The sequence below is a fragment of the Ruegeria sp. PrR005 genome, assembly GCF_010500245.1.
Lineage (GTDB): Bacteria > Pseudomonadota > Alphaproteobacteria > Rhodobacterales > Rhodobacteraceae > Ruegeria_B > Ruegeria_B marisflavi.
In genome coordinates, this window is the sequence record NZ_JAAGOX010000056.1 from 1 (window position 1) to 110,973 (window position 110,973).

A 110,973-nucleotide genomic window follows, 5' to 3' on the forward strand; every position below is an offset into this window, starting at 1 on the left:
GCGGCCGTTGCTCCGCAGGAGCACTGAGTGCCCACACCGTTGATCTAAGGAGAGGCCGCCCCAAAAAGGGCGGCCTTCTTCATTTCCACTCCCACCACAGCCCGAAATCCTTCACCAATAACCGCGTCTATTGACAAAACTTCCCAAGCCTCCGAGCAAAGCATCCGGAAAGCCCGCCTGATGCAAAAAGATGGGCCTTTTCAGCAAAACAGCGTCTCGCTAATCTGACGCCAGCTCGCGTCAGTTGCGCAGGGGGTTGGCTCATTCATCGCGTTGGTTTCCTGTTCCTGCTGACCGTTCTACCGGGCTTGCCACAGGCAAAGCCGCTGATCACGAATTCGCAGGCAACCTATGCCTCGATCTGCGTCGAAAACGACGAACCGGCCGAGCGGCTCATCCAGATTTGCGAACAGGCCCTTCAGTCTTCTGGCGCCTCTCGTGGCCAGGTTCTCAAGATGATGGGCACTCTTGCCTGGGCGCATTACGATCTGGATCACATGGAACCGGCCCGCAAGATCTTTGACCGGATGCTTGCCCTCGACCCTCATCATCAGGATGCGCTATATGGGCGGGGCACCCTGGCCTTTGTGGCCAACGACTACGACGCTTCTATCGACTATCACGAACAGGCGCTGGCACAGGGGCCAACCGGCCACATCCTGTCCGGATTAGCGGCATCCAGGTACCGAGCTGACCGGATCGATCTCGACGAGTTTCTCCGGCAGATGGAGATCGCTCTCGCGCTTTCACCCAACTACCGCTGGGCGCTGCGGGAAACAGCCTGGACTCTGGAGGCCAATGACGAACAGGACCGCGCCCGAGACTATTTCGAACGCGCGCTGGCCGTGGCGAACGACGACACCAATGCGCTTTATGGTATGGCAACGGTCCTGCGGAACACGGGCGAAGCAGAACGGGCCCTTATCTATAGCAACAAGGCGCTGGCGGCCGCGCCGCAAGACTATGATGTCCGGTCGCTGCGCGCGCTGATCTTACGCGAGTTGAAGCGGCCAAAACAGTCGCTCAAGGATGCCGAATACCTGATCGACCAGGACCCCGACCGCGGGGCCGGGTTCGTGCGCAAGGCACAGGCCCTGAACGCGCTTGGGCAGCGCCAAACCGGGATCGATACTCTGCGTGGCCACGTCACTCGCCATCCCCAGGACGGTTTCGCAACATACTGGCTGGCTTGGTATCTGTTCGTAGAAGGGGAATACGACGAGGCGCGGTTGCGAATGAACGCCGCCTCGGTACTCGACAGTGCCGATGAATCGGACTTCAGATTGCTCACCCGGATCGAACTGGCCTTGGGAAACGTTGCTAACGCGCGCCGGGCGGTGGACAGGGCGCTGGCGCTGGATGCCACGTCGGAATGGGTGATCTACCGCAATGCCCTGGTTCTTATCGCCGAAGGCCGGTTCGAAGAGGCGGAGGCCGAATTCGACCGCGCTGTATCATCGGGTCTACCTATCGACGAGCTATCTGATTTTTTAAAAGCGCTGGTAGCGCAGTCCAGATTCATGCAGGCCATTCAGGTGCGGGTCCGCTACTCGGACCTGCACGCGGCGCAGGACGCGGAAGGCGGCTAACCGCGCTCAACCCCGGATCGCCCAACCAGGCGCCGTCCCCGAAGTCTTTCGGCGAAAACCTCACGCCGCAACAAGACTGCGAGTAAGTTGACCTATGGTAACCCAGATCACAGACCTCCGCTGTGTGCCGCGTAAATATGGGATAGTCAGGATTCAATCGGAGTGAGTCGAATGCCGCTTCTCAACAAAACCCAACCCGCCACGATCTTTCAGGCCATCTGCCGGTCAATCGCCCTCTGCGCCATGATGCAGCGCCGTGTGAACAGGCTGCACTGAGCCACAACAACCGACAGGCGCCACCGGCGCTGTGATACACGGATAAGCCTGCACCGTGCTTTGGCTCAGGCGGGAGGCGACCAGGGGGTCCGGCCGACCATGCGATCCGCTTCCGCGGTGATCTCGTTCATATGATCTTCCAGGCTCTGGCGCAGGGCCTCGATCTCTTCCTCCGACGCCTTGCGTGGCACCGGGTCGGTCCACTCGCGGCACAGGAACACGCCGTCGTTGCGCCAGGGACGTGGCAGCAGCAACCGGTCCCAGCTGCCCAGCTCGCGCCCATGCCGGACGGAATAGGTGATCCCGAAAACCCGTTTGCCCGAGGTGCGGGCCCAGATCAGCGGCACCGTCGAAGACACCCGCTCGGGCCCGCGCGGCCCGTCCGCCGCGATGCCGATCGAGATTCCCTGCTTCATCAGCCCCAGTACCTCGCGCGACAGCGCCACATGGCGCTTGTGGCTTGACATCGCGATGGTGTCCATGCCGAAGAGTTTCTGCACCCGGCCAACCATGCTGCCCGCCCGCGCTGCCGAGGTGATCGAGCAGATCCGACCCTTGTCCAGCGGGAAGAAATAAGGCGACTGCGCCAGCCGCTGGTGCCAGAGCACCACAATTACCGGTTCGCCCGCCGCCGCCAGCTGGTCGAGCTCGCCATAGCCGATCCGCTGCCAGCGGGTGTTACGATGCACCATCCGGATGTAAGACGCAATGCGCCGCGCGGCCCAGTTCAGCACGGCTTCGCTATCGGCGATCTTCTTGCGCAGGCTCATCTTGCCCCCTTGGTTCCCGGTGCCGACCGTCATACCGGACCAAACGCCCGGTGCAACGGCTTTGTCCCCGTCTTTTTCCCCGAAGCCCGTGAAAAAGGGTCTTGAGTCCGTCGCACGCCTGACATATCTCCGTCGCCACGATAGGGGTATAGCTCAGCTGGTAGAGCGACGGTCTCCAAAACCGTAGGTCGCGGGTTCGAACCCTGCTGCCCCTGCCAAAATCTTCCAACAGTCGAAATCCTGCCGGCGCATTTTGCGCGATCATTCGCTGTATGGCCGTGTGGCGCGGGCGCGGTGGGTTTGAAACCCACCCTACGCGTACGGTGAATTGACCATTTTGTACGCGGCCCAGGGGGCGGATTGACCGTTTTGTACAAGACCGTCACATGCCCTGTTGACCACCTGTTAACCGTGTCGCGATAGAGTCTGGTCATGGCGTGTTACATCAGACCCCGGATGCCCGGCGCCACGGTCTTCTTCACGGTGGCGCTTGCCAAGAGCGGTGGCTCCCTGCTTGTGAACCGGGTTGACGTCCTGCGCGAGGCGGTGCGTCAGACACAGCGCGCGCGGCCGTTTGTCATCGACGCCTGGGTGGTTCTGCCGGATCACCTGCATGCAGTCTGGACCTTGCCGGATGGGGATGCCGATTTCTCTACCCGGTGGGGCGCGATCAAGGCGCGATTTTCCAGGGGAGTGGGGTCGACAGGCGGAAGTATGGTGGGTTTGAAACCCACCCTACAGGGGGCGGGTAGGGTGGGTTTCAAACCCACCGACGTGGCAGAGATGAGACGCGCCCGCAGTGCAAGCAAAGTAGCAAAGGCGGACGCCGGGATATGGCAACGCCGGTTCTGGGAGCATCACATTCGGGACACCGCCGATTACGAGGCGCATATGCGATATTGCTGGCTCAATCCGGTGAAACACGGGTTGGCGGAACGGCCGGTTGACTGGCCGTACTCGTCGATCCACCGAGACATTCGGAAAGGGCGGATCGAGGCGGATTGGTCGGGTCCCATACCCGAGGGACGATTTGGAGAAAATGCGTAGGGTGGGTTGCAAACCCACCCTACGTTTATCCGCCCAGCGTGGTGCAGATGGGAGTGGTGGGCAAGATTGCCCACCCTACGCAGTCTTGCGAAATGTGACGGCCGTAGCCGCCCGATCAATCGTGTCGTGATTTACCTCACGAACTTCTTGTGCTTCAACCGTTTGGGCTCCAGCGCGTCCGGTCCCAGGCGGCGCTTCTTGTCCTCTTCGTAATCCTCGAAGTTGCCTTCGAACCATTCCACATGGGCGTCGCCTTCAAACGCCAGGATATGGGTGCAGATGCGGTCGAGGAAGAAGCGGTCGTGCGAGATAACCACGGCGCAGCCGGCGAAATCGACCAGCGCGTCTTCGAGCGCGCGCAGGGTTTCGACGTCGAGGTCGTTGGTCGGTTCGTCGAGCAGGAGGACGTTGCCCCCCTCTTTCAAGAGCCGCGCCATGTGGACGCGGTTGCGCTCCCCGCCCGAGAGCAGCGAGACCTTTTTCTGCTGGTCGCCGCCCTTGAAGTTGAAGGACGAGCAATAGGCGCGGCTGTTGACCTGGGCATCGCCCAGCTGGATCAGCTCGGCACCGCCGGTGATCGCCTCCCACACGGTATCGTTGTCCTTGAGGTCGTCGCGCGACTGGTCGACATAGGAGAGCTTGACCGTATCGCCGATCTCGATACTGCCGGCGTCGGGTTTCTCCTGCCCGGTGATCATCTTGAACAGCGTCGATTTACCGGCGCCGTTGGGGCCGATGACGCCGACAATGCCGCCGGGGGGCAGGGAGAAGTCGAGCCCCTCGATCAACTGCTTGTCGCCCATGTGTTTCGAAAGGCCGTTGACCTCGATCACCTTGGAGCCCAGGCGCGGGCCGTTGGGGATGACGATCTGGGCGCGGCCGACCTTTTCCCGCTCGGACTGGCTGGCCATCTCGTTATAGGCCTGGATCCGGGCCTTGGATTTGGCCTGGCGCGCCTTTTGCCCTTGCCGCATCCATTCCAGTTCGCGTTCCAGCGTCTTTTGCTTGGCCTTGTCCTCGCGCGCTTCCTGCTCCAGGCGCTTGGCCTTCTGCTCCAGCCACGAGGAATAGTTGCCCTCGTAGGGGATGCCGCGGCCGCGGTCGAGTTCCAGGATCCAGCCGGTGATGCTGTCCAGGAAATAGCGGTCGTGGGTGACGATCAGGATGGTGCCCTTGTAGTCGATCAGGTGCTGTTGCAACCAGGCGATGGTTTCGGCGTCGAGGTGGTTGGTCGGTTCGTCGAGCAGCAGCATGTCGGGCGCTTCGAGCAGGAGCTTGCAGAGCGCGACGCGGCGTTTTTCGCCGCCTGAAAGATTGGCGATATCGGCGTCGTCGGGGGGGCAGCGCAGCGCCTCCATCGAGACGTCGATCTGGCTGTCGAGATCCCAGAGGTTCTCGGCGTCGATCTGGTCTTGCAACTGGGCCATCTCGTCGGCGGTCTCGTCCGAGTAGTTCATCGCCAGCTCGTTGTAGCGGTCGAGGATGTCCTTCTTGGCCTTGACCCCCAGCATGACGTTCTCGCGCACGGTCAGGGTCTGGTCGAGCTGCGGCTCCTGCGGCAGATAGCCGACCTTGGCGCCTTCGGCGGCCCAGGCTTCGCCGGTGAAATCCTTGTCGAGGCCGGCCATGATCTTCATCAGGGTGGACTTACCGGCGCCGTTGACGCCGACCACGCCGATCTTGACCCCCGGCAGGAAGTTCAGGTGGATGTTCTCGAAGCATTTCTTGCCACCGGGGTAGGTCTTGGAGACACCCTGCATGTGGTAGACATATTGATAGGCGGCCATGTCGTGTCCTCTGGGTCGGGGAAAGTCGGGTTGGCCGGTGTGATAGCGAATGGCGGGGACGGGGGCAATGCGCCACGCGGCGTGGCGCAAACGCAATTGTGATTTGGAGTTCCGCGCTGGTGATCCCTTATCGGTGGTCGAAAGGAGACCGAGCCCGTGCCCCACGCAATAAGGCCTGACCGGCGGCTGTTCGCCCTCTCGGTTCTCTCCTGCCTTGTTGCGGGGGCCTGCGGAACCCGGCCTGACCGTCTGGCGCGGGTGCCCAATATCTATGCCGAGGGGCGCAATTACCAGGCGGGGCAGGTGACTGAGTACTATCAAACCGTTACCCCCGAAATCCTTTATGCGACCAATCGCAGCCAGGACCTGAAGGAGGACGGGCAGGTGGAGTACCTGTCGGACCGTTCCGATAGCCTGGCCTTTGGCCGGGCCACGGTATCCTTTGACGGAGTGACGAGCTGGCCGAAACTGGTGGAGTTGACCAAGGCCGGGCCGGGGCGGCGGCCGCCTCGGCTGAGCTTGGCGGGGTTTCGCGACGAGATCCGGTTCGCCCGCTCGCCCTTGCCCGCAGAGCGGAGAGAGGGGCGGGTAGTGACCGAGGCGCGGGCGCAGCGCGACTATGACGCCTATGCCGCGCGGTTCCGCGAGATGATGGGCGCGCAGGTGCGGCGTAGTGGCACTGGTGCGGTGCTGATCTATGTGCATGGGTTTGCCAACGATTTCCCCGAGGCGCTGACGACCTTGGCCAATGTCTGGCATTATGCCGGGCGCCGGTCGATCCCGATGGCGTTTTCCTGGCCTGCGGGCAATCCTGGCCTGCTGAAGTACTTCCGTGACAGCGAGTCGGGCGATTTCTCGGTTTATCATTTCAAGGAGGTGCTGGATCTGCTGGCCTCGGTCCCCGAGGTGGAGCAAATCGACATCGTCGCCCACTCGCGGGGCACGGATGTGGCGACCTCGGCCCTGCGCGAACTGGTGATCCGCGAGCGGGCGCGAGGCAATCAGCCGAAGCTGACGATGAAGACGGGCACGCTGATTCTGGCGGCGCCGGATCTGGACGTGGGCACGGTGCGGCAGCGGCTGATATCCGAACGGTTTTCCGAGGCGTTCGAGCAGGTGAGTGTGTATATCAACCCCAGGGATCAGGCGCTGGCCTATTCGTCGTTCCTGACGCAGGAGGCGCGGTTCGGGCGGCTTGACGCCACCGATTTCGCACCGGGCGAGCTGGCGTCGCTGCGCAAGGTGGGGTTGGTGCATTTCATCCGGGTCGAGGGCGCGGGTGGATTGGGGCATTCGTATTTCCGGGACAATCCGGGGGTGATGTCGGATATGGCGCTGACCCTCAGAACGCGGGCCTTTCCGGGCGGGACCTTGCGGCCGCTGACGCTGGATCACGAGAATATCTGGACCCTGCATTCCGATTATCCGTTGGACCGGCTGCCGGATCTGGAGCTGCACGAGTTGGCGGGAGAGCGCTGATGGCGGATCTGAAATCCTTGATAGCGGGCTGGGCGCAGCCGGGGCGGGTGGCGTGGATCGGGCTGCGACCTGAACGCCGAGCGGCACTGGTGGCGGTCGAAAAGGCGCAGGTCGAGGCCGGCGGTCTGGCGGGGGATCACGGGCGGCCCGGCAAGCGGGCGGTGACGCTGGTGCAGGGCGAGCATCTGGGTGCCATCGGATCATATCTTGGGCGTGAAGCGGTCTCGCCGTTCGATTTGCGGCGCAATATCGTGGTCGAGGGGATCAACCTGGCGGCGCTCAAGGATCGGCCTTTGCGGCTGGGCGGGGCGGTGTTGCGGCTGACGGTGGTCTGCGCGCCCTGTTCCCGGATGGAGGAGACATTTGGTCCCGGCGGCTATTCGGCGGTGCGCGGGCATGGCGGCTGGTGCGCCGAGGTGCTGGAGCCGGGCCTGATCAGGCTGGGCGATGCGGTGCGGCCTGCCGATTGACAAGGCGGGGCGCAAGCGCCAAGCAAGGCCTTCATGAGACAGGGGTTTCCATATGCGCGGCCCGGCCAGGTGATCGGGCTGTTCGGAGGGTCGTTTGATCCGCCGCATGCGGGTCATGTGCATGTGACACGCGAGGCGCTGAAGATGTTCGGGCTGGACCGGGTCTGGTGGCTGGTGACGCCCGGCAACCCGCTGAAGGCGCGGGGACCCGCGCCGCTGGCGCGGCGCATGGAGGCGGCGCGGGCGGTGATGCGGCATCCGCGGGTCGATGTCACCGATATCGAGACGCATCTGGGTACGCGGGCCACGGCGGACACGATCGCGGCGCTACGGCGGCTCTATCCCCGGGTGCGGTTCGTCTGGTTGATGGGGGCCGACAACCTGGCGCAGTTGCACCGCTGGCAGGATTGGCGGCAGATCATGGAGACGGTGCCGGTGGGTGTGGTGGCCCGGCCGGGGGATCGGATTTCGGCCCGGATGTCACCGGCGGCACGGGCCTATGCGCCTTATCGCCTCGACGGAGAGGCGCGGCATCTGCTGGGCCGGTCGCAGGCGCCCGCCTGGTGTTTCGTCAATGTGCCGATGGTCGATGTCAGCTCGACCCGGATCCGGGCTGCGGGGGGCTGGTCAGCGGCGCAGGAGCGCCGAGACCAGACCGGCGCCCAGCACCAGTGACAGGCCCGCCCAGGTCCAGAGATCGGGCAGGTCGCCGAACACCGCCCAGCCAAGACCGGCGGCGGCGATAAGCTGGAAATAGACCAGTGGGGCCAGCCGGGTTGCGGGCGCGCGGGCATAGGCCACCAGCAACAGCAGGTTGCCCAGCATCGAGCCCATGGCGCTGGCCAGGGTCAGCCCGGCGGTCTGCATGTCAAGCGCGGGCAGGTTGGCGATACCGAAGGGTGTCAGCACCAGACCGGCGATGGCCAGTTGGGTAAAGCTGAGCGCCAATGGTGTGCCCAGGTGGCTGAGCCAGCGCGAGGCGGTCAGGAAGGCACCGTAGAAACAGCCCGCAAGCAGCGCCAGCAGCAGGCCGGGCGAGCCGCCAAGCCCGGGACGGACCACCAGCAGCACGCCCAGGAACCCCACCAGCATCAGGGCCGAGCGGGTCCATGTCACCGGTTCGCGCAGCCAGAGCGCGGATAGCGCATAGCTGAGGATCGGGCCGACGAAGAAGGCGGCAAAGACATTGGCGAGCGGTTCTGTCTTGAGCGCCGATTGGATCGAGAGGATGCCGCCTGCCAGCAACAGCGCGCGCAGCCAGACGCGCCAGTCCCGCAGCAGCGCAAGCGCCGGGGCGCGGACGAAGGGGAGGATCACGAGAAGCCCCAACGCAAAGCGGGACCAGGCGACAAAGACGGGCGAGACCCCGTGTTGACCGGTCAGGATCTTGCCCGCCATGTCCCCGGCGGGAATCAGCGACATGGCAAGGAACATGATCAGAATGGCGCGGCCCATGTTTGCCCGGTAACATGCCGGAAACCGGACGAAAAGCCCGCAAAGGATCACTTGTGCGTCTGTCTGCGCTGCGCTTTTATGGGCGTATGGTTGATCGTGTTTCCAGACGTGTATTCCTGGCCGGACTCGGCGCGGCGCTGAGCCCGGTTGCCGGGCTTGCGGCGCCGCCCGCCACCTCGCTGCGCCCGCCCTTGCGCCCGTTCGACGCCAGTGGCGTGACCCGGCCCGAAGCGGTTCTGGCGCGGGCAGGGCTGTCGGGCCGTGTCGGCTTTGCCGTGGTCAATGCCCAGACCGGCGAAGAGTTGGAGGCGGTCGAGGGCGCGACCGGACTGCCGCCCGCGAGCGTGGCCAAGGCGCTGACCGCGCTTTACGCGCTGGAGGCGCTGGGGCCGTCGCACCGGTTCCGCACGCGAGTGCTGGCGGATGGTTCGGTGGAAAACGGGGTGCTGAAGGGAGACCTGATTCTGGCAGGCGGCGGGGATCCGGTTCTGGATACCGATGCGCTGGCCAGCCTGGCGCGGGCGATGAAGGCCACGGGTCTGCGCGAGGTGCGCGGCGGATTCAAGGTGTATGACGGGGCATTGCCCGAGGTGTTCAGCATCGACCCCGAGCAACCCGATCATGTGGGATACAGCCCGGCGGTGTCCGGCATCGCGCTGAATTTCAACCGGGTGCATTTCGAGTGGAAGCGGGCGGGCAAGGGCTGGTCCGTCGCGATGGATGCGCGCAGCGACAAGATCAGGCCGGCGGTGGCGATGGCCGAGATGAAGGTCGTGAACCGGGCGCTGCCGATCTATACCTACGAGCAGCATCAGCGCATCGACGCTTGGACGGTTGCAAGCAAGGCGCTGGGCCAGGATGGCTCGCGCTGGTTGCCGGTGCGCAAGCCCGCGCTTTATGCCGGGGATGTGTTCCAGACGCTGGCGCGGTCGAACGGCGTGGTTCTGGGCAAGGTCGAGGTGATCCGCAGCCTGCCTGCCAGCGCGCGGATGCTGGCGCATCACGATAGCGAGCCGCTGAGCGAGATCCTGCGCGACATGCTCAAGTTCTCGACCAACCTGACCGCCGAGATGGTCGGGCTGGCGGCGACGATCGCGCGCGGCGGGCAGCCGCGCACGCTGAAAGAGTCGGGGCAGGCGATGAGTGCCTGGGCCGCCGAGCGCTATGGCATGGCGGGCACCAGCCTGGTGGACCATTCAGGGTTGGGCGAGGCGTCGCGCATGACGCCGCGCGGCCTGGCGGCGGCGCTGGTGCAGGCGGGCAAGGCGGGGACGCTGCCGGGGCTGCTCAAGGATATCCCGATGCGCGATGCCAAGGGGCGGGTGATCCGGGATCATCCGATCCGGGTGGTCGCCAAGACCGGCACGCTGAACTTCGTCTCTGGGCTGGGCGGGTTCATGACGGCGGCGGATGGCACTGTGCTGGCCTTTGCCATTTTCAGCGCCGATTTCGACCGGCGCGCGCGCATTCGCCCCGAGGACCGCGAACGCCCCGAGGGCGCGCGCGGCTGGAATGTGCGGTCAAAGAAGCTGCAGCAGGAACTGATCGAGCGCTGGGGCGCGATCTACGGCAGCTGAGGCGCGGGTCAGACCACGTGGCGCGCGCGCGCGCCACGCTCGATCGCGGCGGCGTGCAGGCGGTCGATGTTCAACTCGTAGCGGATCTCTTCGAGCAGGCGCAGCTCGGTTTCGGCCAGTTGCCCGTCGGCGGCGGCCACGTCGCAGGCCAGCGCATAGGCGGTTTCGAACAGCCGCTCGGGCAGGTTGTCGCGGATCAGGCCGAAGAGCGCATCAAGCCCGTCCTCCTGTTCGAAGAGGTCAAAGACCACCTGGCTGACCTGTTTCATCCGGTCGATATCGTATTCGGCAAAGACGGGCAGCATGTTTACGGCCGACTGGATCTTGACCAGTTCAGCGGTGCGGATGTTCTCGTCCGAGGCGGAGACGGCCATCATGATCGCGACAAGGCAATCCTGGGGCGTCATCGGATGGGGAAGTTGGTCGCTCATGGTGGGGTCCTGCCTGCGTATGTGCTGCGGTGCAGGATAGGGGGCGCGCGCCTTGGGTTCAACCGTTAGCGCGCGGCCCGGTTTGCGGCAATCAGGCGCTGGCGGAAAAGCGGTATTCGATGCTTTCAAACCCGGCGGAGGCAAAGCCATAGGCGAAGCGCAGGCCCTCGGGGCCGGCGACGGTGCCATGTTCGGCATCACCGGGGATGTAGAGCGCGATGCCGGGCGCGATGTGATGCGGAACGCCGTCAATGGTGACGGTGCCCGAGCCCTGGACGCCCAGATAGAATTCCGCAGGGGTATGGCGGTGCGGCAGCAGGCGGTCGCCGGGGCCGAACTCGGCCAGGCCCAGCACCAGATCGCGGGGCGCCTCGGGGGTGCCGTTGATCAGCGTGCGCCAGCGTACCTCGCCATAGGTCGGGTCGGTGCCGCCGGAGAGCGGCACATGGGCGGCGTCGACCGCCAGCGGGGCATGCGGCAGGTTGCTGGCCTGATGCAGCGGCGTTGCGGTGCCGATTTCGGCGGCGAAGCTGTCGAGAAGGTCGGTCATGGCGGGCTCCTTGTTGTTGGGGCAGCAATACAGCCGCTTGCCGGGCGCGGGCAATCGCGTAAAGATGCGCATGATTATACGCTGAGGTTATGATAGATGGAGCGGCTTCCAGGCTTTTCCGGGCTGACGGCATTCTATGCGGCGGCACGCCATGGTACACTGACGGCGGCGGCGGCCGAGTTGAACGTGTCGCAGCCCGCGGTGTCGCGACGGATCGCGGCGCTGGAGGCGGATCTGGGCTGTGCCCTGTTCGACCGCAGTCACAAACCGGTGAGAATGACGCAGCATGGCAAGGACTTGCTGCGGGCCTTGCGCGGCGGGTTCGGGCAGATCGAAACCGCTGTGGCGCAAATCCGGCAGGCGGCACGGGGCAAGGTGGTGACGATTACCGCACCCTCTGGGCTGGTGGCGTTCTGGCTGATCCCCCGGCTGGGAGAGCTGGAAGACACCTTTGCCGAGGTGACGATACGCATCATAAGTCAGGAGTATGGTGAGCCGCAGCGCCCCGGCGATATCTCGATCCGGTTCGGGCTGGCGGAGGACGCAGGAGAGGTGCGGCTGCTGGGCGATGGCGTGTTCCCGGCGGCAAGCCCGCTGTATCTGGATCGGCGGGGGATGAGCGGCGATGCCTATGATTTTGCCCGCATGACCCTGTTGACGATGGAGGCGGCGCGCAGCCAGTGGCACGACTGGCCGAGCTGGTTCCGCTCGGTCGGGGCAGAGATGCCGGCGGGGGCGCGGGTGCTGGATTTCAACTCTTACGCGATGCTGGTCAATGCGGCGCTCGCCGGGCAGGGGGTGTGCCTGTGCTGGGACGGGGTGCTGAACAGTTTTCTGGACACCGGTGCGCTGGTCCGGCTGGAGGGGCCAGAGGCGGTGTCGGCCCGCGGCTATTTCATGGCGGCGCGCGACGGGCTGGCGGCGGACCCGCAGGTTCGGGGAATCCTGGACTGGATCGCCGAAAATGCCCGGAAATAGGGCAGAAAAGGCACCGGTTTATTGACTCATGCTGCACTGGCACAATAGGACAGCCGGACAGGGCGCATGGGGCGCCCGGATACCCCCCGATGGAGACCGACATGTCCAACTCGCGTGAACTCGCCCTTGCGTCCAAGGCCTGGCCTTTCGAAGAAGCGCGGCGGGTGCTCAAACGCTATGAGAAGGCGCCGCCGGAGAAGGGGTATGTTCTGTTCGAGACCGGCTATGGTCCCTCGGGCCTGCCGCATATCGGGACATTCGGCGAGGTGGCGCGTACCACAATGATCCGTCGTGCGTTCCATGAGATCAGCGATATTCCGACCCGGCTGATCTGTTTCTCGGACGATCTGGACGGCATGCGCAAGGTGCCGGGCAACGTGCCCAACCAGGAAATGCTGCGCGAGCATCTGCAAAAGCCGCTGACCTCGGTGCCCGATCCGTTTGGCACCCATGAAAGCTTTGGCCATCATAACAATGCGATGCTGCGGCGGTTCCTGGATACATTCGGGTTCGAGTACGAGTTCTATTCGGCGACCGAGTTCTACAAGTCGGGCCAGTTCGACGAGATCCTGCTGCGCGCCGCCGAACGCTATGACGACATCATGAAGATCATGCTGAAGTCGCTGCGCGAGGAACGGCAGCAGACCTATTCGATTTTCCTGCCGATCCACCCCGAGACGGGGCGGGTTCTGTACGTGCCGATGAAAGAGGTGAACGCCAAGGACGGCACCATCACCTTTGACGACGAGGACGGGCGCGAATGGACGCTGCCGGTGACGGGCGGCAACGTGAAGCTGCAATGGAAGCCCGATTTCGGCGCGCGCTGGGCGGCGCTGGGCGTCGATTTCGAGATGTACGGCAAGGATCACTCGACCAATACGCCGATCTATGACGGGATCTGCCGGGTGCTGGGCGTGCCCGCGCCCGAGCATTTCACCTATGAGCTGTTTCTGGACGAGAACGGGCAGAAGATTTCCAAGTCGAGCGGCAACGGGGTGAGCATCGACGAATGGCTGACCTATGCCAGCTCGGAAAGCCTTGCCTATTTCATGTACCAGAAGCCGAAGACCGCCAAGCGGATGTATTTCGACGTGATCCCCAAGGCGGTGGACGAGTATCACCAGCAATTGCGGGCCTATCCGACCCAGGATCTGGCGGCGCAGCTGAACAACCCGGTCTGGCATATCCATGGTGGCGATGTGCCTGCCTCGACCCTGATCGTGCCGTTCGGGATGCTGCTGAACCTGGCCAGCGTGTCGGGGGCCGAGGACAAGGAGGCGCTGTGGGGCTTTATCCGCCGTTACGCGCCCGAGGCCAGCGCCGAGAGCCATCCCGATCTGGACCAGGCGGCCGGGTTCGCGGTGCGCTACTTCAACGATTTCGTCAAGCCGACGCGGGTTTACCGGGCGCCGACAGAGGTCGAGCGCGAGGCGTTGGTGGAGTTGCGGGCGCAACTGGCCGCCTATGACGGACCGGTTGAGGACGAGGCGCTGCAATCCATCGTCTATGCGGTGGGCCGCGACCGGTTCGACCCGCTGCGCGCCTGGTTTGGGGCGCTTTACGAGGTGCTGCTGGGCGCGTCGCAGGGCCCGCGTTTTGGCGGGTTCATCGCGCTTTACGGCATCCCCGAGACCATCGCTCTGATCGACAAGGCGCTGGCGGGCGAGCTCGTCTGAGGCGGTTTGCAATGAACAGGGCGGCGCCCGCTGGCGGGCGCCGTTTTCTGTGTTAGGCTCCGCAGCATCACAGACGCGGAGGACAGCATGCCAATGTCGGACGAAGACAAATTCGAAGGCCGCGTGCACGGCGATCAGCAAGAGCCCGAACAGCGCGACAGCTTGTGGTGGCGGTTGCTGCACATGATCCTGATCGCGATCATGATCAACCTGGCGCAGACCATTCTGGCGGTAGTCACGGTGGTGCAGTTCATCATCATGGCGGTGAGCAAGGGCCAGCCGAATGCACGGCTTGCCGATTTCGGCACCGACCTGGGCATCTGGATCGCCAAGGCGGCGCGGTTCCAGACCGCGGCCAGCGAGGTCAAACCCTGGCCCTGGACCGATCTGGACTGATCCGGACGGCGCCGCGACGCGTAGTACTGGGCAGCGAACCGGGAGAGACGCCATGCGCCAATTGCTGTTCATGCTGACCTTGTGGGCCGGGCTGGCTGGCCCCGCCGCGGCCCAGAGCGACGAGATCGAGACCGTCATCGGCAGCCAGATCGAGGCCTTTCTGGCGGATGATTTCGTGACTGCCTTCAGCTTTGCCAGCCCGACGATCCGCGACATCTTTCGCACGCCCGAGAATTTCGGGGCGATGGTGCGGGGTGGCTATCCGATGGTGTGGCGGCCCTCCGATGTGACCTTTCTGGAGCTGCACGAGGAAGACGGCGCGCTGTGGCAGACGGTGCGGATCACCGATGCGGATGGTGCGGTGCATTACCTGGATTACCAGATGATCCAGCTGGAAAGCGGCTGGAAGATCAACGCGGTGCAGGTGTTGAAGGCGCCGGGCCTGTCGGCCTGAGGCAACACCACCGTCACGGTGCCCTGAGCGCCGGTTAATCCCTTTCCTTTAGCGATATGGCGCGTTCGGGGGCGACCCGGACCCGTCACATGCATGCGCCAGGGCAGGTGGTCTGCGGCGCGATTGGGAAAGGGATTTGGATGAACAAGGCAATCACCGAGGGCATCAACTTTATGCCGCCCGCCTTCCAGCTGGGGCTGGATGTCTGGTCGAGCGGCGACGGCACACCGGGATCGGATACCTATGACGGCGCGCCCAATGCCGCATTCGTGCCAGCGGACGCGGATTTCGGCGGCTGTCTGGAGCTGCAAAAGACCAGTTCGGTACAAAAGCTGCGTTATATGGGGCAGACGCCGTTGCAGCCGGGCTGCTACTTGCAGGTCAAGGTGCGCGTCAAGGCGATCAGCGGCAACCTGCCCAGTGTGCGGGTGGCGGGCTGGGCCGGTGGCGCGGGGGGCGCCCATGTGACGGGGGTGACCGAGCTTGCCCCTGCGGTGACGCTGACCACCTATGGTCAGGTGGTCGAGGTGACCGGCATCGTCGGCTCGGGCAATCGCGGCGGCGTCGACATGCCCTGGGGGCGGACGGCGATCTACGGTCATTTCGGGATCAACCTGGAAGGGCCGAGCGGCGGCATCGTGCGGATCGACGATATCGAGATCACCGATGTCACCGGCGTGTTCCTGCGCGACATGCTGACCCTTGTGGATGTGCGCGACTATGGCGCGGTGGGCGACGGGGTGACCGACGATGCGGCCGCGTTTGAAGCGGCAGACGCGGCGGCGGCCGGGCGGCGGGTGTTCGTGCCCGAGGGCAGCTATTTCCTGGGCGAGACGGTCAACATCCAGTCCGAGATCGAGTTCGAGGGCACGGTGTCGATGCCGGTCGACAAGATGCTGATCCTGACCAAGAACTACAACCTGCCGGCCTATATCACCGCGTTTGGCAACGAGGAGACCGCCTTTCGCAAGGCGTTCCAGGCGCTGTTGAACGGGGTCGATCACGAGTCGCTGGACCTGGGTGGGCGCAAGGTGACGATCACAGCGCCGATCGACATGCAGGCGGCGGTGCCGAACCGAAACAGCTATTCCACGCGGCGGGTGATCCGCAACGGGCAGTTGGAGGCAGTGGGCGGACCGGCCTGGGACACCCAGACCTATACCTCGCTGGCGACCTATAATCCGGCGAACCAGCGCACGCTGACCAATGTTGCCAATGTCGCCAACATTCCGGTTGGCGCACGGGTCACCGGGGCCGGGGTGGGGCGCGAGATCTACGTGCGCTCAAAGAATGTGGGTGCCGGGGAGATCACGCTGAACGCCGGGCTCTACGATGCGGCGGGCACGCAGGTCTTCACCTTTCACGACTACAAATACATGTTGGATTTCAGCGGCTTCAGCTCTCTGTCGAAGTTCAACATGCAGAACATCGAATTCCAGTGCAACAACACCTGTAGCGGCATCAAGCTGGCCCCGGCGGGCGCGACATTTGCGCTGTTCGACTGTTTCATCAGCCGGCCCAAGGATCGCGGCATCACCTCGATTGGCGGCGGCTGCCAGGGGATGTTGATCGACGGGTGCCAGTTCCTGTCCTCGGAAGAGGGGGCGAATGTCGCGGATCGAACCTCGATCGCGTTCAACGTCAATGCCAACGACGTCAAGCTGCGCCACAACCGCGCGACGAATTTCCTGCACTTCGGCGTCATGGCCGGGCAGAACCACATGATCCTGGGCAATCACTTCTTCCAGGGGGATGCTGTGCCGAACGGGCCGCGCACGGCGGGGATCGTCATCATCGGCACCTATTCCAGCTGCACCTTCGCCGAGAACTATGTCGACAATTGCAGCTTTGAATGGACCAACGAACAGGATGCCAATCCCGATTTCAGCGGCGGGTTCTCGTTCAGTTCGATGAGCATCACCGACAATATCTTTTTGTCGGGAGAGGTGGCGCCCTGGTTCAGTTATGTGGTGATCAAGCCGCATGGTGTGGGCCATTTCATCAACGGCATGACGGTGACCGGCAACAAGTTCCGCTCAATCAACGGCTATATCGACCGGGCTGACCGGGTCGATACCAGTTTCTCGGGGCTGAATTACGACCGGACCAAGAACCTGATCTTCGAGGGCAACATGTATCACGGGGTGAGCGTTCAGTCGGAAAACCCGTTGCGGCTGGAGTATCAGCAGGCAACCGCGTCCGATAACTGGCTGATCGACACCGAGGGCAAGCTGCCCTTTGGCGCCGAAAGCCGGGGTATTCAGGCGGTGGTTGCGCAGGGGGCGCTGACCGATTCCGGCGGTGCGGTGCGGTACCTTGCGCCCTATGCACAGGCGCAGCAGGGGGCGGGGCAGAACATGATCCGGCTGCGCTGGAGCGAGCCGGTCAAGGGCACGGTCATCGCCACGGTCCGCGCCGACAAGTAAGCGCGGGGTGCGTGCCGGGGCTGCGTGCAGGCGCAGCCCCCATTGCCCCGTCGGGGGGTCAGAAACTGCGCCAGAAGCCGAGTTTCAGCCCGATGGTGCCGGGCAGGTCCGATTTCCGTTCCAGCCCGACCACCCAGGTGCCGCCCTTGCCCGCGTCGATCAGCAGCGCGGGCGTGAGGGTCCAGAAAACCGGCAGGCCGGAGACATAGGCGGTTTCCAGTTGCAGCATCGGGTCGATGCGGCGCGGTGTGGCAAGGCCCGCGGTGAAATCGAGCTTGAAAATCTCTGTCGCGGTGCCAAATCGGCGTTCCCACCCGGCGTCGGCGGCGAACCAGCCGTGCCCCCAGCGGGAATCGAGACCCTTGCCATAAGACAGGGTGAGTTTTGTCATCGGGCTCCACGCGCCCAGCCAGTGATGGCCGCCCACGCCAGCCTCGACAGCAAAGCGCCCGCGCTGACCCAGGTCGGCCAGCGGATAGCGCAGGAACAGCAAGGCGTGACCGGCCAGGCCCGGCTGTTCATTCACGTCGAAACCCAGCGTCCAGCGATCGGTCACGCCCCATTCGCCATAGGCGGTGGTCTTGTAATCCACGAAGCCGTTGAACCGGTAGAGTGTGGCGGTGGCCGAGGTGAACCCTGTGCCGCGCTCGCGCAGCCACGCGCCCGCCGCGGCCTGACCGGCCACGACGAGGCAGATCCATAAGGCAAGCAGCACCCGTCCCATCGCGTCCCTCTGGCCTCAGCCTTGCCGCGATTGGTTAACGAAGCGTTAGGATGGGCTATCGGGCCGCCATGCCGCAGGAGAATGGGGCGAATCGCCGTTGTGCTCTGCGGTTGGACCTCTATGCTGCAATGCGGCATGATGGAGGGCCCCCATGGGACAGGTGATCACGGTCGCGCAACAGAAGGGCGGGTCGGGCAAGACCACGCTGGCGGTCAATCTGGCCGTTGCCTTTGCCCGTGCGGGCAAACGGGTTGCGCTGATGGATACCGACCCGCAGGGGTCGGCCGGGCGCTGGTTCATGGCGCGGCTCGAGGCGGGCGGCGAGCCGGGGCTGGAGTTTTCTACCGCCTCGGCCTGGGGCGTGAGTTACGAGGTGCGCAAACTGGCCAAGGAGCATGACATCGTCATCATCGACACCCCGCCCAAGGCTGACAGCGATCTGCGCCCTGCGCTGCGCGAGGCCGATCTGGTGCTGATCCCGGTGGCGACCTCGCATCTGGACCTGTGGGCGGTGGAAATGGTGCTGTACCTGGCCGAGCGCGAGGAAAAGCCCGCGCTGATGGTGATGACCCGCAACCGCCCCGGAACCCGGCTGGCACAGGATGTGGCGGCCAAGGCCGGTGAGATGAAGGCGGAACTGGCGCAGGCGGTGATGGCGAACCGCGTGGTCTATGCCGAGACATTGGGGCAGGGGCGCGCGGCGCTGGAGGCGCCCAAGGGCCCGGCCCATGCCGAAGTGACTGGATTGATGCAGGAAATAGAGCGCGCGCTGGAAAAGCTGTGATAGGCTGAAAGGGCAGGAGAAGGAGACCCCCATGCCCAAGATCGTCAAGGCCGCCCCGGTGCAAACCGTGATCACCACATTCGAGATGACGCCGGGCACCTGTCAGGATCTGCTCGAGGCGCTGACCGATGCCTATGCCGAGTTCATCTCGAAACAACCCGGATTCATCGCCGCCGGCCTGCATGTGAACGACGCCCAGACCCGCATCGCCAATTACTCGCAATGGCGGCGGCGCGAGGATTTCCTGGCCATGCTGCGCACCCCCGAAATGCGAGAGAGAAACCGCAAGCTGAACGAGATGTGCAAAAGCTTTGAGCCGGTGATGTACGAGGTGGCCGAGACCTTTGACGCCAGTTGAAACCGCTGAAAAAGGCTGATCTGGATCAAGGCACGGGCGCGGGCGGCACGGCATTCTGCGCCTATCCCTAACGGAGGCGCGAACCATGTATCACAATATCCTCATCCCCATTTCGTTCGATTCCGAGCGCGACGTCTCGGGCCCGCTGAAGCTGGCCAGACTGCTGGCCACGCCCGAGGCGCGGATCACGCTGTTGCATGTGGTCGAGCATATTCCGGCCTATGCGATCTCGTATATGCCGCCCGACTATCTGGCCGAGGCGCGCAAGGCGCTGAAAGGCGAGCTGGACAAGATGGCCGCCGGTCTACCCAATGCCACCGGTGTGCTGATCGAGGGGCATTCGGGCCGCTCGATCCTGGACTGGGCCGAGACCAACAAGCCCGACCTGATCATCATCTCCTCGCACCGGCCGGGGATGCAGGATCTGCTCTTGGGCTCCACTGCTGCAAAGGTTGTCCGTCATGCGCAATGCGCGGTGCATGTGGTGCGCTAAGTTCACCCCAGGTCACCGTTGATATTGCCTCAAGCGACTGAATAAGCGATACGATCAACCTATGGTCGTATCGTTCTTGATTCTGTTGCTGTCGCTTGCCCTGTTCACCTGGTCCGTTCTGAGCATCGGTCCGATTCTCTCTCCTGCCCTGTTGCTGGCCGCTGCGGGCTTTGTGGCCAGCCTGCTGCTGCTGATCCGCGCCCGGACGCGGCCCCCCTCGCAATGGATCGTCGTCGATGGGTCCAATGTGATGTTCTGGCGCGATGACACGCCCCGGCTGGAGACTGTCCGGCACTGCATAGAGGCGCTGGTTCTGCATGGCTGGACCCCGGTTCTGTGGTTCGACGCCAATGTCGGTTACGAGGTCGGGTCGCACTACATGGGTCCGCGCGACCTGTCGCGGGCGCTGCGCTACCCTTCGGCCTGTATCAAGGTTGCCCCCAAGGGCAGGCCGGCCGATCCGTTGCTGCTGGCGCAGGCCGAGAAACTGGGCGCGCGCATCGTCACCAATGACCGCTACCGCGACTGGGCCGAGACCTATCCCCAGGTGCGAGACCCCGATCTGTTCCTGCGTGGCAGCGCCTCGTTCGCCGGTGTCGTGCTGCGGGTCGAGGACGAGCATCCGCGCCGCCGCGCCTGACGCGATCTGCCGCTATGGCGACAGCTCCTCGCCGGTCAGCCGTACCGCCTTGCCGAAACCGGCATTCAGCAGGCCATCGCTGATGGCAAAGCGGACAAATCGGAAATCGCCGAAATCGGCATAAAGCCCCGCCTTGGGCCGCTGCTCCAGATAGCGGGCGCGCAGGCTGTCATGTCCGGGCGTGCCGCGCGCGATCACCTGCGCGATGCAGTGCAGGGTCAGGCGCGGATGAGTCAGCGGGTCGCCTTTGGTGCCCGGCTCCCCGATCAGCAGGGCGCAGGCGGGGGTCGCCTCCAAAGCGGCGCTATGGGCGGCAAGAGCCGAGATCAGCGAGACGGGCATGCCTTGCGCATCGGTGGCCAGCGCGATGCGGCTGACCGAGGGGCTCTGGCCACCCGGTTGCAGCACCGCCAACGCGGCGTGCCGCGCGGTATCGATCAGGGCGCGGGCCTGGGCGCGGGTTTCGGCATTGGCGGGCAGGTAGGGGTCGGTCATCATGGGCTCTGACGCAGATAGGCAAAGCGATAGGCCAGCGCCACACCGCCCGCCCCGCCCAGGATATTGCCCAGCGTGACCCAGAGCAGGTTCGCCAGCGCCGCGCTTAGCGTCACCTCAGCCCCGGCCAATATCCCCTGCGGGATCAGGTACATATTGGCCACCGAGTGTTCCAGCCCCAGCAGGACGAACCCCGAGATCGGCCAGAGGATGGCCAGGATCTTGCCCGCCGCCGTGCGCGCGGCAAAGGTCAGCCAGACCGCGAGGCAGACCAGCGCATTGCACAGCATCCCGCGCATGAAGGCCGCGCCGGGATCCAGCGCCGCCTTGCCGCGCGCGATGGCCTGCGCGGTGTCGCCCATCGGCCCGTCCAACAGGCCCGTCAGGCCAAAAGCCAGCGCCAGCCCCACGGACCCCACCAGATTGCCCAGATAGACCAGGCCCCAATTGCGCAACAGCGCGGACAGAGTGATCCGCCGGTCCACCGCCGCCATCACCATCAGCGCGTTGCCGGTAAACAGCTCGGCGCCGCCAACGATGACCAGGATCAGCCCCAGCGAGAACACTACCCCGCCCAGAAACCGCGCCGGACCAAAGCCCGCATCCGCGCCGGTCATCACCATCGTATAGGCCGCGCCGCCAAAGCCGATGAAGACCCCCGCAAGCACCGCAAGCGTCAGGGTCTGGCCGGTGCTGAGCCCGGCCTTGGCCACGCCTGCGGTTTCCACCAGGCGGGCGATTTCGGCGGGTTTATAGGCGTCGAGCCCGGTGGGGTTGGTTTCGCTCATATCCGCAACCTAGCCATGGTCGCGCCGTCTGTACATTGATGCCGATCAAAGGGCGGCTCAGTCCGCACCCACGGTCAGCGTCACCCGGTCACCGGCAAACCAGGTGCGGCCGTATTCCACCGGCCGGCCTTCGGGGTCCACGTTCACGCCGGTCGTATGGAGCAGCGGCGCCCCCTCGTTCAGCCGCAGGTGCAGAGCCTGTGTGGCTGTGGCGGGGCGCGCTGTCAGTCGGGTCCAGACCCGGGTAAAATCGGCAACCCCCATCCGTTGCAGGGCGGCGGTGACGGATCGGGTTTCGGTCAGCGCCTCGGGCAGGCCCGGAAAACGGTCGGCGGGAAACACGCTCTGGAACACGGCGATGGGCTGACCGTCGGCCAACGACAGCCCGTCATAGACATGCACGCGCGCGCCTGCGGGCAGGCGCAACGCCTCGGCCTCGGTCGCGTCTGCGGCGCGGGTCAGCAAGGTCAGGATGCGTTTGCCCGGAATGCGGCCCCCGGCGGCGATGTTCTTGTGAAACCGCACCCGCTTGCCGATGGCGTAATCGGTGGGCCGGGCGGTGACAAAGACGCCCGCGCCGCGCCGCGCGTGCACCAGCCCCTGATCGGCCAGATCCGCCAGCGCCCGGCGCACCGTGTGCCGGTTGACCCCATGGGTCGCGGCCAGCTGCGCCTCGGTCGGCAGTTGGTCGCCCGCGCCATAGCGGCCCTCGGCGATGTCTTCGGTCAGGCTCAACGCGATGGTCTTCCAGACGGGGCTGCGGCTCATGTCATCAAAACTTCATCGTTGGGTGGATTGCGGGATGGGGGGCAACCCGCTAATATTTGTCTAGTTGTATAGTGAATGTAGACAACCGGGCCAAGAGGCTTTTATGGCAGATCAAGAGAAAGAGACGGCGGCGCGGCAGGGCTGGATGGGCCTCTTGGCCCGCGCGCCCGAGGCGGCGCTGATGGCGCTGTGGGACCGGGTCGAAGCGCGCCCCGCCTATGACTGGCTGCGCGCGCCCGAGACCGGTGGCGTGATGGTGCGGGGCCGCGCCGGTGGCACCGGCGCCCCTTTCAACCTGGGCGAGATGACCGTGACGCGCTGCGCCCTCGCATTGGCGGATGGCACGGTGGGTCATGCCTATGTGCAGGGCCGTTCGCGGGCCAAGGCCGAGGCGGCGGCGCTGATCGACGCCTTGATGCAGACCGAGGCCGCCGAACGTATCCGCGCCCTGGTGCTGGCCCCATTGGCCGCCCAGATGGCCGAGCGCGCCGAAACCCGCGCGGCCCGGGCCGCCGCCACCAAGGTCGAGTTCTTCACGCTGGTCAGGGGAGAGGATTGATGGACGGATCGAACCTTTATGCCGGTGGCTTTCGCGACGCGCCTGTCGATGCGGCGCATGCCTTTCGCGCGGCGATGACCGCCATGGCGCGACCGGGCGATATCCGCAGGATCGCAGGCGCCGCGCCACCCGCGCCTTTGTCTGTAGCGGCAGGTACGCTGTTGCTGACGCTCTGCGACCCGGAAACGCGGGTGCATCTGGGTGGGGCGGCGGATAATGACGCGGTGCGCCAATGGCTGAGCTTTCACACCGGCGCGCCGCTCTGCGACGCCGGTGAGGCCGATTTCGCGCTGGGTAGCTGGGCCGACCTGATGCCGCTGTCGCGCTACCGGATCGGCACGCCGGAATATCCCGACCGTTCTGCGACTTTGATCGTTGAATGCGAAACACTGGAGAACGTGGGCGCGGAGCTGAGCGGTCCGGGTATCCGCGACACGGCCCGCCTGTCGCTGCCGGACGCGGGCGCGTTGCAGGGCAACGCGATGCTTTACCCGCTGGGCTGCGATTTTTTCTTCACCTGTGGCGACCGGGTTGCGGCCCTGCCCCGCAGCACCACCATCCGTGCGGAGGGCTAGGCCATGTATGTTGCCGTCAAAGGGGGCGAGCGCGCCATCGAGAACGCCCATGCCTGGCTGGCCGAAGAACGGCGGGGCGATACGTCGGTCGCTGAACTCTCCCTCTCCCAGATCCGCGAACAATTGAGCCTGGCGGTCAACCGGGTGATGGCCGAGGGCTCGCTCTATGACCCCGACCTGGCCGCGCTGGCGATCAAGCAGGCGCGCGGCGACCTGATCGAGGCGATCTTTCTGATCCGCGCCTATCGCACCACCCTGCCGCGCTTTGGCGCAAGCCGCGCGGTCGATACCGGCGCGATGGCCTGCGATCGGCGCATCTCGGCGACGTTCAAGGACGCGCCGGGCGGGCAGGTTCTGGGGCCGACCTTCGACTACACCCATCGCCTGTTGGATTTCAAACTGGCCGCAGAGGGCGCGGTGCCGCCCGCACCAAGCGCGCCGCCGCGTCGCGAGCCAACGCCGCATATCACCGAGTTCCTGGGGCAAGAGGGGCTGATCCAGTCCGAACCCGAAAGCGAGGTCGCGCCGCGCGACCTGACCCGCGAACCGCTGGAATTTCCCGCCGACCGCGCCCTGCGCCTGCAATCGCTGGCGCGCGGGGATGAGGGGTTTGTGCTGGGCATGGCCTATTCCACCCAGCGCGGATACGCGCGCAACCACGCCTTTGTCGGCGAGCTGCGCATCGGGCGGGTCACGGTCGAGATGGAGATCCCCGAACTGGGCTTTGCCATCGAGATCGGCGAGGTCGAGCTGACCGAATGCGAGACGGTCAACCAGTTCAAGGGCTCCAAGATCGAACCGCCGCAATTCACCCGAGGTTATGGGCTGGTGTTCGGTCAATCCGAGCGCAAGGCAATCTCCATGGCGCTGGTCGACCGCGCCCTGCGCTGGCAGGAGCTGGGCGAGGACAATCTGGGCGCCCCGGCGCAGGACGAGGAATTTGTGCTCAGCCATTGCGACAATATCCAGGCCACCGGGTTTCTGGAGCATATCAAGTTGCCCCATTACGTCGATTTCCAGTCGGAACTGGAACTGGTGCGCAAACTGCGCCGCGAGGCGGAAGAGCGCATCGCACATCGGGAGGCGGCGGAATGATCTCAATCGCCTCCACCGTCTCCGCCGCCAAAGGAATCGCCGCCGAAATCGGACGAATGCCAATCTCCGCCCGGGGCGTCGGGATGGGTATGCGAGCGGTGTTCGCGGCCGTCAGACCCGGTCCAGATCCAAACGCCGCTGTCGTCTTGGCGAAGGGTGTCGCGCCGCCGTCTCCTCCGCGCCACATCTATCCAGCAGATCAGAATCGTAACAAGCAGCAATATCGCTGTGAAAACCATGTCCTCCAATGCGTCTCCTTTCAGAAGGCGGGTTCCTGAATGTCCGACTATAACTTCGCCTATCTCGACGAACAGACCAAGCGGATGATCCGCCGCGCCATCCTCAAGGGGCTGGCGGTACCGGGATATCAGGTGCCCTTTGCCAGCCGTGAGATGCCAATGCCCTATGGGTGGGGCACCGGGGGCGTGCAGGTCTCGGCCGCGACGCTGACTCCCGAGGACCGGTTGAAGGTCATAGACCAGGGCGCCGACGACACCACCAACGCGGTGTCGATCCGCAAGTTCTTTGAACGCACGGCCGGGGTGGCCACGACCGAGATGACGCAGGATGCAACGGTGATCCAGACCCGCCACCGTATCCCCGAGGCGGAGCTGACCGAGGATCAGATCCTGGTCTATCAGGTGCCGATCCCCGAACCGCTGCGGTTTCTGGAGCCGCGCGAGACCGAGACGCGCAAGATGCACAGCCTTCAGGAGTACGGGCTGATGCATGTGAAGCTTTACGAAGACATCAGCCAGCACGGCGCGATCTCGACCGCCTATGCCTATCCGGTGCGGGTGGCGGAGCGTTATGTGATGGACCCAAGCCCGATCCCGAAATTCGACAACCCCAAGATGGAGATGGCGGCGATCCAGCTCTTTGGCGCAGGGCGCGAACAGCGCATCTATGCGGTACCGCCCTATACCCGCGTCGTCAGCCTCGATTTCGAGGATTACCCGTTCGAGGCCACGAAGGCCGATCACGCCTGCGACCTCTGCGGCGCCGAAGACAGCTATCTGGACGAGGTGATCATGGACGATGCGGGGACGCGGATGTTTGTCTGTTCCGACACCGATTACTGCCGGTCGCGCCGCGAGGCTGCGGCATGAGCGCATCGGTCGGAACGGGGGAAAAAATTTCCACGAAATTTTTTGGACAGGATTTTTTCAAAATCCTGGGCGCGGGAGGTGAGCGATGAGCCCTTTGTTGCGGGTCGCAGGGATCGAAAAGCGCTATGGCGCGCGGATCGGTTGCACCGATGTGAGCTTCGATCTCTATCCCGGCGAGGTGATGGGGATCGTGGGCGAAAGCGGCTCGGGCAAGTCGACGCTGCTCAACTGTCTGGCCGGGCATCTGGCGCCCGATGCGGGGCAGGTGATTTTTGACACCCGCCATATGGGACCGGTGGATACGGTCACCATGTCGGAACCCGAGCGGCGGATGCTGTCTCGCACCGACTGGGCCTTTGTCCACCAGCATGCCCGCGACGGGCTGCGCATGTCGGTGTCTGCGGGCGGCAATATCGGCGAGCGGCTGATGGCGGTGGGCGACCGGCATTATGGCCGCATCCGAGCGGCGGCGCTCGACTGGCTGGACCGCGTCGAGATCGACGGCGCCCGGATCGACGACCGGCCTTCGGCCTTTTCCGGCGGCATGCAGCAACGCTTGCAGATTGCGCGCAATCTGGTGACCGGGCCGCGGCTGGTGTTCATGGACGAGCCCACGGGGGGGCTGGATGTGAGTGTGCAGGCGCGTCTTCTCGACCTTTTGCGCGGGCTGGTGCGGCGGATGGGGCTGAGCGCCATCATCGTCACCCATGACCTGGCGGTGGTGCGGTTGTTGGCCGACCGGTTGATGGTGATGAAGGATGGGCGTGTGGTCGAGAGCGGGCTCACCGATCAGGTGCTGGACGATCCGCAGCATGGCTATACCCAATTGCTGGTGTCGAGTGTGTTGCAGGTCTGAGGGGGCGCTGCCCCCGCGCCTTTGGCGCTCCCCCGGAGTATTTGGGGCGAAATGAAAGGGATTTGGGATGATCGACATCCGTGACGTGAGCAAGAGTTTCACCCTGCACAATCAGGGCGGCGCGGTGATCCGGGTGATGGAAGGCGCTTCGCTGTATGTGGCGCCCGGCGAATGTGTGGCGCTGACCGGTGCGTCAGGGGCGGGTAAGTCCACCCTGATGCGGGTGATCTATGGCAATTACCTGGCGGCCTCGGGCTCTGTCCTCGTGGGCGGGCTGGACGTGGTCCGGGCCGAGCCGCGCGAGATCCTGCGATTGAGGCGCGAAGTGCTGGGCTATGTCAGCCAGTTCCTGCGGGTAGTGCCACGTGTGCCGACCGTCGAGGTGGTGGCCGAACCGCTTTTGGCGCTGGGCGTGGACCCCGAGGCGGCGCGGGCGCGGGCCGAGGTGCTGCTCAGGCGGCTCAACATTCCCGAGCGGCTCTGGTCGCTGAGCCCCACCACCTTTTCCGGGGGCGAGCAGCAGCGGGTGAACATCGCGCGCGGCTTTGCCCATGCCTATCCGGCGATGTTGCTGGACGAGCCGACCGCAAGCCTCGACGCCGAGAACCGCGCCGTGGTGCTGGACCTGATCGCAGAGGCCAAGGCGCGCGGCGCGGCCATCGTCGGCATCTTTCACGATGTCGAAGCGCGGATGCGGGTCTGCGACCGGGTGGTCGATGTCTCGGGCTTTACGCCTGGGGCTGCGGCATGAGGCGGGTTCCGGTGATCGCGGTGGTGGGGCCTTCGGGCGTGGGCAAGGACAGCGTCATGGCCGCACTTGCCGCGCGTGACCCGGGGTTGCGCCTGATCCGCCGGGTGATCACCCGGTCGGAAGAGGCAGGTGGCGAGCCGTTCACCGGCGTCTCGCAACAAACCTTCGACGCGATGCGCGCGGTGGGCGGTTTTGCCTTGAGCTGGCAGGCGCATGGGCTGAGCTATGGCATTCCGATGCCCTCGGACGCGGAACGTGCAGGGGCGCGGGCGTTGCTGGTCAACTTGTCGCGCGGCGTACTCTTACGCGCGCAGGAGGTGTTTCGCCCCTTTACAGTGCTGTCCCTGACAGCGCGGCCCGAGGTGCTGGCAGCGCGGCTGGCCGCGCGCGGGCGCGAGGATGCGGCAGGTCAGGCGCAACGGCTGGGGCGCGCCGACATGGCCCTGCCCGAGGGGCTGCGCCGGGTGATCACGATCGACAATTCAGGCCCGCTCGACCGCACGGTCGAGGCGGTTCTGGCCCATCTTCAGCGGGAAAGCGCGTAGCGATGGATCAGGTGAAACCGGCCATCTGCGGCCTCGCCCACCAGGGCCAGATCACCCAGGGTGAACGGCACCGGCAGCAAGGGCCCGAGGCGGTCCTGCAACAGGGCCTGCGCCCGCGCCAGCAAGTCATCGTCCAGCCGTCCGGTCAGGGTGATGTGAAAACGGAACTGGTCGAGCACATAGGGATAGCCCCAGTGGGTCAGATGCGCGTCCTGCGCCGGGGTGAGCCGGGCGGCGCGGCGGCGCGCCAGCTCCTGCGGCGTAGCGGGGGCGCGAAACGGGTCCAACTCGGTGACGCAGGCCGCCGCCAGCGCGTTCAGCTCGGTCAGGTCCCCCACCGGGCGCAGGGCGAGGAACCGGCCCAGCCGGGCGATCTCCAGCTCCTCCAGCGTCACCGCCGGGCGGCGGGCGGCCAGCTCTGCGCAGGCCCGGTGCAGCGCGTCGATATCCTGCCCCCCGGTCAGGCGAAACGGCGGTTTCATCGTGGCATGCAGCCCGTATTTGCGCGGCGTTGCGGTCAGTGCGGCCACATCCAGTCCGGTGCCTTCTGGATGCGCCACCTCCTGCCCGGTCTCGACATCCCAGCCCAGCCAGGCGGCGCCGAACCCTGTCCAGGCCGCGGACGCGGGCGGCAGGAAATAGATCGCGTATCGCAGGAATGTCACATTGGCCTCCTATGTCGTGGCCTTCACCCATGCTCCAACCAGATGAAGTTCAGATGACAGATGAAATGATCCTTGCCAATGCCACGCTGGTTCTGCCCGGCGAAACCGTGACCGGCAGCCTGCGGGTGGTGGATGGAACCATCGCCGAGATCGCCCAGAGCGCGCGCGTGCCCGCCGGTGCCGTCGATTGCGGCGGTGATATGCTGGCGCCAGGGCTGGTGGAGCTGCATACCGACAATCTTGAACGCCATATCCAGCCGCGTCCCAAGGTTGACTGGCCGCATGCCGCCGCCATCCTGGCCCATGACGCGGAACTGGCCAGTACCGGCATCACCACGGTGTTCGATGCGATGCGGGTGGGATCGATCCCCTCGGGCGCGGGGCGCTACCTGAGATACGCCCGCAGCCTGTCGCGCGAGCTGTGGCAGTTGCGCGAGGCGGAGGCGCTGAAGATCAGCCATTTCCTGCATCTGCGGGCCGAGGTCTGTTCGGAAACCCTGGTCGAGGAGCTGGACGAGTTCACACCCGAGGACCGGGTCGGTCTGGTCTCGCTGATGGATCACACGCCGGGCCAGCGGCAGTTCCGCGACATGGCCAAGCTTGAAACCTATATGAAGGGCAGGAATGCGATGGATGACGATACGTTCCTGCAACATATCAGCCATCTCAGGATGCTGCGCGAGCGTAATGGCGACCGGCACGAGGCCGAGACGGTCAAGGCCGCGGCGCGGCTGGGGTCGGTGCTGGCCAGCCACGACGACACGACGCCCGAACAGGTGGCGCTGTCGGCGGGCCACGGTATCCGCCTGGCCGAGTTTCCCACCACGATCGAGGCGGCCGAGGCCTGCCATGCCCATGGCATCAAGGTGATCATGGGGGCGCCGAACCTGATCCGGGGCGGGTCACATTCCGGCAATGTGGCGGCACAGGATCTGGCCGAACGCGGCCTGCTCGACATCCTCAGCTCGGATTACGTGCCTTCGGCGCTGCTCTTTTCGGCGGTGCGGCTGGGCGAGTTGTGGGGCGATCTGGCCCGGGGACTGGCCACGGTGACACGGACACCTGCCCACGCGGTGGGGCTGCACGACCGGGGCGAGATCGCGCCGGGGCTGCGGGCCGACCTGATCCAGTTCCGGATGCGCGAAGGGGTGCCGGCTCTGCAATCGGTCTGGTCGCGCGGCCAGCGGGTCGCCTAAGCGTTCCGGGCAAAGCGAGCCGCGCCAACCGGTCAGGGCCGGACGAATTTCGCGGCGCCCGGCTGCTGGCGGGGTGGCGCGTCGCTTGTCGGGGTCATGGCCGCCAGTGCAGGCGGGGCATCGCAGGCGATGCCATCCAGATCGGTATCGTTGCGGGCATGATAGCCCGGCCCGCCAACCTGAGACGGCGCAAGGCCGACGGAATGCGCCACCTCGCACCCGGCCAGCGCGGCCAGATGCCGCAGCGCAAGCTCGGGCTCATAGGGGCTGGTGCGGATGAAAACCCCCAGCGCGGTGGTCGCGGTCAGCACCGGGATCGAGGCCAGAAGCATCACGATCCGCAGTGGCGACAGTGCCCGCGCCCGGGTCCGTTCGGCGCGTTTCTGACGGCGCGACGGGGCAGGCTGGCCGGTCTGGGCCAACTCGGGATAGAGCGCTTGGCGGATGGCTTGCAATTCGGACATGGCCCAAGGGTGACGCTTGAATGTGGCGGCGTGATGGCAAACATTTGGATGGGTCCCGGGTGTCTTCTAGTACATTGAAAAACAAAAGTTTAATTATTTTTTGACGGCACTTGCGCGCGACCGGAACCTCCCCATTTACCATTCGGTTTCAACCCATGCTCAAAGGAGCACCCCAATGCGCGGCTTTTTCCTTGCTGCAACCCTGCTCGTCGCGACTCCGGTCCTTGCTGACGAGGTCACCGGCACCATTCTGGCCTATGATCGCGTGGACGGTCTGATCGTTCTCGACGACAAGACCGTCTGGTCGCTGGAATTCGTGGCCGAGGTGCCCGAGGGGCTCGTTTCGGGTGACGAGGTACATATCGTCTATGAAACCGCCGGCGAGGACGGGATCACCAAGATCTCGGCGATCCATCGCAAGTAGCCAATGCACCCCGGCATGCCTCGGACCTGACGGGGCATGCCGCATGGATACATGTTCGTCCCGTCGCCCTTGCATTGGCGCGGGGGCCTGTGAGTTTTCTGAAACTGTTGGCTTTGCGCGGGGCACAGCGGTAACCTGAGGCCAGGACAACAGGCTGCCCGGACCGTTTTGGCCGCTGCCTTGGGTGGACAATCGACATGAAGGCAGCCACCGAAGTAACCGAGAGCCTCGCGCGTTTTCCGCGCGCCACGTTGATGTCGGGCGCAACCCCGGTCGAACGGCTCGACCGTTTGTCCAACCTGCTGGACATCGACCTCTGGATGAAGCGCGACGATCTGACCGGGCTGAGCTTCGGGGGCAACAAGACCCGACAACTGGAATTCTACTTTGGCGACGCGCTGGCCCGGGGGGCTGACACGGTTCTGATCACGGGCGCGGTACAGTCGAATTTCGTGCGCGCCGCGGCGGCCGCGGCGGCGCGGCTCGGGATGCGGGCAATCCTGCAACTGGAAGAGCGCGTGCCCGGCATGGGCGATCTCTACCACAGCTCCGGCAACGTGCTGCTGGCCCGGATCCTTGGCGCCGAACATATCCGCTTTCCGGTGGGCGAAGACGAGAGCGGCGCCGATGCCGCCCTGCACCGGCGGGCCGAGGCGCTGCGGGCCGAAGGGCGCAAACCCTATGTCATCCATCTTGGTTCCGATCATTCGCCGCTGGGCGCGCTGGGCTATGTCGCCGGGGGCGCCGAGCTGCTCGGGCAGATGGATGATTTCGACGCCGCGGTGGTGCCCTCGGGCAGCGGCTCCACCCATGCCGGGTTCCTCACCGGCCTGCGCCTTGCCGGGCACGCGGCGCCGGTCTACGGCATCTGTGTGCGCCGCGACGCCGACCAGCAACACCGGCGTATCGAGACCGTGCTGACCCGGCTTTCCGGTCTCGTGGAGTTCGACCCGGCGCGTGTGCTGGGCGGGATCAGCCTGTGGGATGGCGCGCTTGCGCCGGGCTATGGTCTGGTCGGAGAGACCACGCAAGAGGCGCTGACCCTGATGGCGCGGACCGAAGGCGTGTTCCTCGACCCGGTCTATACCGCCAAGACCTTTGCCGGGCTGCTCGGCCTGCTGCGTCAGGGCATCATCGGCAAAGGTCAAAAGGTCGTGCTGCTGCACACCGGCGGCCAGGCGGCGCTTTTCGCCTATCAGGAAGAGCTGGATGCCTTGCTGGATCGCTGAGCACGCACGGCGGACAAGGATGATGGCGATCCCACGAGGACTCGAACCCCGAACCTGCTGATTAGAAGTCAGCTGCTCTATCCAGTTGAGCTATGGGACCGCTGGCGCCTGTTATGCCACGCGCGGGGCGGGGGTCAAGCGGCGGTGCGCAGGTCCAGGTGCATGAATGTGGACCAGGGGTCTTCGGCATAGTCGTCGAACGGGCCGCATTCGACGAAGCCGTAGCGCTCATAAAGGGTGCGCGCAGGCCGGAAATCCTCGGTCGAGCCTGTTTCCAGATAGACCCCCCGGGCGCCCTGCGCGCGGGCATGGTCCAGCAGAAACTCCAGCATGGCGCGGCCCGCGCCGGTGCCGCGCGCCTCGGCCACCGTATGCATCGACTTCAGCTCCATCGCGCCGTCCGGCAGGGTTCTGAGCGCACCCATGCCCACCGGCACGCCGCCGTCGCGGATCAGGAAGAACGCCACATCCGGCGTGTCCAGCCCGCCGCCGTCCAGCACGTGACAGCTCTCCTCGGGCGATTGCGCGGCCATCAGCGCCACGTGGCGCGCGATCAGCGCCGCCGCCTCGGGACGGGCCGGGCTGGTCCGTTCGATCAGGAACTCCGGCAAGATGGCCTCAATGGGTCCAGGGGCCGCGCCGGTCGGTGGCGAAATTCTCGCCATAGCCGCGCGCGCGCAGGTTGGGCTTGCGCTTGTGCGGTTCGGTGACCACGGCGTCAATCCCGTGCGACTTGGCATAATCCAGCGCCGCTTCCTTGCTGTCGAACCGCAGCCGGACCTGGGTCTGGGTGTCATCGGACGAGGTCCAGCCCATCAGCGGATCGACCTCGCGCGCCGAGCCTTGGGCGTATTCCAGAACCCATTGGCGGGTCTTGGCCATGCCCGAGGTCATGGCATTCCGGGCGGGCTGGTAGATCCGTGCGCGCATCGCTGTCTCCGTCGTGTTCGGCTGGTCTCTATATGCGCGGATCGGCGCGAACGGGCAAGACCGTTTTCCGCGACCGGTCGTCGCCCGGGCAAAGATCGCAGGCGGATCGGGCGACAGCCCGCTGGACCGGAGGGGTGAACTGCCCTACCAATCAAATATGGACAACGAACAGATATCGCGGCGCCTCTCAGCCATACTTGCCGCCGATATCGTGGGATATTCGCGGCTGATGGCCGAGGACGAATCCGGAACGCTCGGCGCGCTGAACCGGCACCGGAGCGAGGTGTTCGATCCTTGCGTGTCCCGCAACAGCGGCCGCATCGTCAAACTGATGGGCGACGGTGCCTTGGTCGAGTTCCTGAGCGTGTTCGACGCGGTGCAATGCGCCAGGGAGATACAGGAAACCATGGCCCGGCTGGACGATCCCGCCGGCATCGTTCTCAGGATCGGCGTCAACCTCGGCGACGTCATCCTTCAGGATGACGACATCTTTGGCGATGGCGTGAACGTTGCCAGCCGGTTGGAGCAGTTGGCCCGTCCGGGCGGCATGTGCGTCTCTTTCGTGGTACAGGAAAGCCTGGGCGACCGCCTGGGGATCACCTTTCAGGATGGCGGGCAGGTGTCGGTCAAGAACATCGACCGCGCCCTGCGGGTGTTCCATTGGCATCCGCAGGATGCATCGGCGCCACCCGGAACCGCACCGGGGCCTGCCGCGGCAAGATCGCGGGAACCCGGCTATGCCATCGCCGTTCTGCCGCTGGACAACATGTCGGGCGATCCCGAGCAGGAGTATTTCTCGGACGGGATCAGCGAGGATATCATCACCGACCTGTCCAAGGTGTCGGGCCTGACCGTGATCGCCCGCAACTCCAGCTTTGCCTACAAGGGCAAGTCCATCGACCTGCGCATCGTCGGGCGCGAGCTGGGTGTCACCCATGTTCTCGAAGGCAGCGTCCGGCGCGCGGGCCAGCGCGTGCGCATCACCGCCCAGCTGATCGACGCCGCCAACGGCAGCCATGTCTGGGCGGACCGCTACGACCGGGACCTGACCGACATTTTCGCGGTGCAGGACGAGGTGACGTTGGAAATCGTCAAGGCGCTCAAGGTCTCGCTGTCGTCTCGCGAACGGGCGAATATCGCCGATGTCGGCACCTCGAACATCGACGCACACGAAGACTACATGCGCATGCGCGGCTTCCTGTTCTTCCCCGGCATGAATGCCGAGGGCTGGCGCAAGGCTGTCGCTTATGGCGAGCGCGCCATCGCCCGCGACCCCGGCTATGCCGACGCTTATGGCATGCTGGCCCTCATGCACCTGCTGGACTTCCACAATCGCTGGTCCGGCGCGCCCTCGGAAGAGGCGATGCAAAAGGCGGATACCCTGGTCCGGCGCAGCCTGGAGCTTGGCCCCGACAATATCTGGTCCAACAACGCCTATGCCGCCATTGCCCGCTGGCAGGGCAAGCTGGACGAAGCCTTGCAGGCGCTCGACACCGCGATGGCCACAAGCGCGGATTACGCGTTGGGCTGGTTCACTCGGGGCGAGATCGAGATTGCCCAGGGCAAGCTGGACGATGCGATCGAACACCTGGAACGCGCGATCCGGCTGGATCCGTCGTTCCGGCATCAGTTCATGCAATTCCTTGCCATGGCCCACTTCCTCAAGGGCAGTTTCGAGACCGCGGCGCTGTTTCTGAGAGAGCGGGTCTTTCTGGTCAAGGATACCGATATCGGCCGCGCCTGGCTGGCCTCGGCGCTGGGGCATCTGGGCGAGGGGGCCGAGGCCCGCCGCATCTGGCAGGAGATGCTGGAGATCAACCCGACATTCGACATCCGGACCCGGCTGGCCCGGCTGACCCTGACCGATCCCGCACACGAGCAGTTGGTCTTGCAGGGTCTCGAAAAGGCGGGCCTTTCGATCACCGTCTAGGCTCCGACCCGCCGCCGCCCAGACCAACCACAAAAAAAGCCCCCGCATGCGGGGGCTTTCGGAATAGTCGCCAAGAACCGGCGGCGCGCCGTGGCGCGCCCGCACGGTGCCTGCGCTGGCTTATGCCAGTTGCAGGTTGGTCGCGCTCTCGCGGCCATCACGGCCCGATTCCAGATCGAAGGTCACTTTCTGACCGTCATCCAGCGAACGGATACCTGCGCGCTCCAGCGCGGTGATGTGGACGAAAACGTCCTTGCTGCCGCCATCGGGCGCGATAAAGCCGAAGCCTTTGGTGGTGTTGAACCATTTCACGGTGCCAGTAGCCATCGTGAGATCTCCTGTGTGTGTCGTTGTCCGCAGCATGCGACAACCCGGCCAGTCAGTTCGAAATCGAGGGACTGTGGCCGAAGAGGAGAACAGTATGTCGAGATAGAAAGCAGTAGCCCAATGGACATGGGCCTTTGCGGCCCGTAAATCAAGGAAAATCGCCGGAAACCCAAAATATTACTTGGGAATTTGCCGAGATCCCGCGGTTTCGCCCTATTGGCAGCGTTCCTGGATCAGGTTTCGATCCCGTCCAGTTGGCCCTGTGGGCTACGGACCGCGCTCGCCAGCGCCTCGGCCAGATGTTGGTGTGACGCCGGCAGAACCGGGCAGCGCGAACAGATATTGGGCTGGGGCGCAAGGCTCGCCGCCCGCTGCAACGCGTCCCTGGCTGCGTCCTCTTCGCCCGCGGCCCGCAGCGCTTGGCCGCGCAAGACATGCATCGCCCGGTCCTTGGGCCGGGTGTCGGCCGCCAGTCGCGCGTCTTCTGCGGCCAGATCGTAGCGTCCGCCACAGTAATAGGCTGCCGCCCGCAGAAAGCGCCGATAGGGAATCATCGGGTTGTGAACCTGCCGTTGCAACAACAGTCCGTACTTTTCCGCGGCCTTGTCGAAATCGCCTTCGACCATCAGGATATGCGCCTCCAGCTCGTGGTTCTCGGAATAGGCCGGGTTCAGGTCGCGACTGCGATGCAGATCGGCCCGGGCGCCTGCCACATCGGACAGGCAATTGATCCGATAGAGACCCCGGGTCCAGAATACATAGTCGCTCCCCGGGTTCTGTTCGATCGCGGTATCAAGGTCGTCGGCCAGCTGCGCCAGCAGATCCGGGGGCAAGCCCCTGTAGCGCGCGGCATGCGTCATGATCTCGGCCTCGGCGCGCATCGCCAGGGACACGCCGTCGCGCGGGTTCATCCGGATCGCGCGTTTCATCAGCCGCAGACCGTCGATCCAGTCCTCGTAGGTTAGCCGGTAATAGGCATTGGCCGCCCGCGCCCTCAGTTCCGAGACGCTCAGCTCCTCTTCCGGGATATGGGCCAGGCGGTCACCGTCAAAAGCGTTGGTCTGGATGCGCAGATCGGCCTCGGCGCGTTCCAGCACCACGTCGCAGAAATCGAAAATGTCCACCGTTTCGCGGTCATAGCTTTCGGACCAGACCGGCCGGCCTTCGGAACGCAGGACCAGTGACAGGCTCAGCCGCCCGCGCCCGCCCGCGACGCGCAGCCTGCTGCGCAGGTCATAGGTGGCGTTCTCGACAGGCCGGTTCGCGGCGTCCAGCACGACGATACCCTGCCGCCGGGACAGGCGGATCACCAGCTGATCGTGCAGGTCGCCCGCCAGTGCTGCGGTTTCGGCATCCAGCGGGGCGTATTCGATGGCGGCGACCGCGATGGATGTGACCTCGTCCGGAACGGCCTTGCGCTTGTGCTTTGGGCGCCACTGATACAGCCGCACCGGCTGGGCGATGTTCTTCAGCCGGAACATCCCCGCATCCCTGAGTTCCCCCGCCAGAGGACCGGACAATTGTCGGAACAGGTCCTCCGACACCATCAATCCGCCGGGGGGTGCCTCTGCCTCGATCCGCTGCGCGATGTTAAGCCCCGACCCATAGAAATCCTCGCCGTCCGACACGATCTCGCCGATATGCGCGCCGATACGCAGCTTCAGCTCGGTTTCGGTCTGAAGCTTCGCCTGAAGGCTCATGGCACAATCCACGCAGGCCGATACGCTGGTAAAGGAAATGATCCAGCCATCGCCAAGGCGTTTCAGAACGCGGCCCGCATGAGCGCCGACCGCAGGTTCCAGCATTTCCAACCGCAGGCTGCGAACCGCGTCGATGGTCTGGTCCTGGTCTGCTTCCATCATCGCGGAGTAGCCGACAATGTCGGCAAACATCAGGACGGCAAGCTGGCTGTGCATCGGCGCTCCCTGTTGTGTGGTTCAAGTCTATGGGATCGTGGCCTTCTGTAAAGCTTTCCCGTCCATGGACCGCGCCAGCTCGCCCAGATGCGAAGATCGTGCCCGCAGGAACGCCAGCAGCCGCGCCGGATAGCCCTCGGGCGGGGCGTCCCGGACCGAGGGGCGCGCCGCCACCGCCGCGCGCCACCGCGCCATGCCGGTGTCATCGGGCATCAGGCCAAACGCGCCCACCGTCTCGAACGTGTCGAGATAGCGGAACACAGTGCCCCAGACACCGTCGATCATGTGAAAGACCGACCCGGCGAAGAACGGGCCTTGCACCTCGGGCGCGACCCGCGCCAGCCGGTCGCGCAGGGCCTGCCTGCGCGCCTCGAAGCTCGCCGTATCGGGGGCGTTATAGAACCCCGCGATCTCGGCCAGCGTGGCCGAGGCATATTCGATCCATGCCCGGTGCCGCGCCTTTTCCAGCGGGTCGTCGGGATGCAGCGAACCGGGGGTGATCTCGTCCAGGTATTCGGCGATCACCTGGCTTTCGAACAGCACCTTGCCGCCGGTCTCCAGCACCGGCACCCGGCCCAGCGGCGACAGGGCGCGGAACCAGTCGGGCTTGTCCGACAGGTCGATATAGCTGCGTTTATGGGCAATGTCCTTTTCGCTCAGCACGATCACCGCGCGCTGCACATAGGGGCACAGGTGATGACTGATCAGATGCAGGTCGGTCATGGGATTCTCATGTGGATGCAGTTGCATGTACATGATCTGGATATTCCTGCTTGAAAGTCAATGCACCTGCATTTAATTTCTTCTCATGACACGGACCACCCCCGATCCCTTTGCCGTCTGGCTGCCGCTCGCCCGTGCGCACAAGGCCATTCTGACCCATGTCGAGGCGGCGCTGAAATCGGCGGGCCTGCCGGGGCTCGACCGTTACGACATCCTGTGGGAGCTGGAACAGGCCGGGCCCGATGGCCTGCGCCCCTTCGAGTTGCAGGGCCGACTGCTGCTGCCGCAATACGGCGTGTCGCGGCTGGTCGACCGGCTGGCCCGCGCCGGGCACCTGACCCGCAGCGCCTGCGACGGGGACGGGCGCGGGCAGGTTCTGGTGCTGACGCCCGAGGGGGCAGAGGTGCGCGCCGCAATGTGGGCGGTCTATTCCGCCGCCATGCAACAGGCCATCGGCGATCACCTCGCCAAGGGCGAGGCGCGGCGGCTGGCCGAACTGCTGGGCAAGCTCATCCGCGACGACGATACCGTCACCCCGCGCCAAGACACTGGACAGCCAGGCCAATCCGCGCCCTAATCCGAATTGGCGCAAGGGGGCGCCGAACCGGGGACCCGCCAGCATGGCAAGACAGATCGCGGCCATACTCTCGCTTGACGTGGTGGGCTTCACCGCCCGCATGGCATCGAATCCGGACACCACAATGGCCGAGCTGAACCAGATCTTCGAGCAGGTCATTCGCCCCTGCGTGAAGATCGGCAACGGCCGCATCTTCAAGCTGATGGGCGATGGCGCGCTGGTGCGCTTCGGCACCGCGACCGAGGCGATTGCCACCGCCCACGCGATCCAGAAAGGGATGCTGGGCAAGCCGGTGCAACTGCGCGCCGGGGTGCATGTGGGCGACGTCACCATCAATGGCGAGGATGTGTTCGGCGACGCGGTCAACATCGCCGCGCGGCTTCAGGCCGCCGCCCCGCCCGGTGGCTGCCTCATCAGCCGCGTGACCCGACAGATCGCGGGCGGCACCGTCGGCATTCCCCTGAAATCCGAAGGCACGATGACCCTGAAAGGGCTCTCTGCCCCGCTCGAGGTCCTCTCGCTCGACCTGTCGGGCGCGGATGACCAAGCTGAACGCGCCCGACAGTCGGCGCGGCAGGTGATCCGCTTTGCCACCTCGCAGGACGGCACCCGCATCGCCTGGACCGAAACCGGCAAGGGCCGGACAGTGGTCAAGGCGCCCAACTGGGTCCAGCATCTGGAATACGACTGGACGCAGAACCCGATGAACGGCTGGCTGCCGCATCTCAGTCACCACTATCGGCTGATCCGCTGCGACGGGCGCAACAACGGCCTGTCCGACAGGGGGGTCGCCGATGTCTCGCCCGACCGGTTCGTCGATGACCTCGCGGCACTGTTCGACGCGGCGGGGGTCGCGCGGGCGCCTGTCTTTGGCCTGTCCTTCGGCGCCGCGGTCGCCGCCGCCTATGCCGCGCTGTATCCCGACCGGGTCTCGGGCCTGATCCTGATGAGCGGTTTCGTGCAGGGGCCGGGCAAACGCAACCGGCCGCAGGATCTGGCATTGGGGCAGGCGATGAGAGAGCTTGTGCGTGACAATTGGGACGATGGCTATCCCTCGGGCCGGCACCTCTTTGCCCAGGCGTTCTTTCCCGAATCCAGCCCACAGGATCAGGACAGCTATGCCCAGTTCATCAAGATGGCGATGACCCATCAGGATTACCTGCGCATCGGCGAATGCGTCGACGTGGTGGATATCGAGCCGCTGCTGCCCGCCATCCGCTGCCCGGCACTGGTGCTGCATTCCGACCGCGAGCGGATGCACTTCAAGGATCAGGGTCAGCGTCTGGCCGCCGGTATCCGAAACGCGCGTTTTGTCAGCCTCGACACCGCCAACAACACCATGCCCGATTACGACCCCGAATGGCCCAAGGCGCTGCGCGAGATCGAGGATTTTCTCTCCACCATTCCCGACGATCAGGGCACTGGCTGACACCGGAACCGCCAAAGGCACGTGGTGTCATTCCGGGTCAGTCGCCGCCCGATCCGGATCGCCCAGCCGGGCCAGCCGCCATTGCCCTGGCACACCTTTCAAATCCCGGATCCCGATGTCGTCAAAGGCCAACCTGGAACCGGCCATCAGATCGCACATTGTGGAAGAGATCAGCGTCTCTCCGGCCCCGGCCGCCTCCATGATCCGGGCGGCAATCACAACGCCCAGCCCGGTCACATCCGCTTGGCCATGCCGCAGACACTCGCCGGTATGCGCGCCCGCGCGCAGCGTCAGGCCGAGCCGCGCGGCCTCGGCGTGCATGTCCCGGGCGCAGGCGATCGCCCGGCTGGGTCCGGCAAAGGTGGCCATGAAACCGTCTCCGGTGGATTTGACCAGGTGCCCGGCATGATGCCGAACCGCGAGGGCCGCTGCGGCGTCATGCGCCGCCAGCTTGTCGCGCCAGGCGGCATCCCCCAGCCGCGCCGCGATTTCGGTGGACCCCACGATATCGCTCATCAGCACGCTCAGCAAAACGCGATCCTCGCCCCCGGTGCGTTCGTCGTCGATGAAATCGCGGATCCAGCCCAGGCATTCATCCTGGTCTCCTGCCCAGATCGCATGGTCCGCGCCGCCGATCTCGATCAGGCGGCTGTCGGGGATATGCTCGGCCAGATATCGCGTCTGCTCGGCCGGTGTCGTTCGGTCGCCCGGCCTGCGAAAGATCAGCGCGGGGCAGGCGATCGAAGGCAGCACGGCGCGCACGTCCAGCTCGTACCAGATCTTGGCATAGGCGGCGGCCGACGAGGGGCTGGCCGCATGGATCAGCATTCGCGCGTACCATTCCTCCTCCTCCGGAATGCCCGCCAGGCTCGGCGCCTGTTCGCCCAGATGGTCCGGCTTGCCCCAGTTCTCGACAAGATGCGTGGCAAAGGCTTCGAATTCGGCCCGGCGCATTCCCGTCGGCCAGTCGGGTTTCCAGGCATTGCAGGGCCTGCAATCCAGCAGGATGATCGAACGCACCCGTTCCGGATAGCAGGCGGCGAACATTGCCGTCACATGGCCGCCTTCGGAATGCCCAAGGATCGTGGCCCGCTGCGACCCTGCCGCATCCATCACCGCGCGGATATCCTCGGCGCGCTCTTCCAGCGTCGGCGCTCCGGTTTCGCGATCCGACAGCCCGGTGCCCCGCTTGTCGAACAGGATCAGGCGCGAAAAGGAAGCGAGCGTTTCCAGTAACCGGCGATAGGCGGAATGTTCCCAGATGATATCGATGTTGTGCAGCCAGCCGCTGGCATAGACCAGATCGACCGGACCCTCGCCAACCACCTGATAGGCCAGCCAGACATCGCCTGCCTTGGTAAATCGCGTCTTTGGCCGCTGCATGTGCGCCTCTTCCCTTTTTGCATGGCGGGACCGTAAGCGTGAAACAACTGTCGCATGGAACAGTGCACCGGCTCAAGGTGGCAGGCAGCGGCGCCTGATGCCAGTTTCCGACATCAGCCGGTCGTGCCCTCTTGAACCGGAACAAAAACAGACCAAGATCGGGGGCGAAAGGAATCCCCCCGATGCCCTATGCCCATTCCGACAAGTCCGAGGCGCTGATGCATGCCCCCGCGCCCGAGGTAAAGGCGCGCCCCAAGCTCGAAGGCGGCCGCCGCTTTGTCATGCAGACCGAGTTCCAGCCGGCCGGCGACCAGCCCACCGCCATCGCGGAACTCTCGCAGGGCGTCAACGAGGGCGAGCGCAACCAGGTCCTCTTGGGCGCCACCGGTACGGGCAAGACCTTCACCATGGCCAAGGTGATCGAGGAGACCCAGCGCCCCGCCATCATCCTTGCCCCCAACAAGACGCTGGCGGCGCAATTATACGGCGAATTCAAGGGCTTCTTCCCCGATAACGCGGTCGAATACTTCGTCAGCTATTACGACTATTACCAGCCCGAGGCCTATGTGGCGCGCTCGGACACCTACATAGAAAAGGAATCCCAGATCAACGAGCAGATCGACCGCATGCGCCACTCGGCCACGCGCGCTCTGCTCGAACGCGACGATGTGATAATCGTCGCCTCGGTCTCCTGCATCTACGGTATCGGCTCGGTCGAGACCTATGGCGCCATGACCCAGGACCTCAAGGTCGGCGGCAATTACGACCAGCGCCACATCATCGCCGATCTGGTGAGCCAGCAATACCGCCGCAACGATCAGGCGTTCCAGCGCGGCAGCTTCCGGGTGCGCGGCGACAGTCTGGAGATCTGGCCCGCCCACCTCGAAGACCGCGCCTGGAAACTCTCCTTCTTCGGCGAGGAGCTGGAGGCGATCACCGAGTTCGACCCCCTCACTGGCCAGAAAACCGACACGTTCGACCAGATCCGCGTCTACGCCAACTCGCACTACGTCACGCCGAAACCGACGATGCAGCAGGCCATCATCGGCATCAAGAAAGAGCTGCGCCAGCGGCTCGACCAGCTGGTGGGCGAGGGCAAGCTGCTGGAGGCGCAACGCCTCGAACAGCGCACCAATTTCGATCTGGAAATGCTCGAGGCGACCGGCGTCTGCAACGGGATCGAGAACTATTCCCGCTATCTGACAGGGCGCGTTCCGGGTGAACCGCCGCCGACACTGTTCGAATTCATCCCCGACCATGCCATCGTCTTTGCCGACGAATCCCATGTCTCGGTGCCGCAGATCGGCGGCATGTACCGGGGCGACTATCGGCGCAAGTTCACGCTGGCCGAACACGGCTTCCGCCTGCCCAGCTGCATGGACAACCGACCGCTGAAGTTCGAGGAATGGGATGCCATGCGCCCGCAATCGGTCTTTGTCTCGGCCACGCCCGCGTCCTGGGAGATGGAGCAATCCGGCGGCGTCTTTACCGAACAGGTGATCCGCCCCACCGGCCTACTCGACCCGCAGGTCGAAATCCGCCCCGTCAGCATGCAGGTCGACGACCTGCTGGACGAGGTGCGCAAGGTCGCCGGCATGGGCTATCGCACCCTGGTCACCACACTGACCAAACGTATGGCCGAGGACCTGACCGAATACCTGCACGAACAGGGCATCCGCGTCCGCTACATGCATTCCGACATCGACACGATCGAACGGATCGAGATCCTGCGCGACCTGCGCCTGGGCGCCTTTGATGTGCTGGTGGGCATCAACCTGCTGCGCGAGGGGCTGGATATCCCCGAATGCGGCCTCGTCGCCATTCTGGACGCGGACAAGGAGGGGTTCCTGCGCTCGGAAACCTCGCTGATCCAGACCATCGGCCGCGCCGCCCGCAACGCTGATGGCCGCGTCATCATGTATGCCGACCGCATCACCGGCAGCATGGAACGCGCGCTGGCCGAAACCGACCGCCGCCGCGCCAAGCAGATCGCCTATAATCAGGAACACGGGATCACCCCCGCCACGGTGAAAAAGAATGTCGAGGACGTGCTGGCCGGGCTCTACAAGGGCGACACCGACATGTCCCGCGTGACGGCGAAGATCGACAAGCCGCTGCATGGCGGCAACCTGGAGGCCGTGCTGGACGGGTTGCGCGCCGACATGCGCAAGGCCGCCGAGAATCTGGAATTCGAAGAGGCCGCGCGGTTGCGCGACGAGATCAAGCGTCTGGAAGCGGTGGACCTCGCCATCGCCGACGACCCCATGGCCCGGCAATGGGCGGTCGAGAAAGCCTCGGAAGAGGCGGTCCGGCCCAAGGGACGGAGTACGGCGGGCAGGCCGGGCCAGCGGGGCGGGAATGTGAAGAGGCGGGGGAGGTAGTAATATTTGCGTCTGAACGCTGCTCTTCGTGCACCCTACGCCGTTGGGCTACTTCCCTCTATCGCGCGTAGTCGGTTTACCTGAGCCTGTATTCTGGCTTGAGTTGCTTCCTTGGTTTTTGCCGCCACTATAGGTAGATTTAGGGGAAGATGAACTCCGCTTCCCCCCACCACTCGACGATACACTCGGTTTACCTGATGATGGTTTTTTTGACATTCTCTACCCTCTAGACCAAGTTTAACAGCCAAGCTGGAATTTGCGCGCACCCTAGGACTATCGAGCGCCAAAGACAGACACGTGCTTCTGTAATAACTTCTTCGTTTTGATCAAAGTAGTTATCGCAGTCTCTCGCTAACTGCGCTTTAGTCTCCTCAATCGAATACATTCCGGTTTCGCGTCGAAGTATCCAATGCGGTACTAGTTCAAAGTGACATGTTTTCTGAGATAGGCCGACCATAGCAGCGTAGTACAATGACATTGTGAAGGTCAGGAGGACCAGCCAGAATTCCAAGTTTATCGACAAAAACGAGAAATTTTCTCTCCCTACAATGTCGTCTGTCTCGACAATACTTGCAAACATAGTAGCGATCAAACTGGTCATCGTTGCCGCCATGCCCGCTTGATTGCGAGCGTTTCTTAAGTCTTCCTTTTGTGAACGTAGCTGCGCGTATGCAACGTCGAATGCGAGCTGTTTGTGAGACATCTTGTCGATTCACTCATCAGAAAACATTTTTCAGCTTTTGCATGAAAATCAAGTTATCGCAAGCAAGCCCGCGTAGGGTGGGCAGTCCTGCCCACCATCCACCTTCGAATGTTGACTCCACCCGCTGCACGGGTGGGCAAACTGCCCACCCTACGGCGCCGATCAACCATCGCGCCGGTGGGCAAACTGCCCACCCTACGGTGCCACTCAACCACCGCATCGGTGGGCAAACTGCCCACCCTACGTTACTCGCCGAACCTACCTTCGGTCGGGGGACCAACCCATTGCGCATCGACCCGGCCCAACCGGATGTCGCGATGGATCGTTGAAAACGGCCAATCCACCGCCCGCTCCGCAAGGCCGTGTTTGACCGGATTGCCCCAGCAATATTCCACATGGCGCCGGAAATCGTCCTCGTCGCGGATCACGTGCTCCCAGAACCGTCTCTGCCAGATGCCGCATTCCCGTTTTGCGCGCTTGCTGACGGACAGGTTTGTAGGGTGGGCAGTTCTGCCCACCGCCCGCGAGAACCGGTGCTTGATCTTGCGCCAGCGTTCCGAAAACGCGCTGTCGCCCGGCGGCAGGGTCCAGACCGCGTGCAAGTGGTCGGGCAGCACGACGAAGGCTTCGCAGACAATTGGCGCCTCGCGGATTGTCAGAGCATAGGCATGGCGCAGGTCGTCGATCCGCTCGGTCAAGAGTGTGGACGACCGGTCGGCCAGCGCGAGGGTAAAGAAGTAACTGGCTCCGGCGACCCGGGCGCGGCGGTAACTCGGCATGGAGTCAGGATCGGGGAAACCGGTTAACCAGAGGTTGACGCGAACAGGCGGTGGGCAGGACTGCCCACCCTACGCGGGGTCTCGACGGTGTACAAAACGGTCAATTGCCCCTCTGGACCCTGTACAAAACGGTCAATTCGCTAGCGGAATCGCGGTCCGTGCGCCCAGATGGTCAGCGAATGGCGCTCGCCCTTTGTCACCGGCGTCACCCGGTGCAGCAGGTAGCTGGGGAACAGCGTGGCGCTGCCCCGCGCGGTGGCTGCGGTGACGACATTGGCCGAGGGCATCACCTCCAGCCGACCGCCCTCGTAAGCCTCCGGGTCCGAGAGTTGCACCACCATCGTCAGCTTGCGACGGGCCGCAACCGGGCCATCTCCGATATCGGCGTGCCAGGTAAAATGCCCTTGTTTTTCAGCGGTATAGCGGGCGACCTGGGGGCTTTCGGCGAACTCGGTCAGGGCGAAATCATAGGCGTCGCGATTGGCCCGGCGGACCAGATCGATGATCCGGTCCATCACCCAGCCGGTGCCCTCGACCTCGTCCAGCCAGACCAGTTCGGCTCGCCGCAGGTTGTGGTCGGTCGCCTGCCGCACCAGCCCGGCCTCCTGTGCCTCGGTCGTGCTGGCGACAACCAGGATCGCGTCACATTCCGCAGGGCTGAACGCCTCGGAAATCGTATGTATATCAAGCATTTATGTTTTTCGCCCGGAAGTTGCCCCCACCCATAGCACCGACGCGGTGGAGGGGCTGCGCCATGCGCGACGCCGAGGTCGTTTCCAGCCCGCAACACCACCTTGGCAGATCCAGGACAGGCGCGTAACCTGATTTGCATGCAAAAGGCCGTTTACGCCCTGTCCCTGGCTTATGTCTTTCTGTTCGGATGGGCCTGGTATGACACCTCCACCGCATCGATGGACGCGGCCGGCCGGGGCATGGCGCTGGGGTTTCTGACGGTCGGGATTGGCGCAACCGCGATTCTGATAATCCCCGCCCTGATCCTGGCCCTCTCGGGACGCGCCTTGAAATGGGCGCTTGGCCTCGCGCTTGCTCCGGCTGTGTTGCTTTTTCTGGTTGCCACCGCCGGCATCCTCTGACGCGAGACGGTTTTCGTTTTCAGCCGACGGGGCCAGTTTTTCGCTAGATCCTGCCTGATCCCGGCATAATGTCTTTCATATTTCAAAAAAGTGAAAGAAAAAGAAAGCAATGCGAGTGACATGCCGGGATTAGTCTGTATAAGCTCGGATCGACAAGGAGACCCGGTATGGATGCGGAAAGTCGGCAGGACCAAATTCTCAACCAGTTGCGCGCCAGGGCGCGGCTCAGTGTCGAGGAACTGACGGCGCATTTTGGCGTCAGCAGCCAGACCATCCGCGCCGATCTGCGCGAGTTGCATGGCCGCGGTCTGCTCAAGCGAACCCATGGCGGGGCGGTGCATGTCGACACCGCCTCGAGCCGCGAATACGGCGCGCGCCGCATGCTGAACCACCGGCAGAAAGAGGCGATGGGCGAACTGGCCGCCTCGCTGATCCCGGACGAAAGCTCGGTCACGCTGAATATCGGAACATCGACCGAACAGGTTGCCAAGGCGCTGTCCGGGCATAACGGGCTTATGGTATTGTCGAACAATATCAACATCATAAATGCGCTGATCGGAACGCGGTCAAAAGAACTGGTGCTGGTTGGCGGCGCGGTGCGGCAGAGCGACGGCGCCATCGTGGGCGAGGACGCGGTCGAGTTCATCTCGCGCTACAAGGTCGATTTTGCCGTCATCGGCGCCTCGGCCATGGATGCCGATGGGGCGATCCTCGATTTCGATGCGCGCGAGGTTTCGGTCGCCCGCGCGATCCTGCGCAATGCGCGCACCCGGATCCTGGTCTGCGACGGCTCCAAGTTCGACATCACAGCGCCGATCCGGATCTGCGATGTGGCCGAGCTGGACTATGTGGTGACGGACCGGCCTCCGCCGGAACAGTTCGTCGCGCGGGCGCGTCAGGGGCAGACCGAAATTCTTGTCGCGGAACAATCGGATGGCTGAGGTTCAGGGCAAAATCTACGACCTCTTCGTAATCGGCGGCGGCATCAACGGTTGCGGCATCGCGCGCGATGCGGCGGGGCGCGGCCTGGCGGTCGGACTGGCCGAGATGAACGATCTGGCCTCGGCTACCTCTTCGGCCTCGACCAAGCTGTTCCATGGCGGGCTGCGGTATCTGGAGTATTTCGAGTTCCGCCTGGTGCGCGAGGCGCTGATCGAGCGCGAGGTGCTGCTGCGCGCGATGCCGCATATCAGCTGGCCGATGCGTTTTGTCCTGCCTTATCATCGTGATATGCGGTTCGAGAATGACACGCCCACCTCGCGCCTGTTGTCCGCGATCATGCCCTGGATGAAGGGTCGGCGGCCCGCCTGGCTGATCCGTTTGGGACTGTTCATGTACGACCATCTGGGCGGGCGGCGGATCCTGCCGGGGACACGCACGCTGGACCTGTCCAGCGACCCGGCGGGCGCGGCGTTGCAGGACCGGTTCGAGAAGGCTTATGAATACTCGGATTGCTGGATTCAGGATGCGCGCCTTGTGGTCCTGAACGCCCGCGACGCCGAGGCGCGCGGCGCCCGGATCATGACCCGAACCCGGGTGGTGTCGGCTGAACGCGCCAGCGATCACTGGACCGTCAGGCTGGAGGATCGGGTCAGCGGCGACACATTCCAGGTCAAGGCGCGGATGCTGGTCAACGCGGGCGGTCCATGGGTGGGCGACCTGATTCACGGCGCGCTGCGGCTGAATTCCTCTGAAAAGGTCAGGCTGGTGCGCGGCAGTCATATCGTGACCAAGCGGCTGTTCGACCACGACAAATGCTATTTCTTCCAGGGCACCGACGGGCGGATCATCTTCGCCATTCCCTACGAAGAGGATTTCACCCTGATCGGGACCACCGACCAGGAGCACACCGACGCCGACGCGCCGCCGGTCTGCACCGAGGGTGAGCGGGATTACCTGCTGCGCTTCGCTTCGCTGTATTTCAAGCGGCAACTGAGCGCCGAGGATGTCGTCTGGACCTATTCCGGCGTTCGTCCTCTTTATGACGACGGGGCCACCTCGGCCACGGCGGCAACGCGGGACTATGTGCTGAAGGTGGATCGCTCGGGCGGCGCGCCTGTGCTCAACGTCTTTGGCGGCAAGATCACGACATACCGGCGGCTGGCGGAATCGGCGATGGAGAAGATCGCGCCGTTCTTTCCGGGCCTGTCCGGGGACTGGACGGCGGGCAAACCCCTGCCGGGCGGCGATTTTCCGGTCGATGGCGTGGTCGCTTTGCGCGATCGGTTGCGGCAGCAATACCCGTTTCTGACCGAGGTCTGGGCGATGCGCCTGATACGGACCTATGGCACCGAGGCGGCGGCCCTGCTGGGCGACGCGGCCACCGCCAACGATCTGGGCGAAGCATTCGGCGCCACCATCACGGCGTGCGAGCTTGACTGGGCAATGGATCACGAATGGGTGCGTGGGGCCGAGGATTTCCTGTGGCGGCGCACCAAGCTGGGCCTGCGGCTGGAGCCTGGGCAGGTTGCGCGCATCGACGCCTATATCACCGGCCGGCTCGGCCTAGCCGCGTAGTGTCGCGGGCACGCGGGTCGAGATCGAGACACCGCGAATGAATTCCTCGCATTCATCGGGCGCGGTGATCGGCAGCATATGGCCGCGTCCCGGCAGCACCTCGCACCGCAGGCCAAATTTCTTCATCGGCACCCCGTGCTGGGTTGGCAGCAGGATCGGGTCTTCGGCGCCGAACAGGATCGCGCCGGGCACATCCAGCTTGGCATAGCGTTTGGCTTGGGCCACGATTGCTGCGTCTGCGGCGACCACATCCTCGGACGCGGTGATGAAGGCCTGCGGTTTCAGACCCAGCGCGCCCCCGGCTCGGTCCAGGAAATCCTCGGGACAGGCTTCTGGGGCAAACACCTGTTCCAGCGTCTTGTCAGCGGTCCATTTGGCCATCGGCACTGCAATGGTATGGCCGATCAGGCGGCGCAGCCATTCGGTGCGCAGCTCCAGCGGCCGGAATACCGGCGGAGTCGACCCCATGTGATGGGTCAGGGGACAGAGAAGCGCCAGCCCGGCCAGCTTGCGCGGCCGGTCGAGCGCCATGGCCAGCGCCACCGCACCGCCCAGCGAATGACCGATCAGAACCGGGTACTCGACACCCTTGGCATCCAGAAAGGCGCCGATCATCCGCGCCTGTTCGGGCAGGGCGGCAAGCGCGGCACTCTCGCGCGTGGAATAGCCGCAGCCGGGTCGGTCGAGCGCGATCACGTGGTGATCCTGCGCCAGCCGGTCCACCAGGGTATAGGTGAAATGCTGCAACTGGCCAGAGAGGCCATGGATCATCACCAGCGTCTGTTTCGATGGGTCGCCTGCCTCGACATAGTGGATCGCGCCGCCGTCGACCTGTTCAATCTGTCCCGTCTGCGGGACCAGGGCCGCGCCCATCCGCGCGAGCCTGCGTGTCTGGATCCATCCCAGGACAAGCCCGACGGCAATCGCGGCAAGGATCAGGCAGACGAGTAAAAGCAGGGTGGACATGGCGGCCTCGGGATCAGCTATGCGACGGGGGCGAGGTTAGATACTGTTCGATCCCGGCGCCAGCCATGCGTTTGCGATATTCGCCAACCGTGCCGGGCCACAGCGTGGTGTTGCGGCCGCTGCTGTCCTGATACCACGAGGAACAGCCACCCGCTTGCCAGACCGAGTCCGTCAGCCGCTCTTGCATTTCGGCCTCGAAGGCGGCCTGCGCCTGAGGTTTTGGCGAGATCGTGGCCAGATCCTGGTTCTGCATGGCGTCCAGCAGCCGCCCGATATGCTCGACCTGCGCCTCGATCATCAGCACGACGGAGTTGTGGCCCAACCCGGTGTGCGGCCCGAGCAGGACAAAGAAGTTGGGGAAGCCGGCGACCGAAGTCCCCAGATGCGCGGACATGCCACCTGACCAAGCCTCGCGGATGGTCAGCCCGTCAGGTCCGGTGATGTCCAGCCGCTCGGCGGCGTCGGTGACGTGGAACCCGGTGCCCCAGATCAGAACATCGGCGTGAACCCGGGTGCCGTCGGCGGCGATCAGCGTGTCGCCCTCGATCCGCGCCACGCCGTGGGGGATCACCTGGACATTGTCACGGGCCAGGGTCGGGTACCAGTCGTTGGAACTGAGGATGCGCTTGCAGCCGATGCGATAGGGCGGGGTCAGCCTGGCCTGTTCCTCGGGGTCGGGGATGGCATCGGTCAGTGCCTTTTGCCACATGCGCATGGCGAAATCGACGGCCCTCGGCTTGCCGCGAAACACCGCATGGCGGAACTCGAACACCGCATAGATCAGGGCGCGGCGGATACGTGGCAACAGCGGCAGACGAGCATAAAGCCGCCGCACCCAGGGGGCAATTGGCCCATCAGGTCGGGGCAGGACATAGGGTGGTGTGCGCTGAAAGACGCTGACCTGGGCGGCCTTGGGGGCAATCTCGGGCACGAATTGCACTGCCGAGGCGCCGGTGCCGACAACTGCTATCCGCTTGCCTGCCAGCTCGACACCATGATCCCACTGGGCCGAGTGGAAGGCCGGGCCGGGAAAGCTGTCGGCGCCGGGCAGTATGGGGATGTTCGGCACATGCAGCGCACCGATGGCCGAGATCAGGAAGCGCGCCGACCAGTTCTGTCCCTCATTGGTTTCGACCTGCCAGCGTGTGCCGTCCCAGCGGGCCGCGCGCAGGGTCTGACCGAAATGACAGAGGTCGTACAGGTTTTCGTCGCGGGCCACCTTTTGCAGATAGGTCTGTATCTCGCCGCCGCCCGCATAGGCGGTGGACCAGCCCGGGTTCGGGTGGCTTGCCATGGAATAAAGATGCGAGGGGACATCACAGGCCACCCCGGGATAGGTGTTCTCGCGCCAGGTGCCGCCGATATCATCGGCCTTTTCCAGTATGTCGATCCGGGCAAGGCCGCGTTTGCGGGCCTCCATCGCCATGATCAGCCCGGAAAACCCCGCCCCGACAATCAAAATGTCCGTTTCGCGCGTTGTCATCCTGTCCGGCCTCCGGTCGTTGTCTTTGTGAAGCCTAGCGGATTCGCGCCGGATGTGGACAGTCTGCCGTAAGGTCAATCCGCTTGGTTCAGGTCGGCCAGCCGGGGCAGGGGCAATGTGTCGAGCAGGGCAAAGACCTGGTCACGACAGGCGGGACCCATCCATCCGGGGGGCTGGAAAACCGTTGGCAGATCGGGATGCCGCAGCGCCACCCGCCGCCACCGGTGCACCAGCAGCGTGCGCAGCGTCGCGATCTGGAGCGGTGACAGGTGCGGCGGCCGGGCCGACGCATTCAGCACCGCACAATCCTGATGCAGACTGGCACAGGCCGCGCCCAGTTCTGCGGGATAGAGCCGGGTCTGCATCCAATCGGGAATGGCGCGCGCGGTCACGTCGAACCCGGCCAGATCCTCGCAATCCTCCGGTACCGGACCAGATCCCAATGCGACAAGACGGCCAAGGCCGATATAGGTATCGGTCAGCAGCATCTCGTTCAGGGTTTGCGCGCCGCTGCCATCCTCGGCGATCAGGATATGCCATTCCTGCGGCACCTCGGGTGCGCGGGTGTAGATCCGGGGTGTGACCCGGTCAGACTGGGTACGGCCATAATCGGTGAGGAAATGGACCGAGGTGCGCCCTTCGCGGTTGCTTTCGATCCAGCCATCCTTGCGCAGGCGGTGCAGCGCGACGCGGATCGCCTCGGGCTTGATCCCCATGGGCATGATGATGCGGGTCAGCGCGCCGCCGGACAGACGGTCGCCGGGGCGCCGCGCCAGATCGCCGAAGAGCGAAACGATAATGGACCAGACCCTTTGATTCTGGGGATCGGCGAGCCGCAACGCCGCGGTCTCGAACCAGGAAATCTTGTTCGTCATGATTTCAGTCTAAGCCGTTCTCCCGAAGAAGAGAATCGGATTTTGAAGGCCCTGCCGGGGGTCCGGCAGGGCCAGGCGCTCAATAGGCGTTCATGGTCAGCAACTCGTATTCCGCGACCTGCTCGTCATCCTGATTGGTCAGCGTCACGTGCCAGCGCACTTCGCCATATTCATCGGTGCGGCGGGTCTTGGCCTTGACCGAGAGACGGACCTTGATGCTGTCCCCGGCCGAAACCGGCTTCATGAAGCGCAGACCGTCCAGCCCGGTATTGGCCAGAACCGGCCCCTCGTTCGGCTCGACGAACAGACCGGCGGCAAAGCTGAGCAAGAGATAGCCATGTGCCACCCGGCCCGGGAAGAACGGGTTCCGCTTGGCGGCGGCGTCATCCATATGAGCATAGAAGGTGTCGCCGGTGAAATGGGCGAAGTGCTCGATATCGTCCATGGTGACGGTGCGCGACGCGGTGTTCAGCGTCTCGCCAATCGACAGCTCGTTATAGCGCCGGGTAAAGGGATGCGCGGGGCCTGCGACCTCGGTCGCGCCGGGCACCCATTTGCCGCCGATCCGGGCCAGCATCTCGGGCGAGCCCTGAACGGCGGTGCGCTGCATGTAATGCTTCACGCCGCGCACGCCGCCCATTTCCTCGCCACCGCCGGCGCGGCCGGGGCCGCCATGCACCATATGGGGCAGGGGCGAGCCGTGACCGGTCGATTCCTTCATCGAGTCGCGGTTGTTGATGTAGATGCGCCCGTGAAAGGCACCCGCGCCCATCACCACATCGCGCGCCACATCGGCGTCATGGGTGATCAGCGAGGTCACCAGCGAACCGCCGCCGCGATTGGCCAGCGCCACCGCGTGATCCATGTCGCGATAGCCCATGACGGTCGAGACCGGGCCAAAAGCCTCGGTATCGTGCACACGCTGGGCGCGGTCGGGATCGGCGCAGTGGAACAGCATCGGCGGCACGAATGCGCCGTTGGCCAGATCGCCCGACAGGCCGGGGTCCATGGTGAACACCTGCTCGGCCTCTTTTCCGATGATTGCGGCCTTGGCCAGCACATCGGCCTTTTGCCCGCCCGACACCAGCGCGCCCATGCGGGTCGCCTCGTCACGCGGGTCGCCGATCACGGTCTTTGCAAGGCGCGCGCTCAGCGCCTCGATCACCGCCTCGACACGCGGCTGCGGTGCGATGATGCGGCGGATCGCGGTGCATTTCTGCCCCGCCTTGGTGGTCATCTCGCGCGCGACTTCCTTGATGAACAGGTCGAACTCGGGCGTGCCGGGTTCCGCATCGGGGCCAAGGATCGAGGCGTTCAGACTGTCCTGTTCGGCCACGAAACGCACCGAGTTTTGCAGGATCACCGGGTTCGAGCGCAGTTTCAGCGCGGTATCGGCGGAACCGGTAAAGCTGACCACATCCTGACAGCCCAGATGGTCGAGCATGTCGCCCAATCCACCAGACACCAGTTGCAGGGCGCCGGCGGGCAGAATGTCGGCCTCCAGCATGATCCTGACTGCCAGTTCGGTGACATAGCAGCTGTTGGTGGCGGGCTTCACGATCGAGGGGACACCGGCCAACAGGGTGGGGGCGAGCTTCTCCAGCATGCCCCAGACCGGGAAGTTGAAGGCGTTGATATGCACCGCCACCCCTTGCAGCGGGGTGCAGACGTGCTGGCCCAGGAAGGTGCCATTGCGGCTCAGCTGTTCCACCTCGCCATCCAGATAGATCTGCCCGTCCGGCATCTCGCGCCGGCCTTTGGAGGCGAAGACGAACATGGTGCCAATGCCGCCGTCGATGTCGATCAGGTGGTCGGACTGGGTGGCGCCGGTGTCGAAACTGGCGGCGTAAAGCTCTTGCTTGCGGGCAGTCAGCGCCTGACCCAGCGCCTTTATCATGCGGGCGCGGTCATGGAACCCCAGCTTGCGCAGGGCGGGACCGCCCGTGTTGCGGGCATAGTCGAGCATCGCCAGAACGTCGAGCGCGTCATTGCCCGCGCTGGCGATCGGCGCACCGGTGATGGCCGAGGCGATGGTGCGGGCGCCCGCACCGGGCGCGACCCACTGGCCGGCGGCAAAGCTGGAAATCTGTTGAAGGGCCATGGCAGTCTCCTGTTCCTGTCGCCCGCCAGTCTAACCGGTCGGGGGCGTGATTGTGTATGATCGTATTCGTGACCGAACGGTCGGTCAATAAAATTCCGCCATAGTAGGGGGCACAAAAGAAAACCGCCGGACCTTTCGGCCCGGCGGATCAGGGGTCAGTGGCCCATCGCGCCCATCTGTTCTGGCAGATAGAGCACCACCACCGGCACCAGCACGATCAGTGCCAGACGGAAGATGTCGGCGACCCAGAACGGGGTTACGCCGCGAAAGATCGTGCCGGTCGATACATCGCCCACCACGCCCTTGAGGATGAACACATTGAGGCCCACCGGTGGCGTGATCAGGCTGATCTCAGTCACCACCACCACGACGATACCGAACCAGATCGGGTCATAGCCGAGCGACGTGACCAGCGGAAAAAAGATCGGCACCGTGAGCAGCAGCATCGACAGCGATTCGAACACACAGCCCAGGATGATGTAGATGCCAAGGATCATCAGGATCACCACAAACGGCGCCACATCATAAGCGGTGACCATGGCAATCAGCGCCTCGGGCAGGCCGGCGAGGTTGATGAAGTTGGAAAACACCTGCGCCCCGATCAGCACCGAAAAGAGGGACGCGGCGGTAAAGCTGGTCTCTTTCAGCACGTCAAAGGTCGACCCAACCGTCAGCCCGCCCCGAAAGAGAGCGATCAGAAAGGCGCCCGCAGCGCCCATGCCTGCGGCCTCGGTCGGCGAAAAAGTCAGGTTCAGCGGGTGAAAGTCGAAGGCGCCATAAAGTCCACCGATCACCAGGAAGAACAGCAAGAGCACCGCCCAGACCGACCCCAGCGCGCGGAACCGCTGGCCCCAGCCCGCGCGCTCGCCCGCCGGACCCGCCGCAGGGTTGCGCCAGACGGTCCAGCGCACGGCAAAGAGATAGAACAGGATGCCCAGGATACCGGGAATGATCCCCGCCATGAACAGCTTGCCGATCGAGGTTTCGGTCAACAACCCATAGATCACCAGAATGACCGAAGGCGGGATCAGAATGCCCAGCGTGCCGCCCGCCGCGATGGACGCGGTCGACAGCTCGTCGGTGTAACCGTAACGCCGCATTTCCGGCATCGCGACCTTGGACATGGTGGCCGCGGTTGCCAGCGACGAGCCGCAGATGGCCGAGAAGCCACCACAGGCGGCAACCGTCGCCATGGCGATGCCACCCCGGAAATGGCCCATGAAGGCGTTCGACACGGCATAAAGCTCGCGCGCCATGCCGCCCTTGTTGACGAAAAGGCCCATCAGGATGAACAGCGGCACCACGCTCAGGCCGTAATCCTGCGCGGTATCCATCACCTGGCGGCCCACCATGGACATCGCGGCCTTGAGCCCGCGTTCGTCCAGAATCGAGCCGCCGCGCTCATAGGCAAAGCCCAACGTTCCGACGAGGCCCATGGCAAAGACGATGGGCAGGCGCAGCAGCACCAGCACCAGGACAAGTGCAAAACCGATCAGTGCGGCAGTCATTTCAGGGCCTCCGAAAGCAGGCGGGGAGCGAAGAGATGCATGAGGCCGGTCACGATCAGCGCAACCGCGCTGACACCCACCGAAATGGCGATGAACCAACCCACGATATAGGTGGGGATCGCCAGATACTCGGTCACGTCACCATAGTTGCGCGACCGCTCGGCCAGCACCCAGACGCTGCTCATTGGCCAATAGAGCATGATGCCGCTGACCAGATGGATCAGCCCGTCGCGGATCCGGTCCAGGCGCAGGCGGTGAAAGATACCGTCGGTCAGGTCGACGGCGATCTGGCCGTTGTTGACCGAGATGATCGGCAGGACCGAAAACACCAGAACCGCCATCAGGATGCGGGTCAGTTCAGTCGCGGCCTCGATGGGCGCGTTCAGGACGGATCTGAGGATCACGTCGCAGAAGGTCATCACCATAAGGATGAAGAGGGCAAGGCAGGCCACCAACACAGGCGCAAAGCTGGCGTGGCGGGCAAGCCGGATCAGGGACGTCATGGGTTCCTCCGGCGGGCTGGCTTGGGGCGGCGAAAAACGCCGCCCCGGTGAAAAGGCTCAGTTTGCGGCCATTTCCGATTTGATCAGGTCATAGGCGGCCTGGGCGTCGACGCCTGTGGCGGCGACCTCGGCAATCACCTTCTCGCGCACGTCGGCGGCGATGACAGCGAATTTCTCAAGATCGGCTGCCGTGGCGGCGTTGATCGCGTTGCCGGCGGTTGCCTCGGTCTCGGCGCGGCCGATAGCGTCGATCTCGTCCCAGATCTTGCCGATCTCACGGCTCAGGGGCTCGCCGAACACCTTTTCCTCCAGTGCCTGCTGGATGTCCTCGGGCAGGTCGGCAAAGGTGTCCTCGTTCATGATGAAGGCGAAGGAGCCACGATAGAGGCCGCCGGGCATCTCATAGACGTTCTGGGCAACCTCGGTCAGCTTGAAACCCTTGCGCGATTCGAACGGCATCACAACGCCATCAGCGGCTTTGGAGGCGAGCGTTTCATAGACTTTGGGGGCGGGAACCTGGATGCCGGTGGCACCCAGGGCGGTGCCCACATCGCCGCCGACACCGCCGGGGATACGCACCTTGAGACCTGCGATCTGGCTCATTTCGGTTACCGGAGTGGTCGAGTGCAGCTGTGCGGGACCATGGGTGTGCAGGGCGATCAGCTTGACGCCGCGATGCTCGTCGGCCTTGCCGAGATACTGCTCATGGGCGCGCCAATAGGCGACCGAGGCGGCCTCGGCCGAGCCTTCGTAACCCGGCAACTCGATCAGCTTGTAGCCCACGAACCGGCCCGGCTGGTAGCCGTGGAAGACGATCGACAGATCGGCGGCGCCGTCCTGGATCAGGTCCATCTGAGCGGGCGGCGGGGCGATGCCCAGCTTCAGCTCGGCGGTGACCTGGCCGTCGGTGGCGTCTTCGATCATCTCGACGAATTTGGGCCACATCATCGCGTTGATGCCGTGGGTCGGGGGCGCCCAGCTGGAGATGGTCAGCGTGTAATCCGCCGCCATCGCGATGGTGCCGCTGACGGCCATCGCCGCCGAGGCCAGAAGGGTGCTGAGTTTGGTCAGTTTCATGGGTTTTACTCCTCCCTGAAAACGTGAGTCGAGAATGCGTTAATGGTCCTTTTTGTAACCATCAACGGCGGTTAGATTTCTTCTGTTGGGTTTCCCCCTGTCGCCAAGACCCACGATCCGGGGCTTTCGGTGGCAACCAATTCCATGATTTCCATGGTTTTTTTCCAGCCCTGCATCCGGGCCAGATGCATCGGCCCGCCCCGGTGCCGGGGAAAACCGTATCCATGCAGTTGCACCATATCGACATCCTCGGCGCGCTCGGCGATGCCTTCGGAAACGATTCGCGCGCCTTCGTTGGCGAGCACCGCAAGCAGGCGCTGGGCGATCTCTTCGGCGCTGAACGGGCGACGGGTGATGCCCCGTTTGGACGAATAGTCGACGATCAGCGCCTCGATCTCGGGGTCGCGGTCCGGGGAACGCGATCCTTCGGCATAGCGGTACCAGCCCTTGCCGCTGCGCTGGCCCAGCCGGTCCATCTCGCAGAGCGTATCGGCGATGCGCTCATAGCGCTCGGCGGGGTCGCGGATGGCCGCTTGCCGCTTGCGGTTGGCCCAGGCGATTTGCAGCCCGGTCAGGTCCTGCAACTCGAATGGCCCCATCGGCAGACCCTGCGCCCGCATCGCGGCGTCCACCTCATGCGGCAGGGCGCCGTCGGCCAGCAGGTATTCCGCCTCGCGCCGATAGGCGGCCAGCATCCGGTTACCGATGAACCCGTCGCAGATGCCTGACAGGACCGAGACCTTGCGCAGCCGCTTGCCCAGGGCAAAGCCGGTGGCCAGCACCTCGGGCGCGGTATCGGGGGTTTTGACGATTTCGAGCAGCTTCATCACATGCGCCGGGCTGAAGAAATGCAAGCCCAGGCAGCGCGCCGGGTTCGGGATACCGGCAAAGATCAGTTGCGGATCGAGGTAGGAGGTGTTGGTGGCCAGAATGGCGTCGGGGCGCATCACAGCAGCCAGATCGGCAAAGACCGCGCGCTTGACCTCCAGATCCTCGAACACCGCTTCGATGGCCAGATCGGCATCGGATGCACCCGCATAGGTGTCGGTGGTGGCGAGCTGCGCCAGCATGTCGGTCTCGGCACTGGGGCTGATCTTGCCGCGCTTGACGCCCGCCGCGACCAGCCCGGCAACCCGTTCCTGCGCAGCTTGGGCTGCTGCTGTATCACGTTCGATGACGGTAACTGACAGACCGCCGCTGAGACAGGCCATGGCGATCCCGGCGCCCATGAGCCCGCCGCCGACAATGGCAACACGGCTCAGATCGCGCGGGGCGACCCCGGCGATGGCATCGGGTCGGGCGACAAGGCGCTCGGCAAAGAAGGCATAGCGCAGGGCGCGGCTTTCGTCGGACTGGCGCAATTCCAGATGCAGGGCGCGTTCGCGCGGCTGGCCCTGGTCAAAGGGCAGGGCGGCCCATTGCAGCGCGTCGAGATTGTGCAGCGGTGCGGCACGGCCTTTGGCCGCTTTGATCAGGGCGCGTTTGGTCTCGGCAAGTGTCTCGGTGTCCAGTGCCTTTACCTGCCGCAGCCGGGTCTTTTCCGGGCGCGGCGGCAGATCATTGGCAAAAGCCTGTGCGGCGGCCCGCAGATCGCCCTCGGCAATCTGGTCGAGCCCTCCCAGCGCCAGCATCTGTTCGGCGCCCAGCATCTTGCCCGAACAGGCCATGTCGATGGCCGCATGCATCCCGATCAGGCGCGGCGCGCGTTGGGTGCCGCCCGCGCCGGGGATCAGGCCCACATTGACCTCGGGCAGGCCGAATTTGGTGCCGGGCGTGGCGATGCGCCAGGCGCAGGCCAGCGCGATCTCGAACCCGCCGCCCAGAACGGTGCCATGCATTGCCGCGACAAACGGTGTTGCGCTGTCCTCGATCATCTGCACCACGTCGGGCAGATGTGGCTCCTCGGCCGGGCGGTCGAACTCGGTCATGTCGCCGCCCGCGACAAAGGTGCGGCCGGCGCAGGTCAGGATCGCGACCCGCGCGCCCTGCACCTCGGCCACCGCACGGGCCAGCCCCGCACGTACCGGGGTCGAGGTTGCGTTGACCGGCGGGCTGTCGATCTCGACCCAGGCGATATCGCCCTCGCGCCTTACCGACACCACCTCGTTCTTGCCCATCGCTCCGCCTCCACCGGTCGAGAATCAATTGCGAAGAATTTATTGACCAACCGTTCGGTTTATGCAAGATGGTTGTTGAAACATTCGCAAAGCGGGGCGGAGATGAGCGATACGATTCTTGCGCAAGATCATGGGAACTGGGTGGAAATCACGCTGAACCGCCCGGATCGGCTGAACAGCTTCACCGACGAGATGCACCTGGCGCTGCGCGCCGCGCTGGAGGCTGCGCGCGACAATGGCGCCCGTGCGGTGCTGCTCACCGGGGCCGGGCGCGGGTTCTGCGCCGGTCAGGACCTGGGCGACCGCGATCCGTCGAAAATGGATGGCCCACCCGATCTGGGCTATACCGTGCGCACCTTTTATGCGCCTTTGGTGCGGCTCATCCGCTCGCTCGATTTCCCGGTGATCTGCGCCGTCAACGGCGTGGCCGCGGGGGCGGGCGCCAATATCGCGCTGGCCTGCGACATCGTTCTGGCTGGCGAAAGCGCCAAGTTCATCCAGTCCTTTGCCAAGGTCGGGCTGATCCCCGATACCGGCGGCTCGTGGCACCTGCCACGCCTGTTGGGCGAGGCGCGCGCCAAGGGGCTGGCGCTGACCGCACAACCCTTACCCGCGAAACAGGCCGAGGACTGGGGCCTGATCTGGAAGGCGCTGCCTGACGACCAGTTGATGACCGAGGCCCGCGCCATGGCCGAACATTTCGCCAATGGCCCGACGCTGGGCTTTGGCCTGACCAAGCGCTGCATTCAGGCGGCCTGTGTCGACACGCTCGAAGATCATCTTGAACTCGAGGCCGATGCCATGAAAACCTGTGGTGAAAGTGCCGACTATGCCGAGGGCGTCAGTGCCTTTCTGGAAAAGCGCGCGCCAAAGTTTCAGGGTAAGTGAGCATGACACCAAAAGAACGGGCGGAACGGTCGGCTGCGGCCATGTGGTCGGACGACAACGCCTCGAAATGGGCGGGGATGGAGATTACCCGTGTCGACGAGGGGCTGGCCGTGCTCGAGATGACCGTCGCGGCACACCATTGCAACGGGCATGGCATCTGCCACGGCGGCGTGACCTTCATGCTGGCCGACAGCGCCTTTGCCTTTGCCTGCAACAGCCGCAACCAGTCGACCGTCGCCCAGCACAACGTGATCAGCTATATTGCGCCGGGCCAATTGGGCGACCGGCTGACCGCCACTGCGTCTGAGGTCAGCCTGACCGGGCGCAGCGGTATCTACGACGTGAAAGTGACCAACCAGAACGGCCATACCATCGCTGAATTCCGGGGCATGTCCCGGGCGATCAAGGGCCGGCTGTTCGACGAGGATTAAGGCGAGGAGGACGTCATGAAGGACCTGAGCCCCAAGAAAGAAGACCTGGATCCGATCGAGATTGCCTCGATCGACGAGATCCGCGCATTGCAGCTGGACCGCCTGAAATGGTCCTTGCGCCATGCCTATGACAACGTGCCGATGTACAAGAAGCGGTTCGACGAGGCGGGCGTGCACCCCGACGACCTGAACACGCTGGCGGATCTCGCCAAGTTCCCGTTCACCTACAAGAACGACCTGCGCGACAACTATCCGTTTGGCCTCTTTGCCGTGCCGCGCGAGCAGATCATCCGCCTGCATGCCTCTTCGGGCACCACGGGCAAGCCGACGGTGGTGGGTTACACCGCCAATGACATTTCGAACTGGGCCGATCTGGTGGCGCGCTCCTTGCGCGCGGCGGGTCTGCGCAAGGGCGACATGATCCACAACGCCTATGGCTATGGTCTGTTCACCGGGGGCCTTGGCGCCCATTACGGGATCGAGCGGCTGGGCGCCACCGTGGTGCCGATGTCGGGCGGCCAGACCGAGAAACAGGTGGGCCTGATCACCGATTTCAAACCCACCGGCATCATGGTGACCCCGTCCTATATGCTCAACATCCTTGAGCAGTACCACAAGGTCGGCATGGACCCGCGCGAAAGCTCGCTCCAGGTGGGTGTATTCGGTGCCGAACCCTGGACCGACGCCATGCGCAAGGAGGTCGAAGAGGCGTTTGACATGCATGCGGTCGATATCTACGGCCTGTCCGAGATCATGGGGCCGGGTGTCGCCAATGAATGCGTCGAGACCAAGGATGGCCCGGTGATCTGGGAGGATCACTTCCTGCCCGAGATCATCGACCCGGTCACCGGCGAGGTGCTGCCCGATGGCGAGATGGGCGAATTGGTGTTCACCACGCTGACCAAGGAAGGCCTGCCGATGGTGCGCTATCGCACCCGCGACCTGACCCGGCTGCTGCCGGGCACCGCGCGGTCGATGCGGCGGATGGAAAAGATTACCGGTCGCAGCGACGACATGATCATCCTGCGCGGCGTCAATGTCTTTCCCAGCCAGGTCGAGGAACAGGTGATGGCCACCGGCGGCCTTGCGCCGCACTACCAGATCGAGCTGTACAAGGCCGGTCGCATGGACGCGATGCGCGTCTATGTCGAGGCGCTGCCGACCATGACCGACGAGCTCAGCAAGACCGCCGCCGCGCGGATGCTGACCAAGCGGATCAAGGACATTGTTGGCGTTTCGACCGAGATTGTTGTAGGCAATCCCGGAGATGTCGAACGCAGCCAGGGCAAGGCCAAGCGCGTCGTCGACAACCGCGACAAGGAGTAGGGTTTGGCCCGGACGATTGCCAAGGACCACGATCAGAAGCGCGCCCAGATATTGAAGTCTGCGGCGCGCGTCTTCGCGCGCGAAGGGTTCGACCGCGCCTCGATGACCCAGCTTGCGCGCGAATGCGGGATATCGAAGGCCAATATCTATCACTATTACGACAGCAAGGATGCGATCCTGTTCGACATCCTCGAAACCTATCTGCATGACCTGCGCGACCGCATCTGCGGGATCGAAATCGAAGGGCTGAGCGGGCCGCAGCGGTTGCATACCGTGGTGCGAGAGATTCTGCTGGCCTATCAGGGCGTGGATGACGAACACCGGGTGCAGACCAGCGGCATGTCGGCCCTGCCTGCCGAGCAGCAGAAACAGCTGCGCGGCTATCAGCGCGACATGATCGGGTTTCTCAGCAATATCCTGAACGGCATCGCGCCCGAGACCTTTGCCGGCAACCCGGGCAAGCTGCGCGGCGCCACCATGTCGGTCTTTGGCATGCTGAACTGGTATTACATGTGGAATTCCGGCGCCGACACCGCCGCACGCGAGGACTATGCCCGCATGGTCAGCGATTTGACGCTGCACGGCCTCAAGGGGCTTTGACCAGTACATCCCGGTTGCGTTTCAGGTGGTTTCGTTCGCGCATTGGATCATCATGACGCTCGATTGATGGCGCTTCTGACCCCTTCGCACGCCGGACAAGAAAACCGAGGTGCCAGAGCCCCCCGGTTCAGATGGCTCAACCGTGCTAAGCTGGTTTCCCACCAAGGGTCGAAGCCCGATTGACGTGCTGATGCAACCGGCAGGATCTCCCCGCCGGTTGCGCAAGCCTGTATCGGCCCTATCCGTCGGCATATCCCAGCAATTGGGTGATGCGGCGAACGGCGACACGGCGGTTGGCGCGTTCGGCGGCCAGGGTGCTGACGGCCAGATCGCTTTCACCATAGCCTTGGACCACCATGTTTTCAGGCGGAACGTCAAAATACTCGGTGAGGGCGAGCGCCACGGTCTCGGCCCGACGGTCCGACAGCGCGAGGTTATAGGTCGCAGCCCCGACCGCGTCGGTATGGCCTTCGATCAGGAACACCTCGCTTGGATTGCGATCAATCATCTTGCGCAAAGCGTTGCCCAAAGCCGCGAGTTCCTCGGCCTCTTGCGGACGGATCACCGAGGAGCCGGTGTCGAAATTGACCGAATCCACGTTGATCATCGGGGTAAGACGGCGCACCGCGTCGATGTTGCGGATTTGCGCCAGCGAAAAGCGGCGACCCACGGTCTGGGACTGCTGAGCGGCCAGTGCGGCCGCCAGATCCTCGGCCGAAACTTTGTCGGTGCTGGACACCGCGCGCCGGTTCTTCTGCACTTGCGGCAGTTCGTCGACAACGACCTTCTCGGCGACTTGCGTATCGTCGAACAAGACCACGCTACGACCGTCCGGCAAAAGTTTGCTGCGGCGCAGGACACGCCCGTCGGCGGACCGGATGGTTTCCACCTCAACCCCGTTCTCGCGTGCCACAACCGTCCGGGTCGAGCCGTCCTGGAACTTGTAGGTGGTCACGTTCGAACCCGGCTGGCGCAGCAACGCGTCGTCGTCCTTGAGAACGCGATACTGACCGTTCTGTTCGATCACGGCGCGGTCGCCCGAGTTGGACACCACCTTGCCACCATTGTTCAGCAACTGGCCGATGGCCAGCGCGCCGAGGCCGATCAGCGCGTCGCGCTGCCAGTTCGAGTTGTCGCCGCTGCTACCGGAGCTGGTCTGCGGGGCGCTGACGATCGCCTTGGCGCCGGCGTCGGCCCGTGTTTCGAATTCCTCGTCCGAGCTGCGGGCGGTTTCTTCGGTGATCAGTTCCTTGGTCACCTCGGCGTCGCCGTCCGCACCGGTACCAGCGGCCACGGCGGCAGCCGCTGCGACATCGCTTGTGGATTCCGCAAGGGCGTCCGCCTGGGCCTGACTGTCCTGTTCAACCAGTTCGGGGTTGTCGGTCACGCTGCCGGCAGGCTCTTGAGCCTGGGCAAGGTCCTTGGCGATCTCGGCGGCGCTGGTGCCGGGGTCTGCCGAACTGCCGGTTGCAGCCGACTGGTCCGATGTTGCCGTGGCCGCGTCTTCGCTGGCCTCAGCCTGTTCCGCCTGTGTGGTTGCAGTCGCCTCTGTACCGGCGCCGACATCTGCAAGCACGGTTGTCGACCGCATATCTTCGGGCAGGACCTGGTCAAAGACACCGGTCTCGTACGCCATGCAGAACTGGGCGATCTTGCCACTCCCCTCATCGGCGTCCTGATCGGTACCCGGTTTCCTTTGCCGTTTTTCAGCGCGCTTCCAGCAGCGATCAATCAAATCGCCAACGTCTTCATTCGGCATTTGCATCAGCTGCATGAGTTCAATCTGCTTGTTCCCCTTGCCCTGCGACAGGGCTGGCAGCGGCACCACCAGCGAGATCACTACTGCCAGAGCCGTAGATGACTTGAAAATACCCGGTTTCATTTCGGTTCCTTCCTTGTTCGGCATTTGGCCATGGAAGGAGAACTGTCCAGCACGGAAAAAGTTGCGCGCGAAACGGCAGAAACTATGGGCGCAAACGACAAGGGCGGGCTCGATCCGGCGATTTCCCGCCGGTCAACGCCACACGATAAGCGTCGGATCGCTCAAGACTTGATCAAAGGATGTCGCAGGGAAACAAAGGTGCGGAACCGATTATGGGGTGGGGCGGCGGATTTCGTTTGCGTGCGCCTGCACCTGTTGCCTGCCCATCGGGCCGCATCGTGGTCGGTTTCGGGAACGGCCCACAGGGCCGATCCCGTTTTTCCGCAGCGGGGCGTTCGGGACGCCCCGGCGGGATATCAGGGGCGTTTCAGGCCCAGGCTTTCAAGCAGGTTGGCGGCCTCGGCCTCCCAGCGGGTGCGCATTTCGGCATTGCCGGTGCGGCGCAGGCCCATGGCGCGCAGTGCCTCGGTCCGCCCGGCGCTGCCGGTGCCAAAGCTGGCCGCGACGCGCGGCCACCAGTAGTTGGCAGAGGCTTGCAAGGTTTCGGCGCCACCCTCTTCGACCAGCTTTGCCGCGCCTTCCAGCGCCAGCTCGCCATGCCGGGTCTCGATCGGGGCAATGGTGCGGAACGCCTCGGCCAGCGGCTGGTACGAGATCATGGTGAAATCGGCCAGCTGCACCACCACGGCGCGTGCCATCAACAGGTTCATCATCACCGCGTCAGCCCAGCCCTGGATAGGGTAGTTGAACACTGCCAGGCGCATGTCCTGCTCGGTCCGGGCGGCGCCGATATCGGCATCCCGCTCCAGCCGCGCGGTCCACGGGTGATGGTTGGCATAGCGCTGTGTATCGGCCCCGAACTCGCCCATGATCCGCAGCACGCGGTCGGCATTGTCGGTCTTTTCCAGCACGATCTTGGCGGCGGCGATCCGCTCCTTGATGCCCGGACCCTGGTTGATGATGTCGGCAAACCCCGCCGCACCGGCCAGTTCGCTGTCCACGAAGGTGGCCATCAGTTTCATCAGCTCGGCGCGATAGCGCGCGGGCACGTTGGTTGGGTTGGTCAGCATCCCGCCAGCGGCGAGATAGCTGTCGATCGTCATATCTTCGGCCATGTCTCTCTCCTCACTGGTCGTAGTCGACAACGACATTGTCGGTCAGCGGATAGGCCTGACAGCTGAGCACATAGCCCTTCTCGACCTCGTAATCCTCAAGCGCGTGGTTGGCGACCATTTCGACCTCGCCTTCCAGCACCCTACAGCGACATGTTGAACAAACTCCTGCCTTGCAGGCATAGGGCGCATCCAGGCTGTTTTGCAGGGCCGCATCCAGGATCGACATGTCCTTGGGCATGTCAAAGCTCTGGGTCGAGCCGTCCAGCGTGACGGCGGCGCGGGTCTGGTTGGCACCTGTTGCCGCCTCGGTCGAGACCGCCTTGCGCTTGGCCCGGCCCGGCTGGGCACTGGCAAAGAGTTCGAACTTGATCTGCGCATCGTTCAGCCCGTGCGAGCGAAGTGCTGCGGCAATGCCCAGCATCATCGGCTCAGGCCCGCAGATAAACGCGGTGTCGACATGCTGGATGTCGATCCAGTGCTCGAACAGCTGGCCGCATTTCTCTTCGGTCACCAGACCGGTGAACAGCTCGATCTCCTGCGCATCCGTTTCCAGGATATGCAGCACGTTGAACCGGCCCATGTAGAGGTTCTTGAGATCCTCCAGCTCCTCGCGGAACATGATCGTGTTCACGCCCTTGTTGGCATAGACCAGGGTGAACTGCGACCGGGGCTCGCGCGCCAGCGTCGTCTTGATGATCGACAGCACCGGCGTGATGCCCGAGCCGCCGGCAAAGCCCAGATACTGTTTCTCGGCACCGGGATCGAGTGGGGTGTGAAAGCCCCCCATCGGCGGTATCGCCTGAACAGTATCGCCTACCTTCAGCTCTTCGTTGGCCCATGTCGAGAAGGCGCCGCCATCGACGCGCTTGATCCCGATCTGGAGCACACCATCATCCTTGCCCGAACAGATCGAGTAGGAGCGGCGCAGTTCCTCGCCGTCAAACGCGCGGCGAAAGGTCAGGTATTGGCCTTGGGTGAAATCGAATTCGCTGGCCGCGCCATTGGCGGGTTTCAGCGTGACCACGACAGCGTCGCGGATCGTCTTGTGGATGTCGGTGACTTCCAGATCGTGAAAGCGTGCCATCCGGTCCTCCTCAGATACATTTGAAATAGTCGAAGGGTTCCAGGCAGTCGGTACAGCGCCAATGGGCCTTGCACGGGGTCGAGCCGAACTGGCTCACCTTTTCGACCGCCTTGCTGCCGCAGCGCGGACAGCGTTCGGGGCCGCCGGCGGGGCGGGGCGGGGCGATGCCGTATTCCTCCAGCTTCACCTTGCCCTTGTCGCTCAGCCAGTCGGTGGTCCAGGCGGGGGAAATCTGGGTCTTGACCCGGATATCCCGGATACCCCGGTCGCGCAGCGCGGTCTCGATATCCATCGAGATGATCGAGGTCGCGGGGCAGCCCGAATAGGTGGGGGTGACGGTCACGGTCAGTGTCTCCCCCTCCCAGGCGACATCGCGCACGATGCCCAGATCGACGACCGAGATCACGGGGATCTCGGGGTCTGGAACGGCGTCGAGCCAATCCCAGACCTGCTGTTCCGACGGTTGTGCCATGGGCTTACCAGCGTGCGCCGGGATAGGCGCGTTGCAGCCATTGCATGCTGGTCAAGAGATGGCCCAGATGCTCGGTATGCATGCGTCCGTCGCGGCCGCCCTTGTGGGCGAAACCCGATTTCGGGATGCTCAGTGTCGCCTCGGCCATGACCTCGGCCATGATCGCGTCGTAATCGGCGCGCAGGCTGGCCGGATCGGGAGCAATGCCCGCCGCGACCATCTCTGCATCCACCGCGTCGCCGGTGAACAGCTCGCCCACGTAAGGCCAGAGGTAATCCAGCGCCTCTTGCATGCGCGCATGGCTTTCCTCGGTGCCGTCGCCCAGGCCGATCACCGTGTCGCGCGAGCGTTCCACGTGATAGGTGACCTCTTTCACCGCCTTTTCGGCGATGGCGGCGACACGCTCGTCCGAGGACCCCTTGAGCCGCTCAAGCATCAGCTTGTGCCAGCTGTCGAACAGGAACTGGCGCATAAGGGTGCGGCCGAAATCGCCGTTCGGCACCTCGACCAGCAGCGCGTTGCGGAAATCCCAGGCGTCGCGGAGAAAGGCCAGGTCGTCGGCGCTCTTGCCTTCGCCCTGAACTTCGCCGGCGAGGGCCAGCCACATCTGCGTCTGGCCGATCAGGTCCAGCGCGGTGTTGGCCAGCGCGATATCCTCCTCCAGCACCGGTGCGTGACCGCACCACTCGCTGACCCGGTGGCCAAGGACCAGGGTGTTGTCACCCATCCTGAGCAAGAATTGCAGGAATGCTTCGTCGCGGGTCATTACATGGCCCCCACTTCTTCGGGAATGTCGAAGAAGGTCGGGTGACGATAGACCTTGCTCTCGCTGGGCTCGTAGAGCGGGCCCTTGTCGCTGGGCGAGCTGGCGGCGACATGCTGCGCCTCGACCACCCAGATGCTGACGCCTTCGTTGCGGCGGGTATAGACGTCGCGGGCGTTCTTGATCGCCATTGCCGCGTCGGGGGCGTGCAGGCTGCCCACATGGCGGTGGCTCATGCCGTGCTGGCCGCGGATAAAGATTTCCCACAGGGGCCATTCGTTTTTCATCAGTCGATCTCCTCCTGACTGGGCGCGGGGCAAGAACCCGGTGGCAATATCCCGGAGCCGCGCGCTGCGATGCTTTGCGTTTTGTCTTCGGTCTTACTCGGCCGCCATACGGGCGGCAGCTTTCTTGCGGGAATGGGCCAGCAAGCCGTCGCGCACCCATTGGCCGTCGTCCCAGGCCTTGCGGCGGGCCGCCAGGCGGTCGGTGTTGCAGGGGCCGTTGCCCTTGATCACGTTGAAGAATTCCGACCAGTCCGGATCCGAGAAATCGTAGTGGCCGCGCTCTTCGTTCCATTTGATGCCGGGGTCGGGCAGGTCCAGACCCAGATACAGGATCTGCGGCACCGTCTGATCCACGAACTGCTGGCGCAGCTCGTCGTTCGACTTCACCTTGATCTTCCAGGCCATCGACTGTTCCGAGTGGGTCGACTCGCTGTCATTGGGTCCGAACATCATGATCGCCGGGAACCACAGGCGGTTGACGGCGTCCTGTGCCATCTTCTTCTGCTCGGGTGTACCAAAGGCCATCGCCATGATCGCGTGATAACCCTGCCGCGCGTGAAAGCTCTCTTCCTTGCAGATGCGGATCATCGCCCGGCTGTAAGGTCCGTAAGAGGTGCGCTGCAAGGCCACCTGGTTGACGATGGCAGCGCCATCGACCAGCCAGCCCACCGCACCGATATCGGCCCAGTTCAGCGTCGGATAGTTGAAGATCGAGGAATACTTCATCCGACCTTCGTGCAGCAGGTTGATCAGCTCGTCCCGGCTTTCGCCCAGGGTCTCGGCCGCAGAGTAGAGGTAGAGCCCGTGGCCCGCCTCGTCCTGCACCTTGGCCAGCAGGATCGCCTTGCGCTCCAGCGTCGGCGCGCGGGTGATCCAGTTGCCTTCGGGCAGCTGGCCGACAACCTCGGAATGGGCGTGCTGGCCGATCTGGCGGATCAGGGTGCGGCGGTAATCGTCCGGCATCCAGTCCTTGGGTTCGATCTTGATGTCATTGTCGATCTTGTCCTGGAACGCGCGTTCCTCGTCGGACATGTCCTCGCGGGACTTCACACCATCGCTGGCGGTCTTGATCATCTGCGCATACATTCGGGTTCTCCTCCCTTACACACGTTCCAGGATCAGGGCGGCGCCCTGACCAACTCCGACGCACATGGTGCAGAGCGCATAGCGTCCGCCGGTGCGTTTCAACTGATAGGCCGCGGTCATCACCAGACGCGCGCCCGACATGCCCAGCGGGTGGCCGATGGCGATGGCGCCGCCGTTGGGGTTCACATGCGGCGCATCGTCGGCAACCCCCAGCGCCCGCAGGGTGGCAAGTCCCTGCGAAGCGAAGGCTTCGTTCAACTCTATCACATCCATCTGCTCGATGGTGAGCCCCGCGCGCGCAAGTACCTTGCGGCTGGCGGGAACCGGCCCGATGCCCATCACGCGCGGCTCGACGCCTGCGACCGACATACCCACCACGCGGGCGATGGGGGTCAGGCCGTTCTTGGTGGCCGTAGCCTCGTTGGCCATCAGGATTGCAGCGGCACCGTCATTGACGCCCGAGGCATTGCCTGCGGTCACACTCTTGTCGGGGCCGTTCACACCCTTCAGCTTGCCCAACTGCTCGGCGCTGGTGCCGGGGCGGGGGTGTTCGTCTGTATCCACCACGATGGCATCGCCCTTGCGCTGGGGGATGGTCACGGGGGTGATCTCGTCGCCAAAGACGCCAGCCGCATGGGCAGCCGCCCAGCGGGCCTGGCTGCGGGCGGCGAATGCGTCCTGATCGGCGCGCGAGATGTCGTAATCCTCGGCCACGTTGTCGGCGGTCTGCGGCATCGAGTCGGTGCCGTACATCTGGTGCATTTTCTTGTTGATGAAACGCCAGCCGATGGTGGTGTCATAGACCGCGTTATCGCGGGTAAAGGCGCTGGTGGCCTTGGGCATCACGAAAGGGGCCCGGCTCATGCTCTCGACACCGCCGGCAACGACCATGTCGTAGTCGCCGGCCTTGATGGCGCGGGCGGCCATGCCGACCGCGTCCATGCCGCTGGCGCAGAGGCGGTTCACCGTGGTGCCGGGCACGTCGACCGGAAGCCCGGCCAGCAGAGCGGCCATACGCGCAACGTTGCGGTTGCTTTCACCGGCCTGGTTGGCATCGCCATAGATCACATCGTCAAGGCTGGCCCAGTCCACCTGCGGGTTGCGCGCGACCAGGGCGGCCAGCGGCACGGCGGCCAGATCGTCGGTGCGTACCTGGCTCAGGGCGCCACCATAGCGTCCGATCGGGGTGCGCTGCGCGTCGCAGATGAATGCGTCCATGGTCATGTTCTCTCCGTCTCCTCCGCCACCATTAGGTGACCGCTTGGTCGGGTAATACGTGGGAAAATGATTCGCGGCAAGATAAATGTAACGAAAAACCTATCTCTGGGAAAAATCGGTAACATGACTGGGCTTGAAAAGGAAAAGGGCCCGGTGACCGGGCCCTTGCGATGAACGTGTGCCGGATCAGATTTGTCCGGCTTCTTCCAGAACCTTGCGCGCCACCCGGAAACACTCCAGCGCCTGCGGTACCCCGCAGTAGATGCCGACAATATGGATGATGGCCCGGATCTCGTCCTTGCTCACCCCGTTGTTCAGCGCGCCCCGGCAATGGATTTCCCATTCGTGCATCTTGCCGAGAGCGCCGATCATGGCAAGGTTCATCATCGAGCGGGTCTTGGGCTCAATCACATCGTCACCCCAGCCGAACCCCCAGCACCAGGCGGTCATCGCCTCTTGAAACGGGCGGATGAAATCATCGGCGGCGGCAAGATTGCGTTCGACGTAGTCCGCGCCAAGCGTTCCTTTGCGTTGCGCCAGACCTTTGAGGAACAGGTCCTCATCAAAAATCCCGGACATTCAGTTCCTCCAAACGGTATCTATCAAGCGCCGACCCCAAATTTTTCGAAAAATTTGCCCGCTCAACCCTCGACCGCCTCGCGCATCCAGTGTTGCAGCTTGGCGATCGAATGTTCCGACATTACGCCGCAGGCGGGGTCCAGCACCAGCGGGCCAGGCCGGTAGCCACGCGATTTCAGTCCGCGATGCACCGACTCGACCAGCCGGATATCCTCCGCGACCGTGGTCTGCCGGTCCTGTATCGCTAGCCGCCGGATCACCACGTCATCGACGCCGCCGACCGTGTACCAGCCGCGCCAGACAGTGCAGCGGTCCACTTCCGTGGCCCGCCAGTGATAGGTGTTCAGCACATTGCCCGGATAGCATTGGAACGAGAACATCGGCCACAGGAACCACGACCGGTAGTCGCCCGCATGCGGAACGCTCAGGTCGATGGGATAGGTTATCCGGTCCAGGCTCTGGCATTCGGTCACATGGCGCAGGACATAGCCGGTCGGCGAGGGCTGGATGTCATAGGTCTCGGGTTTGACGACACCGGTGGCAAAGGTCGGGTGGTTGGTCGGGCAGTGATAGCATTCCGAGTAGTTCTCGACCGAGACTTTCCAGTTGCAGGCTTCCGGGATCTCGACCCATTCCAGCGGTTCCAGCGCATCCACATGCGGCACAAAATCCGCCAGTTCCGCGCGCACACCGGGATACCATTCGTCCATCGGGGCGGCATCGTCGTCGAGATTGACGAAGATGAACCCGTGGAACAGCTCGGTTCGCACCGGGGTCAGGCAGATCTCGGACCGCTCGAACCCCGGCACCGCCTTGGTGTTCGGCCCGGCGCGCAATTCGCCGGTCAGCTCATAGGTCCAGGCGTGATAGGGGCAGACCACCACGCGGGTATTGCCGCTGCCGGTGACCATCTCATGCGCCCGGTGCTGGCAGACGTTGTAGAATGTCCGCAGCGCGCCGTCGCGCCCGCGAATGCAGAAGAGGTTCTCGCCCGCGATCTCGAAGGCAAAGTAATCTCCAGCGTTCCGAACTTGGCTGACATGACCGGCAAATTGCCACGTCCGCGCCAGAAGCCCCTGCTTCTCCTGAGCATATATCGCCGGGTCGGTATAATAGCGCGCGTCCAGCGAGCGCGTGAGCGGTGCGGTCATTCACGATCCTCTGCATAAAGGCCAAGCCGGTGGCGGCGCAGATGAAACTTCTCGACCCGCTCGACGATCTCGTCGCTTGCCGAAGCGATGACAAAGGACAAGAGCGTCTCGAGCAGGGCGATGGTGGAAACCGATGATGGAAAGAACTGTGGCGTATCAGCGGCCACTACAAAGGGGTGATCGGCCATCATGATGACCGGGCTGGCGCGGCTGTCCGAGATGCCGATGATGGTCAGCCCCTGATCTCGGGCCAGTTTCACCGCCTCGATCACCTCGGTTCGGTAAGGTTTGCAGGTCATCGCGATCAGCACGTCCTGGCCATCAGCCCAGGCCAGATCATCGACCGCGTTCGATCCGGGCTGCGGGATGGCGTGAAACTGCTTCATGCCGGTCGAGGCGAGATAGGTGAAATTGCGCGCATTGGCATTCATGACGCCGACACCCAGGGTAAACACCTGCCGGCTGGTCCAGATCATCTCGGCCGCAGCGCGCAGCGCCTCGGCGTCGATCCCGGCAAAGGTCTCCTCGATATTGCGGATCGCGGAACCTACCATATCGGCATAAAGCCCGCCCAACGCGCCGGATCGGCCGATATCCTGCAACCAGCGCGCCCGGTCGGGAAAGCTTGCCGTGCCCCGCCGGATCGCGTCGCGGAAGGGGGCGCGGAAATCCTCGTACCCGTCAAAGCCCACCTGTCGCGCCATGCGGACAAAAGTGTTGGGCTTCACATTGGCCGCCTCGGCAATCTCGCGCACGGTGGACACCCCCACATCGGCCGGGTTTTCCAGCACATAACGCGCGGCCTTCTGCGCCTCTGGCGTCAGGGCGTCCCATTCTTCGGTCAGGCGGTCCAGAACCGCCGTTGATACATTTGTGTCATTCATGATTGACGATGGTACAAATGTGACATTAGCCTGTCGAGAGAAATCGCGACTCGTGAAGTGGAAAATTTCATGTCCCAGCAGAACCTGCCCACCCATGCGCGTGTGGTCATTGTCGGCGGCGGCGTCATGGGGGTGGGCCTGGCCTATCACCTGGCGCATGAAGGGTGGGGCGGTGATACCGTCCTGCTGGAAAAGGCCGAGCTGACCAGCGGCAGCACCTGGCACGCGGCGGGGCAGATCACCCATTCGACCAGCTCGTTCGGTCTGGGCAAATGCGTCGATTACAACATCGGCCTCTATTCAGGAAAGCTCGAGGCCGAGACCGGGCAGGCGGTCACCTGGCATGGCTGCGGTTCGTTCCGGCTGGCCTACACGCAAAACGAGATGGACTGGCTGCGCCACACGCTGTCAGTGGGCACCGCGCTGGGCTTCAACATCGAGCTGGTCGGGCCGGAGCGGATCGCCGAGCTGCACCCGTTCTACAATCTCGACGGGGTCCTGGGCGCGCTGCACACACCCGATGACGGGCATGTGGACCCGACAAACGTGACCATGGCGATGGCGGCGGGGGCGCGACAAAAGGGCGTGCGCATCTTCCGCCACACCCGCGCCACCAACATCACCCAAGGCGCGAATGGCGAATGGGTGGTCGAGACCGAAAAGGGTGCGATCACCTGCGAACATGTGGTCAACGCGGGTGGCACCTATGCCCGCCAGATGGGCGAATGGTCGGGCCTGCAACTGCCGATGACCTCGATGACGCACCACTATTTTGTGACCGAACCGGTGCCCGAGTTCCAGTCGCTGGACCGCGAATTGCCGGTCATCCGCGATGACCGCAAGGTCTCGGGCTATATCCGGATGGAGCAGAAACGCGGCCTGATCGGCATCTATGAAAAGGCCAATCCCAATGCCGTCTGGATCGACGAATGCCCCTGGGATTACGAAAACTGGCTGTTCGATGCCGATTACGACCGGGTCATGCCCTGGCTCGAGGAAAGCCTCAACCGCATGCCGATCTTTGCCAATCTGGGTATCCAGCGCGAGGTGCATGGCGCCATCAGCCACCCGCCCGATGGCAACCCGCTCATTGGCCCGGCGCCGGGGGTGCGCAACTACTGGTGCTGCTGCGGCACCCAGATCGGCATCGGCTGGGGGCCGGGGCTCAGCCGCGAACTAGCGCGCTGGATCGTGCATGGCGCCGCCGACATCTCGATGCGCGAGTTCGACCCGCGCCGGTTTGGCACCTATGCCACCAAGGACTGGCAGGTGGTGAAGGCCAAGGAGGACTATTGCCTGCGCCACGAGATCCCGTTTCCGCATTTCAACCGCCTTGCCGGGCGCCCGGTGAAACCCTCACCGCTTTATGACCGACTCAAGGCCAAGGGCGCGGTGTACGAAGAGGTTTATGGCCACGAACGCCCGCGCTGGTTCGCGCGCGGGATCGAACAGCGCGATTACTACGGCTTTGGCCGCACGCCAGTGCACGACATGGTCGCGACCGAATGCGCCGCCGTGCGCAGCGCCGCCGGGATCATGGATATCTCGGCCTTTACCAAGGTCGAGGTCTCGGGCCCGGACGCAAGCGCGCTGCTCGACCGCCTCTGCGCCAACCGCCTGCCGCTAAAGGTGGGCGGCATCGCGCTCACCCATATGCTGAACCGGCGGGGCCGGATCGAGCTGGAAACCACCGTGGTGAAGCTGGCCGAAGACCGGTTCTACCTCGTCTGCGCCGCCTTCTTCGAACAACGCCTGCTGGATCACCTGGCCGCGCATCGGGGCACGGCGAATATCGCGGTCCGCAACCTTTCCACCGACTGGGCCGCGCTGGCCCTGAACGGCCCGCGCGCGCGCGATATCCTTGCCGCCTGTACCGATGCCGACCTGTCGAACGCGGGTTTCAAATGGCTGACAGCACGGCAGATCACCGTTGCGGGCCACAGCCTCTGGGCCATGCGCATGTCCTATGCGGGCGAACTGGGGTGGGAACTTCACATCCCCCGCGAACATGCGCTCGCGGTCTATGACGCGCTCTGGGCGGCGGGCGAGGCCCATGGCCTGTCCGACTATGGCAGTTTCGCGATGAATGCGCTCCGCATGGAAAAGGCGTTCAAGGGCGCGGGCGAGCTGACCAACGAGGTGACGCTGGCCGAGGCCGACGTGCTGCGCTTTGCCCGCACAGACAAGGATTATCTGGGCCGGGACAGGACGCTGAACGCGGGCAACCTGCCTTGGGTCTGCGCCTATCTCGAAATCGAACCCGACGGCCGCCACGACGGCAACGGCGGCGAGGCGGTGCGGCTCCACGGCAAGGTGATAGGCTCCACGGCTTCGGTGGCCTACGGTCACACCGTCGGCAAGATCCTGGCCTTCGCCTATGTCAAACCTCATGTGAATGTGCCGGGAACCGAGGTCGAGGTGATCATCGCCGGATCCCCCCGCAAGGGCCGCATCCTCGGCGCGCCCGCCTATGATCCCGACAGCCTGCGCCCCCGGGCCGATCTCCAGACGGAACCGGCGCAATGATCGGGCCTGATCCTTCATCTCGCTGCAAATACTCCCGCCGGAGGCATCCGACCTTACCGCCCGGCGCTCCCCTTGCGCAAAAGCCGCATCATCGCCGTCCAACGCGTATTGCTGCGGATCGCGCAACGTCTCTTTTCCAGCAGATGGCGGCGCTGGGAAAACCTGTGGCGGTGTGCCCATGACACGTATCACCCGCATATCGCTTTGGCATCTGCCGTTGACCAGCCATACGGCCTATTACATGGCCGATGGCAAGACCTGTGACACGGTCGAAACAGTGGTTCTGGCGCTTGATACCGATACCGGCCTGACGGGCTGGGGCGAGGTCTGCCCGATTCCGCATTACCTGCCCGCTTACGCGCGCGGCGTCGCGCCCGCGCTGACCGAACTGGCCCCGGTCCTGCTGGGCGCCGATCCGGTTGGCCCCGAGGCGCTGATGGCAACGGCCGACCGGCACCTGCCGGGGCATCCCTATGCCAAATCGGCCATCGACATCGCACTCTGGGACCTGACCGGGCAGGCTGCAAACCTGCCGCTCCATGCCCTGCTTGGCGGGCGGCAGGCCGAGACCATGCCGCTTTACCACTCGATCACCTGCGTCGCGCCCGAGGAGATGGCCCGGATCGCCCGCGAAGCTCTGGCAGAGGGCATCACCCAGTTCCAGGTCAAACTGGGCGCCGATGGCGATTGGCAGGCTGATGTGGCGCGTCTCAGGCTGGTGCGCGAGGCGGTTGGGCCGGGCCCGCTGGTCTATGGAGACTGGAACTGTGGCGCCACTTCGCTGGAGGCCACCCGTGTGGGTCGCGCGGTGGCGCATCTCGACATCATGCTGGAGCAGCCCTGCGCCACGATCGAGGATTGCGCCCGTGTGCGCGCCGCAACCGGCCTGCCCATGAAACTGGACGAAACCGCCCATGACACCGGCAGCCTGCTCAAAGGGTACGCGCTGGGCTGCATGGACGCGGTGGCGCTGAAGCTGTCCAAGTTCGGCGGGCTTTCGGCCACCCGCCGGGCGCGCGACCTGTGCCTGCATCTGGGCGCGAAGATGTGCATCGAGGATACCTGGGGCAGCGACATCACCACCGCCGCTCTGCTGCATCTGGGGGCCGCCACCGATCCCGCGCGCCTGCTCAATGTCTGCGACCTGTCAGGCTATGTCGCGCCCCGCCTTGCGCCGGATGCGCCGCTGCGCAACGCTGGCCGCATCGCCCCGCCCGACGGTGCGGGACTTGGCATCGCGCCTGACCGCGACCGCCTTGGCGCACCCGACCTAATCCTGGAATAGGAGGCATCCATGCTCACCACGCTCAACCAATCCGATTGGGCCGCCCGCGCCCGCGCCGTCCTGCCCTGCGGCGGTTTTGGCAATTTCGACCCCTCGCTCTTTATTCGCGAGGGCCAGGGCAGCCGGGTTTGGGACGAGGACGGCAAGGAATATGTCGACCTGCTGATCGGTTCCGGTCCCATGCTGCTGGGCCATGGCAACCCCGAGGTGCTGGAGGCCGTGGCCGAACAGTTGCCGCGCGGCATGACCTTCTTTGCCAACAACGCTGCTGGCGTGGAACTGGCCGAGGAAATCTGTCGCGCCGTGCCTTGCGCCGAGCAGATCCGCTATGTCTCCTCGGGCGGCGAGGCCGACATGTACGCCATCCGCCTGGCCCGCGCCTTCACCGGCCGCGACCGGATCGTGAAGTTCGAGGGCGGCTATCACGGGATGAGCGCCGAGGCGCAGATGAGCCTTGCGCCCGCCCGCATGGTGAATTTTCCGCAAGCCGTGCCCGACAGCGCCGGTATCCCCGAAAGCGTCCGCTCCGAGATGCTGATCGCGCCATTCAACGACCCTGACTACATCCGTTCGCTGCTGGCCGAGCATGGGCATCAGGTCGCCGCGATCATTGTCGAGCCGTTGCAGCGGATCATCCCGCCCGAACCGGGGTTCCTGCAATTGTTGCGCGAGGAGGCCGACAGATACGGCATCGTGCTGATCTTTGACGAGATCGTCACCGGGTTCCGCCTTAGCTATGGCGGCGCACAGGAGCTTTATGGCGTGCGTCCTGACATCGCCACGCTGGGCAAGATCATCGGCGGAGGCTTTCCCCTGGCGGCCATCGCCGGACGCGCCGACATCATGGCGCATTTCGACAAGGCGGCGGTAGGCGCCGACAAATGGCTGATGCAACTTGGTACGCTGTCGGGCAATCCGGTGGCGGCGATCGCGGGGCTGAAAACGATGGAAATCCTGCGCCGCGAGGGCCAATACGACCGCCTGCGCGACAATGGCCGACGGCTGATGGCCATGGCTTCGGCCGCGCTGACGTCGCAGGGGGTGGCCCACCGTGTGGTGGGCGATCCTACGCTCTTCGAGGTGGTGTTCACCAAGGGAGAGGTGCGCGACTATCGCGATGTGTTCAGCGCCGATACCGCGCGCGGAGCGCAGTTCAACAAGGTGCTGATGCAGGAGGGGTTGTTCAAGTCGCCGGGCAAGACCTATCCGTCATTGGCCCTGACCGAGGATGACTTTGCCGTGGCCAAGGCCGCCTATGCCAAGGCGGCCGCGGCGATTGCACAAAGCTGAGGGGCGGGTCTGGATCAGACCCACTCACCCATCACACGCCGGATGATGTCCTCGCGGCGCATGCCACGCGCGGCCAGTTCTGCATCGCTGAGCGCGGACAGGGCGTTGATCTGGCGCACCTTGGCGTTAGCCTCGCCAACGCGCACCAACGCGTCGAAGATGCCGGTGAAAATGTCGGCGACCACGCCAGGCAGGGCAGTCAGCGAGCGGGAGTGAGTGGTGGAAACGGCCATGGTGTCCTCGAAACGGAAAGATCTGTGTTGGCCAATATTTATGCTGCGTGTGCAGCATGGACCACCGCCGACAGGGCATAGCTGCCGTGCAGATTCCGCAAATCTGTATTTTGCAGGCCGGTTTTGCCCACTGCTCCTCACCGAATTTGACAGAATGTCGCACCCGTGCCATGCTGATACTCCAAAACCTCGGAAAATCAAGGTTTTGGACATGGTATAGGCCTGACTAAGGGGAGGGAGGCCGGAATGAAATTAATGATACTCGCGGGTATTCTCGCGGCAGCCGCCGGTGTGGCACAGGCCGCGCCAAGCGTTGAGCGGGGGGAATATCTGGTTCAGGGGCCGATGGGCTGCGGCAATTGCCACACGCCACTGGGGCCACAGGGGCTGGACATGAGCATGGATCTTGCGGGGCGCGTCGTCGAGGACAACGAGCATTTCACCGCGATATCCGCCAATATCACACCGGCAGGTCGTGTCTCGGGCTGGAGCGATGCCGAACTTGCCCGCGCCATCCGCGAATGCATCCGGCCGGACGGGTCGCTGATCGGGCCGCCGATGCCCTGCGCCGTCTATCGCGGCATCGGGGACGAGGATCTGGCCTCGGTGGTGATGTATCTGCGCACTGTACCCGGGGTGCAGAACGATCCGGGACAGTCCACCTATAACATCCCGTTGCCACCGGCCTATGGCCCACCCATAGACAGCGTCACTGCGCCCGAGAGGGCGGCGACCGCCGAATACGGTGCCTACCTGGCGGGTCCCATCGCCCATTGCGTCGAATGCCATTCACCGATCGGGCCGCAGGGACCGATGATGGATGCGGCGCATCTTGGCTCGGGCGGCTATGAATTCGTCGGTCCATGGGGCAGTGTCACTGGCCCGAACATCACCAGCCATGCCGACGGGCTGGCCGGTTACACCGATGACGAGATCAAGACCATCGTGACCAAAGGCATGCGGCCCGGCAACGCTCCGATGATGCCGCCGATGCCCTATCCTTATTTCTCGCGGTTCACCGAGACGGATCTGGACGCGCTGGTGGCCTACCTGCGGGTGATGCCGCCGCTGCCGGGTAACTGAGCAAACAACAGGACCGCCGCCCACAGGGCGGCTGTCCCCTCAGGCCTTGAACGCGTCGTCCACCGGCACCTGCAATCCGGTGACGATGCCATTGGTCTGCATCGCCATACCGATCACCGACAGCAACTCGCCATGCTGCGCTTGGGTCATGCCCTTGGCGCGGGCGGCGGCCGTGTGGGAATGCACGCAGTATTCACAGCCATTGGCGGAGGAGACGGCGATATAGATCATCTCCTTGACCAGCGGGTCCAGTGTACCGGGGCCCATCACCACTTTCAGCCGCTCCCACGTGGCCCGCAGCAGCGCCGGATCATGGGCCAGAGCCCGCCAGAAATTGTTGACGTAATCGGTGCCACGGGTGGCGCGGATGTCGTCGAAGACGGCCAGCGCCTCGGCGCTGGCCTCCTCGTCACTCAGCAGAGGGACAGTCGCCACGGATCAGACCATGGCAAAGATGCGGGCGGGCCCGCCCGAGCCGCCGCGATGATTGGGCGCGCCCACGATCAGCGTCGCACCGCTGGCGGGCACCTTGTCGAGATTGGCGAGATTCTCGATGCCATAACGGTTAGTCGGCAGCCAAGCGTAATGAGTGGCGAAATCGGCCGACGGGCCGTGATCGAGCGACAGCGTATCCACCGCCATTGCCACGGCACCGGTTTCCTCGATCAGCATCTGCGCCGCCTCGACATGGAAGCCGGGGAAATGCATCTTGCCATCGCTGTCGGCATTGCGGAAGCCGGGACCGCCGGTCTTGCCGCCCCATCCCGAATGCATCGCCACACAGGCACCATCCGGGATCGGGCCATTAGCGCTGATCCAGGCCTTGAGGTCATCCGGCGTCACCTGGGCATCGGCATCGGCCGCCGCCTTCTCGTGAATATGCACCACACAGAGTGGGCAGATCAGGTTGGCCAGCGGGATCTCGTCCACCGACTGGCCATCGGCCGAGAAATGCAGCGGCGCGTCGACATGGGTACCGGTGTGTTCGTTCACACTGAGCGTGAACAGGTTGAACCCGTGTTCCTTGAAATTGAAATTCTGGGTGGCCTCGATCCCGGGCGCCCCGAAATAGGTTGGAAATTCGGCGTCGTAAATATGGGTCATGTCGACCACGCCGCCATGGCCGGCCGCCATCGCCGCAGGCGCCGTGGCGGTTCCCAGTGCCGCTCCGGCCGCCACGGCGGCGCTGGCCTTGAACAGGTCCCGGCGGGACAGCATCCGCTCCTTGACCGCGTTCATCACGCAAATGTCACACATTATCGTCTCCCTGATTTGCAGTTTCTGCCGCGATAGGTCCTTCCTGCCTGCGGGCAGCGTAACACAGTTGCGTCGAAATCCAGCCATGTCTTTGGTGCGTATCGCAAAACCGGGTCACATCTGCGCGCGCCGTGGCGTTGCGCGGCCCGCAGGCAGCGCGTAACCTGCGGGCCGATGCGGGAGGCATGAGCAATGGCGGGACAGACGGAGCAGGTGATCAACGGGGTGCTCGAGGATATCGAGCACGGACGGCTGGGCCCCGGCGACGTGCTGGAGGAGCCTGCGCTGATCGACCGACACGGCGTGTCGCGCACCCCGGTGCGCGAAGCCTTCATCCAGCTCGAAACCCTGGGCCTCATTCGCCGGTTGCCGCGCAAGGGGGCTGTGGTGTTCAAGCCGACGCTGGAAGAGTTCCTGGCCATTCTCGAAGTCCATGCCCGGCTCGAAGGGCTGGCGGCGGGGCTTGCGGCGCGGCGGATGAACGCCACGCAGGCGGCAGAGCTGGAGGCGGTGGTCGCCGCCTGCGAGGCGCACGCCCGCGACAAGGGTGATGGCGACCCGTTCGGCTATTACCGGCTGAACCTGAAGTTCCACGAAACCGTCGCGCTGGGGTCGGGCAACCCCTATCTGGTCGAGATGATCAAGACCCATGCGCGCAAGCTGCTGGCCTATTACCGGGCGCGCTACAGCTATCCCGGCTCGATCCCCGCCTCGGCCCGCGAGCATCGCCAGATCGCGACGCTGATCTTCGAGCGTCGACGCGAGGAGGCGGAAACCGCGATGGCCCGGCATGTGCAGTTCGACCAGGTCACGGTGATGGATCTGCTGGCGGCGCTGGGGTGACCCCGCCCCGGCCGTTGCGGCGACCGCGAGGGCGGGATTTGAGTATTTTTGACCAGAAAGAAGCAGCAGGGGTGGCGTGCCTCAGGCCGGGCGCGCCTGTTCGAAAAAGCGCGCGATGCTTTCGGCAAAGGCGTCCATGTCCGAGCGTTGGGCGAGCGACGCCACTGCCTGCGCATGCACCGCCGCGCCCATGTCGCCTGCCAGTTCCTCGGTCAGGGCGGTGATGAAGTCGTGCGTCATCTCGGGGTGGTGCTGGGTGGTATAGATGCGATTGCCGAGCGCGAAACCCGAGACCGGGCAATCGGGGCCCTGCATGATCGGGCGCGCGTCCGGGGGCAGGGCGGTCACCTGTTCCACATGACTGCCATAAAGCCTGACCTCATCGGGCAGGTCGCGGGCCCAGTCGGGCCGGTCCAGCATGCGGTTTCGTGTCAGCCCGTGCACCCAGCCGTCCGGGTTGCGCCCGATCTGCCCCCCCAGCGCCAGCGCGATCGCCTGATGCCCGAAACAGGCGCCGAACATCGGGATATGACGCGCATGCAGGTCGCGGATCAGCGCCAGCAGCCGCGCGATCCAAGGCGCCGCCCCCAGTACCGATGACGGACTGCCGGTGATCATCGCGCCGTCGATACCATCGAGCGTCTCTGGGAACTGCTCGTCCTTGACCGCAAAGACCGAAGCCGTCCAACCGGGCCGCACGCGCTGGATCAGGGCAGTGAATTTCTCCCCGTCCTTTGGGTGGGCCTGGGCAAAGGCGCTTTCATCCGTATTGGTCATCAGGATCGCCAAGTGCATGATCTTCCCCAAGAGATTTTCGTTTACATATTTATGACTTCTTATAATATACACATGTTAACGGAGCGAGGAAAGGTAAAATCATGACGGTCTGGACCCCCACGGACGACGGCTATGCCGATCTGACCAGCCATGACGCCTTTGCCGGGGGGGCGCCGCACAACACCTTTTCCCGCCTGCGCCGCGAGGATCCTCTGCACTGGACCGAATATGCCGATGGTCAGGATTTCTGGTCGGTCACCCGCCATGCCGACATTGCCGAGATGAACAAGAACACTGCGGTGTTCTCTTCGGCCCGTGGCATCCGGATGGAGGATCAGAGCTATGAGGAATACCTGGCCCGCCGCACCTTTCAGGAGACCGACCCGCCCGAGCACAGCCAGACCCGGATGAAGCTGATGAAGGCGTTCTCACGCACCACCATGGCGCAGTACGAGGACGACATCCGGGCGATCTGCGTCGATATCCTGGACGAGGTGCTGGACAAGGGCACGTTCGACGCCACCAAGGAGATCGCCCGGCAATTGCCGATGCGGATGCTGGGCCGCATCGTCGGCCTGCCCGATGCCGATCTGCCCTGGCTGGTGGAAAAGGGTGACGCGCTGATTGCCAATACCGATCCCGATTTCACCACTCATGTGCTGGACAAGCTCGATACAGACGAGTTTCGCATGATGCCCTTCAACTCGCCCGCCGGGGCCGAGCTGTACCTCTATGCCAAGGACCTGATGGAGCAGAAGGACAAGGCCGGCGATACCTCGGGCGTGCTGCACATGATTCTGCAACCGTCCAAGGATGGCTCGGTCATCAGCGATACCGAGTTTCGCAACTTCTTTTGCTTGGTGGTGGCGGCGGGCAACGACACCACGCGCTATTCCATCGCCGCCGGGATTCAGGCCATGTGCCACCAGCCCGAGCTGCTGGAACAGATGCGGGCGGGCGGCGACATCTGGGAAACCGCCCCGGACGAGATCATCCGCTGGGCCACGCCCGCTCTCTATTTTCGGCGCACCGCGCTTCAGGATCACGAGATGCATGGCAAGACGATCCGGGCAGGTGACAAGGTGCTCTACTGGTGGGCCTCGGCCAATCGGGACGAGACGGTGCTCGACGATCCGTTCCGGGTGAACCTCTACCGCAATCCGAACCGGCATCTGAGTTTCGGTCAGGGCGGCCCGCATGTCTGCCTTGGCATGTGGCTGGCCCGGCTCGAGGTCAAAGTGCTGTTCCAGGAGCTGGCCAAGCGGTTAAGCTCTATCGAACCGGCCGGACCGCACAAGTTCCTGCGCTCGAACTTCGTGGGCGGGATCAAGGAACTGCCGGTCACCGTCCGCCGCGCCTGACACCGGACCAAACAGGCTCAACAGGGAGGAGCCCCGACATGAAAGACAGATTGCGCGCGATGTTCTGCGACCATCTCAGCGTGATGCGGGGCAAATACCTGCCCAATTCCAAGATCGCCGACAGTTCCACCCGGTTCTGCCGCTCGACCTTTGGCGTGCATTACGACCGCGACCTGCTGGACGCGCCCGGCGCGATGATGAAGCAGGGCCTGCCGGATATGGAGCTGAAATGGGTCCATGACGATATCCGCGACAGCTGGCATACTGGCACCAAGGTGGTGCTGGGCGATCTCTATGACGATCAGGACCAGCCGCTGCCACTCTGCCCGCGCGGGGCGCTGAAACGGGCGGTGGCCGACTGGCAGGCGCGCGGGCTCAACCCCAAGGTGGGGATCGAGCTGGAATGTTTCGCGCTTCAGGCCGACGACAACGGACGGCTGGTGCCCTATGACGCGCCGGGCGGCGTGGTCTATGGCACCGGCCCCTTTGCCGACCCGCTGCGGTTCAACGACCGGATCTGGGCGATGGCCGAGGAGATGGGGTTCTCCCTCGACATGATCACCGCCGAGTTTGACAGCCCGCAGTTCGAATATACGCTGACCTTTGACGATGCGCTCAAGGCGGTGGACGATATCGTGCTGTTCCGCTTGATGGCGCGCGAGATCGCGCTGGAATACGGCATCGTGCTGACCTTCATGCCGAAACCGATCGCCGAGGCGGGCGGCTCGGGCATGCATATCAACTTCTCCTTCCAGGATGCGACCGGCGCCAATGCGCTGTCCTCCGGCCCGCGCGGCGGGCCCGAGCATATGAACGATCTGGCGCGCGGCTGTCTGGCGGGGCTGTTGCACCATCACAAGGGGCTGGCGGGGCTGATCGCGCCAACCGCCAATTCCTACATGCGGCTGCAACCGGGCTCGCTGTCGGGGTACTGGCAGAACTGGGGCGGCGATCACCGCAACGTCACCACCCGTATCAGCTCCGAAGGTGGCGCCAAGGCGCGGCTGGAGCACCGGATGGCCGATGCCTCCTCGAACCCCTATACCGCCGTGGCCGCCGTGTTGCAGGCGGCAAGGCTGGGGGTCGAGAACGGCCATACGCTGCCGCCGATGGAGACCGGCGATGGGTTCGACAGCACCGATGCCAGGGAGGGCACCGCCATCGACCTTGCCGGCGCCGTGCGCGATCTGGAGCGTGACACCGTGCTGGCCCAGGCCGTTGGCGCCGAGCTGGTCGCCAACCATGTGTTCATGAAAGCCAAGGAAGTGCGCAAGACCCGCGATCTCGAAGGCGATGCGCTGCGCGATTTCTATGTCTACTTCATCTGAGGAGCTTGCCATGCGCGTGACCTGGAAACTGGCCGACGGCCGCGAAATCGCGGCCGAGGTCGCCCCCGGCCTGTCGCTGATGGAGGCGGCGCAGGCCAATAACGTGCCCGGCGTGATCGGCGAATGCGGCGGCTGCCTGAGCTGCGCCACCTGCCATGTGGTGGTGGATCCGGCCTGGTCCGACCGGACCGGCGTGCCGGGCGAGTTCGAAGACGCGATGCTGGACATCACCGCCGCCGAGCGCCAGCCGAGGAGCCGCCTCAGCTGTCAGATCGAGGCGCATCCAGATCTGGACGGGCTGGTGCTGCATGTGCCCGAGGTCTGAGGCCAGGTGGTGAGCGCCGGGGGCGCTGCCCCCGGACCCCCAGAGTATTTTCAACCAGAAAGAAGCAGGAGCGCGCCCGGATCAGTCCAACTGCTCCGCGAAATGGTCGAGGAGCTTGTGCTTGAGGATCTTGCCGGTGGGGGCCGCGGGCAGGTCCGTGGCGATGATGATCTGGCTGGGGCGCTTGTACCCCGCCAGCCGTTCGGCGGCAAAGGCGCGCAATTCATCAGGGTCGGGTGCCGCACCGGGCGCGACCTGGACAAAGGCCACCACCTTTTCATCCCCCGCCACCATGCGCCCCACCACGGCCGACTGGATCACCTGCGGATGGTCGTTCAGCGCCGCCTCGACCTCGGGCGGGTAGACGTTGAAACCGCCGTGGATGATCAGCTCCTTGCTGCGCCCGGCGATATGCAGGTTGCCCTCGGCGTCATAGCGACCCAGGTCGCCGGTGCGGAACCAGCCGTCTTGTAACGCGGCCTCGGTCGCCTGCGGGTTGCGGTAATAACCCTTCATCACATGCGGGCCGCGGGTCAGCACCTCGCCCACCCCATCGCCGCCGCCGGGCACAGCCTCGTCCAGCCGTACCTCGACCTGCGGCAGCGGCTTTCCGACCGAGATATCCGGCAGGCCGATCGGGTTGCGTGTGGCCGATACACCGGCGGTGGTCTCGGTCAGGCCATAGCCGTTTTGCAGGGCGACGCCATAAAACGCCTCGGCCTTGCGTTTCCATGCGGGGTCGAGCGGGGCCGCGCCCGAGGAGGTATAGCGCAGCGTGCCGCCCGGAAGGTGGTCATACCCCTGTTCACGCGCATGTTGCATCAACAGCGCGTGCATCTGCGGCACGGCGGAAAACAGTGTCACGCCCGCGGTCAGCGCCGCATAGCTGCGCGCGGCTGTGAAGCGCGCATCGAGCCGCACGGGGGCGCCGATACAGGTGGCCGCCGTCACCACCGAGGCGAGGCCAAACACATGGGTGACCGGCAGAACGCCATAGATCACGTCGTCCGGCGTCATGCCGCGCAACTCGGCCGAGCTGCGGCCGCCGAAGCGCAGGTTGCCATGGGTCAGCATCACCCCCTTGGGCGTGCCGGTGGTGCCGGTGGTGAACAGCATCACCGCCACATCGCTCAGCACCGGATCGGGGTTGCTGGGGCAGGGTGTGGCCAGATGCATCCGGCCAAAGGCGCCCTCGACCGGCTGCGCGTCCAGCCGCGCGGCATGGGCGGCGGCATCCGCCGATATGTCCGAGGCGCAGAGGATCGCGGCGGGCTCGGTATGGGCGATGATCTTGTCGACCTCAGGCCCGGTCTGGCGCGCGTTGATCGGCACCGCGCAGGCCCCCAGCCGCGAGGCGGCAAAGAGCGCGGCCACCACCGCACAGCAATTCTCGGCCAGGATCATCACCCGGTCGTTGGCCTGCACGCCCTGGGCGGCAAGCACATCCACCAGCGCCGAAATGGCGCGGTCCAGATCGCCATAGCTCCAGTCCGCGCCGCCACTGTCGGAAAACGCGGGCGCGTCGGGGCCGCTGGCGATCTGCGCGCCGGGGTAGTCGTGCCATTTTTCCATCGCCTGATCCCCTGTTGCCCGGTCAGAACCGGGGCTTGCGCTTGTCCAGAAAGGCCGCGATCCCTTCGGCGGCCTCGTCCCCGCCCGCCGCGCGGGCCATGGCGTCGCGCTCGGCATCCAGTTGCTGCGCCTCGCTCGCTTCATAAGCCTCCGCCACCAGCCGCCGGATCACGCCTTGCGCGTCGCGCGGTCCCTGCGCCAGCGCATCGGCCAGCGCATGGGCCTGCGTCTCGGCCTCGCCCGGCGCGGCCAATTGATTGACCACCCCCAGTTCGGCCATGCGCGCAGCACTGACAGGTCGGGCCAGCAGGCACATCTCCATCGCGAGTTGCCGGGGCAGCATCCGTGCCAAGGCCGAGGTGAGCCCCGCATCGGGCACCAGCCCGGCCTTGACATAGGCGGCGGTGAATTTCGCACCCTCGGCCGCCACCAACAGATCGCAGGCCAGCGCCAGTGAGGCACCGGCGCCCGCGGCGCCGCCCTCGACCGCTGCGATCACCGGTACCGGGCAGGCGCGGATGGCGCGGATCAGGTCGTGCAACAGATCAACCTTGCCGCGCCGCTCCGGCTCGCTCAGCTTGCGCCGCTCGATCAGCACGTTCAGGTCGCCACCCGCGCAAAAGAACCCGCCTTCCGACGACAGGATCACCGCGCGAATGCGCGGTTCCGCCGCCTTCTCCATTGCTTGCCCGATCGCGGCATACAGATCGGGCGACAAAGCGCCGCGCCGGGCGCTGTTCATGTTGACGACAACCAGCCGGTCGCCCCGGTCATCCACGCGCGCCAGCGTCATGACTTCTTCCTCAGGCTGCCGCGTTTGAACACGCCCGCCGCCGTGGCCAGCAGGCGACCGTCCTCGTCGCGCAACTCGCCGTTCACATAGGCCAGCGTGCGGCCATTGCCCGACGGGATCCCCACCGCCGTCACCCGGCCGCCCCGTGCGGCCGCCACGAACTGCACGTTGAGAGAAACGGTGACCACCGGGATCGGATCCTCGGGCCGGAACATCGCCGATGCGGTCTGGCCACAGGCCACGTCCAGCAGCATCGACACCAGCCCGCCATGCAGGATGCCGTGATAGTTCAGGTGCTGCGGACCAAGGTCCAGGTGACAGGCCCGGCTGACGCCGGTCCGGTCATGGTCCAATTCGTAGCCCACCATCGACTGGCAGCCGGATTTCTCGCGCGTCCAGGATGCGGGCAGGTCAGGCGGCGCTGAGGACAATGAACCGCTCCAGATGGTAATCGGCATCTCCGAACCGGTGATCGGCCATCACAATGCGCTTGGCGATATGGGCCAGTTCGTATTCCTGCGTCATCGCGATGCCACCATGCATCTGGATCGCCTCTTCGGCCACCAGCCGACCCACCCGCGCGATCAGGTTGCGCGCGGCGGCGATCTGGCGGTCGCGGTCGGCGCTGTCCAGATGTCCGCTCGCGTTGATCAGGGCCGAGCGCGCCTGTTCCAGCTCGATCAGCATGTCGGCAAACCGGTGTTGCAGCGCCTGGAACGTGCCGATGGGGCGACCAAACTGCTTGCGCGTCATCAGATAGCTGCGTGTCAGTTCCACCGCGCTTTGCATCGCACCCACGCATTCGGCACAAAGCGCCACATTGGCGGCGGCAATCACGTCCATCAGCGGCGCCAGTCCGGCCCCCGCCGCGCCCAGCCGCGCCGATTGCGGCAGGCGGACATTGTCCAGCATCACCTCGGCGGCGCGTCCTCCGGCCAGCATCGGATAGCCATGCAGCGCCAACCCCGGCGTACCCGCAGGCACAAGGAACAGCGAGATACCATCAAGGTCAAAGATCCCGCCGCTTTCGCGGGCCGAGACGATCAGGTGGCCGGCTGTTTCGGCATTCACCACGACCGCCTTGCGACCATTCAGTACGATCTCGTCGCCGTCAACGCGCGCGGTGGTCTCTACCCGTGTCAGGTCATAGCGGCTGGCGGGTTCGCCATGGGCCAGCGCCAGATGCGCAGCCCCGCCGATGATCTCCTCCAGCAGCCCGCGCTGGGTATCGTCGCCCAGCGCCGCGATCAGCCGCCCGCCCAGAATGGCACTGTCCAGCATCGGCTCGACCACGCCCGCGCGGCCCAGCTCTTCGAACACGGTGGCGATGTCGAAACCAGCGCCGCCAAACCCCCCGTCCTCCTCAGAGAATAGCGCCCCGATCACACCCAGTTCCGCCAGCCCGGCCCAGATCTCGGCGCTCATGCCGCTGTCGCTGTCCAGAATCGTGTTGCGGACGGATGTCGTGTAACGATCTGCCAGATAGCGGCGCAGGGTGTCCTGCAACATCTGGCGTTCTTCGGTCAGGTTGAAATCCATATCCCTCAGCCCCCCATCTTGACCTTGGCGATGATCCCGCGCTGGATCTCGTTCGACCCGCCAAAGATCGACAGTTTGCGGTTGTTGAAATAATGCGCCGCCACCGGCCCGGCATAATCGGGGCCAATGGGCGCGTTGTCGCCCTCGACCGCTTCCGAGGCGAAGGGCATCGCATAAGGCCCCACCGCGCGACGGGTCAGGTCGTTGATCTCCTGCCGGATGATGGTGCCCTTGACCTTGAGCATCGAGCTTTCGACGCCCGGCGCCTGGCCACTGGCGGCCTGGCTGATGATGCGCATATTGGTGGTGGCCATCGCCATCAGGTCAATCTCGACCTGGGCCAGACGGGCCGCGAAATGCGGGTTCTCGATCAAGGGGCGGCCATTGGCGGTCTCGATCCGGGCGATGCGCTTGACCGCGTCCAGCCCCGCCTGGCTGAAACCCACGCCTGCGATATTGGTGCGCTCATGGGTCAGTAGATACTTGGCATAGGTCCAGCCCTTGTTCTCCTCGCCCACCAGGTTTTCCACCGGCACCCGCACGTCGTCAAAGAAGACCTCGTTCACCTCGGGCGTGCCATCCAGCAGCGCGATGGGGCGCACGGTGATGCCCGGCGTGCTCATGTCGATCAGCAGGAAACTGATCCCCTCCTGCTGCTTGGCTTCCGGGTCGGTGCGCACCAGGCAGAATATCCAGTTGGCGTATTGGCCCAGCGTCGTCCATGTCTTCTGCCCGTTGACGACATAGTGGTCACCGTCCCGCACCGCGCGGGTTTTCAGCGAGGCCAGGTCGGACCCGGCGCCGGGCTCGGAATAGCCCTGACACCACCAGTCGTCGCCCGACAGGATGCGCGGCAGGTAATGGTCCTGCTGTTCCTTGGTGCCGAATTTCTGCAACACCGGCGCCAGCATCGACAGGCCAAAGGGGACGATGCGGGGCGCATAGGCGGCGGCGCATTCCTCTTCAAAGATGTGCCGCTGCACCGCGTTCCACTCGGCGCCGCCAAATTCGCGCGGCCAGTTATAGGCCAGCCAACCGCGCGCATTCAGCGTGGCATGCCATTTCTCATGGCCTTCCTTGCCCAGGCTGATGCCGCGCCGCACCTTGTCCGACACCTCCGCCGGCAGGTTCTCGGCTAGAAAGGCGCGCACCTCGGCGCGAAACGCCTTTTCCTCGTCGCTGTAATTCAGGTCCATATCCGCTTTCCTCCCTTGCCGCCGGTCTCCGGCGGCCCAGCCCGGCGCTCTGCGTCGGGCCGCGTCCGGGCGGGCCTCGATGGCCCGCGCGGACGCATTCCCCTGCTCAGAAGATCTCGAACAGCCCGGCCGCACCCATGCCGCCGCCGATGCACATGCTGACCACGCCCAGCTTGGCGCCGCGCCGCTTGCCTTCCAGCATCAGATGCCCGGTCATCCGCGCCCCGGTCATGCCGAACGGATGACCGATTGCGATCGAGCCGCCGTTCACATTGTATTTCTCCGGGTCGATGCCCAGCTTGTCGCGGCTATAGAGACACTGGCTGGCAAAGGCCTCGTTCAGCTCCCACAGGTCGATATCGTCGACCTTCAGCCCGTGCCGCTCCAGCAGGCGCGGCACCGCAAACACAGGCCCGATGCCCATCTCATCCGGTTCGCAACCCGCGACGCAGAACCCCTTGAACGCACCCAGCGGCTCCAGCCCCCGGCGCTCGGCCTCTTTTACCTCCATCAGCACCAGTGCCGCGGCGCCGTCGCTCAGTTGCGAGGCATTGCCCGCAGTGACGAAGTTGCCCGCACCACGCACCGGCTCCAGCCCCGCCAGACCCTCCAGCGTGGTCGAGGGACGGTTACATTCATCGCGGTCCACGGTGACCTCGTGCATCGAGATCTCGCCGCTTTCCTTGTCCTTGACCGCCATCTTGGTTTGCATCGGCACGATCTCGTCGGCGAACTTGCCCTCGGCCTGCGCCGCGGCAATGCGCTGCTGGCTGCGCAGCGAATACTCGTCCTGGTATTCGCGGCTGAGGCCATAGCGCTGCGCCACGATATCCGCCGTCTCGATCATCGCCATGTAGATGGCGGGCTTGTGCTCCTGGATCCAGGCCTCGGGAGCCGGGCGCGTCTTGGGCTGCACCATCGAGATGCTCTCGACCCCGCCCGCCACCATCGGGCCGGAGCCGCCTTCGGTGATCGCCTGCGCCGCCAGGGCAACGGTTTGCAGGCCCGACGAGCAGAACCGGTTCACCGTCATGCCAGAGGCCGTCACCGGCAGGCCTGCGCGAATGGCGATCTGGCGGCCGATATTGCTGCCGGTCTCGCCCTCCGGGAACCCGCAGCCGATGATGCAATCCTCGATCTCCGAGCCATCCAGCCCGGCGCGGGACACCGCCGCCTGAACCGCATGACCCCCCATGGTGGCCCCGTGGGTCACGTTGAACGACCCGCGAAAGGATTTCGCCAGCCCGGTCCGGGCGGTGGATACGATTACGGCTTGTTTCATTACACGGCTTCCTTGTTCAGATCGTCGAAAGAGCGGCCCTCGGCCACCAGTTGTTCCAAAAGCGGCGCGGGTTGCCAGAAATAGGCATCCTCCGCCGCCCAGCGTTTGATATCGGCCAGCAATTCGGGCAAGCCCTGCAAGTCGGCCCATTTCAGCGGCCCGCCGCGATAGCGCGGAAAGCCGTAGCCGTAGAGCAGGGTCACATCCACGTCGAGCGGCCGGCGCGCGATGCCCTCGCCCACCACCTTGGCCGCCTCGTTGACCATCGCCGCCATGTACCGGCGCACGATCTCGTCCTTGCTGAACGCACGCGGGGTAATCCCCTGCGCGGCGCGTTCACCCTCGATCAGCGGCATCACCTCGGGGTTCGGCACTCGTGCCTTGGCGCCTGCGGCATAGTCGTAATAGCCCTTGCCGGTCTTCTGCCCGAAATGCCCCGCCTCGCACAGCTTGTCGGCATAGGCGCTGTCGCGGGCGCGCGGGTCCAGCCCCTCGGCCCGCTTGCGCTTGCGCACCGCCCAACCGATATCCAGCCCCGCCAGGTCGGCCACGGCAAAGGGCCCCATGGCAAATCCGAACTCTTCCAGCGCTTCGTCGATTTCATAGGGCGATGCCCCGTCCAGGATCATGTGATCGGCACAGGTGCGATAGACCGACAGGATGCGGTTGCCGATGAACCCGTCACAAACCCCGGCCCGGACCGAGACCTTGCCCAGCCGCTTGCCAAGCGCAAAACCGGTGGCCGCCACATCGGGCGCGGTCTGGTCGGCAATCACGACCTCCAAAAGCTTCATCACATGCGCGGGCGAGAAGAAATGCAGCCCCAGCACATCCTGCGGACGGCTGGTCACCGCTGCGATCTGGTTGATGTCGAGATACGAGGTGTTCGAGGCCAGCACCGCGCCCGGCTTGCACACGGCGTCAAGCTTGGTGAACACCTGCTTCTTGACCTCCATGTCCTCGAACACCGCCTCGATCACCAGATCGACCTCCGAAAGCGCCGCGTAATCGGTGGCCAGCGTCAGCGCCTTGGTGGTCAGGTTGTCGAACTGCTGCGCCGTCAGCTTGCCGCGTTTCAGCGCGCCCGACAGGTTGCCCTCGATCCGGCCCTTTGCGGCCTCGGCGGCCTCGGGCGTCATCTCCAGCATTGTCACCGTCAGCCCCGACAAGAGCGCGGCGGTGGCGATGCCCGCCCCCATGGTGCCGCCGCCGATGACCCCGATCGCGGCCAGCGGGCGCGCTTCCACGCCCTCAAGCTCGGGCAGCTTGCCCACTGCGCGGTCGGCGAAGAAAGCATGGATCAGCCCCTCGCGCTGGTCCGAGTTCATGAGTTCCATGAATAAGTCACGCTCGCGCTTCAGCCCGGCGGCAAAGCTCTCGGCCTCGCAGGCCGCCTGTACCGCACGCACCGCGGTGGCGGGCGACAACTGGCCACGGCCCTTCTTCAGCACGGCGGCATAGACCGCGTCGAAATCGACCGGCGCGGGCGCGGGCATCTCGCTGACAGGACGGCGCGGCGCGCCTTCGTCCAGGAGCTCGCGCACATAGGCCAGCCCGATCTCGCGCGGATCGCCCTCGACGACCCGGTCGATGACGCCCAGTTTCAGCGCCTCGTCGGCACGCACATGGCGGCCCGTGGTGATCATGTCGAGCGCCGCCTCAACCCCCGCCACACGCGGCAGGCGCTGGGTGCCGCCCGCGCCCGGCAGGATGCCCAGATGCACCTCGGGCAGCCCGACCTTGGCCGAAGGAACGGCGATCCGGTAATGGGTGCCAAGCGCCACCTCCAGCCCGCCACCCAATGCGGTGCCATGAATGGCCGACACGACAAGCAGCGGCGAGGCTTCGATCCGGTTGCACAGTTCGGGCAGGTGCGGCTCTTTCGGCGGTTTGCCGAATTCGCGGATATCGGCTCCGGCGAAATAGGTCCGCCCGGTGCCATAGATCAGGACCGCGCGGGCGCCCTCGGCCTCGGCGCGCGCCATGCCGTCCGCCAACCCCTGCCGCACCGCATGACCCAGCGCGTTGACCGGCGGGTTGTTGGCGGCCAGAATGGCGATATCTCCATGAAGTTCGTAACCGATGGCCTCGGACATGGGTCCTGCCTCCTCCCTGTTTCAACCTGCGGAACGGCATTCCGCGTTGGCCGCAGGGTGATCCGCCAGCCTGTCGAGATCAAGGGGAAAGGCGCAAAGCGACGCAGGGTCCGATTTGGGTTCGCCGCCACCCGAGGGAGAGAGCGGGCGGCAGCGGCCAGGCTTAGAACAGGTCCTTGAACTTGCTCAGGCGTTTTGCGTGGCGGGCCCGGACCCTCTTGAACCGGTCCTTCAGGAAAATCTGCCTGCGCCGTCCCAGCATGTTGCCGAACCGGTGCGACGATTTCTGCACGCCGCGCTCGGCCGCGCGCAGATCGGCCCGCTCGCGGATCACCCGCCGGAAATGCGAGGCCAGCACCAGCAGGATCGCCACGAACAGCAGGAACGCCACCGGACGGTCGATGAAATCGAGCGGCTCCTTCACCCGCGCCATACCGGCACGCAGCTTGACCTCCATGATGCCGCCCAGAACCATACCCAGGATGATCGGGACCGAGGGCAACGACAGGCGCTTGAGGATATAGCCCAATACCCCGAACAGCGCCGCCATCACGCAGTCGGTCGCCGAATTGCGCAGCGAATAGACCCCCACAAAGCTGAGCGTCAGGATGCAAACCCCCAGGAACCGGTTGGGAATGCGCACCACCTGGATCAGCGACTTGGTGGCAAAGAGCAGAAAGATCAGGACCAGAATGTTCAGGATCAGCAGCGCGATATAAAGCGCCACCACAAACGGCATGTCGTTCTGGAACAGGCCGGGGCCGGGCACAACGTTATGCACGTAGAATACGCTCAGCATCATCGCCGTCAGCGCCTCGCCCGGAATACCCAAGGCCAACAGCGGCACCATCGCGGCGGCGGGCACCGCGTTATTTGCGGTCTCGGCAGCGATCAGCCCCTCGGACGAGCCATTGCCGAAGTCCTGCGGCCGTTTTGAGGTGCGTTGCGCATAGGTATAGGACATGAACTGTGCGGTGAACTCGCCCACGCCGGGGATCATCCCCATCATCACGCCGAAACTGGCCGACACGGTGGCCACGCGCGGGTGGCGGCCCAGTTCGCGCAGCCCCTGGAACAGGCCGCCGCGCAGCCGCGTCATGCGGATCTTCTCGTCCTCGGATGTCAGCAGGACAAAGGCCTGGCTCAGCGCGAACAGGCCCAGCACCACCACGATCAGGTTGATGCCGCTCGACAGGAACGGTTGGTCAAAGGTGTAGCGCGAGGTGTATTTCACCGGTTCCAGCCCAATCGACTGGATGAATATGCCAAACGCTGCCAAGGCACCGGCGATCAGCGACTGACCGCGATGGGCTACAATCACCAGGATGATACCCAACAGCGCGGCAAGAAAGATCTCGCGGCTGCCGAACAGCGGCGCCACCTTGGCCAGCACTGGCGCGAACAGGATCAGACAGATGACCGAGAACATGCCGCCAAAGAAACTGGCGGAATAGGCCAGGCTCAGCGCCCGGCGCGGCTCGCCCCGCGCGGTCATCGGATACCCGTCATAGGTGGTCAGCGCGTTCACCGCGGTGCCGGGTGTGTTGATCAGGATCGCCGGTATGGCGCCGCCATACATGGAACTGCCATAGATACCCAAAAGCACGGTCAGCCCCACGATGGGATCCATGGAAAAGGTGGCGGGCAACAGGATGGCGATGGCGACGGCGGGGCCGACGCCGGGAATGGCACCGATCAGCACACCGCCGACCGATCCGGCCAGAAGCGCCAGCGCCACATCCCAGCGCATCAGGATTTCAAGGGCAGATTGAAGCAGGTCCATCAGAGATACAGGATAAAGAAGCTGCGCAGCGCGCCGGGAAGATATTCATAGATCGCGGCACCGGGGATCTTGACGCTCAGGAACCCCTTGAACAGCACCACGACCGCGACGGCAAAGCCCACCGAAAGCCACAGCATCCTGGGTTGCCGATAGCCCATGCGCCAGGTCAAGAGCGGCATGAACGCCATGGTGACAGGCAGGTAGCCGATCAGCGGTACCAGGACGACATAGGCCATGAACCAGACCGCGAATTCCAGCACCTGCGCCCATTTGCGCAGCTCGGTCACGTCATAGCGGGTGATCCGCCGCCAGGGCATCAGGTACAGATGCACGCCCCCCAGCAGCACCATGCCGCCCAGACCCACCGCAGGCCAGAACCGGGGCTGGGCGAACAGCTTGGATTTCTCGACCCATTTCGTCTGGCTGCCGATTTGGCTCAGCAACAGGATCGAGACTGCAACAAAGAACAGGGCAAAGATCAGCTGACCGCGCCGGGGTCCGACGAAGCGGCGTTCGCGTTCTGTGGGCATGGGGAAGGGTTCCGGCGAAAGGGACCGGGGCAGGGCGCCCCGGTCCGGTCACGGTTATTCCAGCAGGCCGCCGATACGGGCCATGGTGGCGATGTCATTCTCGATGCGCGCGGCGCTGTCGCCCGCGTCCTGCCAATAGACCAGCGCGCCGGTCTCCTTGGCGACGGTCTGGGCACGCTCGCTCATCATCGATTCCTTGGCGACGGCGACGATCTTGTCGCGCACGTCCTGCGGCGTGTCCTTGGTCACGAAGAGGCCGTTCCACAGCGCGATGTTCAGATCGGGATCAAGCTCGCCGATGGCGGGCGCATCCGGCACCAGCGGGATACGCTGGTCGGTGATCGAGGTCAGCACCTTGACGCTGTCGAGGCAGGGCAGGATCAGTTGCAGCGTGGTGTTGATCACATCCGCATCGCCCGAGGCCAGCGTGTTGCAGTCGAGCGCGTCAAAGGCCGCGTCCGAACCCCATTCGAAACCGGCATTCTTGGCGAACGCCTTGGTAACCTGCGTCGGCGTCAGCACATCGCCGAAATGGCCCAGCGCCACGTCGTTGGATTTGGCGTATTCGGCCAGCTCCGCCATGCTGCTATAGGGCGCGTCGCCCGAGGTGGCGATGACAAAGGGATAGGTCAGGAAAATCCCCAGCGGATCGAATTTCGCAGGCGTCAGCGGCGCGATGTCGATCTGGTGGCCCATCACCGGCACCCCGATCACGAAAGATCCGATGGTATAGCCGTCGGCAGGGGCATTGGCGACCTCGATGGCGCCCGGGAAGGGGCCGCCGCCACCACCGGGCTTGTTCACCACCGCCGCCGCGACACCGTACTTGTTCTGGAAATCCTCGGCGATCATGCGGGTCAGCACGTCTTCCAGGTCACCCGGCGGCCAGGGCACGATGAAGTTCACCGGCTTCTCGGGATATTCGGCCAGCGCCGCTCCGGCGCTCAGCGCGACGGCCGCAGTGGCCAGCGCGCCTGCAATCTTGGTCTTGATCGTCATGTGGTCCTCCCAGTTCCTATCTTTGTATCTGTCGGTTCATTATGTGAACCTGTGGTTTAAATACAGATTGACAGGCCGGACTACCATCTGTCAACTGTTTCTGCGAAAAGGCGCCCTGAATTTGTGGGGTTGCCCGGATCGCGGGCAGGACAGGGGCGGAAAACGGCGGATGGGTACGGTCACCAAGGCATTGTCACTGTTGGGGTTGTTCAGTCACACCCGGCTCGAAATGGGCCTGAGCGAACTGACCCGCCTGTCCGGCATGAACAAGGCTACCGTCTACCGGATGATGAGTGAATTGCAGGCCGCCGGATTCGTGGAACAGCTCGACGGCGACCGCGCTTACCGTCTGGGATCGGAACTTTTGCGCCTGGCGGCGCTGCGCGAGGCGGCGGTGCCGCTGCTGTCGGTCTCGCGCGAGGTGCTGCGCCACCTTTGCGAGGTGACGGGTGAAACCTCGCATATGTCCTTGCAGCGCGACGGCCGCCTGACCACGCTGACTCACGCCTACAGCTCGCGCCACGGCACCCGCGTGGCGATGGAGGATGCCGAGATCCTGTCATTCCACGCCACCGGTTCGGGCCTGGCCTATCTCGCCTTCGCCGCGCCGGGCTTCGCCGACGAGGTACTGGCCGGTCCGCTGACCCGCCATACGCCCGAGACCGAAACCGATCCCGACCGCCTGCGCGCCGCGCTGGACGAGGCGCGCCGGACCGGTATCGCGGAATCGGTGGGCGGGTTCGAGGCGGACGTGCATTCCCATGCCGCGCCGATATTCGGCCCTGACCAGATCCCGATCGGCGCCCTGGCTGTGGCCGCCCCGGTGTCGCGCATGACGCCCGAGCTGAAAACGCTGATCCGGGCCGAGGTCAAGTCCTCGGCCCTGGCGCTGACCCAGCGTATCGGCGGGTTCTGCCCGGCGGCCTACCCGGCCTGACCGCGCACACAGGTCCAGACGGTGCGGGTCGATTTTTCCTCGACCCGCTGAAATCCCGCCTCGGTCAGGATCGCCTTGCATTCGCGCATCCCCTCGACGCCATAGGCCTCGGGGTGAAACTCCAGCACCACGGCGCGGAACTGGCCCAGGTCGGCATGGCGCAACAGCTCCAGCTCGCCACCTTCGATATCCATGATCAGAACGGTCGCGCCGGTCTCGCCGCAAACGGCGGCGAAATCGGCGGTGGGCACATCGACCACGGTCGAGGGCCGCGCGGCGGGGTTCAGCAGCGACGAGCCCAGATAGCTGCTGCGCACGTGAAACGGCATGCTCTCGGGCCGGTCCGGGGCGCTGATCAGGATCTGGTTGCGCAAGGCGATCCGGCCGCCCAGACCGTTGAGCGCATAAAGCGCCTCGATCTCAGGCACCAGTTCGGGATTGGCCTCGAACGAGGTCACCGCCTGCGGTTTTGCGTTCTGCGCCACCACCGCGCCGACGATGCCAAGACCCGCGCCAATCTCCAGCACCCGGTCCTCGGCGCCGGTGACGTGCAGCGCGCCCGCGATCTCCTGCCCCTCATAGCGGGCGGCATTGATCCGTTCGATCCTTGTGTCGTTGAGAAATCGGGATGCGGGCACCTTGACCCCCAGACATTCAGCGGCGACGGAAACTGTATCGGGCACTGCCTTGCCTCACTTGTTATCTTGTTCAGCCTGTATCCTGAGCAGCGGGCAGCAAAAAGGCAAGGCCCGACCGGCAGCGCCCGCGGCAAGGCCGGACGCCTCCGGCGGGAGTATTTTTGACCAGAAAGAAGCCTGAAGCGGAAAAAAGTGACCGGGAAGGGTGCCTAGCGATAGATCGCGGCATAGCGCGGTGCAAAGAAGCGGACGAAGGTCTTGACCTCGGGCCGGGTCCAGGCCTGGGGCGAGACCAGCAGCAGATGCGGCAGCGATAGCTCCTCGATCGGCCCGAAACAGCGGACATAGGCGGGATCGTCGCCCACCAGGCGCAGGTTGACCAGGCCCAGCCCGTGCCCGGCGCGGATCGCGGCATGGACAAGGTCGATCTCGGAATGGGTCTGCACGATCTGTTCCGGCGCGACATGCCGGGCCAGCCAGTCATGCAGGCGCGGTGGTACCCCCTGCCGTTTGAAGCTGATGAAGCGATGCCCGTGCAGCGCCTCGGGCGATGCGGGCAGACCGTGTTTCTCGGCATAGGAGGGGGCGCCGAACAGACCCCATTGCGCAGTGCTGATCCGGCGGCAGATCAGATCCGGGTCAGGGTCGCTGAGCGCCAGCCGCAGCGCGATATCGGCCTCGCCGGTTTTGAGATCCAGCACGCGGACATCCGGCAGGAATTCAAAGGCGATGTCAGGATGCGCCTGCGCATAGGTGCTGAAGATGGCGTGAACGCGCGGCGACAGGTTGCCGCCATAGGCGGTGATCCGGATCGGGCGCGGATGCGCCAAGGCGGCGGCCTGCTCGGCCAGGGTATCGACCGCCGCCTCGACCGCCTCGGCCAGCGGCAGGAGTCTTTGGGCTGCCTGGGTCGGGTGAAAGCCACGCGTGTCGCGGTCGAACAGGATCAGCCCGGTCTCATGTTCCAGCGCATCTATCCGACGCGCCACCGTCGGCTGCGCCAGGCCCAACTGGCGGGCAGCGGCCAGGGTCGATCCCTGCCGCATGACGGCGAGGAAGACAGGCAGGTTGGACCAGTCGCGCAAACCGCTCTTCATATTTGTAGAACAGCACAAAATCGCGCCGGATACCAGCAGAGGGGCAGGGCGGGCTATCCTGATCCCGTCTTCCGCATCGCAAGGTTCAGGTCTATGATCATCTCCAGCCTTCCCTTCCCCGTTTTCAGAAACCCCCTTTCGGATTGGTTCCGGCGCCCGACGAAAACCGGCTCGTCAAAACCGGACAGCGTTCAGGCGCAGCGGTCCCGCAGGGAGTTTCTTGACGAGATGCTGACCCGGTCGCCGGACTCGTTTTCCAGCGCCTACGATATCGAGGCGGCAATGCTGATGTTCCCCGACCGTTTCTGACGGTTCCGTCCAGGGTGTTCTCCCGCGCCCGCGCAGGCCCGGCTTTGCCGGACCTGCGGGCGGCCTTGGGCCGCGCGCCGCGCGGATGCGCGGCGCCGGGCCCAACGGGAGGAGGTGTTTTCGTCAGAAAACATCGACGACGGGCGGGAGCGCCCGCTGGCCTGAAGGGTCAGGCCCAGACGCCCTCGGCGGCGGCGCGGATTTCGCGGATGTTCTGTCCATAGACGCCCGGATTGTCGACCGAACCGCCCCGGAACACCGCCGATCCCGCCACCAGCACATCGGCCCCGGCCTGCGCCACCAGCGGCGCGGTTTTCGGGTCCACACCGCCGTCGATCTCGATATGCACCGGCCGGTCGCCGATCATCTCGCGCAGGCGCGCGATCTTGGCGGTCATGTCGATGAATTTCTGCCCGCCAAAGCCGGGGTTCACCGTCATCACGCAGATGAGGTCGGTGAGATCCAGCAGATGTGCCACCGCCTCGGCCGGGGTGCCGGGGTTCAGCGCCACGCCCGCCTTCATCCCCGCGCCGCGGATCGCCTGCAAGGTGCGGTGGATATGCGGCCCGGCCTCGACATGCGCGGTCAGCACATCTGCGCCTGCATCGGCATAGGCGTCGATATAGGGATCGACCGGCGCAATCATCAGATGCACGTCCATCACCGTCTTCACATGCGGACGGAACGCCTTGACCGCCATCGGGCCAAAGGTCAGGTTCGGCACGAAATGGCCGTCCATCACGTCCACATGCACCCAGTCGGCGCCCTCGGCCTCGATGGCGCGGATCTCGGCGCCGAAATTGGCGAAATCGGCGGACAGGATCGACGGGGCGATCTTGATCTTGCGGTCAAAGCTCATGGCGGCCTCACGGTGGATTGCAGAGTCGCCCGCCCTATACAGGCTCTGCCCCCCGATGGGTAGGGTCAGGCGCCCAGGGCGGCGCGGGGCGCGTTACAAAACTTTCACCCCCCTGACATATCGGCTTCGTCTGGCAGGCTTAGCAAGCGCCCTCAACAAGACCGGGGGAAAGACGTGCTGCGGATCGACAAACTGACCAAACGGTTCGGCGACAATATCGCGGTGAATGCCGCGACGCTGGATGTGGACAAGCCCTGCATGATCGGCATCATCGGTCGCTCGGGCGCCGGGAAATCGACGCTGTTGCGGATGATCAACCGGCTGAGCGACGCCAGCGACGGCCGCATCCTGTTTCAGGGTCGCGACATCACCCGCCTGCGCGGCGCCGAAAAACGCGCCTGGCAGGCGCAATGCGCGATGATCTTTCAACAGTTCAACCTGGTGCCGCGCATGGATGTGGTCTCGAACGTGCTGCACGGCACGCTCAATCGCCGCTCGACGCTGGCCACCATGTTCAACCTCTACCCGACCGAGGATATCCACCGCGCCATCGACATTCTCGACCGGCTCGGCATCGCCGCCCATGCGGCCAAGCGGGCCGAGGCGCTGTCGGGCGGCCAGCAACAGCGGGTCGCCATCGCCCGCGCCCTGATGCAGGACCCGGCGATCATCCTGGCCGACGAACCCATCGCCTCGCTCGACCCGATGAACGCGCAGGTGGTCATGCAGTCCCTGCGCCGCATCCACGAGGAGGACGGCCGCACCGTCATCGCCAACCTGCATACGCTCGATACCGCGCGCCGCTATTGCGACCGCGTCGTCGGCATGCGCGACGGGCGCATCGTGTTCGACGGCTTGCCCGAACAGCTCACCACCGGCGTCGCGCGCGAGATCTATGGCGCCGATGCCAGCTTTTCCGAGGCCGCGACCTCGACCGAGATCGACACGCTCGATGCGGCGCAGGACGCCCTCTATCGGGCCGAGGCCGCGATCTGACCCTATCCACCGCAATCCCGGCCTTGGGATGGGCCGGACCAACCAACCGGAGAGACCAAAGATGAAAAAGCTTGTTGCCGTCCTGGCGGCCACCACCGCCCTTGCCACCCCGGCGCTGGCGCAGGAGATCACCGAATTCCGCATCGGCATCCTCGGCGGCGAGAACGCCCAGGACCGTCTGAATTCCAACGAATGCTTGCGCGAAAAGGCCGAGGATCTGCTGGGCGTCGAGACCAAGCTGTTCGCCCCCGCCGACTATAACGGCGTCATTCAGGGCCTCTTGGGCGGCACCATCGACATGGCCTGGCTGGGCGCCTCGGGCTATGCCAAGACCTATCTCAGCGACCCCGAAGCGGTCGAGCCGATCCTGGTCAAGGTCAACAATGACGGCGGCTACGGCTATTACTCGATCGGGTTCGCCCGCAAGGACAGCGGCATCACCTCGCTGGCGGACATGAAGGGCAAGGTCTTCGGCTTCGGCGATCCGAACTCGACCAGCGGCTTCCTGATCCCCTCGATCGAGATCCCGCAGGAAACCGGCGCCACCATGACCTCGGGCGATTACTTCGGCGAGGTCAAGTTCACCGGCGGCCACGAACAGACCATCGTCGCGGTCAGCAATGGCGAGGTTGACGGCGGCGTGACCTGGGCCGACGGTCTGGGCGCATGGGAAGACGGGTTCAACTCGGGCGCCCTGCGCAAGGCGGTCGATGCCGGTCTGGTCGACATGAACGACTTGGTGCAGATCTGGCAGTCGAAACCCATCCCCGAAGGCCCGTTTGTCGTCCGCAAGGCGCTGCCTGCCGACGTCAAGGTCAAGATGACCGGCCTCCTGGCCTCGCTCAAGTCGATGGACGAGGAGTGCGCCTATGGCGTGCTCCAGGGCGATGCCAAGGGCTTCATGCCGATCACCCATGACGCCTACGAGGTGATCATCGAGGCGCGCAAGCTCAAGTCGAACTGATCCGGGTTCATTACTTCAGGCGGGGTCCGCGCCAAGCGGACCCCGTTCCTGCATCGGGAGCATTCCATGACAGACCTGACCGCCGGGCAAAGCGACCTGGCACGCATCCGCGAAGACTACACCGCGCTGACCCGGCGCAAACGGGTCTATGGCGGTATCCTCCTGATCCTCTTCGTGTCCTTGATGGCGGCCGGGTTCCGTACCGCCGACGACCGCAACGCCGGCGGGTTCGTCGACGGCTGGCGGCGCATCCTCGATTACCCGGCCGAGGTGCTGTCCGAGGCGCTGGAGAAATCGGCGCAACTGCCCGCCCATCTGGTGCATTTCCTGCCCGCGCTGGTCGAGACGCTGAACATCGCCGCCGCCGCTACCCTGTTGGGCACCCTGGGCGGTACCGTTCTGGCGCTCCTCTCGACACGCGGTCTTGCCTATTGGCCGCGCCTCATCCCGCTCTTTCGCCGCATCGCCGATATCTGCCGCGCGGTGCCCGAGATCGTCATCGCGCTGGTGCTGATCTTCGTCCTTGGCGGCGGCCCGGTGCCCGCGATGATCGCCATCGCCATCCACACCGCCGGGGCGCTGGGCAAGCTTTTCTCCGAGGTTGCCGAGAATGTCTCGCTGAAACCGGTCGAGGGGCTGGAATCCACCGGCGCCAACTGGGCGCAGCGGATGTATCTGGGCGTCATCCCGCAGGTCGGCCCCAATTTCGTCAGCTACGCGCTCCTGCGGTTTGAAATCAACATCCGCGCCTCGGCCATCCTCGGCTTTGTCGGGGCGGGCGGCATCGGCTATGAGCTGCGCAATGCCATGTCCTGGGGGCAGGGACGCTATGACGAGGCGGCGGCGATCTTCCTTCTTCTCTTTGTCACCATCGTCGCGGTGGATCAGCTCTCGGACCGCCTGCGCGCCCGGCTGACCCATGGCGCCCGGGCAGGAGCCACGACATGAGCACCGCCACTACCGATCTGGACCTGATCCACCTGAAACATCAGGCCGACCGTCTTTTCACCCGCAAGCGGCTGCTGGGCTTTGGCCTGCCTGCGCTGGTGCTGGCCTATCTGGCCTATATCGTTTTCGCCTTCGACGTGCTGGGGCTGGCGGCGCGCGCGAACTGGGACAACGGCCGCACGCTGGTTGCCGACAGCTACAGCTACAAGACCCATGTCACCCGCGACAACCGCACGGGCGCGGTGTCCGTCGCGGTCGAGGGCGAGCGCAAGGGCATATGGCCCGAAGGGCAGGCGCCTGACTGGGTCAGGCTGGGCGAGACCACGGTGATCGACCTCACGGGCGGCCATATCGTCCGCTTCGGGCCTGAAACGGTGGAATACGATATCCCCGGCTATGGCACCCTGCGCGCCGCCCCGACCCGAGGGCAGGGCGTGGTCACCGAACTGCCGCCGGGCGATCTGCCCGACTGGATCAACCAGTCGAATAACCGCATCACCGTCACCACCGAGGCCGGGCGCCTGACCGTGACCCGCAACCGGTCCGAAGTCTTCCGCTACTTCGCCGGGTGGGAACTGTTCTGGTTCACCCTCGACAGCCCCTATCACGGTCTGTCCCCCGCCGAGCTGGCCCGCCGCGCGGCACAGGGCGAGGCGGGCGCGATCTGGCACGATTTCTGGAACAATACCATGTGGCGGCACGGCGACGTGGCCTGGGCCATTGGCGAGACCATCCTGATGGCTTTTCTCGGCACATTTGGTGCCACCATCATCGCCCTGCCACTGGCCTTTCTTGCCGCGCGCAACTTCAACTCGCTGGCGCCGGTCCGCTTTGCGGTGCGCCGCGTCTTCGACTTCGTGCGCGGAGTTGACGCGCTGATCTGGACCGTGGTGCTGGCCCGCGCCTTCGGCCCCGGCCCGCTGACCGGCGCGCTGGCGATCCTGGTCACCGACAGCGGCACCTTCGGCAAGATCTTCTCCGAGGCGCTGGAAAACGTCGATGCCAAGCAGATCGAGGGCGTGCAATCCACCGGCGCCAATGCCGCGCAGCGCTACCGCTTTGGCGTGATCCCGCAGATCACCCCGGTGCTGCTCAGCCAGGTGCTCTATTTCCTCGAATCCAACACCCGCAGCGCCACCATCATCGGCGCCATCACCGGCGGCGGCATCGGCCTTCTCCTGACCCAGGCGATCATCACCCAGAAGGACTGGGAAGAGGTCGCCTATTACATCCTGCTCATCGTGCTAATGGTCATGCTGATGGACTGGTTTTCGGGCTGGCTGCGCGCCCGCCTGATCCGGGGCCAGACGGCAAAGCCGCGCAAACCGCGCGGCAATCCTGAACCCGAACCGTTCTTCCTGCCGTGAACCGCCGGAGTGCCCGCAACATAGCCCGTCTCAGCGCCGACACCCCCTATCTGCATCCCGGTTGCCAGATCACCGGCAGCCGCTTTGGCGCCTATGTCGAGATCGGCGCCGATACCCGCCTGACCAACACCACATGGGGCGATTACAGCTATTGCGACCGCACCTGCGACATCGCCAATGCCCGCATCGGCAAGTTCGCCAATATCGCCAGCTTCACCCGCATCGGTGCCACCGATCATCCGATGGAAAAGGCCTCGCTGCACCATTTCCTCTATCGCTCGGCCGATTACTGGGACGATGCCGAGCGCGATGCCGACTGGTTCGCCCATCGCGCCGGTCGCATCGCCACCATCGGCCATGATACCTGGATCGGTCATGCCGCGATCATCAAGCCCGAGGTCACCATCGGCCATGGCGCAGTCGTCGGCTCGGGCAGTGTCGTGACCAGGGATGTGGCGCCCTATACGATTGTCGGCGGCAATTCCGCGCGACTGATCCGCCGCCGTTTCCCCGAGGATGTAACCGAACGAATGATGGCGCTGGCCTGGTGGGACTGGGACCATGCCCGCCTGCGCGCCGCGCTGCCCGATTTCCGCAGCCTGCGGGCCGAGGCATTTCTGGAGAAACACGCCTGATCCGCTGACGCGGGCCGCTCTCACAAACGCGTGACCTGCGCCCGCTATTGCGGCACACTCGGATCAACGCCCCGTGCGGCGCGTCCATCCGGGAGAGACATGCTCAGACCCTTCATCTCGTCGCGCACGCTGCATGGCCTTGACGCAGGGCTGGCGCAGAATATCGGTCGCGCCACCGCCCGGCGCGCACTGGCGGAATGCGACCTGCCCGCCGACGCACTCGACAATCCACGCTTCTATGTCTGCCAACTGAAGGTAATGCGTTACCTCGACCGAATTTCCCGGCTATCCGGCGATGACAATGCGCTGTTTGCGCTGGGACCGTTCGCCAGTGTTGGCAGCTACGGGCTTTTCGGCGACTACGTAACCTCAGCTACCACCTTTGGCGAGGCCCTGCGCCTGACCCGCGATCTGATGCAATATCACGTCTCGCTGGACCGGCTGTCCATGGGGCAAACCTGCGAAGGGTTCCGCATCACCTATCACGCCGCCATCCGAAACGCCGAAAGCTATTGGCACTACGCCCCGCTTGCCTTGGGCGTTGTCCTCAGCATCGCGGCCCCCTACATCGGCAACCGCTACCGCCGGGCCGTGTTGCTGAACCTCCCGAAACCGCGCAAAGTCACGCCTTACGAGGCGTACTTCGGCTGTGATGTTCTGTTCGATCAGCCCGAACTGGTTCTGCTATTGGAGCCCGAGGCCGAATATGCCCGGCGGCCCCGCCCCTTGACCAGCGCCGTTACGCTGGCCGATGTCGCGCGCGACGCCTTTGGCTCGGCGCCACAGACTCTTGTCGAGACGGTCCGGGCGCTGGTGCGTGCGAATCTGACGGATGACCCCGGGATTGACCGGATAGCGCAACAGCTCGACATGTCCACCCGCACGCTTCGCCGCCGTATCGAGGAACAGGGGACCAGTTTCCGCGATCTTGCCCGCGTGGTGAGGGTGGAAATGGCGCAGGATCTGATCCTGGGTTCGGGGCTGGATCTGGCCGAAATCTCGCAACGGGTCGGCTATTCCCACAGCTCCCATCTGGGTCGCGCCTTTCGCCAGGTTACCGGCATGACCCCATCCGAGGCGCGGGCGGTGCGACCTGACGGGTGATCCGATTGAACTTGGCCGGAAATGGTTACCGGTTGAGGCGCTTTGGTGGCTAGTCTTTCGCCAAACGCAAAGGGAGTACGTTCATGCCGTTTTCCAAACTGGCCATCGCCGCTGCACTGACTTGTATCGGGGCCGCAACAGCGGTGTTTGCCGAATCCGTGCCGGTTACCGTCGACAATTTCGCGCGTGCTGAAACCAACGAGATCATGAAATCTTATGTCGATGCAGTCGGCATCGGAGAATGGGCCCACAACCGGGTGCCGACGCCGCTGGATCAACAGCCGGTGGTGCGGATGAACCGTGACACGCTTTACTCCGCTGCGGTGGTCGACATGAGCACCCCGGTCACCATCGTCAAACCCGACAGCGACCGCTTTCAGTCGATGCTGCTGATCAACGAAGACCATTCGATGATGCCGGCCGTGCACGAGGACGGCACCTTCACCATTCCGCCTTCGCTGGTTGGCACCCGCTATCTGATTGTGGTGATCCGGACCTTTGTCAATCCCAACGACCCCGAGGACGTCAAGGCCGCCAACGCGCTCCAGGACCAGTTGCAGATCGTCCAGCCCGACAAGGGATCATTCGAGATCCCCGACTGGGATCCCGAAAGCCTGGCCCGCGTCCGCGACGCGATCAAGGTGCTGGGCAGCACCCGCACCGACACCAACCCCTATTTCGGGCAAAAGAGGCTCTTGAACCCGCTCTATCACCTGATCGGCACCGCTCTCGGCTGGGGCGGCAATCCGCCCGAAGCCGCAGTCTACAAAACGGTCTTCATCGAGCAAAACGACGGAACGCCCTATACCGTTACGGTCAAGGACGTTCCGGTCGACGGCTTCTGGTCGATCACCGTTTATAATGCCGAGGGCTTCATGGAACCCAACGACCTTGGTGTGAACTCCTATAACAACGTCACCGCAACGCCCAACCAGGACGGTGGCTATACGATCAATTTCGGTGGCTGCGAGGACGGGCGCATCAACTGCATCCCGATCATGCCGGGGTGGAACGCGGTAATCCGCCAGTACCAGCCCCGCCCCGAACTCATCGACGGCAGCTGGCAGTTCCCCGATTTCCAGCCTGCGGGCTGATCCGGCGCACCCCGTGGCGCTTGCTTCGGGGTGCCTCATATGCGACGGTTGGAATGGAACGCCATCGCTTCCCCGGAGACGATCATGAAACCACTGCCTTCCACAGCTTTTGCGCTGGCTTTTGCGGCGGCAACGCCGCTCGCGGCCCAACAATCCAACTGGCAATACGAGGCGACGGTCTATCTCTTCACCGCCGAGACCGAGACCGGCGTCACCACGCCCACCGGCACCATCGAGGGCACCCTCAGCTTCAAGGACGCGCTCGACAATCTCGACTTCGCCTTCATGGGCGCGTTCGGCGCCAGCAACGGCCAGTGGAGCTTTCTGGCCGATTACATGCTGACCGACATCTCCTTTGGCAACCCGACGCCGGGCGGTGCCTTTTCGGGCATCAACACGGCGGCCAAGACGCAGGTGCTGAACGCCTATGCCGCCTACCGCGTGCACCAGACGCCCGATCTCGCCGTCGACCTTGCCGCCGGTCTGCGCTGGTTCGACACCCGCACCACGCTGACGGCACTGCCAGGGATCCTGCCGGGGCGTACCGTTGTGGCCAACGACAACTGGGTCGACCCGGTGATCGGCCTGCGCGCCCAGGTCCGGATGTCCGACAAGTGGAGCGGCATCGCCTTCTTCGACTATGGCGGCTTCCAGAGCGACAGCGAAAGCTGGCAGGCGCTGCTCACCGCCGACTACCAGTTGAACGACAACTGGCGGCTGCGGTTCGGTTATCGCCATCTGTCGGTCGATCACACGCTGTCGAACGGCAACGACTACTCGTTCACCCAGTCCGGCCCGGTCTTCGGCGCCACCTACCGGTTCTGACCCGGCTTGGCGCCGCCGCCCGGCTGCCGTAAGAACGGTGTTTTCAGCCGGAGACCGACATGACCAGCGACTGGATTGCCCTCGACTGGACCACCACGCGCCGCCGCCTCTGGGTGATGCGCGGCCGCGACGTGCTAGACGAGGCCGTCGATGACGGCCCGCGCCCCGCCGATGCCGCCTCGATCCTCGCACTTGTGGCCGGACGGCACGCGGGGCAGGGGGTGCCGGTCGTAGCCTGTGGTCCGCTTGGCCCGGTGCGCGACACCGTGCCCTGCATCCCGCTTGCGGGCAGCCTCTGGCAGATCGACCTCGGCGACCCGCGCGTGGCGCTGCATGCGGTGCCGGGGCTGAGACAGGCGCAGCCCGCCGACATGATGCAGGGCGACGAAACCCGCGTTGCCGGGTTCCTGGCGCTGAACCCCGGCTGGGACGGGGTGATCTGCCTGGTGGGCGAAACCAGCCGCTGGGTGCATGTCAGCGCCGGTGAAGTCGTCAGTTTCCGCAGCTTCCTGTTCGGCGCGCTGATCTCGGCGGTGACCGCCGGCACCCAGCTCGGCCGTTGGCTCACCACCTCCGATCTCGACGGCGCCGCCTTTACCGACGCGGTCGCCGATGGCCTCTCGCGTCCCGAACAGGTGCTGGCGCGACTCTGGTCCGCCCATGCCGACGCCACGCTCAGCGCCCTGCCGCCCGAGGTGGCGCGGGCGCGGATCCTCGGCGGCCTGATCGGGGCCGAGCTGGCGGCGACGCGCCCCTTCTGGCTGGGTCAGCAACTGGCGGTGCTGGGCGAAGGCGAGATGCCGCGCCTGCATGTCGACGCGCTGGCCGCCCAGGGGGCGCCCGCTACCCTAGGCGACGCCCCCCGCATGACCCGCGAAGGGCTGATTGCCGCATGGAAGTCGCTGGCGTCTTGAGCCCCGGCAGCGATAGGGGCAAGAGAGACAGATAACCGTCACAAAGGGCGACAGATGAGCTTTACCACCGAAATCGAAGTCCGGTTCAAGCATTGCGATCCGGCCGGCATCGTGTTCTTCCCACGCTATTTCGAAATGATAAACGACGTGGTCGAAGACTGGTTCGCCACCGATCTGGACCTGCCGTTTCACGAGTTGGTCAAGGAAAACGGCGCTCCCACGGCGCAGATCCAGGCCACTTTCACCGCGCCCTCGCTGCATGGTGATGTGCTCACCTTTCGGCTGACGCCCACCCGGATCGGCAATTCAAGCCTCGATTACGAGCTGACCGCTCATTGCGGCGACGAGTTGCGCCTGCGGGCCAACGCCACGCTGGTGCATGTGGCCCGGCTGGGCCGCTCGCTGGCCTGGCCCCAGGCCATCCGCGAGCGGGTCTCGGCTCAGATCGCCAGCGCCTGAGCGACCAGTCCCGGCAGGTCGGCAAAGGCGTCAAAGGCGGCCCGGTGCGGCAGCGCTGAGACCGGGCTCTTGCGATAGCCTTCGGTGTAGAGCAGGAACGGCACGCCCGCATTCTGCGCGGTCTCGGCATCCACCTCGCTGTCGCCGACATAAAGGCGCGGCAGATCCGGCAGGGCGGCAAAACTGGCGTGGAGCATGCCCGGTTCCGGCTTGCGCGTCGGTAGGCTGTCACCGCCGATCACCACGTCAAAGAACCGCGCCAGCCCCAGATCGGCCAGCACCTGTCGCGCCGGTCCTTCGGGTTTGTTGGTGCAGATCCCCAGCGCCGCGCCGTCCCCGGCAAGCCGTTCCAGCGCCGCGACCACCCCGGGATAGGGCACGGTCAGGCTGGAGTTCGAGCGATTGTACTCCTCCAGCGTCGCCGCCGTCAGTTCCGCATGCCGCCCCATGTCGAGCCCGACACGCCCGATCACCTGCGCCACCAGGTTCGGCAACCCCTTGCCGACGAAAGAGGTCACCGTCGCCAGGTCGAGTGGCCCGTGCCCCTCGGCCGCCAGCATCCGGTTGACGGCGGCGGTGATGTCCGGGGCGCTGTCGATCAGCGTGCCGTCCAGGTCGAAAACGATGGCTGCGGTCATGGCATTCTCCGGTTGCGATTGCCGATCCCTGCCTGCTTGGTCCGCGTTGCGCAACCCCTATGTGCGACCCTCGCGGGCCGCACATGCCTCCGGCGGGAGTACTTTGGACCAGAAAGAAGCCACAAGC

General features: G+C 64.7%; 113 protein-coding genes and 2 tRNA genes. 58 read left to right on the forward strand and 57 right to left on the reverse strand.

The window, feature by feature from the left end; genetic code table 11:
• The first annotated feature begins 308 nt into the window (after positions 1–308).
• The gene (locus G0P99_RS22425) at positions 309–1,589 is read left to right on the forward strand and encodes a lipopolysaccharide assembly protein LapB (RefSeq protein WP_164132725.1); all 1,281 of its coding nucleotides are present in this window, start codon (positions 309–311) and stop codon (positions 1,587–1,589) included.
• Positions 1,590–1,930: 341 nt separating this feature from the next.
• Here the strand turns inward: G0P99_RS22425 and G0P99_RS22430 are convergent, their stop codons facing one another.
• Positions 1,931–2,635, reverse strand: coding sequence for a lysophospholipid acyltransferase family protein (locus tag G0P99_RS22430; RefSeq protein WP_164132726.1), 705 nt, complete (start codon positions 2,633–2,635; stop codon positions 1,931–1,933).
• A 142-nt stretch (positions 2,636–2,777) separates the two neighbouring features.
• On the opposite strand from G0P99_RS22430, the gene G0P99_RS22435 reads away from it, so the two are divergent.
• Positions 2,778–2,853, forward strand: a tRNA-Trp gene (locus tag G0P99_RS22435).
• Between the two features lie 214 nt (positions 2,854–3,067).
• A complete protein-coding gene (locus G0P99_RS22440) occupies positions 3,068–3,682 on the forward strand; it encodes a transposase (RefSeq protein ID WP_164132727.1) in 615 nt (204 codons plus the stop codon).
• A 131-nt stretch (positions 3,683–3,813) separates the two neighbouring features.
• On the opposite strand, the gene ettA is transcribed toward G0P99_RS22440, so the two are convergent.
• A complete protein-coding gene (ettA, locus tag G0P99_RS22445; protein ID WP_164132728.1) occupies positions 3,814–5,469 on the reverse strand; it encodes an energy-dependent translational throttle protein EttA in 1,656 nt (551 codons plus the stop codon).
• A gap of 156 nt (positions 5,470–5,625) precedes the next feature.
• Between ettA and G0P99_RS25130 the strand changes: the two genes are divergently transcribed.
• Genes G0P99_RS25130 through G0P99_RS22460 form a run of 3 tightly spaced genes read left to right on the forward strand, consistent with a single transcriptional unit; the run spans position 5,626 to position 8,093 of the window.
• The gene (locus G0P99_RS25130) at positions 5,626–6,948 is read left to right on the forward strand and encodes an alpha/beta hydrolase (protein WP_164132729.1); all 1,323 of its coding nucleotides are present in this window, start codon (positions 5,626–5,628) and stop codon (positions 6,946–6,948) included.
• Positions 6,948–7,418: an MOSC domain-containing protein gene (locus G0P99_RS22455; protein ID WP_164132730.1), complete on the forward strand. Its 471-nt coding sequence runs from the start codon at positions 6,948–6,950 to the stop codon at positions 7,416–7,418. Before G0P99_RS25130 ends, G0P99_RS22455 begins: the two co-directional genes overlap by 1 nt.
• 33 nt (positions 7,419–7,451) lie before the next feature.
• Complete coding sequence (locus G0P99_RS22460) at positions 7,452–8,093, forward strand: nicotinate-nucleotide adenylyltransferase (RefSeq protein WP_164132731.1); 642 nt, start codon at positions 7,452–7,454, stop codon at positions 8,091–8,093.
• Here G0P99_RS22460 and G0P99_RS22465 read toward each other — a convergent pair.
• Positions 8,046–8,873, reverse strand: coding sequence for a DMT family transporter (locus G0P99_RS22465; RefSeq protein ID WP_164132732.1), 828 nt, complete (start codon positions 8,871–8,873; stop codon positions 8,046–8,048). The genes G0P99_RS22460 and G0P99_RS22465 overlap by 48 nt on opposite strands.
• 86 nt (positions 8,874–8,959) lie before the next feature.
• Here G0P99_RS22465 and dacB point away from each other — a divergent pair, with 86 nt between their 5' ends.
• Complete coding sequence (dacB, locus tag G0P99_RS22470) at positions 8,960–10,450, forward strand: D-alanyl-D-alanine carboxypeptidase/D-alanyl-D-alanine-endopeptidase (protein ID WP_164132901.1); 1,491 nt, start codon at positions 8,960–8,962, stop codon at positions 10,448–10,450.
• Between the two features lie 8 nt (positions 10,451–10,458).
• On the opposite strand, the gene G0P99_RS22475 is transcribed toward dacB, so the two are convergent.
• A complete protein-coding gene (locus G0P99_RS22475; protein ID WP_164132733.1) occupies positions 10,459–10,881 on the reverse strand; it encodes a tellurite resistance TerB family protein in 423 nt (140 codons plus the stop codon).
• 91 nt (positions 10,882–10,972) lie between these two features.
• On the reverse strand, positions 10,973–11,431 hold the full coding sequence (locus G0P99_RS22480) for a cupin domain-containing protein (RefSeq protein WP_164132734.1): 459 nt from the start codon (positions 11,429–11,431) through the stop codon (positions 10,973–10,975).
• A 96-nt stretch (positions 11,432–11,527) separates the two neighbouring features.
• Between G0P99_RS22480 and G0P99_RS22485 the strand changes: the two genes are divergently transcribed.
• From G0P99_RS22485 to G0P99_RS22505, 5 genes are all read left to right on the forward strand, one after another.
• Positions 11,528–12,409 (forward strand): LysR family transcriptional regulator, encoded by an 882-nt coding sequence (locus tag G0P99_RS22485; RefSeq protein ID WP_164132735.1) that lies wholly within the window; start codon positions 11,528–11,530, stop codon positions 12,407–12,409.
• Between the two features lie 101 nt (positions 12,410–12,510).
• Positions 12,511–14,085, forward strand: a complete 1,575-nt coding sequence (locus G0P99_RS22490) for a lysine--tRNA ligase (protein WP_164132736.1) — start codon at positions 12,511–12,513, stop codon at positions 14,083–14,085.
• Positions 14,086–14,178: 93 nt separating this feature from the next.
• On the forward strand, positions 14,179–14,481 hold the full coding sequence (locus tag G0P99_RS22495) for a DUF4389 domain-containing protein (protein ID WP_164132737.1): 303 nt from the start codon (positions 14,179–14,181) through the stop codon (positions 14,479–14,481).
• Positions 14,482–14,533: 52 nt separating this feature from the next.
• Positions 14,534–14,935, forward strand: a complete 402-nt coding sequence (locus tag G0P99_RS22500; protein WP_164132738.1) for a DUF4864 domain-containing protein — start codon at positions 14,534–14,536, stop codon at positions 14,933–14,935.
• Between the two features lie 140 nt (positions 14,936–15,075).
• A complete protein-coding gene (locus tag G0P99_RS22505) occupies positions 15,076–17,361 on the forward strand; it encodes a glycosyl hydrolase family 28-related protein (protein ID WP_164132739.1) in 2,286 nt (761 codons plus the stop codon).
• A 58-nt stretch (positions 17,362–17,419) separates the two neighbouring features.
• Here G0P99_RS22505 and G0P99_RS22510 read toward each other — a convergent pair whose 3' ends face one another.
• Entirely contained in the window at positions 17,420–18,085 is a 666-nt protein-coding gene (locus G0P99_RS22510) for a hypothetical protein (RefSeq protein ID WP_164132740.1), read from the reverse strand.
• 151 nt (positions 18,086–18,236) lie between these two features.
• On the opposite strand from G0P99_RS22510, the gene parA reads away from it, so the two are divergent.
• From parA to G0P99_RS22530, 4 genes are all read left to right on the forward strand, one after another.
• Complete coding sequence (parA, locus tag G0P99_RS22515; RefSeq protein ID WP_164132741.1) at positions 18,237–18,869, forward strand: ParA family partition ATPase; 633 nt, start codon at positions 18,237–18,239, stop codon at positions 18,867–18,869.
• 31 nt (positions 18,870–18,900) lie between these two features.
• Positions 18,901–19,227 carry an antibiotic biosynthesis monooxygenase gene (locus tag G0P99_RS22520; RefSeq protein ID WP_164132742.1) on the forward strand — a complete coding sequence of 109 codons (327 nt, stop codon included), beginning with the start codon at positions 18,901–18,903 and terminating at the stop codon, positions 19,225–19,227.
• A gap of 85 nt (positions 19,228–19,312) precedes the next feature.
• Positions 19,313–19,720, forward strand: coding sequence for a universal stress protein (locus G0P99_RS22525; protein ID WP_164132743.1), 408 nt, complete (start codon positions 19,313–19,315; stop codon positions 19,718–19,720).
• A gap of 61 nt (positions 19,721–19,781) precedes the next feature.
• A complete protein-coding gene (locus tag G0P99_RS22530; RefSeq protein ID WP_164132744.1) occupies positions 19,782–20,360 on the forward strand; it encodes a hypothetical protein in 579 nt (192 codons plus the stop codon).
• A gap of 12 nt (positions 20,361–20,372) precedes the next feature.
• On the opposite strand, the gene G0P99_RS22535 is transcribed toward G0P99_RS22530, so the two are convergent.
• From G0P99_RS22535 to phnF, 3 genes are read right to left on the reverse strand one after another with little or no spacing between them, the layout of a single operon-like run.
• Positions 20,373–20,855, reverse strand: a complete 483-nt coding sequence (locus G0P99_RS22535) for a pyridoxamine 5-phosphate oxidase (RefSeq protein ID WP_164132745.1) — start codon at positions 20,853–20,855, stop codon at positions 20,373–20,375.
• The gene (locus G0P99_RS22540; RefSeq protein WP_164132746.1) at positions 20,855–21,643 is read right to left on the reverse strand and encodes a formate/nitrite transporter family protein; all 789 of its coding nucleotides are present in this window, start codon (positions 21,641–21,643) and stop codon (positions 20,855–20,857) included. The genes G0P99_RS22535 and G0P99_RS22540 overlap by 1 nt, the downstream gene beginning before the upstream one ends.
• Before the next feature lie 57 nt (positions 21,644–21,700).
• A complete protein-coding gene (gene phnF / locus G0P99_RS22545; RefSeq protein WP_164132747.1) occupies positions 21,701–22,411 on the reverse strand; it encodes a phosphonate metabolism transcriptional regulator PhnF in 711 nt (236 codons plus the stop codon).
• Positions 22,412–22,514: 103 nt separating this feature from the next.
• Here phnF and phnG point away from each other — a divergent pair, with 103 nt between their 5' ends.
• The 8 genes from phnG (at position 22,515) to G0P99_RS22585 (ending at position 27,901) form a co-directional block, all read left to right on the forward strand.
• Positions 22,515–22,970 carry a phosphonate C-P lyase system protein PhnG gene (gene phnG, locus G0P99_RS22550; protein WP_164132748.1) on the forward strand — a complete coding sequence of 152 codons (456 nt, stop codon included), beginning with the start codon at positions 22,515–22,517 and terminating at the stop codon, positions 22,968–22,970.
• The gene (gene phnH, locus G0P99_RS22555; RefSeq protein WP_164132749.1) at positions 22,970–23,545 is read left to right on the forward strand and encodes a phosphonate C-P lyase system protein PhnH; all 576 of its coding nucleotides are present in this window, start codon (positions 22,970–22,972) and stop codon (positions 23,543–23,545) included. Before phnG ends, phnH begins: the two co-directional genes overlap by 1 nt.
• Before the next feature lie 3 nt (positions 23,546–23,548).
• Positions 23,549–24,640, forward strand: coding sequence for a carbon-phosphorus lyase complex subunit PhnI (locus G0P99_RS22560; protein ID WP_164132750.1), 1,092 nt, complete (start codon positions 23,549–23,551; stop codon positions 24,638–24,640).
• A complete protein-coding gene (locus G0P99_RS22565; protein ID WP_164132751.1) occupies positions 24,637–24,918 on the forward strand; it encodes a hypothetical protein in 282 nt (93 codons plus the stop codon). The genes G0P99_RS22560 and G0P99_RS22565 overlap by 4 nt, the downstream gene beginning before the upstream one ends.
• Positions 24,919–25,749, forward strand: a complete 831-nt coding sequence (locus G0P99_RS22570; RefSeq protein WP_164132752.1) for an alpha-D-ribose 1-methylphosphonate 5-phosphate C-P-lyase PhnJ — start codon at positions 24,919–24,921, stop codon at positions 25,747–25,749.
• Positions 25,750–25,834: 85 nt separating this feature from the next.
• Entirely contained in the window at positions 25,835–26,605 is a 771-nt protein-coding gene (gene phnK, locus G0P99_RS22575) for a phosphonate C-P lyase system protein PhnK (RefSeq protein WP_164132753.1), read from the forward strand.
• Positions 26,606–26,672: 67 nt separating this feature from the next.
• Positions 26,673–27,356, forward strand: a complete 684-nt coding sequence (gene phnL / locus G0P99_RS22580; protein WP_164132754.1) for a phosphonate C-P lyase system protein PhnL — start codon at positions 26,673–26,675, stop codon at positions 27,354–27,356.
• Complete coding sequence (locus tag G0P99_RS22585; RefSeq protein WP_164132755.1) at positions 27,353–27,901, forward strand: phosphonate metabolism protein/1,5-bisphosphokinase (PRPP-forming) PhnN; 549 nt, start codon at positions 27,353–27,355, stop codon at positions 27,899–27,901. The genes phnL and G0P99_RS22585 overlap by 4 nt, the downstream gene beginning before the upstream one ends.
• Here the strand turns inward: G0P99_RS22585 and G0P99_RS22590 are convergent.
• Entirely contained in the window at positions 27,883–28,566 is a 684-nt protein-coding gene (locus tag G0P99_RS22590; RefSeq protein WP_164132756.1) for a DUF1045 domain-containing protein, read from the reverse strand. The two genes, G0P99_RS22585 and G0P99_RS22590, sit on opposite strands and share 19 nt — an antisense overlap.
• A gap of 53 nt (positions 28,567–28,619) precedes the next feature.
• Here G0P99_RS22590 and G0P99_RS22595 point away from each other — a divergent pair, with 53 nt between their 5' ends.
• Positions 28,620–29,762, forward strand: coding sequence for an alpha-D-ribose 1-methylphosphonate 5-triphosphate diphosphatase (locus tag G0P99_RS22595; protein WP_164132757.1), 1,143 nt, complete (start codon positions 28,620–28,622; stop codon positions 29,760–29,762).
• Positions 29,763–29,794: 32 nt separating this feature from the next.
• On the opposite strand, the gene G0P99_RS22600 is transcribed toward G0P99_RS22595, so the two are convergent.
• Positions 29,795–30,226, reverse strand: coding sequence for an excalibur calcium-binding domain-containing protein (locus G0P99_RS22600; RefSeq protein WP_164132758.1), 432 nt, complete (start codon positions 30,224–30,226; stop codon positions 29,795–29,797).
• A 175-nt stretch (positions 30,227–30,401) separates the two neighbouring features.
• On the opposite strand from G0P99_RS22600, the gene G0P99_RS22605 reads away from it, so the two are divergent.
• Together G0P99_RS22605 and G0P99_RS22610 are read left to right on the forward strand one after the other, a co-directional pair.
• The gene (locus G0P99_RS22605) at positions 30,402–30,650 is read left to right on the forward strand and encodes a hypothetical protein (RefSeq protein WP_164132759.1); all 249 of its coding nucleotides are present in this window, start codon (positions 30,402–30,404) and stop codon (positions 30,648–30,650) included.
• 197 nt (positions 30,651–30,847) lie between these two features.
• Positions 30,848–31,879, forward strand: a complete 1,032-nt coding sequence (locus G0P99_RS22610; RefSeq protein WP_164132760.1) for a D-cysteine desulfhydrase family protein — start codon at positions 30,848–30,850, stop codon at positions 31,877–31,879.
• A 23-nt stretch (positions 31,880–31,902) separates the two neighbouring features.
• On the opposite strand, the gene G0P99_RS22615 is transcribed toward G0P99_RS22610, so the two are convergent.
• The 3 genes from G0P99_RS22615 to G0P99_RS22625 all read right to left on the reverse strand — a co-directional run bounded on the left by G0P99_RS22615 (position 31,903) and on the right by G0P99_RS22625 (position 32,809).
• Positions 31,903–31,979 (reverse strand) — tRNA-Arg (locus tag G0P99_RS22615).
• A gap of 34 nt (positions 31,980–32,013) precedes the next feature.
• Positions 32,014–32,490 (reverse strand): GNAT family N-acetyltransferase, encoded by a 477-nt coding sequence (locus G0P99_RS22620; protein ID WP_164132761.1) that lies wholly within the window; start codon positions 32,488–32,490, stop codon positions 32,014–32,016.
• A 7-nt stretch (positions 32,491–32,497) separates the two neighbouring features.
• Positions 32,498–32,809, reverse strand: a complete 312-nt coding sequence (locus G0P99_RS22625) for an ETC complex I subunit (protein WP_164132762.1) — start codon at positions 32,807–32,809, stop codon at positions 32,498–32,500.
• Between the two features lie 157 nt (positions 32,810–32,966).
• Between G0P99_RS22625 and G0P99_RS22630 the strand changes: the two genes are divergently transcribed.
• Entirely contained in the window at positions 32,967–34,739 is a 1,773-nt protein-coding gene (locus tag G0P99_RS22630) for an adenylate/guanylate cyclase domain-containing protein (RefSeq protein ID WP_164132763.1), read from the forward strand.
• A gap of 120 nt (positions 34,740–34,859) precedes the next feature.
• Here G0P99_RS22630 and G0P99_RS22635 read toward each other — a convergent pair whose 3' ends face one another.
• From G0P99_RS22635 to G0P99_RS22645, 3 genes are all read right to left on the reverse strand, one after another.
• Positions 34,860–35,066, reverse strand: coding sequence for a cold-shock protein (locus G0P99_RS22635; RefSeq protein WP_164132764.1), 207 nt, complete (start codon positions 35,064–35,066; stop codon positions 34,860–34,862).
• Positions 35,067–35,299: 233 nt separating this feature from the next.
• Positions 35,300–36,982 carry an adenylate/guanylate cyclase domain-containing protein gene (locus G0P99_RS22640; RefSeq protein WP_164132765.1) on the reverse strand — a complete coding sequence of 561 codons (1,683 nt, stop codon included), beginning with the start codon at positions 36,980–36,982 and terminating at the stop codon, positions 35,300–35,302.
• Between the two features lie 27 nt (positions 36,983–37,009).
• On the reverse strand, positions 37,010–37,705 hold the full coding sequence (locus G0P99_RS22645; RefSeq protein WP_164132766.1) for a glutathione S-transferase family protein: 696 nt from the start codon (positions 37,703–37,705) through the stop codon (positions 37,010–37,012).
• A gap of 85 nt (positions 37,706–37,790) precedes the next feature.
• On the opposite strand from G0P99_RS22645, the gene G0P99_RS22650 reads away from it, so the two are divergent.
• A complete protein-coding gene (locus G0P99_RS22650) occupies positions 37,791–38,282 on the forward strand; it encodes a MarR family winged helix-turn-helix transcriptional regulator (protein WP_164132767.1) in 492 nt (163 codons plus the stop codon).
• A 43-nt stretch (positions 38,283–38,325) separates the two neighbouring features.
• On the forward strand, positions 38,326–39,711 hold the full coding sequence (locus tag G0P99_RS22655; RefSeq protein ID WP_164132768.1) for an alpha/beta fold hydrolase: 1,386 nt from the start codon (positions 38,326–38,328) through the stop codon (positions 39,709–39,711).
• A gap of 27 nt (positions 39,712–39,738) precedes the next feature.
• Here G0P99_RS22655 and G0P99_RS22660 read toward each other — a convergent pair whose 3' ends face one another.
• Complete coding sequence (locus G0P99_RS22660) at positions 39,739–41,094, reverse strand: adenylate/guanylate cyclase domain-containing protein (RefSeq protein WP_164132769.1); 1,356 nt, start codon at positions 41,092–41,094, stop codon at positions 39,739–39,741.
• A gap of 182 nt (positions 41,095–41,276) precedes the next feature.
• Here G0P99_RS22660 and uvrB point away from each other — a divergent pair, with 182 nt between their 5' ends.
• The gene (gene uvrB / locus G0P99_RS22665; RefSeq protein ID WP_164132770.1) at positions 41,277–43,475 is read left to right on the forward strand and encodes an excinuclease ABC subunit UvrB; all 2,199 of its coding nucleotides are present in this window, start codon (positions 41,277–41,279) and stop codon (positions 43,473–43,475) included.
• A 948-nt stretch (positions 43,476–44,423) separates the two neighbouring features.
• Here the strand turns inward: uvrB and G0P99_RS22670 are convergent.
• Both G0P99_RS22670 and G0P99_RS22675 read right to left on the reverse strand, forming a co-directional pair.
• Positions 44,424–44,957 (reverse strand): transposase, encoded by a 534-nt coding sequence (locus tag G0P99_RS22670; protein WP_164132771.1) that lies wholly within the window; start codon positions 44,955–44,957, stop codon positions 44,424–44,426.
• A 140-nt stretch (positions 44,958–45,097) separates the two neighbouring features.
• Positions 45,098–45,649 carry a 2OG-Fe(II) oxygenase gene (locus G0P99_RS22675; protein ID WP_164132772.1) on the reverse strand — a complete coding sequence of 184 codons (552 nt, stop codon included), beginning with the start codon at positions 45,647–45,649 and terminating at the stop codon, positions 45,098–45,100.
• Between the two features lie 138 nt (positions 45,650–45,787).
• Between G0P99_RS22675 and G0P99_RS22680 the strand changes: the two genes are divergently transcribed.
• The 3 genes from G0P99_RS22680 to glpD all read left to right on the forward strand — a co-directional run bounded on the left by G0P99_RS22680 (position 45,788) and on the right by glpD (position 48,568).
• Entirely contained in the window at positions 45,788–46,051 is a 264-nt protein-coding gene (locus tag G0P99_RS22680) for a hypothetical protein (protein WP_164132773.1), read from the forward strand.
• A 167-nt stretch (positions 46,052–46,218) separates the two neighbouring features.
• Complete coding sequence (locus G0P99_RS22685) at positions 46,219–46,992, forward strand: DeoR/GlpR family DNA-binding transcription regulator (RefSeq protein WP_164132774.1); 774 nt, start codon at positions 46,219–46,221, stop codon at positions 46,990–46,992.
• A complete protein-coding gene (gene glpD, locus G0P99_RS22690) occupies positions 46,985–48,568 on the forward strand; it encodes a glycerol-3-phosphate dehydrogenase (RefSeq protein WP_164132775.1) in 1,584 nt (527 codons plus the stop codon). Before G0P99_RS22685 ends, glpD begins: the two co-directional genes overlap by 8 nt.
• On the opposite strand, the gene G0P99_RS22695 is transcribed toward glpD, so the two are convergent.
• The 8 genes from G0P99_RS22695 to G0P99_RS22730 form a co-directional block, all read right to left on the reverse strand.
• On the reverse strand, positions 48,557–49,534 hold the full coding sequence (locus G0P99_RS22695) for an alpha/beta fold hydrolase (protein WP_164132776.1): 978 nt from the start codon (positions 49,532–49,534) through the stop codon (positions 48,557–48,559). The genes glpD and G0P99_RS22695 overlap by 12 nt on opposite strands.
• Positions 49,535–49,547: 13 nt before the next feature.
• Positions 49,548–51,017 (reverse strand): NAD(P)/FAD-dependent oxidoreductase, encoded by a 1,470-nt coding sequence (locus tag G0P99_RS22700; protein ID WP_164132777.1) that lies wholly within the window; start codon positions 51,015–51,017, stop codon positions 49,548–49,550.
• A gap of 74 nt (positions 51,018–51,091) precedes the next feature.
• Positions 51,092–51,892 carry a PaaX family transcriptional regulator C-terminal domain-containing protein gene (locus tag G0P99_RS22705; protein WP_164132778.1) on the reverse strand — a complete coding sequence of 267 codons (801 nt, stop codon included), beginning with the start codon at positions 51,890–51,892 and terminating at the stop codon, positions 51,092–51,094.
• Positions 51,893–51,971: 79 nt separating this feature from the next.
• Entirely contained in the window at positions 51,972–53,993 is a 2,022-nt protein-coding gene (gene paaZ / locus G0P99_RS22710; RefSeq protein ID WP_164132779.1) for a phenylacetic acid degradation bifunctional protein PaaZ, read from the reverse strand.
• Between the two features lie 155 nt (positions 53,994–54,148).
• Positions 54,149–55,501, reverse strand: coding sequence for a TRAP transporter large permease (locus G0P99_RS22715; RefSeq protein WP_164132780.1), 1,353 nt, complete (start codon positions 55,499–55,501; stop codon positions 54,149–54,151).
• The gene (locus G0P99_RS22720; protein WP_164132781.1) at positions 55,498–56,004 is read right to left on the reverse strand and encodes a TRAP transporter small permease; all 507 of its coding nucleotides are present in this window, start codon (positions 56,002–56,004) and stop codon (positions 55,498–55,500) included. Before G0P99_RS22720 ends, G0P99_RS22715 begins: the two co-directional genes overlap by 4 nt.
• A gap of 57 nt (positions 56,005–56,061) precedes the next feature.
• A complete protein-coding gene (locus G0P99_RS22725) occupies positions 56,062–57,081 on the reverse strand; it encodes a TRAP transporter substrate-binding protein (protein ID WP_164132782.1) in 1,020 nt (339 codons plus the stop codon).
• Between the two features lie 71 nt (positions 57,082–57,152).
• Positions 57,153–59,198, reverse strand: coding sequence for an FAD-dependent oxidoreductase (locus tag G0P99_RS22730; RefSeq protein WP_164132783.1), 2,046 nt, complete (start codon positions 59,196–59,198; stop codon positions 57,153–57,155).
• Positions 59,199–59,300: 102 nt separating this feature from the next.
• On the opposite strand from G0P99_RS22730, the gene paaG reads away from it, so the two are divergent.
• From paaG to G0P99_RS22750, 4 genes are read left to right on the forward strand one after another with little or no spacing between them, the layout of a single operon-like run.
• Entirely contained in the window at positions 59,301–60,086 is a 786-nt protein-coding gene (gene paaG, locus G0P99_RS22735; protein WP_164132784.1) for a 2-(1,2-epoxy-1,2-dihydrophenyl)acetyl-CoA isomerase PaaG, read from the forward strand.
• Between the two features lie 2 nt (positions 60,087–60,088).
• Positions 60,089–60,517, forward strand: a complete 429-nt coding sequence (paaI, locus tag G0P99_RS22740; protein WP_164132785.1) for a hydroxyphenylacetyl-CoA thioesterase PaaI — start codon at positions 60,089–60,091, stop codon at positions 60,515–60,517.
• A 15-nt stretch (positions 60,518–60,532) separates the two neighbouring features.
• A complete protein-coding gene (gene paaK / locus G0P99_RS22745; RefSeq protein WP_164132786.1) occupies positions 60,533–61,843 on the forward strand; it encodes a phenylacetate--CoA ligase PaaK in 1,311 nt (436 codons plus the stop codon).
• 3 nt (positions 61,844–61,846) lie between these two features.
• Positions 61,847–62,443, forward strand: coding sequence for a TetR/AcrR family transcriptional regulator (locus G0P99_RS22750; RefSeq protein ID WP_164132787.1), 597 nt, complete (start codon positions 61,847–61,849; stop codon positions 62,441–62,443).
• 238 nt (positions 62,444–62,681) lie between these two features.
• Here the strand turns inward: G0P99_RS22750 and G0P99_RS22755 are convergent, their stop codons facing one another.
• From G0P99_RS22755 to G0P99_RS22805, 11 genes are all read right to left on the reverse strand, one after another.
• The gene (locus G0P99_RS22755; protein ID WP_164132788.1) at positions 62,682–64,325 is read right to left on the reverse strand and encodes an OmpA family protein; all 1,644 of its coding nucleotides are present in this window, start codon (positions 64,323–64,325) and stop codon (positions 62,682–62,684) included.
• Positions 64,326–64,681: 356 nt separating this feature from the next.
• Positions 64,682–65,440 carry a Phenylacetic acid catabolic protein gene (locus G0P99_RS22760; RefSeq protein ID WP_164132789.1) on the reverse strand — a complete coding sequence of 253 codons (759 nt, stop codon included), beginning with the start codon at positions 65,438–65,440 and terminating at the stop codon, positions 64,682–64,684.
• A 10-nt stretch (positions 65,441–65,450) separates the two neighbouring features.
• Positions 65,451–66,524, reverse strand: coding sequence for a 1,2-phenylacetyl-CoA epoxidase subunit PaaE (gene paaE / locus G0P99_RS22765; protein ID WP_164132790.1), 1,074 nt, complete (start codon positions 66,522–66,524; stop codon positions 65,451–65,453).
• Positions 66,525–66,534: 10 nt separating this feature from the next.
• Entirely contained in the window at positions 66,535–66,996 is a 462-nt protein-coding gene (gene paaD, locus G0P99_RS22770) for a 1,2-phenylacetyl-CoA epoxidase subunit PaaD (protein WP_164132791.1), read from the reverse strand.
• Positions 66,997–67,000: 4 nt separating this feature from the next.
• Positions 67,001–67,762: a 1,2-phenylacetyl-CoA epoxidase subunit PaaC gene (gene paaC / locus G0P99_RS22775; RefSeq protein ID WP_164132792.1), complete on the reverse strand. Its 762-nt coding sequence runs from the start codon at positions 67,760–67,762 to the stop codon at positions 67,001–67,003.
• Positions 67,762–68,046, reverse strand: coding sequence for a 1,2-phenylacetyl-CoA epoxidase subunit PaaB (gene paaB / locus G0P99_RS22780; RefSeq protein WP_011046505.1), 285 nt, complete (start codon positions 68,044–68,046; stop codon positions 67,762–67,764). Before paaB ends, paaC begins: the two co-directional genes overlap by 1 nt.
• Positions 68,047–68,139: 93 nt before the next feature.
• On the reverse strand, positions 68,140–69,132 hold the full coding sequence (gene paaA / locus G0P99_RS22785; protein WP_164132793.1) for a 1,2-phenylacetyl-CoA epoxidase subunit PaaA: 993 nt from the start codon (positions 69,130–69,132) through the stop codon (positions 68,140–68,142).
• Between the two features lie 15 nt (positions 69,133–69,147).
• Positions 69,148–70,350: a 3-oxoadipyl-CoA thiolase gene (pcaF, locus tag G0P99_RS22790; RefSeq protein WP_164132902.1), complete on the reverse strand. Its 1,203-nt coding sequence runs from the start codon at positions 70,348–70,350 to the stop codon at positions 69,148–69,150.
• A 186-nt stretch (positions 70,351–70,536) separates the two neighbouring features.
• Entirely contained in the window at positions 70,537–70,929 is a 393-nt protein-coding gene (locus G0P99_RS22795; protein ID WP_164132794.1) for a carboxymuconolactone decarboxylase family protein, read from the reverse strand.
• Between the two features lie 62 nt (positions 70,930–70,991).
• The gene (locus G0P99_RS22800) at positions 70,992–72,080 is read right to left on the reverse strand and encodes an aromatic ring-hydroxylating dioxygenase subunit alpha (RefSeq protein WP_164132795.1); all 1,089 of its coding nucleotides are present in this window, start codon (positions 72,078–72,080) and stop codon (positions 70,992–70,994) included.
• A complete protein-coding gene (locus tag G0P99_RS22805; protein ID WP_164132796.1) occupies positions 72,077–72,964 on the reverse strand; it encodes a MurR/RpiR family transcriptional regulator in 888 nt (295 codons plus the stop codon). The genes G0P99_RS22800 and G0P99_RS22805 overlap by 4 nt, the downstream gene beginning before the upstream one ends.
• A gap of 69 nt (positions 72,965–73,033) precedes the next feature.
• Between G0P99_RS22805 and G0P99_RS22810 the strand changes: the two genes are divergently transcribed.
• From G0P99_RS22810 to G0P99_RS22820, 3 genes are all read left to right on the forward strand, one after another.
• Positions 73,034–75,490 (forward strand): FAD-dependent oxidoreductase, encoded by a 2,457-nt coding sequence (locus G0P99_RS22810; RefSeq protein ID WP_164132797.1) that lies wholly within the window; start codon positions 73,034–73,036, stop codon positions 75,488–75,490.
• Between the two features lie 178 nt (positions 75,491–75,668).
• The gene (locus G0P99_RS22815; protein ID WP_164132798.1) at positions 75,669–76,775 is read left to right on the forward strand and encodes a mandelate racemase/muconate lactonizing enzyme family protein; all 1,107 of its coding nucleotides are present in this window, start codon (positions 75,669–75,671) and stop codon (positions 76,773–76,775) included.
• A gap of 9 nt (positions 76,776–76,784) precedes the next feature.
• A complete protein-coding gene (locus G0P99_RS22820) occupies positions 76,785–78,065 on the forward strand; it encodes an aspartate aminotransferase family protein (RefSeq protein ID WP_164132799.1) in 1,281 nt (426 codons plus the stop codon).
• Between the two features lie 14 nt (positions 78,066–78,079).
• On the opposite strand, the gene G0P99_RS22825 is transcribed toward G0P99_RS22820, so the two are convergent.
• Complete coding sequence (locus G0P99_RS22825; protein ID WP_164132800.1) at positions 78,080–78,298, reverse strand: DUF1127 domain-containing protein; 219 nt, start codon at positions 78,296–78,298, stop codon at positions 78,080–78,082.
• Positions 78,299–78,544: 246 nt separating this feature from the next.
• Here G0P99_RS22825 and G0P99_RS22830 point away from each other — a divergent pair, with 246 nt between their 5' ends.
• The gene (locus G0P99_RS22830) at positions 78,545–79,381 is read left to right on the forward strand and encodes a c-type cytochrome (protein ID WP_164132801.1); all 837 of its coding nucleotides are present in this window, start codon (positions 78,545–78,547) and stop codon (positions 79,379–79,381) included.
• A gap of 39 nt (positions 79,382–79,420) precedes the next feature.
• On the opposite strand, the gene G0P99_RS22835 is transcribed toward G0P99_RS22830, so the two are convergent.
• Together G0P99_RS22835 and G0P99_RS22840 are read right to left on the reverse strand one after the other, a co-directional pair.
• Entirely contained in the window at positions 79,421–79,816 is a 396-nt protein-coding gene (locus G0P99_RS22835) for a carboxymuconolactone decarboxylase family protein (protein WP_164132802.1), read from the reverse strand.
• A 3-nt stretch (positions 79,817–79,819) separates the two neighbouring features.
• On the reverse strand, positions 79,820–80,638 hold the full coding sequence (locus G0P99_RS22840) for a cyclase family protein (protein WP_164132803.1): 819 nt from the start codon (positions 80,636–80,638) through the stop codon (positions 79,820–79,822).
• Positions 80,639–80,830: 192 nt separating this feature from the next.
• Here G0P99_RS22840 and G0P99_RS22845 point away from each other — a divergent pair, with 192 nt between their 5' ends.
• Entirely contained in the window at positions 80,831–81,481 is a 651-nt protein-coding gene (locus G0P99_RS22845; protein WP_164132804.1) for a GntR family transcriptional regulator, read from the forward strand.
• A gap of 81 nt (positions 81,482–81,562) precedes the next feature.
• Here the strand turns inward: G0P99_RS22845 and G0P99_RS22850 are convergent, their stop codons facing one another.
• The gene (locus G0P99_RS22850) at positions 81,563–82,276 is read right to left on the reverse strand and encodes a type 1 glutamine amidotransferase (protein ID WP_164132805.1); all 714 of its coding nucleotides are present in this window, start codon (positions 82,274–82,276) and stop codon (positions 81,563–81,565) included.
• 83 nt (positions 82,277–82,359) lie between these two features.
• Between G0P99_RS22850 and G0P99_RS22855 the strand changes: the two genes are divergently transcribed.
• From G0P99_RS22855 to G0P99_RS22865, 3 genes are read left to right on the forward strand one after another with little or no spacing between them, the layout of a single operon-like run.
• Entirely contained in the window at positions 82,360–83,619 is a 1,260-nt protein-coding gene (locus tag G0P99_RS22855; RefSeq protein ID WP_164132806.1) for a cytochrome P450, read from the forward strand.
• Positions 83,620–83,657: 38 nt separating this feature from the next.
• Positions 83,658–84,947 (forward strand): glutamine synthetase family protein, encoded by a 1,290-nt coding sequence (locus G0P99_RS22860; protein WP_164132807.1) that lies wholly within the window; start codon positions 83,658–83,660, stop codon positions 84,945–84,947.
• Positions 84,948–84,957: 10 nt separating this feature from the next.
• Positions 84,958–85,272: a 2Fe-2S iron-sulfur cluster-binding protein gene (locus G0P99_RS22865; RefSeq protein WP_164132808.1), complete on the forward strand. Its 315-nt coding sequence runs from the start codon at positions 84,958–84,960 to the stop codon at positions 85,270–85,272.
• An 81-nt stretch (positions 85,273–85,353) separates the two neighbouring features.
• Here G0P99_RS22865 and G0P99_RS22870 read toward each other — a convergent pair whose 3' ends face one another.
• The 10 genes from G0P99_RS22870 to G0P99_RS22915 all read right to left on the reverse strand — a co-directional run bounded on the left by G0P99_RS22870 (position 85,354) and on the right by G0P99_RS22915 (position 97,062).
• Complete coding sequence (locus G0P99_RS22870; RefSeq protein WP_164132809.1) at positions 85,354–86,844, reverse strand: class I adenylate-forming enzyme family protein; 1,491 nt, start codon at positions 86,842–86,844, stop codon at positions 85,354–85,356.
• A 22-nt stretch (positions 86,845–86,866) separates the two neighbouring features.
• Positions 86,867–87,637 carry an oxepin-CoA hydrolase, alternative type gene (locus G0P99_RS22875; protein WP_164132810.1) on the reverse strand — a complete coding sequence of 257 codons (771 nt, stop codon included), beginning with the start codon at positions 87,635–87,637 and terminating at the stop codon, positions 86,867–86,869.
• A complete protein-coding gene (locus tag G0P99_RS22880; RefSeq protein ID WP_239059917.1) occupies positions 87,634–88,068 on the reverse strand; it encodes a PaaI family thioesterase in 435 nt (144 codons plus the stop codon). Before G0P99_RS22880 ends, G0P99_RS22875 begins: the two co-directional genes overlap by 4 nt.
• A complete protein-coding gene (locus tag G0P99_RS22885; RefSeq protein WP_164132812.1) occupies positions 88,049–89,176 on the reverse strand; it encodes an acyl-CoA dehydrogenase family protein in 1,128 nt (375 codons plus the stop codon). The genes G0P99_RS22880 and G0P99_RS22885 overlap by 20 nt, the downstream gene beginning before the upstream one ends.
• Before the next feature lie 5 nt (positions 89,177–89,181).
• Positions 89,182–90,372, reverse strand: a complete 1,191-nt coding sequence (locus G0P99_RS22890) for an acyl-CoA dehydrogenase family protein (protein WP_164132813.1) — start codon at positions 90,370–90,372, stop codon at positions 89,182–89,184.
• 106 nt (positions 90,373–90,478) lie between these two features.
• Positions 90,479–91,654 carry an acetyl-CoA C-acyltransferase gene (locus G0P99_RS22895; protein ID WP_164132814.1) on the reverse strand — a complete coding sequence of 392 codons (1,176 nt, stop codon included), beginning with the start codon at positions 91,652–91,654 and terminating at the stop codon, positions 90,479–90,481.
• Entirely contained in the window at positions 91,654–93,750 is a 2,097-nt protein-coding gene (locus G0P99_RS22900) for a 3-hydroxyacyl-CoA dehydrogenase NAD-binding domain-containing protein (RefSeq protein WP_164132815.1), read from the reverse strand. The genes G0P99_RS22895 and G0P99_RS22900 overlap by 1 nt, the downstream gene beginning before the upstream one ends.
• Before the next feature lie 163 nt (positions 93,751–93,913).
• Entirely contained in the window at positions 93,914–95,533 is a 1,620-nt protein-coding gene (locus tag G0P99_RS22905) for a tripartite tricarboxylate transporter permease (RefSeq protein WP_164132816.1), read from the reverse strand.
• Complete coding sequence (locus tag G0P99_RS22910; protein ID WP_164132817.1) at positions 95,533–96,063, reverse strand: tripartite tricarboxylate transporter TctB family protein; 531 nt, start codon at positions 96,061–96,063, stop codon at positions 95,533–95,535. Before G0P99_RS22910 ends, G0P99_RS22905 begins: the two co-directional genes overlap by 1 nt.
• Before the next feature lie 54 nt (positions 96,064–96,117).
• The gene (locus G0P99_RS22915; protein ID WP_164132818.1) at positions 96,118–97,062 is read right to left on the reverse strand and encodes a tripartite tricarboxylate transporter substrate binding protein; all 945 of its coding nucleotides are present in this window, start codon (positions 97,060–97,062) and stop codon (positions 96,118–96,120) included.
• 169 nt (positions 97,063–97,231) lie between these two features.
• On the opposite strand from G0P99_RS22915, the gene G0P99_RS22920 reads away from it, so the two are divergent.
• On the forward strand, positions 97,232–97,999 hold the full coding sequence (locus G0P99_RS22920) for an IclR family transcriptional regulator (RefSeq protein ID WP_164132819.1): 768 nt from the start codon (positions 97,232–97,234) through the stop codon (positions 97,997–97,999).
• On the opposite strand, the gene G0P99_RS22925 is transcribed toward G0P99_RS22920, so the two are convergent.
• Positions 97,987–98,682, reverse strand: coding sequence for an FkbM family methyltransferase (locus G0P99_RS22925; RefSeq protein ID WP_164132820.1), 696 nt, complete (start codon positions 98,680–98,682; stop codon positions 97,987–97,989). The two genes, G0P99_RS22920 and G0P99_RS22925, sit on opposite strands and share 13 nt — an antisense overlap.
• Before the next feature lie 164 nt (positions 98,683–98,846).
• Positions 98,847–99,722, reverse strand: a complete 876-nt coding sequence (locus G0P99_RS22930; RefSeq protein ID WP_164132821.1) for a LysR family transcriptional regulator — start codon at positions 99,720–99,722, stop codon at positions 98,847–98,849.
• A gap of 105 nt (positions 99,723–99,827) precedes the next feature.
• Between G0P99_RS22930 and G0P99_RS22935 the strand changes: the two genes are divergently transcribed.
• A complete protein-coding gene (locus tag G0P99_RS22935; RefSeq protein ID WP_164132822.1) occupies positions 99,828–100,043 on the forward strand; it encodes a hypothetical protein in 216 nt (71 codons plus the stop codon).
• Between the two features lie 169 nt (positions 100,044–100,212).
• Here G0P99_RS22935 and rpe read toward each other — a convergent pair whose 3' ends face one another.
• The gene (gene rpe, locus G0P99_RS22940) at positions 100,213–100,902 is read right to left on the reverse strand and encodes a ribulose-phosphate 3-epimerase (protein ID WP_164132823.1); all 690 of its coding nucleotides are present in this window, start codon (positions 100,900–100,902) and stop codon (positions 100,213–100,215) included.
• Between the two features lie 174 nt (positions 100,903–101,076).
• Between rpe and phnC the strand changes: the two genes are divergently transcribed.
• The 10 genes from phnC to G0P99_RS22990 all read left to right on the forward strand — a co-directional run bounded on the left by phnC (position 101,077) and on the right by G0P99_RS22990 (position 110,208).
• A complete protein-coding gene (phnC, locus tag G0P99_RS22945) occupies positions 101,077–101,898 on the forward strand; it encodes a phosphonate ABC transporter ATP-binding protein (protein ID WP_164132824.1) in 822 nt (273 codons plus the stop codon).
• Between the two features lie 61 nt (positions 101,899–101,959).
• Complete coding sequence (gene phnD / locus G0P99_RS22950; RefSeq protein WP_164132825.1) at positions 101,960–102,862, forward strand: phosphonate ABC transporter substrate-binding protein; 903 nt, start codon at positions 101,960–101,962, stop codon at positions 102,860–102,862.
• Between the two features lie 66 nt (positions 102,863–102,928).
• On the forward strand, positions 102,929–103,810 hold the full coding sequence (gene phnE, locus G0P99_RS22955; protein WP_164132826.1) for a phosphonate ABC transporter, permease protein PhnE: 882 nt from the start codon (positions 102,929–102,931) through the stop codon (positions 103,808–103,810).
• The gene (gene phnE / locus G0P99_RS22960; protein ID WP_164132827.1) at positions 103,807–105,177 is read left to right on the forward strand and encodes a phosphonate ABC transporter, permease protein PhnE; all 1,371 of its coding nucleotides are present in this window, start codon (positions 103,807–103,809) and stop codon (positions 105,175–105,177) included. The genes phnE (G0P99_RS22955) and phnE (G0P99_RS22960) overlap by 4 nt, the downstream gene beginning before the upstream one ends.
• 20 nt (positions 105,178–105,197) lie before the next feature.
• Positions 105,198–105,812: a chloramphenicol acetyltransferase gene (locus G0P99_RS22965; protein ID WP_164132903.1), complete on the forward strand. Its 615-nt coding sequence runs from the start codon at positions 105,198–105,200 to the stop codon at positions 105,810–105,812.
• A 99-nt stretch (positions 105,813–105,911) separates the two neighbouring features.
• The gene (locus G0P99_RS22970; protein ID WP_164132828.1) at positions 105,912–106,916 is read left to right on the forward strand and encodes an AraC family transcriptional regulator; all 1,005 of its coding nucleotides are present in this window, start codon (positions 105,912–105,914) and stop codon (positions 106,914–106,916) included.
• A gap of 83 nt (positions 106,917–106,999) precedes the next feature.
• A complete protein-coding gene (locus G0P99_RS22975; RefSeq protein ID WP_164132829.1) occupies positions 107,000–108,010 on the forward strand; it encodes a DUF1214 domain-containing protein in 1,011 nt (336 codons plus the stop codon).
• Positions 108,011–108,094: 84 nt separating this feature from the next.
• On the forward strand, positions 108,095–108,835 hold the full coding sequence (locus G0P99_RS22980; protein ID WP_164132830.1) for a porin family protein: 741 nt from the start codon (positions 108,095–108,097) through the stop codon (positions 108,833–108,835).
• Between the two features lie 59 nt (positions 108,836–108,894).
• Entirely contained in the window at positions 108,895–109,749 is an 855-nt protein-coding gene (locus G0P99_RS22985) for a 2-dehydro-3-deoxygalactonokinase (protein WP_164132831.1), read from the forward strand.
• A gap of 54 nt (positions 109,750–109,803) precedes the next feature.
• Positions 109,804–110,208, forward strand: a complete 405-nt coding sequence (locus G0P99_RS22990) for a thioesterase family protein (RefSeq protein ID WP_164132832.1) — start codon at positions 109,804–109,806, stop codon at positions 110,206–110,208.
• On the opposite strand, the gene gph is transcribed toward G0P99_RS22990, so the two are convergent.
• On the reverse strand, positions 110,190–110,846 hold the full coding sequence (gene gph / locus G0P99_RS22995; RefSeq protein WP_164132833.1) for a phosphoglycolate phosphatase: 657 nt from the start codon (positions 110,844–110,846) through the stop codon (positions 110,190–110,192). The genes G0P99_RS22990 and gph overlap by 19 nt on opposite strands.
• Between the last annotated feature and the right edge of the window lie 127 nt (positions 110,847–110,973).

Excerpts from the sequence above, each read along its gene's own strand:
- G0P99_RS22430 (WP_164132726.1), bottom strand. The coding sequence starts at position 2,635 with ATGAGCCTGCGCAAGAAGATCGCCGATAGCGAAGCCGTGCTGAACTGG.
- G0P99_RS22440 (WP_164132727.1), top strand. The coding sequence starts at position 3,068 with ATGGCGTGTTACATCAGACCCCGGATGCCCGGCGCCACGGTCTTCTTC.
- ettA (WP_164132728.1), bottom strand. The coding sequence starts at position 5,469 with ATGGCCGCCTATCAATATGTCTACCACATGCAGGGTGTCTCCAAGACC.
- G0P99_RS22455 (WP_164132730.1), top strand. The coding sequence starts at position 6,948 with ATGGCGGATCTGAAATCCTTGATAGCGGGCTGGGCGCAGCCGGGGCGG.
- G0P99_RS22460 (WP_164132731.1), top strand. The coding sequence starts at position 7,452 with ATGAGACAGGGGTTTCCATATGCGCGGCCCGGCCAGGTGATCGGGCTG.
- G0P99_RS22465 (WP_164132732.1), bottom strand. The coding sequence starts at position 8,873 with ATGGGCCGCGCCATTCTGATCATGTTCCTTGCCATGTCGCTGATTCCC.
- dacB (WP_164132901.1), top strand. The coding sequence starts at position 8,960 with ATGGTTGATCGTGTTTCCAGACGTGTATTCCTGGCCGGACTCGGCGCG.
- G0P99_RS22475 (WP_164132733.1), bottom strand. The coding sequence starts at position 10,881 with ATGAGCGACCAACTTCCCCATCCGATGACGCCCCAGGATTGCCTTGTC.
- G0P99_RS22480 (WP_164132734.1), bottom strand. The coding sequence starts at position 11,431 with ATGACCGACCTTCTCGACAGCTTCGCCGCCGAAATCGGCACCGCAACG.
- G0P99_RS22485 (WP_164132735.1), top strand. The coding sequence starts at position 11,528 with ATGGAGCGGCTTCCAGGCTTTTCCGGGCTGACGGCATTCTATGCGGCG.
- G0P99_RS22490 (WP_164132736.1), top strand. The coding sequence starts at position 12,511 with ATGTCCAACTCGCGTGAACTCGCCCTTGCGTCCAAGGCCTGGCCTTTC.
- G0P99_RS22495 (WP_164132737.1), top strand. The coding sequence starts at position 14,179 with ATGTCGGACGAAGACAAATTCGAAGGCCGCGTGCACGGCGATCAGCAA.
- G0P99_RS22500 (WP_164132738.1), top strand. The coding sequence starts at position 14,534 with ATGCGCCAATTGCTGTTCATGCTGACCTTGTGGGCCGGGCTGGCTGGC.
- G0P99_RS22505 (WP_164132739.1), top strand. The coding sequence starts at position 15,076 with ATGAACAAGGCAATCACCGAGGGCATCAACTTTATGCCGCCCGCCTTC.
- G0P99_RS22510 (WP_164132740.1), bottom strand. The coding sequence starts at position 18,085 with ATGGGACGGGTGCTGCTTGCCTTATGGATCTGCCTCGTCGTGGCCGGT.
- parA (WP_164132741.1), top strand. The coding sequence starts at position 18,237 with ATGGGACAGGTGATCACGGTCGCGCAACAGAAGGGCGGGTCGGGCAAG.
- G0P99_RS22520 (WP_164132742.1), top strand. The coding sequence starts at position 18,901 with ATGCCCAAGATCGTCAAGGCCGCCCCGGTGCAAACCGTGATCACCACA.
- G0P99_RS22525 (WP_164132743.1), top strand. The coding sequence starts at position 19,313 with ATGTATCACAATATCCTCATCCCCATTTCGTTCGATTCCGAGCGCGAC.
- G0P99_RS22530 (WP_164132744.1), top strand. The coding sequence starts at position 19,782 with ATGGTCGTATCGTTCTTGATTCTGTTGCTGTCGCTTGCCCTGTTCACC.
- G0P99_RS22535 (WP_164132745.1), bottom strand. The coding sequence starts at position 20,855 with ATGACCGACCCCTACCTGCCCGCCAATGCCGAAACCCGCGCCCAGGCC.
- G0P99_RS22540 (WP_164132746.1), bottom strand. The coding sequence starts at position 21,643 with ATGAGCGAAACCAACCCCACCGGGCTCGACGCCTATAAACCCGCCGAA.
- phnF (WP_164132747.1), bottom strand. The coding sequence starts at position 22,411 with ATGAGCCGCAGCCCCGTCTGGAAGACCATCGCGTTGAGCCTGACCGAA.
- phnG (WP_164132748.1), top strand. The coding sequence starts at position 22,515 with ATGGCAGATCAAGAGAAAGAGACGGCGGCGCGGCAGGGCTGGATGGGC.
- phnH (WP_164132749.1), top strand. The coding sequence starts at position 22,970 with ATGGACGGATCGAACCTTTATGCCGGTGGCTTTCGCGACGCGCCTGTC.
- G0P99_RS22560 (WP_164132750.1), top strand. The coding sequence starts at position 23,549 with ATGTATGTTGCCGTCAAAGGGGGCGAGCGCGCCATCGAGAACGCCCAT.
- G0P99_RS22565 (WP_164132751.1), top strand. The coding sequence starts at position 24,637 with ATGATCTCAATCGCCTCCACCGTCTCCGCCGCCAAAGGAATCGCCGCC.
- G0P99_RS22570 (WP_164132752.1), top strand. The coding sequence starts at position 24,919 with ATGTCCGACTATAACTTCGCCTATCTCGACGAACAGACCAAGCGGATG.
- phnK (WP_164132753.1), top strand. The coding sequence starts at position 25,835 with ATGAGCCCTTTGTTGCGGGTCGCAGGGATCGAAAAGCGCTATGGCGCG.
- phnL (WP_164132754.1), top strand. The coding sequence starts at position 26,673 with ATGATCGACATCCGTGACGTGAGCAAGAGTTTCACCCTGCACAATCAG.
- G0P99_RS22585 (WP_164132755.1), top strand. The coding sequence starts at position 27,353 with ATGAGGCGGGTTCCGGTGATCGCGGTGGTGGGGCCTTCGGGCGTGGGC.
- G0P99_RS22595 (WP_164132757.1), top strand. The coding sequence starts at position 28,620 with ATGACAGATGAAATGATCCTTGCCAATGCCACGCTGGTTCTGCCCGGC.
- G0P99_RS22600 (WP_164132758.1), bottom strand. The coding sequence starts at position 30,226 with ATGTCCGAATTGCAAGCCATCCGCCAAGCGCTCTATCCCGAGTTGGCC.
- G0P99_RS22605 (WP_164132759.1), top strand. The coding sequence starts at position 30,402 with ATGCGCGGCTTTTTCCTTGCTGCAACCCTGCTCGTCGCGACTCCGGTC.
- G0P99_RS22610 (WP_164132760.1), top strand. The coding sequence starts at position 30,848 with ATGAAGGCAGCCACCGAAGTAACCGAGAGCCTCGCGCGTTTTCCGCGC.
- G0P99_RS22625 (WP_164132762.1), bottom strand. The coding sequence starts at position 32,809 with ATGCGCGCACGGATCTACCAGCCCGCCCGGAATGCCATGACCTCGGGC.
- G0P99_RS22630 (WP_164132763.1), top strand. The coding sequence starts at position 32,967 with ATGGACAACGAACAGATATCGCGGCGCCTCTCAGCCATACTTGCCGCC.
- G0P99_RS22635 (WP_164132764.1), bottom strand. The coding sequence starts at position 35,066 with ATGGCTACTGGCACCGTGAAATGGTTCAACACCACCAAAGGCTTCGGC.
- G0P99_RS22640 (WP_164132765.1), bottom strand. The coding sequence starts at position 36,982 with ATGCACAGCCAGCTTGCCGTCCTGATGTTTGCCGACATTGTCGGCTAC.
- G0P99_RS22645 (WP_164132766.1), bottom strand. The coding sequence starts at position 37,705 with ATGACCGACCTGCATCTGATCAGTCATCACCTGTGCCCCTATGTGCAG.
- G0P99_RS22650 (WP_164132767.1), top strand. The coding sequence starts at position 37,791 with ATGACACGGACCACCCCCGATCCCTTTGCCGTCTGGCTGCCGCTCGCC.
- G0P99_RS22655 (WP_164132768.1), top strand. The coding sequence starts at position 38,326 with ATGGCAAGACAGATCGCGGCCATACTCTCGCTTGACGTGGTGGGCTTC.
- G0P99_RS22660 (WP_164132769.1), bottom strand. The coding sequence starts at position 41,094 with ATGCAGCGGCCAAAGACGCGATTTACCAAGGCAGGCGATGTCTGGCTG.
- uvrB (WP_164132770.1), top strand. The coding sequence starts at position 41,277 with ATGCCCTATGCCCATTCCGACAAGTCCGAGGCGCTGATGCATGCCCCC.
- G0P99_RS22670 (WP_164132771.1), bottom strand. The coding sequence starts at position 44,957 with ATGCCGAGTTACCGCCGCGCCCGGGTCGCCGGAGCCAGTTACTTCTTT.
- G0P99_RS22675 (WP_164132772.1), bottom strand. The coding sequence starts at position 45,649 with ATGCTTGATATACATACGATTTCCGAGGCGTTCAGCCCTGCGGAATGT.
- G0P99_RS22680 (WP_164132773.1), top strand. The coding sequence starts at position 45,788 with ATGCAAAAGGCCGTTTACGCCCTGTCCCTGGCTTATGTCTTTCTGTTC.
- G0P99_RS22685 (WP_164132774.1), top strand. The coding sequence starts at position 46,219 with ATGGATGCGGAAAGTCGGCAGGACCAAATTCTCAACCAGTTGCGCGCC.
- glpD (WP_164132775.1), top strand. The coding sequence starts at position 46,985 with ATGGCTGAGGTTCAGGGCAAAATCTACGACCTCTTCGTAATCGGCGGC.
- G0P99_RS22695 (WP_164132776.1), bottom strand. The coding sequence starts at position 49,534 with ATGTCCACCCTGCTTTTACTCGTCTGCCTGATCCTTGCCGCGATTGCC.
- G0P99_RS22700 (WP_164132777.1), bottom strand. The coding sequence starts at position 51,017 with ATGACAACGCGCGAAACGGACATTTTGATTGTCGGGGCGGGGTTTTCC.
- G0P99_RS22705 (WP_164132778.1), bottom strand. The coding sequence starts at position 51,892 with ATGACGAACAAGATTTCCTGGTTCGAGACCGCGGCGTTGCGGCTCGCC.
- paaZ (WP_164132779.1), bottom strand. The coding sequence starts at position 53,993 with ATGGCCCTTCAACAGATTTCCAGCTTTGCCGCCGGCCAGTGGGTCGCG.
- G0P99_RS22715 (WP_164132780.1), bottom strand. The coding sequence starts at position 55,501 with ATGACTGCCGCACTGATCGGTTTTGCACTTGTCCTGGTGCTGGTGCTG.
- G0P99_RS22720 (WP_164132781.1), bottom strand. The coding sequence starts at position 56,004 with ATGACGTCCCTGATCCGGCTTGCCCGCCACGCCAGCTTTGCGCCTGTG.
- G0P99_RS22725 (WP_164132782.1), bottom strand. The coding sequence starts at position 57,081 with ATGAAACTGACCAAACTCAGCACCCTTCTGGCCTCGGCGGCGATGGCC.
- G0P99_RS22730 (WP_164132783.1), bottom strand. The coding sequence starts at position 59,198 with ATGGGCAAGAACGAGGTGGTGTCGGTAAGGCGCGAGGGCGATATCGCC.
- paaG (WP_164132784.1), top strand. The coding sequence starts at position 59,301 with ATGAGCGATACGATTCTTGCGCAAGATCATGGGAACTGGGTGGAAATC.
- paaI (WP_164132785.1), top strand. The coding sequence starts at position 60,089 with ATGACACCAAAAGAACGGGCGGAACGGTCGGCTGCGGCCATGTGGTCG.
- paaK (WP_164132786.1), top strand. The coding sequence starts at position 60,533 with ATGAAGGACCTGAGCCCCAAGAAAGAAGACCTGGATCCGATCGAGATT.
- G0P99_RS22755 (WP_164132788.1), bottom strand. The coding sequence starts at position 64,325 with ATGAAACCGGGTATTTTCAAGTCATCTACGGCTCTGGCAGTAGTGATC.
- G0P99_RS22760 (WP_164132789.1), bottom strand. The coding sequence starts at position 65,440 with ATGGCCGAAGATATGACGATCGACAGCTATCTCGCCGCTGGCGGGATG.
- paaE (WP_164132790.1), bottom strand. The coding sequence starts at position 66,524 with ATGGCACGCTTTCACGATCTGGAAGTCACCGACATCCACAAGACGATC.
- paaD (WP_164132791.1), bottom strand. The coding sequence starts at position 66,996 with ATGGCACAACCGTCGGAACAGCAGGTCTGGGATTGGCTCGACGCCGTT.
- paaC (WP_164132792.1), bottom strand. The coding sequence starts at position 67,762 with ATGACCCGCGACGAAGCATTCCTGCAATTCTTGCTCAGGATGGGTGAC.
- paaB (WP_011046505.1), bottom strand. The coding sequence starts at position 68,046 with ATGAAAAACGAATGGCCCCTGTGGGAAATCTTTATCCGCGGCCAGCAC.
- paaA (WP_164132793.1), bottom strand. The coding sequence starts at position 69,132 with ATGTATGCGCAGATGATCAAGACCGCCAGCGATGGTGTGAAGTCCCGC.
- pcaF (WP_164132902.1), bottom strand. The coding sequence starts at position 70,350 with ATGGACGCATTCATCTGCGACGCGCAGCGCACCCCGATCGGACGCTAT.
- G0P99_RS22795 (WP_164132794.1), bottom strand. The coding sequence starts at position 70,929 with ATGTCCGGGATTTTTGATGAGGACCTGTTCCTCAAAGGTCTGGCGCAA.
- G0P99_RS22800 (WP_164132795.1), bottom strand. The coding sequence starts at position 72,080 with ATGACCGCACCGCTCACGCGCTCGCTGGACGCGCGCTATTATACCGAC.
- G0P99_RS22805 (WP_164132796.1), bottom strand. The coding sequence starts at position 72,964 with ATGAATGACACAAATGTATCAACGGCGGTTCTGGACCGCCTGACCGAA.
- G0P99_RS22810 (WP_164132797.1), top strand. The coding sequence starts at position 73,034 with ATGTCCCAGCAGAACCTGCCCACCCATGCGCGTGTGGTCATTGTCGGC.
- G0P99_RS22815 (WP_164132798.1), top strand. The coding sequence starts at position 75,669 with ATGACACGTATCACCCGCATATCGCTTTGGCATCTGCCGTTGACCAGC.
- G0P99_RS22820 (WP_164132799.1), top strand. The coding sequence starts at position 76,785 with ATGCTCACCACGCTCAACCAATCCGATTGGGCCGCCCGCGCCCGCGCC.
- G0P99_RS22825 (WP_164132800.1), bottom strand. The coding sequence starts at position 78,298 with ATGGCCGTTTCCACCACTCACTCCCGCTCGCTGACTGCCCTGCCTGGC.
- G0P99_RS22830 (WP_164132801.1), top strand. The coding sequence starts at position 78,545 with ATGAAATTAATGATACTCGCGGGTATTCTCGCGGCAGCCGCCGGTGTG.
- G0P99_RS22840 (WP_164132803.1), bottom strand. The coding sequence starts at position 80,638 with ATGTGTGACATTTGCGTGATGAACGCGGTCAAGGAGCGGATGCTGTCC.
- G0P99_RS22845 (WP_164132804.1), top strand. The coding sequence starts at position 80,831 with ATGGCGGGACAGACGGAGCAGGTGATCAACGGGGTGCTCGAGGATATC.
- G0P99_RS22850 (WP_164132805.1), bottom strand. The coding sequence starts at position 82,276 with ATGCACTTGGCGATCCTGATGACCAATACGGATGAAAGCGCCTTTGCC.
- G0P99_RS22855 (WP_164132806.1), top strand. The coding sequence starts at position 82,360 with ATGACGGTCTGGACCCCCACGGACGACGGCTATGCCGATCTGACCAGC.
- G0P99_RS22860 (WP_164132807.1), top strand. The coding sequence starts at position 83,658 with ATGAAAGACAGATTGCGCGCGATGTTCTGCGACCATCTCAGCGTGATG.
- G0P99_RS22865 (WP_164132808.1), top strand. The coding sequence starts at position 84,958 with ATGCGCGTGACCTGGAAACTGGCCGACGGCCGCGAAATCGCGGCCGAG.
- G0P99_RS22870 (WP_164132809.1), bottom strand. The coding sequence starts at position 86,844 with ATGGAAAAATGGCACGACTACCCCGGCGCGCAGATCGCCAGCGGCCCC.
- G0P99_RS22875 (WP_164132810.1), bottom strand. The coding sequence starts at position 87,637 with ATGACGCTGGCGCGCGTGGATGACCGGGGCGACCGGCTGGTTGTCGTC.
- G0P99_RS22885 (WP_164132812.1), bottom strand. The coding sequence starts at position 89,176 with ATGGATTTCAACCTGACCGAAGAACGCCAGATGTTGCAGGACACCCTG.
- G0P99_RS22890 (WP_164132813.1), bottom strand. The coding sequence starts at position 90,372 with ATGGACCTGAATTACAGCGACGAGGAAAAGGCGTTTCGCGCCGAGGTG.
- G0P99_RS22895 (WP_164132814.1), bottom strand. The coding sequence starts at position 91,654 with ATGAAACAAGCCGTAATCGTATCCACCGCCCGGACCGGGCTGGCGAAA.
- G0P99_RS22900 (WP_164132815.1), bottom strand. The coding sequence starts at position 93,750 with ATGTCCGAGGCCATCGGTTACGAACTTCATGGAGATATCGCCATTCTG.
- G0P99_RS22905 (WP_164132816.1), bottom strand. The coding sequence starts at position 95,533 with ATGGACCTGCTTCAATCTGCCCTTGAAATCCTGATGCGCTGGGATGTG.
- G0P99_RS22910 (WP_164132817.1), bottom strand. The coding sequence starts at position 96,063 with ATGCCCACAGAACGCGAACGCCGCTTCGTCGGACCCCGGCGCGGTCAG.
- G0P99_RS22915 (WP_164132818.1), bottom strand. The coding sequence starts at position 97,062 with ATGACGATCAAGACCAAGATTGCAGGCGCGCTGGCCACTGCGGCCGTC.
- G0P99_RS22920 (WP_164132819.1), top strand. The coding sequence starts at position 97,232 with ATGGGTACGGTCACCAAGGCATTGTCACTGTTGGGGTTGTTCAGTCAC.
- G0P99_RS22935 (WP_164132822.1), top strand. The coding sequence starts at position 99,828 with ATGATCATCTCCAGCCTTCCCTTCCCCGTTTTCAGAAACCCCCTTTCG.
- rpe (WP_164132823.1), bottom strand. The coding sequence starts at position 100,902 with ATGAGCTTTGACCGCAAGATCAAGATCGCCCCGTCGATCCTGTCCGCC.
- phnD (WP_164132825.1), top strand. The coding sequence starts at position 101,960 with ATGAAAAAGCTTGTTGCCGTCCTGGCGGCCACCACCGCCCTTGCCACC.
- phnE (WP_164132826.1), top strand. The coding sequence starts at position 102,929 with ATGACAGACCTGACCGCCGGGCAAAGCGACCTGGCACGCATCCGCGAA.
- phnE (WP_164132827.1), top strand. The coding sequence starts at position 103,807 with ATGAGCACCGCCACTACCGATCTGGACCTGATCCACCTGAAACATCAG.
- G0P99_RS22970 (WP_164132828.1), top strand. The coding sequence starts at position 105,912 with ATGCTCAGACCCTTCATCTCGTCGCGCACGCTGCATGGCCTTGACGCA.
- G0P99_RS22975 (WP_164132829.1), top strand. The coding sequence starts at position 107,000 with ATGCCGTTTTCCAAACTGGCCATCGCCGCTGCACTGACTTGTATCGGG.
- G0P99_RS22980 (WP_164132830.1), top strand. The coding sequence starts at position 108,095 with ATGAAACCACTGCCTTCCACAGCTTTTGCGCTGGCTTTTGCGGCGGCA.
- G0P99_RS22985 (WP_164132831.1), top strand. The coding sequence starts at position 108,895 with ATGACCAGCGACTGGATTGCCCTCGACTGGACCACCACGCGCCGCCGC.
- G0P99_RS22990 (WP_164132832.1), top strand. The coding sequence starts at position 109,804 with ATGAGCTTTACCACCGAAATCGAAGTCCGGTTCAAGCATTGCGATCCG.
- gph (WP_164132833.1), bottom strand. The coding sequence starts at position 110,846 with ATGACCGCAGCCATCGTTTTCGACCTGGACGGCACGCTGATCGACAGC.